Source organism: Thermodesulfobacteriota bacterium, assembly GCA_040755095.1.
GTDB lineage: Bacteria > Desulfobacterota > Desulfobulbia > Desulfobulbales > JBFMBH01 > JBFMBH01.
In genome coordinates, this window is the sequence record JBFMBH010000003.1 from 1 (window position 1) to 84858 (window position 84858).

The 84858-nt window shown below is 69.0% G+C and carries 80 protein-coding genes; 71 read left to right on the forward strand and 9 right to left on the reverse strand.

The window, feature by feature from the left end:
• Window positions 1-27 precede the first annotated feature (27 nt).
• From ffh to AB1634_01160, 25 genes are all read left to right on the forward strand, one after another.
• The gene (ffh, locus tag AB1634_01040) at window positions 28-1386 is read left to right on the forward strand and encodes a signal recognition particle protein (GenBank protein ID MEW6218105.1); all 1359 of its coding nucleotides are present in this window, start codon (window positions 28-30) and stop codon (window positions 1384-1386) included.
• A 47-nt stretch (window positions 1387-1433) separates the two neighbouring features.
• Window positions 1434-1676 carry a 30S ribosomal protein S16 gene (gene rpsP, locus AB1634_01045; protein MEW6218106.1) on the forward strand — a complete coding sequence of 81 codons (243 nt, stop codon included), beginning with the start codon at window positions 1434-1436 and terminating at the stop codon, window positions 1674-1676.
• Window positions 1677-1687: 11 nt separating this feature from the next.
• On the forward strand, window positions 1688-1924 hold the full coding sequence (locus tag AB1634_01050) for a KH domain-containing protein (GenBank protein MEW6218107.1): 237 nt from the start codon (window positions 1688-1690) through the stop codon (window positions 1922-1924).
• Between the two features lie 10 nt (window positions 1925-1934).
• Window positions 1935-2474: a ribosome maturation factor RimM gene (gene rimM, locus AB1634_01055; protein MEW6218108.1), complete on the forward strand. Its 540-nt coding sequence runs from the start codon at window positions 1935-1937 to the stop codon at window positions 2472-2474.
• 14 nt (window positions 2475-2488) lie between these two features.
• Complete coding sequence (gene trmD, locus AB1634_01060; protein MEW6218109.1) at window positions 2489-3379, forward strand: tRNA (guanosine(37)-N1)-methyltransferase TrmD; 891 nt, start codon at window positions 2489-2491, stop codon at window positions 3377-3379.
• On the forward strand, window positions 3288-3884 hold the full coding sequence (locus AB1634_01065; GenBank protein ID MEW6218110.1) for an RNA methyltransferase: 597 nt from the start codon (window positions 3288-3290) through the stop codon (window positions 3882-3884). The genes trmD and AB1634_01065 overlap by 92 nt, the downstream gene beginning before the upstream one ends.
• A 53-nt stretch (window positions 3885-3937) precedes the next feature.
• Window positions 3938-4288, forward strand: a complete 351-nt coding sequence (rplS, locus tag AB1634_01070) for a 50S ribosomal protein L19 (GenBank protein ID MEW6218111.1) — start codon at window positions 3938-3940, stop codon at window positions 4286-4288.
• A gap of 1 nt (window position 4289) precedes the next feature.
• Complete coding sequence (locus AB1634_01075) at window positions 4290-4934, forward strand: ribonuclease HII (protein ID MEW6218112.1); 645 nt, start codon at window positions 4290-4292, stop codon at window positions 4932-4934.
• Window positions 4931-5296 carry a YraN family protein gene (locus AB1634_01080; GenBank protein ID MEW6218113.1) on the forward strand — a complete coding sequence of 122 codons (366 nt, stop codon included), beginning with the start codon at window positions 4931-4933 and terminating at the stop codon, window positions 5294-5296. The genes AB1634_01075 and AB1634_01080 overlap by 4 nt, the downstream gene beginning before the upstream one ends.
• A gap of 12 nt (window positions 5297-5308) precedes the next feature.
• Entirely contained in the window at window positions 5309-6382 is a 1074-nt protein-coding gene (gene pdxA / locus AB1634_01085) for a 4-hydroxythreonine-4-phosphate dehydrogenase PdxA (protein MEW6218114.1), read from the forward strand.
• Between the two features lies 1 nt (window position 6383).
• On the forward strand, window positions 6384-7076 hold the full coding sequence (tmk, locus tag AB1634_01090) for a dTMP kinase (GenBank protein MEW6218115.1): 693 nt from the start codon (window positions 6384-6386) through the stop codon (window positions 7074-7076).
• Window positions 7073-8824 (forward strand): tetratricopeptide repeat protein, encoded by a 1752-nt coding sequence (locus AB1634_01095; protein MEW6218116.1) that lies wholly within the window; start codon window positions 7073-7075, stop codon window positions 8822-8824. The genes tmk and AB1634_01095 overlap by 4 nt, the downstream gene beginning before the upstream one ends.
• 3 nt (window positions 8825-8827) lie before the next feature.
• The gene (locus AB1634_01100) at window positions 8828-9622 is read left to right on the forward strand and encodes a hypothetical protein (protein MEW6218117.1); all 795 of its coding nucleotides are present in this window, start codon (window positions 8828-8830) and stop codon (window positions 9620-9622) included.
• A gap of 14 nt (window positions 9623-9636) precedes the next feature.
• Complete coding sequence (locus AB1634_01105; protein MEW6218118.1) at window positions 9637-12168, forward strand: TIGR03960 family B12-binding radical SAM protein; 2532 nt, start codon at window positions 9637-9639, stop codon at window positions 12166-12168.
• A gap of 21 nt (window positions 12169-12189) precedes the next feature.
• On the forward strand, window positions 12190-13713 hold the full coding sequence (locus tag AB1634_01110; protein MEW6218119.1) for an Rne/Rng family ribonuclease: 1524 nt from the start codon (window positions 12190-12192) through the stop codon (window positions 13711-13713).
• Between the two features lie 225 nt (window positions 13714-13938).
• Entirely contained in the window at window positions 13939-14250 is a 312-nt protein-coding gene (rplU, locus tag AB1634_01115; GenBank protein ID MEW6218120.1) for a 50S ribosomal protein L21, read from the forward strand.
• A gap of 16 nt (window positions 14251-14266) precedes the next feature.
• Window positions 14267-14548, forward strand: a complete 282-nt coding sequence (gene rpmA, locus AB1634_01120) for a 50S ribosomal protein L27 (protein MEW6218121.1) — start codon at window positions 14267-14269, stop codon at window positions 14546-14548.
• An 82-nt stretch (window positions 14549-14630) separates the two neighbouring features.
• Window positions 14631-15650, forward strand: a complete 1020-nt coding sequence (gene obgE / locus AB1634_01125) for a GTPase ObgE (GenBank protein ID MEW6218122.1) — start codon at window positions 14631-14633, stop codon at window positions 15648-15650.
• Window positions 15651-15713: 63 nt separating this feature from the next.
• Window positions 15714-16685 carry an ABC transporter substrate binding protein gene (locus AB1634_01130; GenBank protein ID MEW6218123.1) on the forward strand — a complete coding sequence of 324 codons (972 nt, stop codon included), beginning with the start codon at window positions 15714-15716 and terminating at the stop codon, window positions 16683-16685.
• A 15-nt stretch (window positions 16686-16700) separates the two neighbouring features.
• On the forward strand, window positions 16701-19430 hold the full coding sequence (locus AB1634_01135) for a response regulator (GenBank protein ID MEW6218124.1): 2730 nt from the start codon (window positions 16701-16703) through the stop codon (window positions 19428-19430).
• A gap of 133 nt (window positions 19431-19563) precedes the next feature.
• Complete coding sequence (gene proB, locus AB1634_01140; GenBank protein ID MEW6218125.1) at window positions 19564-20751, forward strand: glutamate 5-kinase; 1188 nt, start codon at window positions 19564-19566, stop codon at window positions 20749-20751.
• Complete coding sequence (locus tag AB1634_01145) at window positions 20738-21994, forward strand: glutamate-5-semialdehyde dehydrogenase (GenBank protein MEW6218126.1); 1257 nt, start codon at window positions 20738-20740, stop codon at window positions 21992-21994. Before proB ends, AB1634_01145 begins: the two co-directional genes overlap by 14 nt.
• Window positions 21995-22001: 7 nt before the next feature.
• The gene (gene nadD / locus AB1634_01150) at window positions 22002-22748 is read left to right on the forward strand and encodes a nicotinate (nicotinamide) nucleotide adenylyltransferase (GenBank protein ID MEW6218127.1); all 747 of its coding nucleotides are present in this window, start codon (window positions 22002-22004) and stop codon (window positions 22746-22748) included.
• Entirely contained in the window at window positions 22745-23251 is a 507-nt protein-coding gene (locus tag AB1634_01155) for a nucleotidyltransferase domain-containing protein (GenBank protein ID MEW6218128.1), read from the forward strand. The genes nadD and AB1634_01155 overlap by 4 nt, the downstream gene beginning before the upstream one ends.
• Window positions 23248-23673 (forward strand): HEPN domain-containing protein, encoded by a 426-nt coding sequence (locus tag AB1634_01160; GenBank protein ID MEW6218129.1) that lies wholly within the window; start codon window positions 23248-23250, stop codon window positions 23671-23673. Before AB1634_01155 ends, AB1634_01160 begins: the two co-directional genes overlap by 4 nt.
• A 46-nt stretch (window positions 23674-23719) precedes the next feature.
• Here AB1634_01160 and AB1634_01165 read toward each other — a convergent pair whose 3' ends face one another.
• The 5 genes from AB1634_01165 to AB1634_01185 all read right to left on the reverse strand — a co-directional run bounded on the left by AB1634_01165 (window position 23720) and on the right by AB1634_01185 (window position 29513).
• Window positions 23720-25138, reverse strand: coding sequence for a multiheme c-type cytochrome (locus AB1634_01165; protein MEW6218130.1), 1419 nt, complete (start codon window positions 25136-25138; stop codon window positions 23720-23722).
• Window positions 25139-25150: 12 nt separating this feature from the next.
• Window positions 25151-25279 carry a hypothetical protein gene (locus AB1634_01170; protein MEW6218131.1) on the reverse strand — a complete coding sequence of 43 codons (129 nt, stop codon included), beginning with the start codon at window positions 25277-25279 and terminating at the stop codon, window positions 25151-25153.
• A gap of 46 nt (window positions 25280-25325) precedes the next feature.
• Window positions 25326-26663 carry a replication-associated recombination protein A gene (locus AB1634_01175; GenBank protein ID MEW6218132.1) on the reverse strand — a complete coding sequence of 446 codons (1338 nt, stop codon included), beginning with the start codon at window positions 26661-26663 and terminating at the stop codon, window positions 25326-25328.
• Window positions 26664-26667: 4 nt separating this feature from the next.
• On the reverse strand, window positions 26668-27990 hold the full coding sequence (gene phoU, locus AB1634_01180) for a phosphate signaling complex protein PhoU (protein MEW6218133.1): 1323 nt from the start codon (window positions 27988-27990) through the stop codon (window positions 26668-26670).
• Window positions 27991-28157: 167 nt separating this feature from the next.
• On the reverse strand, window positions 28158-29513 hold the full coding sequence (locus AB1634_01185; GenBank protein ID MEW6218134.1) for a TrpB-like pyridoxal phosphate-dependent enzyme: 1356 nt from the start codon (window positions 29511-29513) through the stop codon (window positions 28158-28160).
• Between the two features lie 225 nt (window positions 29514-29738).
• Here AB1634_01185 and AB1634_01190 point away from each other — a divergent pair, with 225 nt between their 5' ends.
• A complete protein-coding gene (locus AB1634_01190; GenBank protein ID MEW6218135.1) occupies window positions 29739-30059 on the forward strand; it encodes a hypothetical protein in 321 nt (106 codons plus the stop codon).
• Between the two features lie 63 nt (window positions 30060-30122).
• Here the strand turns inward: AB1634_01190 and AB1634_01195 are convergent, their stop codons facing one another.
• Complete coding sequence (locus AB1634_01195) at window positions 30123-30326, reverse strand: cold-shock protein (GenBank protein MEW6218136.1); 204 nt, start codon at window positions 30324-30326, stop codon at window positions 30123-30125.
• Between the two features lie 346 nt (window positions 30327-30672).
• Between AB1634_01195 and AB1634_01200 the strand changes: the two genes are divergently transcribed.
• The 5 genes from AB1634_01200 to AB1634_01220 are packed head-to-tail and all read left to right on the forward strand — an operon-like array spanning window position 30673 to window position 34887.
• On the forward strand, window positions 30673-31182 hold the full coding sequence (locus tag AB1634_01200; protein MEW6218137.1) for a nitroreductase family protein: 510 nt from the start codon (window positions 30673-30675) through the stop codon (window positions 31180-31182).
• Window positions 31183-31208: 26 nt separating this feature from the next.
• Window positions 31209-31712, forward strand: a complete 504-nt coding sequence (locus tag AB1634_01205; protein ID MEW6218138.1) for a hypothetical protein — start codon at window positions 31209-31211, stop codon at window positions 31710-31712.
• Between the two features lie 52 nt (window positions 31713-31764).
• Window positions 31765-32655: a methylenetetrahydrofolate reductase [NAD(P)H] gene (gene metF / locus AB1634_01210; GenBank protein ID MEW6218139.1), complete on the forward strand. Its 891-nt coding sequence runs from the start codon at window positions 31765-31767 to the stop codon at window positions 32653-32655.
• A 9-nt stretch (window positions 32656-32664) separates the two neighbouring features.
• Window positions 32665-34155, forward strand: coding sequence for a carboxypeptidase M32 (locus AB1634_01215; protein MEW6218140.1), 1491 nt, complete (start codon window positions 32665-32667; stop codon window positions 34153-34155).
• A gap of 21 nt (window positions 34156-34176) precedes the next feature.
• Window positions 34177-34887 (forward strand): LysE family transporter, encoded by a 711-nt coding sequence (locus AB1634_01220; GenBank protein ID MEW6218141.1) that lies wholly within the window; start codon window positions 34177-34179, stop codon window positions 34885-34887.
• Window positions 34888-34907: 20 nt separating this feature from the next.
• On the opposite strand, the gene yhbY is transcribed toward AB1634_01220, so the two are convergent.
• Window positions 34908-35216: a ribosome assembly RNA-binding protein YhbY gene (gene yhbY / locus AB1634_01225; protein MEW6218142.1), complete on the reverse strand. Its 309-nt coding sequence runs from the start codon at window positions 35214-35216 to the stop codon at window positions 34908-34910.
• A 30-nt stretch (window positions 35217-35246) separates the two neighbouring features.
• On the opposite strand from yhbY, the gene AB1634_01230 reads away from it, so the two are divergent.
• The 24 genes from AB1634_01230 to AB1634_01345 all read left to right on the forward strand — a co-directional run bounded on the left by AB1634_01230 (window position 35247) and on the right by AB1634_01345 (window position 65408).
• On the forward strand, window positions 35247-36227 hold the full coding sequence (locus AB1634_01230) for a zinc dependent phospholipase C family protein (protein ID MEW6218143.1): 981 nt from the start codon (window positions 35247-35249) through the stop codon (window positions 36225-36227).
• A gap of 298 nt (window positions 36228-36525) precedes the next feature.
• On the forward strand, window positions 36526-37749 hold the full coding sequence (locus AB1634_01235) for a cytochrome c3 family protein (protein MEW6218144.1): 1224 nt from the start codon (window positions 36526-36528) through the stop codon (window positions 37747-37749).
• Between the two features lie 121 nt (window positions 37750-37870).
• Window positions 37871-38155 carry a redoxin family protein gene (locus AB1634_01240; GenBank protein MEW6218145.1) on the forward strand — a complete coding sequence of 95 codons (285 nt, stop codon included), beginning with the start codon at window positions 37871-37873 and terminating at the stop codon, window positions 38153-38155.
• Between the two features lie 152 nt (window positions 38156-38307).
• Complete coding sequence (locus tag AB1634_01245; protein MEW6218146.1) at window positions 38308-38430, forward strand: hypothetical protein; 123 nt, start codon at window positions 38308-38310, stop codon at window positions 38428-38430.
• 723 nt (window positions 38431-39153) lie between these two features.
• Entirely contained in the window at window positions 39154-39570 is a 417-nt protein-coding gene (locus tag AB1634_01250) for a universal stress protein (GenBank protein ID MEW6218147.1), read from the forward strand.
• A 196-nt stretch (window positions 39571-39766) separates the two neighbouring features.
• Entirely contained in the window at window positions 39767-40912 is a 1146-nt protein-coding gene (locus tag AB1634_01255) for an ABC transporter permease (protein ID MEW6218148.1), read from the forward strand.
• The gene (locus AB1634_01260; protein MEW6218149.1) at window positions 40909-41598 is read left to right on the forward strand and encodes an ABC transporter ATP-binding protein; all 690 of its coding nucleotides are present in this window, start codon (window positions 40909-40911) and stop codon (window positions 41596-41598) included. The genes AB1634_01255 and AB1634_01260 overlap by 4 nt, the downstream gene beginning before the upstream one ends.
• A complete protein-coding gene (locus tag AB1634_01265) occupies window positions 41591-42607 on the forward strand; it encodes an efflux RND transporter periplasmic adaptor subunit (protein MEW6218150.1) in 1017 nt (338 codons plus the stop codon). The genes AB1634_01260 and AB1634_01265 overlap by 8 nt, the downstream gene beginning before the upstream one ends.
• Window positions 42608-42939: 332 nt before the next feature.
• Window positions 42940-43203 carry a type II toxin-antitoxin system Phd/YefM family antitoxin gene (locus AB1634_01270; protein ID MEW6218151.1) on the forward strand — a complete coding sequence of 88 codons (264 nt, stop codon included), beginning with the start codon at window positions 42940-42942 and terminating at the stop codon, window positions 43201-43203.
• Window positions 43203-43493 carry a type II toxin-antitoxin system RelE/ParE family toxin gene (locus AB1634_01275; GenBank protein ID MEW6218152.1) on the forward strand — a complete coding sequence of 97 codons (291 nt, stop codon included), beginning with the start codon at window positions 43203-43205 and terminating at the stop codon, window positions 43491-43493. Before AB1634_01270 ends, AB1634_01275 begins: the two co-directional genes overlap by 1 nt.
• A gap of 621 nt (window positions 43494-44114) precedes the next feature.
• Window positions 44115-46130 carry a transketolase gene (tkt, locus tag AB1634_01280; protein ID MEW6218153.1) on the forward strand — a complete coding sequence of 672 codons (2016 nt, stop codon included), beginning with the start codon at window positions 44115-44117 and terminating at the stop codon, window positions 46128-46130.
• Window positions 46131-46333: 203 nt separating this feature from the next.
• Window positions 46334-47164, forward strand: a complete 831-nt coding sequence (locus tag AB1634_01285; GenBank protein ID MEW6218154.1) for a ParA family protein — start codon at window positions 46334-46336, stop codon at window positions 47162-47164.
• Entirely contained in the window at window positions 47161-47544 is a 384-nt protein-coding gene (locus AB1634_01290) for a hypothetical protein (GenBank protein ID MEW6218155.1), read from the forward strand. The genes AB1634_01285 and AB1634_01290 overlap by 4 nt, the downstream gene beginning before the upstream one ends.
• Complete coding sequence (locus AB1634_01295) at window positions 47537-49024, forward strand: Hsp70 family protein (GenBank protein ID MEW6218156.1); 1488 nt, start codon at window positions 47537-47539, stop codon at window positions 49022-49024. The genes AB1634_01290 and AB1634_01295 overlap by 8 nt, the downstream gene beginning before the upstream one ends.
• Before the next feature lie 140 nt (window positions 49025-49164).
• Window positions 49165-51339, forward strand: coding sequence for a methyl-accepting chemotaxis protein (locus AB1634_01300; GenBank protein MEW6218157.1), 2175 nt, complete (start codon window positions 49165-49167; stop codon window positions 51337-51339).
• A gap of 25 nt (window positions 51340-51364) precedes the next feature.
• Entirely contained in the window at window positions 51365-52984 is a 1620-nt protein-coding gene (locus tag AB1634_01305) for a chemotaxis protein CheW (GenBank protein ID MEW6218158.1), read from the forward strand.
• A gap of 126 nt (window positions 52985-53110) precedes the next feature.
• Window positions 53111-54205, forward strand: coding sequence for a chemotaxis response regulator protein-glutamate methylesterase (locus AB1634_01310; protein MEW6218159.1), 1095 nt, complete (start codon window positions 53111-53113; stop codon window positions 54203-54205).
• Between the two features lie 35 nt (window positions 54206-54240).
• The gene (locus AB1634_01315; GenBank protein ID MEW6218160.1) at window positions 54241-55080 is read left to right on the forward strand and encodes a protein-glutamate O-methyltransferase CheR; all 840 of its coding nucleotides are present in this window, start codon (window positions 54241-54243) and stop codon (window positions 55078-55080) included.
• A gap of 40 nt (window positions 55081-55120) precedes the next feature.
• Window positions 55121-57676: a chemotaxis protein CheA gene (locus tag AB1634_01320; protein MEW6218161.1), complete on the forward strand. Its 2556-nt coding sequence runs from the start codon at window positions 55121-55123 to the stop codon at window positions 57674-57676.
• A complete protein-coding gene (locus AB1634_01325) occupies window positions 57673-58107 on the forward strand; it encodes a response regulator (GenBank protein ID MEW6218162.1) in 435 nt (144 codons plus the stop codon). Before AB1634_01320 ends, AB1634_01325 begins: the two co-directional genes overlap by 4 nt.
• Entirely contained in the window at window positions 58107-58523 is a 417-nt protein-coding gene (locus AB1634_01330; protein MEW6218163.1) for a response regulator, read from the forward strand. Before AB1634_01325 ends, AB1634_01330 begins: the two co-directional genes overlap by 1 nt.
• Window positions 58524-58527: 4 nt before the next feature.
• The gene (locus AB1634_01335) at window positions 58528-60693 is read left to right on the forward strand and encodes an ATP-binding protein (protein MEW6218164.1); all 2166 of its coding nucleotides are present in this window, start codon (window positions 58528-58530) and stop codon (window positions 60691-60693) included.
• A 12-nt stretch (window positions 60694-60705) separates the two neighbouring features.
• Window positions 60706-64176: a PAS domain S-box protein gene (locus AB1634_01340; protein MEW6218165.1), complete on the forward strand. Its 3471-nt coding sequence runs from the start codon at window positions 60706-60708 to the stop codon at window positions 64174-64176.
• A gap of 5 nt (window positions 64177-64181) precedes the next feature.
• A complete protein-coding gene (locus tag AB1634_01345; GenBank protein ID MEW6218166.1) occupies window positions 64182-65408 on the forward strand; it encodes a response regulator in 1227 nt (408 codons plus the stop codon).
• A 94-nt stretch (window positions 65409-65502) separates the two neighbouring features.
• On the opposite strand, the gene AB1634_01350 is transcribed toward AB1634_01345, so the two are convergent.
• A complete protein-coding gene (locus AB1634_01350; GenBank protein ID MEW6218167.1) occupies window positions 65503-65748 on the reverse strand; it encodes a PxxKW family cysteine-rich protein in 246 nt (81 codons plus the stop codon).
• A gap of 356 nt (window positions 65749-66104) precedes the next feature.
• Between AB1634_01350 and AB1634_01355 the strand changes: the two genes are divergently transcribed.
• The 16 genes from AB1634_01355 (at window position 66105) to der (ending at window position 82538) form a co-directional block, all read left to right on the forward strand.
• A complete protein-coding gene (locus AB1634_01355) occupies window positions 66105-67313 on the forward strand; it encodes a type II secretion system F family protein (protein ID MEW6218168.1) in 1209 nt (402 codons plus the stop codon).
• 91 nt (window positions 67314-67404) lie between these two features.
• Complete coding sequence (gene eno, locus AB1634_01360) at window positions 67405-68697, forward strand: phosphopyruvate hydratase (protein ID MEW6218169.1); 1293 nt, start codon at window positions 67405-67407, stop codon at window positions 68695-68697.
• A gap of 19 nt (window positions 68698-68716) precedes the next feature.
• On the forward strand, window positions 68717-69010 hold the full coding sequence (locus AB1634_01365) for an integration host factor subunit alpha (GenBank protein MEW6218170.1): 294 nt from the start codon (window positions 68717-68719) through the stop codon (window positions 69008-69010).
• 109 nt (window positions 69011-69119) lie between these two features.
• The gene (locus AB1634_01370; protein ID MEW6218171.1) at window positions 69120-69920 is read left to right on the forward strand and encodes an ABC transporter permease; all 801 of its coding nucleotides are present in this window, start codon (window positions 69120-69122) and stop codon (window positions 69918-69920) included.
• A 9-nt stretch (window positions 69921-69929) separates the two neighbouring features.
• Window positions 69930-70691 (forward strand): ABC transporter ATP-binding protein, encoded by a 762-nt coding sequence (locus AB1634_01375; GenBank protein ID MEW6218172.1) that lies wholly within the window; start codon window positions 69930-69932, stop codon window positions 70689-70691.
• Between the two features lie 2 nt (window positions 70692-70693).
• The gene (locus AB1634_01380) at window positions 70694-71767 is read left to right on the forward strand and encodes an MlaD family protein (protein ID MEW6218173.1); all 1074 of its coding nucleotides are present in this window, start codon (window positions 70694-70696) and stop codon (window positions 71765-71767) included.
• A 5-nt stretch (window positions 71768-71772) separates the two neighbouring features.
• A complete protein-coding gene (locus AB1634_01385) occupies window positions 71773-73215 on the forward strand; it encodes a hypothetical protein (GenBank protein ID MEW6218174.1) in 1443 nt (480 codons plus the stop codon).
• 60 nt (window positions 73216-73275) lie between these two features.
• Window positions 73276-73737, forward strand: a complete 462-nt coding sequence (locus AB1634_01390; GenBank protein ID MEW6218175.1) for a hypothetical protein — start codon at window positions 73276-73278, stop codon at window positions 73735-73737.
• The gene (locus tag AB1634_01395) at window positions 73734-75656 is read left to right on the forward strand and encodes a response regulator (protein MEW6218176.1); all 1923 of its coding nucleotides are present in this window, start codon (window positions 73734-73736) and stop codon (window positions 75654-75656) included. Before AB1634_01390 ends, AB1634_01395 begins: the two co-directional genes overlap by 4 nt.
• A 105-nt stretch (window positions 75657-75761) precedes the next feature.
• Window positions 75762-76835: a UDP-3-O-(3-hydroxymyristoyl)glucosamine N-acyltransferase gene (gene lpxD, locus AB1634_01400; protein MEW6218177.1), complete on the forward strand. Its 1074-nt coding sequence runs from the start codon at window positions 75762-75764 to the stop codon at window positions 76833-76835.
• A complete protein-coding gene (gene fabZ, locus AB1634_01405) occupies window positions 76835-77281 on the forward strand; it encodes a 3-hydroxyacyl-ACP dehydratase FabZ (protein ID MEW6218178.1) in 447 nt (148 codons plus the stop codon). The genes lpxD and fabZ overlap by 1 nt, the downstream gene beginning before the upstream one ends.
• A gap of 120 nt (window positions 77282-77401) precedes the next feature.
• Window positions 77402-78202 (forward strand): acyl-ACP--UDP-N-acetylglucosamine O-acyltransferase, encoded by an 801-nt coding sequence (lpxA, locus tag AB1634_01410; protein ID MEW6218179.1) that lies wholly within the window; start codon window positions 77402-77404, stop codon window positions 78200-78202.
• Entirely contained in the window at window positions 78192-79034 is an 843-nt protein-coding gene (gene lpxI, locus AB1634_01415) for a UDP-2,3-diacylglucosamine diphosphatase LpxI (protein MEW6218180.1), read from the forward strand. Before lpxA ends, lpxI begins: the two co-directional genes overlap by 11 nt.
• A gap of 43 nt (window positions 79035-79077) precedes the next feature.
• Window positions 79078-79965 carry an NDP-sugar synthase gene (locus tag AB1634_01420; GenBank protein ID MEW6218181.1) on the forward strand — a complete coding sequence of 296 codons (888 nt, stop codon included), beginning with the start codon at window positions 79078-79080 and terminating at the stop codon, window positions 79963-79965.
• A gap of 177 nt (window positions 79966-80142) precedes the next feature.
• The gene (locus AB1634_01425; protein MEW6218182.1) at window positions 80143-81198 is read left to right on the forward strand and encodes a phosphotransferase; all 1056 of its coding nucleotides are present in this window, start codon (window positions 80143-80145) and stop codon (window positions 81196-81198) included.
• A complete protein-coding gene (gene der, locus AB1634_01430; GenBank protein ID MEW6218183.1) occupies window positions 81195-82538 on the forward strand; it encodes a ribosome biogenesis GTPase Der in 1344 nt (447 codons plus the stop codon). Before AB1634_01425 ends, der begins: the two co-directional genes overlap by 4 nt.
• Here the strand turns inward: der and AB1634_01435 are convergent.
• A complete protein-coding gene (locus AB1634_01435) occupies window positions 82453-84627 on the reverse strand; it encodes a response regulator (GenBank protein ID MEW6218184.1) in 2175 nt (724 codons plus the stop codon). The genes der and AB1634_01435 overlap by 86 nt on opposite strands.
• Between the last annotated feature and the right edge of the window lie 231 nt (window positions 84628-84858).

The following is an 84858-nucleotide window of genomic DNA, read 5'->3' on the forward strand; positions in this document are numbered from 1 at the left end:
GGCCGGATACCTGTTTGGAAGAGCGCCATGTTTGAAAGCTTAAGCGACCGTCTGCACGATGTTTTCCGCAAGCTCCGCGGCCAGGGCCGCCTGAGCGGGGAGAACATGGAAGAGGCCCTGCGGGAGGTACGGCGGGCCCTCCTGGAGGCGGATGTCAATCTGCAGGTGGTCAAGGATTTCGTGGCCACCATCGGCGAGCGGGCGGAGGGCCAGGAGGTGCTGGCCAGCCTCACCCCGGCCCAGCAGGTGGTGAAGATCGTCCATGAGGAGCTCGTCGCGCTCCTGGGCGGCCGGGCCGAGGGCTTGCGCCTGGGCGGCCGCACGCCGATTCCCATCCTGCTGGTGGGGCTGCAGGGCTCCGGCAAGACCACCACCGCCGGCAAGCTGGCCCGCCGTCTCAAGTCCGGTGGCCGGCGGCCCTATCTGGTGCCGGCGGACGTCTACCGGCCGGCAGCCATCGAGCAGCTCACCGTTCTGGCCCATTCCGTGGGCGTCCCGGTGCATCCCTCCCAGACCAGTCAGGATCCGGTGGTCATCTGCCGCCGGGCCATGGAAGAGGCCAAGGCCGCCAACCACGACGTGGTCCTGGTGGACACCGCCGGCCGTCTCCACATCGACGAGGGCTTGATGGGGGAGCTGGCGCGGATCAAGGACGCCATCGGTCCGGCGGAGATCCTGTTCGTGGCCGATGCCATGACTGGCCAGGACGCGGTCAATGTGGCTGCCAAGTTCAACCAGGACCTGGGGATCACCGGCGTCATCCTGACCAAGATGGAGGGCGACGCCCGGGGCGGGGCTGCCCTGTCCATCAAGAAGGTCACCGACCGGCCCATCAAGTTCGTCGGCATCGGCGAGGGCCTGGATGCCCTGGAGGTCTTCCATCCGGATCGGGTCGCCTCCCGCATCCTGGGCATGGGGGATGTCCTCACCCTCATCGAGAAGGCCGAGCGGGTGGTGGACCGGGGCAAGGCCGAGGACCTGGCCAAGAAGCTGCGCCAGAACACCTTCACCCTGGAGGATTTCCTGGACCAGATCCAGCAGATCAAGAAGATCGGCCCAGTGGATCAGCTGCTGGACATGATCCCCGGTCTGGGCAGGCTGCGGCAGCTCAAGGAGGCCGCGGTGCCTGACCAGAAAGAGCTGGTGCGGGTGGAGGCGATCATCCGCTCCATGACCCGGCAGGAGCGCCGCAACCACCTCATCGTCAATGCCAGCCGCCGGCTGCGCATCGCCTCGGGCAGCGGCACCACGGTCCAGGATGTCAACAAGGTCCTCAAGAGCTACACCGACATGCTCAAGCTCATGAAGCGCTTCCGGGCCAAGGGCATGATGGCCGGCGGGGACGGCAAGAAGCGGCGTAAGCTCCCCAAGGGCCTGTCCCGATAACAAAACCCCAATCACGACCCACGAAAACCCTGGAGGCAGGCAAGACCATGGCGGTACGGATCCGTTTGGCCCGCGCGGGCCGCAAGAAGAGACCCTTTTATCGGGTGATTGTCGCCAATTCCGAGGCCCGGCGGGACGGCAGCTTTCTGGATGTGGTCGGCACCTACGACCCCCTGACCGAGCCGGCCACGGTATCTTTGGATCAGGACAAGATCAAGGACTGGATGGCCAAGGGCGCCACCCCGACCGACACGGTGGCGAGCCTGATCCGCCGGGCAGCCCGCGGCTGAGGCGGCTGGCCATGCTCGGGGAGCTGGTGGCCCACATCGCCCGCGGCCTGGTGGAGCGGCCCGAGGCGGTATCGGTCACCGAGCGGCAGGAAGACAGCGGCATCATTGCCGTGGAGCTGACCGTGGCCCGGGAGGACCTGGGCAAGGTGATCGGCAAGCAGGGGCGGACCGCCTATGCCATGCGCACCCTGCTTGCGACCCTGGCCAGCCGTTCCCACCGCCAGGCCGTGCTCCGGATCGTCGACTAGGCGGCGGCCGGTGTCTGATCTGGCTGCCGGGGAGGAGCTGGTTGCTGTGGGGCGGGTGGGCCGGCCCCACGGCATCAAGGGAGAGCTGCGGCTCTTCCCCTATTCCGGCGATCCGCAATCGTTGACCCATTACCGCCAGCTGTTCCTGGCACCGGCGGCGGGCGGCGCTGCCCGGGCCTACGGCGTCAAGGGCTGCCGGATCCATGGCCGGGAGGCCCTGGTGCAGCTGGCTGGCATTGACGACCGGACCGCGGCCGAGGCCTTCACCAACGCCGAGGCCTGGGTGCGCAAGGCGGACCGGCCGCCCCTGGCGGCGAACGAGATCTACCTGCAGGATCTCGTCGGCCTGACGGCCTTCACCGAAGAGGGACGGCGGCTGGGCACGGTGCGGGGCCTTCTGGCCACCGGCGGCTCGGACCTGCTGGTGATCGAGGGCCGCGGCCGGGAGTACCTGGTGCCAGCCCGGCGGGAATTCCTGGTGGCTGTGGAGCCGGAGGCCGGCCGGCTGGTCATCCGCCCGGTGCCCGGCCTCCTGGAGATGAACGACTGACCCTCCAGGCCGGCATGCGGATCGACATCCTGACCATCTTTCCCAATCTCCTGGCCTCGCCGCTGGAGGAGGGGATCATCCGCCGGGCGGTCCGGGACGGCAAGGTGGAGATTGTCCTCCACGACATCCGCGCCTTTGCCACGGACCGCCACGCCATGACGGACGACCGTCCCTTTGGCGGCGGCGAGGGCATGGTCATGAAGCCGGAGCCGATCGCGGCCGCTCTGGAGGCGGTGGCCGCGGCCGCGGGCCGGGGCTGGGTGGTGCTTCTCAGCCCTCAGGGCCGGCGGTATTCCCAGGCCAAGGCGGCGGAGCTGGCCGGCCGGCAGCATCTGGTCATGATCTGCGGCCGCTATGAAGGGGTGGACCACCGGATCGCCTCGGCCTTCGTGGATGAGGAGATCTCCATCGGTGACTACATCCTCACCGGCGGGGAGCTGGCCGCCATGGTGCTGGTGGATTCGGTGGTGCGCCTGCTGCCCGGGGCTTTGGGCTGCGCGGCGTCGGCGAGCCGGGAGACCTTCACCTGCGGCCTGTTGAAGCATCCCCAGTACACCCGGCCCCAGGTCTTCCGGGGGCTGGCGGTGCCGGAGGTGCTTCTGTCCGGCGATCACGGCCGCATCGCCGACTGGCGGCTGGTGGCGGCTGTGCGCCGCACCCTGGAGCTGCGGCCGGACCTTCTGGCCTTGGTCCGCTTCTCCCGGGACCAGTGGCGGCTTCTGCGCCGGCAGGGGCTGGTGGCGGAATGCCGGGCCCGGGGTGTTGACCTGCTGCCGCCGGAAGATGCGGCGGCCTCGGGAGGAGAGGCCTGCCATGGGGATCGATCTGGGGCTCCTGCACCATCCGGTCTACAACCGGCATGGCCAAGTGGTGACCTCGGCGATCACCAACCTGGATCTCCATGATATCGCCCGGGCGGCCTGCACCTTCGGGGTGGGCGCCTTCTTTGTGGCGACGCCCCTGGACGATCAGCGGCGGCTGGCCGCGGAGATCCTGGCGCACTGGCTGACCGGGCCCGGGGCTGCGGCCAACGGCCTCAGGCGTCAGGCCCTTTCCCTGGTGCGGCTGCGCCGGGACCTGGCCGAGGTCAGGGCCGAGCTGGTGGCGGCCCGGGGCGCGCCGCCCCTGGTCCTGGCCACCGCGGCCGGCCCGCGGCCAGGCCCCCGCTTCGGGTACCGCCAGGTGCGCGAGGTCCTGGCGGCCGGGGAGTCGGTTCTGCTCCTCTTCGGCACCGGCTGGGGGCTGGCGGCCCAGATCGACGACCAGGTGGACGGCTTTCTGCCACCGATCCGGGGCAGCGGCAGCTACAACCACCTGTCCGTGCGCTCGGCCGTCGCCATCGTGCTCGATCGACTGCTGGGAGACGACAAGGACCAGGAAGCGTTGGCCAGGCCGTGGGCGAGGCCGTAGGCCAGTAACCATATCCACGGGGAGGGCATACTCCCCACTTCGAGAGGGCGATCATGGATATCATCAGGAAGATCGAGGGCGACCACCGCCGGTACGACATCCCGGCGTTTGCGGTGGGGGATACCGTCAAGGTCCATGTCCGGATCATCGAGGGCGACAAGGAGCGGCTGCAGGTTTTTCAGGGGGTGGTGACCCGCAAGCGCAGCCCGGCCAGCCTGGGGTCCAGCTTCACGGTGCGCAAGGTCTCCCACGGCGTCGGCGTCGAGAAGACCTTTCCCACCCATACCCCGCACATCGACAAGGTGGAGGTGGTGACCAAGGGTCAGGTGCGGCGGGCCAAGCTCTATTACATGCGTGAGCTGCGCGGCAAGGCAGCCCGGATCAAAGAGAAGGGCATGCGCTAGGATGCGCCTGTGGCCGGCGACCGACCCGGGTGACGGCCTGGGCTACGAGCGGCAGCTCCTGGCCCAGGGCTATGCCACGGTCGCCGGCGTGGACGAGGCCGGCCGGGGTCCCCTGGCCGGCCCGGTGGTGGCGGCCTGTGTGGTGCTGCCCAGCCTGGCGCCGTGCGGCTACCGGGACTCCAAGGTCCTGCTGCCGGCGGCCCGCGAGGCCCTCTACGTGCAGCTTGCCGCCTCGGGGGCCCGCATCGGCGTCGGCGTCGTGAGCCCGGCCCGCATCGACCGGGTCAATATCCTCAAGGCCTCCCTGGAGGCCATGGCCTTGGCGGTGGCCGATCTCGGCCCGCCACCGGACGTTCTCCTGGTCGACGGCCGCTTCCGGGTGCCGGCGGCCATCCCGCAGCACACCCTGGTGCGGGGGGAGGAGGCCAGCCGCTCCATTGCGGCGGCCTCCATCGTGGCCAAGGTGCTGCGGGATCGGCTCATGGACGATCTGCACGACCGCTTTCCCCAGTACAACTTCCGCAGCAACAAGGGCTATCCCACGGCCGAGCACCGGCGGGCCCTGGCGGTCCACGGTCCTTGCGCGGCCCACCGCCGCACCTTCCGGGGGGTGCGGGAGCAGATGTCCGGAGGGGACACACCGTGACCCAGGCCAGGCTGCGGTTGGGGGCCGGGGGCGAGGATCTGGCCTGCCGGCTGCTGGCCAGCCGCGGCTACCGGATCGTCTGCCGCAACTGGCGCGGCCGCACCGGCGAGCTCGATATCGTCGCCGAGGAGCAGGGCTGCACCGTGTTCGTGGAGGTCAAGACCCGCCGCGACGCCAGCCACGGCCACCCGGCGGAGGCGATTACCCCGGCCAAGCAGCGGCAGCTGGCCCGGGTGGCCACCGAGTACCTGGTTCGGACCGGCGGTCTCGACCGGCCGGCTCGTTTCGACGTGGTCGCCATCTTCCTGGATCGGCCGGAGCCGGAGGTGGAGATCATCGCCAACGCCTTCGATCTGCCCTGACCACTCCCCCCGATGACCATCTCCCTGGCGATCACCATGGGCTGCCCGGTTGGGATCGGCCCGGAGATCATCCTGAAGCTCTTCGGCACCGGCAGCCCCTGGCCCGGGATCCGGCCGGTGGTCTTCGGCGACCCCGGGGTGCTTGCCCATCAGGCGCGGCTGTTGGGCCTGCCAGCGCGGTTGGTCCCGTGGCAGCCAGGGGAGACCGGGGCAGCCGATGGCTTGGCCGTAGCGGCGGTGACAAGCCTCGATCCCCGCGCCCTCGCCTGGGGCCAGCCCAATGCCGCCACCGGCCGGGCGATGGCCGCCTGCATCCAGGCCGCCGTGGCGGCGGTGCAGGCCGGGCTGTGCGCCGGCCTGGTGACGGCGCCCATTGCCAAGGGGCCGCTGGCTGCCGCCGGCTTGCCCTACCCGGGCCATACCGAGATGCTGGCCGCCCTTTGTCGCTGCGACGATTTCGCCATGATGATGGCGGGATCCCGCCTCAAGGTCAGCCTGGTCACCATCCATACCGCCCTGGCGCGGGTGCCGGCCCTCCTGAGCCAAGCCGAGGTGCTGCGCCTGGTGCGGCTCACCCACCGGGCCTTGCGCCAGGACTTCGGCCTGGCGGCCCCCCGGCTGGCCGTGGCGGGGCTCAATCCCCACGCCGGTGAGGGCGGCCTGTTCGGGGACGAAGAGGCGCGGCTGATCGCCCCGGCGGTGGCGGCGGCCCGCCGGGAGGGGGTGGCGGCGAGCGGCCCGTTGCCACCGGATACCGTCTTCCACGCCGGTGCCGCCGGTGCCTTTGATGCGGTGGTGGCCATGTACCACGATCAGGGGCTCATCCCTTTCAAGCTCCTGCACTTCCAGGATGGGGTCAACGTCACCATCGGCTTGCCTCTGGTGCGCACCTCGGTGGACCATGGCACGGCCTACGACATTGCCGGCCGGGGGGTGGCGTCCACGGACAGCCTGGCCGCTGCCGTCCAGCTGGCCGCCGCCATGGTCGAGGCCCGGGCGGCAGGCGGCGCGCCCGAGGGCGGTCTGAAGGCCCAGCCCGCCGCCGGCGCAGCCAGTGGATGCAGCCACCACCCAAGAGGCGTATGATATGGGACAGTCGGCAGAAGGGCTGCGCCCGGTGCCGGGCGCGGCGGGCCGGCCGGGGCTGCTGGTGGCCTTCGAGGGCATCGACGGCGCCGGCAAGTCCACCCAGATACGGCTTCTGGCCTCCTGGCTGGCGGAGCAGGGCTGGCCGGTGACCGCCACCCGGGAGCCCACCGACGGCCCCTGCGGCCGGCAGCTGCGGCAGGCGGCACGAAGCGGCCGCCGCCTGCCCCTCGCCGAGGAACTGGCCCTGTTCCTGGCTGATCGCCGCCAGCATGTGGATGAGGTGCTGCGGCCCGCCCTGGCCAACGGCCGGATCGTGCTCACCGACCGCTATTACCTGTCCACCGTGGCCTATCAGGGTGCAGCCGGCGGGGATCCGGACGAGATCCTGGCCATGAACGAGGCCTTCGCGCCGCGGCCGGATCTGGTCCTGGTGCTGGAGCTGCCGGTGTCGGCCGGCCTCGCCCGCATCGAGCGCCAGCGGGGCCAGGGGCCGGACGCCTTCGAGCAGGGGCGTTTTCTGGAACGGGTGGCGGCCATCTTTCAGGGCCTGGCGATGGACGGTATGCGACGTCTGGCTGCCGGGGGCGCCCCGGATGAGGTGCAGGCGGCGATCCGGGCGGAGGTGACCGGGCTTCTCCGGCGCCGGGGGTGGCTGGCCCATGATCCGCGGGCAGAGGGGATGAGGGAATGACAAGACGATGGACGCCGGTCAGTCTGCTGGCCCTGGCGCTGTTTGCGGCCGGTTGCGGTATCACGGCCGGCAGCCAGCCGGCAGCGCCGGTGGCGCTGGACATGACCGGAGCGGTCGCGCGGCCGCCGTTGGATTCCGCCTGCGCCTACTATTATTTTCTGGCCGGCAAGACCGCGGCCCGGGAGCGGCGGCTGGAGGAGGCCCGGGAGGCCCTGGACAAGGCCCTTCTGTGCGATCCCGACTCGGAGGCGCTGCTGGCGGAGCTGGTCAGCCTGCTCCTGGCGACCAACGGCCAGGAGGAGGCGGTGGCGCGACTGGAGGAGACGGTGCAGGCGCGGCCCGGCAGCGTGCCGGTGCGCGTCCTGCTGGCCCGGGTGTACGGTGCCACCGGCCGGTTCCAGGAGGCAGCCGCGGCCTGCCGGGAGATACTCGCCCGCCAGCCGGACAACACCGAGATCCTGCTCATGCTCGGCACCTTGAGCGTCCGCAACCGGGATTATGACGGCGCCAAGAATGCCCTGTCCCGCCTGGTGAGCCTGGAGCCGGATTCCTTTCCCGGCCACTATTATCTGGCCCGCCTGCACCGGGATCTCCGGGAGGTGGATGCGGCCCTGGCTGCCTACGACCGGGCAGTGGCGCTTAGGCCCACGCCTCGCCTGCGGCTGGAGGCGGTGGAGCTCCTGGAGGAGGCAGGGCGGGTCGACCAGGCCCTCGGCCGCTACCGGTCGCTGCTGGCCGAGGCGGAGGAGGGGGACGCCGAGGAGATCCGGGGCCGGATCGTCAATCTCCTGCTGAGGGAGGGGCGCTCGGATGAGGCCCTGGCCGAGCTGCAGGCCCTGAAGGCCGCGGCCAGCGACCGTACCCGGGCCCTGTTTGCCATCGGCCGGATCCTCTTGGAGCAGGAGCGCTTCCAGGAGGCGGTGCAGGAGCTGGCGCCCGAGGCGGACGGCCAGCCGGGCAACGGCGCCCTCCAGTATCTGCTCGCCCTGGCCCTTCAGGGGGCGGGTGACAACCCCCGGGCCCGGGCGATGCTGGAGCGGATTGGGCCCGACTCCGAGGTGCGGGAGGATGCCCGGTTGCGCCTGGCCGCGCTCGAGCAGGCGGCGGGCAACGCCGCCGCCGCCGAGGCCGTGCTGCGGGCCGAGATCGCCCGGGACGGCGGCGCCACGGTACAGATCTTCCTGGCCCTGGCGGGGCTTCTGGAAGACCTCCGGCGGAACGACGACGCATCGGCGGCTCTTCTGCGTGGCCTGGAGCTGTTTCCCGACGACGGTCGTCTCATCTTCGCCCAGGGGGTGCTCCTGGACAAGCAGGGAGATCTGGAAGGGGCTTTGGCCCGCATGGAAAGCCTTCTGGAGCTGGAGCCGGACAACGCCTTTGCCCTCAACTACGTGGGCTACACCTGGGCCGACCGGGGCCTGCGCCTGCCGGAGGCCCTGGCGTATATCGAGCGGGCCGTGGCCCTGCGACCGGACGACGGCTTCATCCGGGACAGTCTGGGCTGGGTGCACTTCCGGCTCGGCAACCTGGAGCAGGCGAGCGCCGAGCTGGAGAGGGCAGTGGCCCTGGAGCCCGAGGATCCCACCATCCTGGAGCACCTGGGGGACGTCTGCGCCGAGGCCGGCCAGCTGAAGAGGGCGGCCGAGGCGTATGAGGCCGCGGCCCGGCTCTACCAGGAAGACGGCAAGCGGGCAGCGGCTGCCGGCAAGGCCGAGGCCGTCCGGCGTCGCTTGTCCGGGAGGGAATAGCTCATGATGCGGCTTACAGCTCTGGTCATGGCTTGTTGTTTGGTCTCCGGTTGCGCCCAGCTGGGCCAGTCGGGGCTGGCGGTCACCTCCCGGGAGGCGGTGGGGGTGCGCAAGATCTTCATGCAGACCATGGAGGCCAACCGGCAGTGCCTGGCCAGCTTCGACACCGGGGTCGAGGTGACCTGGGACTCGGTGTTCCAGTCCGGCCGGGCGGAGGGCTATCTCCAGACCATGACCCCGGCCTTTGTCAAGTTCGTGGCCATTGGGCCCCTCGATCAGCCCCTGGCCATGTTCTTCACCGATGGCCGCGACTTCCGCTACATCGCTGTGCCGGAGGGCCGGGGCTACCAGGGGTCGGTGCAGGCCAGCGCCTTCCGGCGCTTCGCGCCTTCCGGGCTGGCGGCCCATGAGCTGGTCTACTGGCTGACCGGGCGGCTGCCCCCCGGGGATCTCCAGATGCAGGAGGTGCGGCGTCACGACAGCCGGGCCTCCTACTGGATGATCTTCACCATCGACGGCCTGGCCGGCCGGCATCAGGTGCTGTTCGATCCGAAGAGCGGCCAGATCATCCGGCACCGGGCCGAGGACAACGGTGGCGCCTTCATCCTGGAGGCGGTCTACGGCGGCTGGCAGCAGGACGGCGGCTGCTGGGTGCCCCGGAATCTGTCCTTTTCCCTGCCGACCGGCCAGGGCTCCCTGTTCGTCCGCTTCTCCGACTGGCGCCTGCAGGCGGCCCTGGCGCCGGATGACTTCGTGGTCGACATCCCCCAGGGCTTCGAGGAGATCGAGGTCCGCTAGGGCCTGGCAGCGGGATGATGGAGGCCGCGCGTACCGATCACGATGCCGTCGCTTTGGCCCTGCCCAGGCTGCGCCGGCCGAGCCGCTATCTGGGCCAGGAGCGCCATGCGGTGCGCAAGGACTGGCAGGCAGCGCGCGGCCGGGTGGTCCTGGCCTTTCCCGACCTCTATGAGATCGGCATGTCCCATCTGGGGCTGGCCATCCTCTACCAGGCGGTCAACAGCCAGCCGGATCTCCTGGCCGAGCGGGTCTACGCGCCGGATCTCGATCTGGAGGCCTTGCTGCGGCACCGGGGCCTGCCGCTCTTTTCTCTGGAGTCCCGCCGCCCGCTCGCCGATTTCGACCTCCTGGGCGTAAGCCTCCCCTACGAGCTGTCCGCCACCAACATCCTCACCATCCTCGACCTGGCTGGGCTGCCCCGCTGGGCCCGGGACCGGGACGACCGCCAGCCGCTGGTGGTGGCCGGCGGCCCCTCTGCCTTCAATCCCGAGCCCGTGGCCCCCTTCTTCGACGCCATCCTTCTGGGGGACGGCGAGGAGGCCATCATCGAGATGACCCGGCTGGTGGGGGAGGCCCGGGCCGCCGGCGCCAGCCGCCAGGAGATCCTGGCCCGGCTGGCCGCGGTGGAGGGCTGCTACGTGCCGGCGGCCTTTGCGCCGGCGTGCGGCGCCGGCGGCCGCCTGCAGGCGGTACGCCACCAGGGTCCGGGACCGGCCCGGGTGCGGCGGCGGATTCTGCCGGATCTGGCCGCCAGTCCAGCCCTGACTCGACCGCTGGTGCCCCTGGCCAGGATCGTCCACGACCGGTTGGGGGTGGAGATTGCCCGGGGCTGTACCCGGGGCTGCCGTTTCTGCCAGGCCGGGATCATCTACCGGCCGGTGCGGGAGCGCTCGCCCCAGGCGATTCTGGAGCAGGCCCGCGCCGCCTTGGCCGCCACCGGCTTCGAGGAACTGGCCCTGCTGTCGCTATCCACCGGGGACTATGCCTGTCTGCCTGGCCTGCTCACCGCCCTGATGCGGGAGCATGGGCCGGCCCGGGTCTCGATCTCGCTGCCGTCCATGCGGGTCGGCACCCTGACACCGACCCTCATGGCGGAGATCCGGCGGGTGCGCAAGACCGGCTTCACCCTGGCCCCCGAGGCCGGCAGCGATCGCCTGCGCCAGGTCATCAACAAGGGCATCACCGAGGCGGATCTCGTCGCGGCCTGCCAGGCGGCCTTTGATCTGGGCTGGCGGCAGCTGAAGCTCTACTTCATGATCGGCCTGCCCACGGAGACCGAAGAGGATGTGCTCGCCATCGCCCAGCTGGTGCGCCAGCTGAGCCGGATGGGCAAGGGCCGGGGCCAGGTCGCCGCCTCGGTGGCGGCCTTTGTGCCCAAGGCCCATACCCCGTTCCAGTGGGAGCCGCAGCTGTCCCTGGCCGAAAGCCGGGATCGCATCGCCCTGATCAAGGGCGCCATGCCCGCACGGGGGGCGACCCTCAAGTGGCACGACCCGGCCATGAGCCTGGTGGAAGGGGTGCTGGCCCGGGGCGACCGGCGGCTGGCGCCGGTCATCGAGGCAGTCTGGCAGGATGGCGGCCGCCTGGAAGCCTGGAGCGAGCATTTTTCCCTTGGCCGCTGGCTGGCAGCGGCCGAGCGCTGCGGCGTCGATCTGGCCGACTATGCCCGGGAGCGGGCGGCGGACGAGGTTCTGCCCTGGTGCCACCTGGATCCTGGCGTCGAAACGGCCTTCCTGGCCGCGGAGCGCGGGCGCGCCCGCCGGGGCGAGTATACCCCGGACTGCCGGGTGCACGGCTGCCAGGGCTGCGGGGTCTGCGATTTCGACCGCCTGCAGCCGGTGACCTGTCCGGAGGCCGCCCCGGAGCCGGCGGCTGTCCCGGCGAGCCGGCCGCCGGCCGCGGCCGGGCCGCTGTGGCGCTACCGGCTGCGCTATGCGGTGCAGGGGGCGGCCAGCCTTTTGGGCCACCTGGAGCTGGTGCAAGCTTTCTTGCGGGCCTTCCGGCGCCTGCGCCTGCCCCTGGCCTTCAGCCAGGGCTTTCATCCGGCGCCCCGGGTGGCCTTCTCGCCGGCCCTGTCCTTCGGCGTCGAGAGCCTGGCGGAATACCTCGACTGCGACCTGATCGAGCCCCTGGCCGCTTGCGGCCAGCTGGCTTGTGCCCTCACCGAAGAGCTGCCGGATGGATTGACCGTGGTGGAGGTGGCCCTCCATCCCGGGACCAGTGCCGAGCCGGATGCCGCCTGCTACCGGATCGAGCTGCCGCGACCTGTGCCAGCCGCCCTCCTGGAGGACTTTCTGGCCCAGGCATCCTGGCCCCTTGCGGTCAGCCGCAAGGGGGCGCTGCGCCAGCTCGACGCCCGGCCCCTGGTCCATGCCGCCCGGCTGGCCACCCCGACCAGCCTGGAGCTGGTCCTGGCCGCAGGCCCCGGCCGGCCGACCGTGCGGCCCGCCGAGCTTCTGGTCGCTGCCCTGGGCGTTACGGACGAGGAGCTGGCGGCCTGCCGCACCGTCAAGCTGCCGCTCCCCGAGCCGGCACCCCAGTCCTGATTGTCTTGCGGAGAGAGCGCCATGGCCACGGATCTCGTCATCAACGCCACCTCCTATGAGCACCGGGTTGCCCTGGTGGAAAATGGCCAGACCGTCGAGTTCTATGTCGAGCGCCGCATCGACCGGGGTCAGGTGGGCAACATCTACAAGGGCCGGGTCGTGCGGGTGCTGCCGGGCATGCAGGCGGCCTTCGTCGACATCGGCCTGGAGCGCACCGCTTTCCTGTACGTGGACGACGTCTGCTTCCCGGTGGCTGATCTCGAAGCCCTGATGCTCCGGAACGACTTCGATGGCGCCTGCTGCGGGGCATCCCACGAGATGCCCTTACGCCGGGTGCCCGGGACGAACATCGATGATCTTCTGACCGAGGGCCAGGACATCCTGGTCCAGGTTTGCAAGGAGCCCCTGGGCACCAAGGGCGCCCGCCTCACCTGCCACATCTCCCTGCCGGGCCGCAACCTGGTGCTCATGCCCACCACCAACCACGTGGGGGTCTCCCGGCGGATCGACAACGACGACGTCCGCCAGTTCCTGCGGGAGACCATCGAGACCTTGCGGCCGCCAGGCATCGGCTTCATCGCCCGCACCGTGGCCGAGACCGCCACCCTGCCCAAGCTGGAGACCGAGATGGAGTTTCTCTTGAGCCTCTGGCAGGACATCCAGGAGCGGGGGGCCCGGGCCCCGGTGCCCAGCCTGGTGCACGAGGACCTGGACATCACCCTGCGGGCGGTGCGGGACCTCTTCTCCCACGAGGTGGACCGGCTGGTGGTGGACGACGGTGCGACCTGCGACCGCATTCTGCAGTTCGTGGACCATGTCACCCCCCGGCTCCGGTCCAAGGTCTACCGCTACGAGGGTGAGCTGCCCATCTTCGACGCCTACGGCATCGAGATGGACATCAACCGCGCCCTGGCCAAGAAGGTGTGGCTCAAGAGCGGCGGCTACATTGTCATCGAGATGACCGAGGCCCTGACGGTGATCGATGTCAATACCGGCCGCTACGTCGGCAAGACCGACCTGGAAGAGACGATCTTCAAGACCAACATGGAGGCGGTGAAAGAGATCGCTTACCAGCTGCGGCTGCGCAACGTCGGCGGCATCATCATCATCGACTTCATCGACATGGAAGAGGAGCTGCACCGCGATGAGCTCCTCCGCAGCCTCAACGAGGAGGTCAAGAAGGACAAGAGCCGGATCAACATCCTCAAGATCTCCGAGTTCGGCCTGGTGCAGATGACCAGGAAGCGGAGCCGGGACGCCCTGGCCCGCCAGCTGTGCGAGCCCTGCTTCTACTGCGACGGCGAGGGCTTCCTCAAGGGTCGCAGCACCCTGTGCTTCGAGATCCTGCGGCGCATCCGGCGGGAGGTAGGCAGCCAGCCGGACCGCCACACGGTCTACATCCGCGTCCATCCCCGGGTGGCGGATGTGATGCTCAAGGAGGAGGGGCAGGCCGTGGCCGAGCTGGAGCAGGAGATCGGCCGGCGGGTGGTGATCGAGCCCTGCAAGGAGCTCCACCTGGAGCGCTACGAGATCATCTGGGACTGAGCGGCCATGGGCGGGAGCAGGAGGCCTTTCCCGGGGTCGGCATCGGCACCGGCACCGGTATCGGCAGTCGGCCGTTCGGTAGGCCGGTCCTGCCGCGGCCGCCGACATTCGTCTTGACAAATCCGGGGCCTGGGGTAAATAAAGCGATTTCCGTTTGCATCCGCGATCACCACGGCGGACTGGACCAGGCTCTGGGATGCCGGCCACGATTTGAGGAGGAAGGGTATGTACGCGATCGTTCGCACTGGCGGCAAACAGTATCAGGTGGCCCCCGGGGACCGCATCCGGGTGGAGAAGCTGGAGGGCAGCGTCGGAGACACCATCTCCCTGGGCGATGTCCTTCTGGTGGCCGATGAGGGTGCGGTGCGGGTCGGCCAGCCGCAGCTGGAGGCGGCCACGGTCAGCGCCCGGATTGTCGAGCAGGACAAGGCCAAGAAGATCCTGGTCTTCAAGAAGAAGCGGCGCAAGGCCTACCGGGTGAAGAGGGGGCATCGCCAGCCGTATACGGCCCTGGAGATCCAGGGGATCAACGCTTAGAGGAGGGACCAGGACCATGGCCCACAAGAAGGCAGGAGGCAGCTCCAGAAACGGGCGGGACAGCGCCGGCCAGCGGCGGGGCGTGAAGCGCTTCGGTGGCCAGGCGGTCCGGGCCGGCAACATCCTGGTCCGGCAGGTAGGCACCAGGATCCACCCGGGCACCAACGTCGGCTGCGGCCGCGACTTCACCCTGTTCGCCAAGATCGACGGTATTGTCACCTTTGAGGATTTCGGCCGTGACCGGAAGAGGGTGAGCGTCTATCCGGCCCAGGCCCAGGCCCAAGCCCAGGAGGGCTGAGAGCCCCTTCTTTCTGCTGCCGCCGGCGGCCACGGCCGGGATGTGGGCTGAGGGCGCCGCCCGGGCGGAGGTCGTCCCCCCCATGGCCCTGGTCGACGAAGCCAAGCTCCACGTCAAGGCAGGAGACGGCGGCGACGGTTGCGTCAGCTTCCGGCGGGAGAAGTATGTGCCCAGGGGGGGGCCGGACGGCGGCGATGGCGGCGACGGCGGCAGTGTCTTTCTGGAGGCGTCAGCCCGGCTCCGCTCCCTGATCGATTTCCGCTTTCGGGCGCATTTTGCCGCCGAGCGCGGCGCCCATGGCCGGGGCAAGAGCCAACACGGCCGCCGGGGGCGTGACTTGGTGGTGGCGGTGCCCCTGGGCTCGCTGATCCGGGATGCAGCCAGCGGCGAGGTCGTGGCCGACCTGGTCACCGACGGCCAGCGGCTCCTGGTGGCCCGGGGTGGGCGGGGCGGCCGCGGCAACGGCCATTTCGCCACCCCCACCAACCGGGCGCCCCGGCGGGCCGACAAGGGCACTGCCGCCGAGGAGCGGTGGCTCACCATCGAGCTCAAGCTCCTGGCGGATGTCGGCCTCATTGGCCTGCCCAACGCCGGCAAATCCACCCTCCTGTCCCGCCTTTCCGCCGCCAATCCCAAGGTGGCGCCATACCCCTTCACCACCCTGGAGCCCCAGCTGGGCGCCTTGCATCTCGACGACCGGCTCTGTATCCTGGCGGACATTCCGGGTCTTGTCGCCGGGGCCCACCAGGGGGTGGGCCTGGGCATTGCCTTCCTCCGCCACATCGAGCGGACGTCCCTTCTGGTGCAGGTGGTGGACGCCAGCCTGGAGCACGAGGAGGTCCTGGCCGGCTTCCGGGCTGTCCAGGAGGAGCTGGCCTGCTACCGGCCGGATCTGCCGGCTCGCGTCCGTCTGGTGGCTCTCAACAAGATCGATCTGGTGGCGGCGGAGGGGCTGCATCTTCTGGAGTTGGCCTTTGATCGGCTGGGCGTGCCCACGGTTCCGGTTTCCGGGATGTGCGGTCAGGGCGTGGAAGGGCTCAAGCTGGCCATTGGCCAGCTCGTGGCGGCGGCCACCGGGATCGAGCCCCGGCAGGAGGCTTAGCCCGAGGCCGATCCGGCGGCCGCGGGCTGATGGCCTCGCAGGGAGCCAAGTCATCACTGGACGATGAGAGCCACCAGCCTTCCCTTCCCGATCCTCCTTCTGGCGGTGCTGCTGTCCACCGGGGGCTGCTCGGAATCCCCGGCACCGGCGAGCTACCGGGTGGGCATCATCAGCCCTGGCCCCCAGTTCGAGGAACTGATCTCCGGCTTTCGCCGAGGACTGGAACAGCAGCTGCGCCAGGAAGGCGCCCAGGTGACCTTTCTGTACGACGGACAGCTGGAGGATACGGACGAATTTGACCTGGCCTTCCGATCGCTGCTGGAGCGGCGCATCGATCTCCTCCTGGTGCTGACCAGCGGCCTGGCCGACCGGGCAGCGGCGGCCACCGCCGACTCCGGGCTGCCGGTGGTGGCGGTGCCCCTGCTGCCGTCCGCTCCCGCAGTCGAGGTGCACTCGCCGGCCCGGCCGGCGGCGAACGTCACCGGCATCCAGATCGCCGGCGGTATGGACCGGGGTCTCGGCCTGTTCTGCGCCCTCAAGCCGGGCATGAAGCGCCTGTTTGTGCCCATTGCCGGGCCGGAGCGCCGGAGCGGTATCCAGCTGGCCGACCTTGCGACCGCGGCCAGCTCGCTGGGTGTCGCGCTGCTGCCCGCTCCGGTGGCCAGTGTCCAGGAGCTGCAGGCGGCCCTGGCCGGCATGCCCGCAGACGTGGACGGGGTGTGGCTGATGAGCTCCATCCTGCTGGTGGCCAACGCCGACCTCATCGTCCAGGCCGCCACCGCGCGGCGGCTGCCGGTGGCCGCCAATGCCGTACCGCTGGACAAGGGTCTGGTCATGACGTACGCGCCGGGCCAGACCGCCATGGGCGAGCAGGCCAGCCGGCTGGCAGCCAGGGTCCTCCGGGACTCGCCAGCGGCGAGCCTGCCGGTGGAGACCGCCGACCTCTACCTGGGAGTGAATCTGCAGGCAGCGGCCGCCATTGGCCTGCCGGTGCCGGACGAGATCCTGCGCCAGGCCCGCGTTGTTCTGCGCTGACCGTCCCCGGCCGTCATGCCCCTCGTTTCCGACAGCATCCGCAGTCGCCTCACCCTGGCCATCGTCATCCTGACCAGCCTGCCGCCGCTCTTTTTGGGCGCGCTGCTTCTCTGGCAGATCTTCGCCGTGCAGCGGCAGGCAGCGGCCGACCTGCACGGGGAGGTGCTGCGCCGCGCGGTGCAGGCCGTGGAAGGAGCCTTCCGCGACCTGGAAGACGGGGTGCTGGTCGCGGCGACCCTCCACGATCTGACCGGTCGTACCGCCGACGAGCACCGCATCCTGCTGGCCCAGCTCCGGGACCTCCTGAACCGGCGGCACCGGGAGATGATCGTTGATCTGAGCCTGGTGGCCGGCGACGGGCAGGAGACCCTCCGAATCTCCCGCACCGAGTGGTACACGGACGCGGAACTGCGGGATTTCCGCCAGGATCCTCTGTTCCTCCGGGTTGCCTCCTCCGGCCGCATGTCCTGCAGCCGGCTGGCTATCGACCCGGTCCGTCAGGAGCCGCTCATCACCATGGCGGTGCCGGTGCATGAGCCCCGGACCGGGGAGGTGGCGTGGGTGCTGCTTTGCCAGGTGCGGCTGGACGCGATCCTGAGTCCGGTGGTCTCCACCCGTTTGGGCAAGGAGGGGGTGATCGCAATCCTGGACGCCGGGGAGCGGCTGGTGGCCCATCCTGATCCCTCGGAGGTGCTCAGGCATCGCCGCCTGCCTATCACCACCGGGCTCGGCTTTGCCACCGATGCCGGGGGACGATGGGTCTTTCAGAACGTTCAGGAGCTGGAGCTGGGCGGGCAGATCTTTTTCGCCATGGCCAGCCGGCCGGTGGGCGAGACCTTTGCCGCCGCCCGGCGGGCTTCCCTGGTGGTCATGGCCCTGGTGGCCTGCTCCCTGGTGCTGGGAGGGCTCCTGGGTCTGGTGGCCGTACGCCGCATCAGCCGGCCTCTGGGCCGCCTGACCGAGACTGCTGCCGCCATTGCCAGCGGCGACGTGGAGCGGCAGGCCTGCCTGGACGGCCCCCAGGAGATCGTCCTGCTGGCTGGGGCCTTCAACACCATGACCGGCCGTCTGGTCCAGGATATCCGCCGTCGCCAGGAGGCGGAGCAGGAGCTGCTGCGGGCCAAGGAGGCCCTGGAGTCCCGGGTAGCGGAGCGCACCGCCGAGTTGGAGGGGGCGGTCGTCCGGCTCCGCCAGGAGATCGCCGAGCGGCGTCAGGCCGAAGAGCGGCTGCGACGCTACCATTCCATTGTCGCGGCCTCCCAGGACCTGATGTCCTTCGTGGATGGGGACCAGGTTTACCGGGCGGTCAACCAGGCCTACCTCGATTACCATCAGGTGGAAGAGGAGGCCATCGTCGGCCGGCCCGTTGCTGCCGTGCTGGGGGAGGCGGCCTTCAACGGTGTGGTCCGGGAGCGCCTGGATCACGCCCTGGCTGGTCGGACGGTCACCTTCGACACGGTCTTCGATTACCGGGGCCGGGGCCGGCGCTGGATGGAGGTGCGCTACCTGCCCTACCGGCAGGAGAACGGCACGGTGGCAGGGGTGGTGGTCAACTGCCGGGACATCACCGACCGTCTGGCCCTGGAGCAGCGCTTGCGGCAGGACGAGAAGATGCGGGCCTTGGGAACGCTGGCTGCCGGTATTGCCCATGATTTCAACAACATCCTCAACCAGATCCTGGGCGGTGCCCAGCTGGCCCGCCTGTCCGAGGCCGGTGTGGCCGAGGAGGGCGGCGCCGCCGGGCTGGATGCCGTGGGCCAGGCCTGCCGGCGGGGCGCCGACCTGGTGCGGCAGATCCTGACCTACAGTCGTCCTGGCGAGGAGGAGAAGGCGGTGCTCTTCCTGCAGCCCCTTCTCAAGGAGGCCCTGGACCTGGGAACCGCTTCCTGGCCCACGGTCATTCGGGTCGAGCGCCAGATCGATCCCGCCTGCCCGCCCATCGAGGCCAACGCCAGTCAGATTCTGCAGGTGGTGCACAACCTGCTGGTCAACGCTGGCCAGGCCATGGCCGAGGGGGGCGGGGTGCTCACCGTCCGTTTGGAGGAGAGCGGCGCTCCTGCCGGGACGCCGGAGGGCGGCGTCGAGCTGCCGGCCGGCCGCTATCTCCACCTGACAGTGGCCGACACCGGCCACGGCATGGACGCCAAGACCGTGGCCCGCATCTTTGACCCCTTCTTCACCACCAAGGCGGTCGGCCAGGGCTCGGGGCTGGGGCTGGCCATCTCCCAGGCCATTGTCCAGGAGGCGGGCGGTGCCATCGTGGTCACCACTGCCCCGGGCGCCGGCGCCGTCTTCGAGGTCTTCTGGCCCCTGGCGGCTGCCGCTCCGACGGTGACTTCGGCCTCCTCCGGAGTCCCCGCATCACCAGCCGTGCCGTGCCGGCTCCTCTATGTGGATGACGAGGAGCTTGCCCGCTCCGCCTGGTGCACGGCCCTGGGCATGGTCGGCTTCCAGGTCACGGCCTGCGCCAGCGCCGAGGCGGCTCTGGCGGCCTTCCAGGCCGACCCTGAGGCCTTCGACCTAGTCATCACCGACCAGCGGATGCCCGGCATGAGCGGCCTTATGCTGGCCCGGGAGCTGACCCGGCGGCGGCCTGCGCTGCCGGTGGTCCTGGCTACCGGCTGGAATGACGCTGCGGATGCCGGCGCCTTGACGGCCGCCGGCATCCGCAGCGTCCTCCAGAAGCCCCACGAGCTGCCCGAGATCCTGGCCGCCATCGACCTGGCCCGGGCCGCAGGGCCATGAGGGGATTTCTCTCGCCGTGGCGGAGCTGATCGACTATGTTTACGAGCGCCTGGAGCCAAGGGCGGCGGTGCCGAAGGCCGCTGCTGCCGCCGGGCTCTCGCCCGGGTGCTCCCCGGCGCCCGCTGCCATGACCATGACCTCCGAGATTCCCTGGGCTGAAGGCCAGGCCCGCCGGCAGCAGCATCTGGCCCGTACCCGCCGGGTCGTGCTCAAGGTGGGCAGCGCGGTGCTCACCGCGGCGGACGGCATCAACCTCGCCGTCCTCGAAAACCTGGGCGCCGAGATCGCACACTTGCGCGCCTCCGGCCGGGAGGTGCTCCTGGTGTCGTCCGGGGCGGTGGCCTCGGGCCGCAAGCGGCTGGGCCTGGGCAGCCGGCCGCTCCTGATCATGGAGAAGCAGGCGGCGGCAGCGGTGGGCCAAAGCTGCCTCATGCACGCCTACGAGGATGTCTTCGGCCGCTTTGGCCTGACCGTGGGCCAGATCCTGCTCACCCACGACGATCTGTCCCACCGCCACCGGTTCCTGAACATCCGCAACACCATCTTCACCCTGCTCCGCTGGGGCATCGTGCCGATCATCAACGAGAACGATTCGGTGTCGGTGCAGGAGCTGCGCTTCGGGGACAACGACACCCTGGCGGCCATGCTCACCAACCTGATCGAGGCGGACTTCATGGCCTGCCTCACCGATGTGGACGGCCTGTACACCGGCAACCCCAGTCAGGATCCTACCGCCCGGCGGGTGCTGACTGTGGCAGCCGCGGACCGGAGGGTGGAGGCCATGGCCGGCCATGTCTCCGGGCTCCTGGGCACCGGTGGCATGCGCAGCAAGATCCTGGCGGCGCGCATGGTGTCCGCCCGGGGCGGCGCCTCCTTCATCGGCCCGGGGCGCGAGCCGGGCGTCATCCGCCGTCTCTTTGCCGGCGAGGCGGTGGGCACCTTCTTCCTGCCCCAGGCCACCCGGCTGGCGGGCCGCAAGCACTGGATCGCCTTCGTGCTGCGGCCCAAGGGGGCGCTGGTCCTGGATGCCGGCGCCCGCCAGGCCCTGGTCGGCGGCGGCCGGAGCCTCCTGCCCTCCGGCATCCGCGAGGTGCTGGGCCGGTTCGGGGTGGGTGCGCCGGTGCAGTGCCTGGACGAGGCCGGCACGGCCTTTGCCATCGGCCTCGTCAACTACACCAGCTCCGACATCAGCCGCATTCTGGGCCAGCACTCCTCCAGGATCGAGGAGATCCTGGGCTTCACCTACAGCGACGAGGTCATCCACCGGGACAACCTCGTCCTTCTCCCGGGCAAGGAGATGAAGAGCCATGAACATTCCTGATTCGATGCGCACCATGGCGAAGGCCGCCAAGCAGGCGGCCAGGCGGCTGGCGCCGCTGCCCACCGAGGCCAAGAACCGGGCCCTTCTGCGGATGGCCACGCTTCTGGCCGAGCGCCGGGATCTCCTGGTGGCCGAAAACGCCAAGGACCTGGCGGCCGGCCGGGAGAAAGGGCTGTCCAGCGCCATGCTCGATCGGCTGACCCTGTCGGACAAGGTGATGGCGAGCCTGACCCAGGGGCTGCACGAGGTGGCCGCCCTGCCGGATCCGGTGGGGGAGGTGAGCGATATGGTGCGGCGGCCCTCCGGCATCCTGGTAGGCCGGATGCGCATCCCCTTGGGCGTGGTGGCGATGATCTACGAATCTCGGCCCAACGTGACCGTGGACGCCTCGGCCTTGTGCCTCAAGGCCGGCAATGCCGTCATCCTGCGGGGGGGCTCCGAGGCCATCCATTCCAACCGGGCCCTGGCCCAGGTCCTCCAGGAGGCCCTGGCCGCGGAAGGGGTGCCGGCCGCTGCCATCCAGGTGGTGCCGATCACCGACCGGGAGGCGGTGACCACCCTGCTTGGCCTGGAGAACGAGATCGACCTCATCATCCCCCGGGGCGGGGAAGGGCTCATCCGCTTCGTGGCCGAGAATTCCCGGATACCGGTCCTCAAGCACTACAAGGGCGTCTGCCACGCCTTTGTGGACGAGACGGCCGATCTGGCCATGGCGGGTCGCATCGTCATGAACGCCAAGGTGCAGCGGCCCGGGGTCTGCAACGCCCTGGAGACCCTGCTGGTCCATGAAGGGGTAGCCGCGCGCTTCCTGCCGTCCATGGCCGCCGAGCTGGCCGCAGCCGGGGTCGAGATCCGGGGCTGCGCCGAGACCTGCCGCCTGGTGCCAACAGCGCGGCCAGCCACCGAGGCGGACTGGGGCTGCGAGTTTCTGGATCTCATCCTGGCGGTGCGGGTGGTGCCGGACCTGGATGCGGCGCTGGATCACATCGTCCGCTATGGCTCCCAGCATACCGAGGCCATCATCACCGCCAACCATGGCCATGCCATGCGCTTCCTCACCGAGGTGGATGCCTCGGCGGTGATGGTCAACGCCTCCACCCGCTTCAACGACGGCGGCCAGTTCGGTCTGGGCGCCGAGATCGGCATCTCGACCTCCAAGCTCCACGCCTACGGCCCCATGGGCCTCCGGGAGCTGACCACCACCAAGTTCGTGGTCTTCGGGGACGGCCAGGTGCGGAGTTAGGCAGGCGATGGCCGGGGCGCAGCCGGGGGCCGGACAGCGGCTGGGCATCCTGGGCGGCACCTTCGACCCGGTCCACCAGGGCCATCTCCATGTTGCCCGGGCGGCCCAGACCGCCCTGTCCCTGGATGCGGTCTGGCTGATCCCCGCCGCCGGGCCGCCGCACAAGCCAAGCCAGCCCCGGGCCCCCTTCGCCGACCGGCTGGCCATGCTGGAGCTGGCTGTGACCGGCGAGCCGGGCCTTGTGGCCTGTGGCATCGAGGCCGAGCGGCCGAGCCCCTCCTACACCATCGACCTTTTGGCCGCGCTCCGGGGCCGGCTCGGCCCCGGGCCGGAGCTCTTCTTCCTCCTGGGCGCCGACGCCTTTGTGGAGATCGGCAGCTGGAAGGCCTATGCCCTTCTGCCCGCCCAGGCACACCTGGTGGTCTTCCCCCGGCCGCCGGTGGCGCCGCAGGAGGTCGAGGCGGCCATCGCTGCCGTCTTTCCCGCCTTCCGGCGGCGATCCGGGGAGAGCGTCTGGACGGCGGCCGGGGTGCCCGGCCGCATCCGGCTCTTGGCCGGCCCGCCGCTCGCTGTCTCCTCCAGCCAAGTCCGGCAGAGGATCAGCGCCGGTCTGCCGGTGTCCGATCTCCTGCCCGCTGCGGTGGCGGCTCATATCGTGGCCCACGGTCTCTACCTCGCCCACCCGGCTTTGACATTGCCCCCCGCGTCCGGCTATGGTACGGGCAGGCCAGCCGGGGGGGACGACGAGCCATGAGCCACGGATTTCGCACCGGATTCGAACAGCTGATTGTCGCCCTGGCAGGCCAGGTACGGGCCTGCTATGGCCCGAGCCTCTGGGCCTTTGTCGTTTTCGGCTCCGTGGCCCGGGGGGTGCCCCGCCCGGATTCCGACCTGGACTGTCTGATCGTGGCTGATCCGCTGCCTGCCGGGCGGGTGTCCCGGGTGGTGGCCTTTGAGGCCGGCGTCGAGGATCCCCTGGCGCCGGCCCTGGTGTCGCTCCGGAGCCGCTTTGGCATCTCCCCGGCCCTGTCGCCGATCATCAAAACCCCGGCTGAGGTTGCCGCCGGCAGCCCGCTTTTCCTGGACATGGTGGAGGCGTCGGACATCCGTTACGATCGGGAGGGCTTTTTCGCCGGCTATCTGGCGTCCTTGGGCCAGCGGCTGCTCGCTCTCGGCGCCCGCAAGGTGGCGTTGGGCAGCGCCTGGTACTGGCTGCTCACACCCAGTCTGGTGCCCGGGGAGGTCATCGAATTGTGACCTCCCTGACGCTGGCCCGGAGCTACCTAGTGAAGGCTACCAAGCGGCTCAAGATCCTGGATGTGCTCTTGGGGGAGGAGGCTTACTCCGACGTGGTGCGGGAGGCCCAGGAGATTGTGGAGCTGGCTCAGAAGGCGATGCTGCGGCACCGGGGGATCGATCCGCCCAAGTGGCACGACGTGGGGCCGATCCTCCTGGAGCATGCGGACCGCTTCACGGACCTTCATCCCGACCAGCTGGCCCGCCTGGCCCGCATCTCCCGCTGGCTGCGCAAGGAGCGGGAGCTGTCCTTCTATGGAGATATCGATTTCCTGCCCACTGAGGCCTACAGCCTCGACGATGCCCAGCGCGCCATGGCCGATGCCCGGTTCACCGTCGCGATCGCCTCCGGCCTCATCCCTTCCCCCCCCTGTGCCAGTTAGGACAGGGGGCGCCGTCCCGGCCCCCGGTTCTTCCTCGCCTCCCCCTTTACGGCCGCTTAGCCGCCCCTTTGGGGCAGCTGACCCGTCCGAGGTCCCGCTGGTGGTCGAAATCCGCATCCCGGTCCGGGGTGTGGCAGCTCTGGCAGATGATGGCCGCCGGTCGCCGCTCTGGCCGGCTGCCGGCGGGGGCGGTGGCGTGCGCCCGGCCGGGGCCGTGGCAGGCCTCACAGCCCACCGGCTGCAGATCAGCGGCCAGGCTGAGGAGGGCCTGGTCATCCGGCCCGGCGGCATAGGTGACGTGGCACGGCAGGCAGTCCAGGTTGCGGTCCTGTCCTTTGGCCTTCAGGGTTTCGAAGGCCTGGGCGTGCCGGGTGGCACGCCAGAAGCTGGTCTGGGCCGGGTGGCAGTCTGCACAGCGTTTCCAGCCCGCGTGGTCCTCGGGCTGGGCCGCCAGAAGCTGCAGCAGGGCCTGCAGCTCGGCGGGGGTGCCCTCGCCGCCGGCAGCGGGCAGCTGGGCTGAAAGCAGCTGCGCCAGATCGACGCCGCCGGCGCCAAAGGGCGAGGCCGCCGCGCCCGGCCCGGCTGGGGGGCCGGCCGGCGGCGGCGCCGGTGCCGGGGCTGGCGGGGCCTGCGCCGCAGCGGCATTGGCCGCGGCCACCTTGACCTTGAGGTCTTCAACGATGGCCAAGACCTCCGGGTCGTCCGGTCCCTGCTTCTCCAGGGCGGTCACCCCGTGCTGCCAGGAGCCCTCGCCAGGCGCCGCCGGCCCCGGCGCCCCGGCTCGCCAGGCCTTGGCCTTGGCCGGCCAGCTCACCGTGAGCTGGCCCAGGTACTTGCCCCGGGGGGCGACCCGGGTCAGGAGGGCGCTGCCCAGGGGCTGCGGCGCCCCGGCCGCTGCCGGCTGGCCAGCCTGGACGATCAGCCGGATCTCGGGCACGGCCGCGGCCAACGCCTCCAGCTCGGTTGCCGCCAGGTCGGTGAGCAGGATCAGGAAGTCGTTCCGGCTGGCCAGCTCCTTGGCCAGGGGCGGCAGGACTTGCCGCCAGGGCCGGATCTCCACCCCCTCTCCCCCCACCAGGGCGCCGGTCACCGGTGCGGTCAGGCCGATCACCGCCACCCGGCAGCCCCCCACCTTCTTCTCCCGGCTGGCCGGGAACACCGGCTTGCCGCTGGCCCGGCGCACCAGGGAGGCGGACAGCCACGGCAGGGGGATCCGCTTGGCCAGGGCCTCCAGGAAATCGACCCCGGCGGCCAGGTCGTTTCTCGCCACGGCCACGGCATCGAAGGCCATGCGGCGGTAGGCCTCCGCAATCCCCTCCGCGGTGACCGTCTCCTGGGCCCGGCGGTTGGCGGCCACGGCCGGACCCTTGAACAGCAGCCCGCCGGCATCCACGGTCAGGGTCTCGATGCCGGCCTCGCGGCGCAGCCGGGCAAGCTGATACGCCTTTTTGGACAGACCGCCCAATTGTGCGGACTTTCAGCCGCAGGGCTCGGTCTCGCCGTTGACGTCGTTGGCGTAGAAGACCGCGAAGTCGGCTGCCAGGGTGTGGGCCGGCAGGCCGGCCACCAGGAGGAGCAGCGCGAACGAGCATGCAGGCCACGTCAAGAAAGAGGGTCTCATCGAGGTCGTCCTGCCAGGGGTTGAGGGTGGATCAGCTGCGCCGCTCCGGCCCCGGGCGGCCACCGGTCGACCGGCGTGCCAGAAGGGCCCGCCACTTGGTCAGGCGCTCCCGGATCACCGCCTCGTGGCCCCGGTTGGTGGGCTCGTACCAGTGCTCGGCGGGGAGGCCTTCCGGCAGGTGGGCCTGGGGCACCAGAGCGTCCGGGGCATCGTGGGCGTACTGGTACCCGGCGCCGTAGCCCAGGTCCGCCATGAGCCGGGTAGGGGCGTTGCGCAGATGTAAAGGTACCGGCAGACTGCCGGTCTTGTCGAGCACCGCTCGCACCCGGCCCAACGCCCGGTAGACGGCGTTGCTCTTGGGGGCGGTGGCGAGATACACGGCGCACTGGGCCAGGGCCAGCTCGCCTTCCGGGCTGCCCAGCATCTGGAAGGCCTCCCGGGCGGCCACTGCCAGCATCAGGGCCTGGGGCTCGGCGTTGCCCACGTCCTCGGAGGCGAAGCGGATGAGCCGGCGGGCGATGAACAAGGGATCCTCGCCTGCCGCCAGCATCCGGGCCAGCCAGTACAGGCCGGCATCCGGATCGGAGTCCCGCAAGGACTTGTGCAGGGCCGAGATGAGGTTGTAATGCTCCTCGCCGGCCCGGTCGTACCGGAAGCCCTTTCTCTGACTCGCCTCTTCCACCAGAGCCGGGGTGATGGTGCGGCCGCCGTCGGCATCCGGCTCGGCCAGGGCCACGGCCACCTCCAGGGTGTTGAGCAGCCGGCGGCCGTCACCGTCGGCCAACCGCAAAAGGTGCGCGCGGCCGTCCCCGGCAAAGCGCACCAGCTCCTGCCCAAGGCCATGCTCCCGGTCCTGGAGGGCTCGGGTGAGCAGCCGGTCGAGATCCGTTTCCGCCAGCGGGGAGAGGACCAGCACCCGGCTCCGGGAGAGCAGGGGGGCGATGACATGGAAGGACGGGTTCTCGGTGGTGGCGCCGATGAGGGTGAGGAGGCCACTCTCCACGTGGGGGAGGAAGGCGTCCTGCTGGGCCTTGTTGAAGCGGTGGATCTCATCCACGAAGAGGACGGTGCGTACCCCTTCTTGCTGGCGCTTTTCGGCTGCGGCCACGAGCTGCCGGATCTCTTTGACCCCGGCCAGGACCGCCGAGAAGGCGACAAAGGCGGCGTCCACGTGCTGGGCCAGAAGCAGGGCCAGGGTGGTCTTGCCGCAGCCGGGGGGGCCCCAGAGGAGGAGAGAAGGGAGCTGGCGGGAGGTGACGAGCCGGCCCAGGATGCGGTTCGGGCCCAGGAGATGCTCCTGGCCGACGAGATCGGCCAGGTCCCGCGGCCGCATGCGCTCGGCCAGGGACGCCGCGGGCAGGCCGGGCATGGGGCTAGCGTGCCACCATGGCCCGCATCATATCGGCGGAGTTCTCGGCATGGTTGGCGATCTTGCCGATGATGTCAACGGTGGTCAGCTGGTGGTGCAAAAGAATCGGCTCGGTAACCGTCTTGAAGACCAGGTGCTTGAGGCTCATTTCCATGGCATCGGCCTCATGCTCCACCGTGCGGATGGCGGAGATGATCTCCTTGACCCGTTTGCGCTCCACTTCGTCGCTGCTCCGGAAGAAGTCCCGGCCGGTCCGGATCATCTCGGGCAGCATCTGCACCGCCTCGATGCATTTCGCCAGCAGGGCATGCACACCTTTGGTCAGCTCCGGGGTGAAGCCCTTGTCCACCAGAGACAGCCAGTCCACCAGGGTCTGAGCGTCGTCAGCAATCCGGTCCTGCTCCTTGACGTAGGCAAAGAGCTCGAACTTGTCGATGGGCATGATGATGCCCTTGGGCAGGTGGCCGCGGACGTTGCGCTTGACCGCGTCCGCCTCGTGCTCCTTCTGGTTGACCTGGGCGGCCAGCTGGTTGAACCGGGGCATCTCGCCGGCGGTGTACTGCGCGAGGGCCTGGCCGGCCAGGCTTACGCACTGGAGCACAATGCGGGCATGCTTTTCCAGGGCCTCCAGGGGGGCACGGGTGACCACGGGCTCGGGCAGCTGCTCCAGCCGCTGGTGGCGGATCTGCTGGCCGGCCACCAGGTAGACCACGTCCTCGGCGATGTTGGTAGCCTGGTCGGCGATCCGCTCCAGGTTGAGGGCCACCACCGTGGCGTGGACCGCGGCGGTGATCACCTCCGGCTTGGCCTGCATGGCTTGCAGGAGCTGGGCCTGGATCGCCTCGCACAGGGCATCCGCATCCTCATCCAGCTGCCGCACGGATTTGGCCAGGGCGGTGTCCTGGCTGACAAAGCTGTTGATCGCCTTTTCCATCATGTTGCGGGCCGTGGCGGCAAAACGCTGGAAGGCCTCCAGCTCCAGGGGCTGGCGATGGCCTGCGGCAACGATGCGCCGGGTCCGTTTGCAGATGTTCACGGCCCGGTCACCGACCCGTTCCAGCTCGTGGGCGATAGACAGGGCCGAAGTGATGAAGCGCAGGTCGGCCCCCATGGGCTGCTGCAGGGCCAGGATCTTGATGGCCTGGTCCCGGATCTCGATCTCCAGCATGTCGACCTGATCGTCCTGGGCCCGTACCCGCTCAGCCAGTGTGTCGTCCAGCTTGGTGAAGGCGATCATCGCGGTCTGCAACGACTCCTCCACCAGGGACGACATCTTGAGAATACTGGTGTTGAGCTCGGTGATCCACTGTTGCGTGCGGGTAGCCATGGCAGTCCGAATGGTCGCAGAGACGCTGGGGGCGGAAAGAGTCGCGCAGCCCGCCGGCATGAGGCCGCGGGTACGCTCATTCAATACCGAATGGATGGAGGTTGGCAAGCAAATCTTGGCCGCCGTCTTCCCGGAAGGCGGCGGCCGATCGGAGCTTTCCCGCGGCGTTACGAAAGCTCCGGCAGCCTGGCCAGGGCCTCGCGGATCTTGTCTTCGGGATAGGCGTAGTCCACGAGCTTGCCGGCCAGATAATCCGCGTAGGCAGCCAGATCCAGGTAGCCGTGGCCGCTCAGGTTGAAGAGGATGACCCGCTCTTTGCCCTCCTCCCTGGCCTTGAGTGCCTCATCTACCGCGGCCCGGATGGCGTGCGAGCTTTCCGGAGCAGGGATGATCCCCTCTGCCTTGGCAAACAGCACCGCGGCCTCGAAACAGGCGGTCTGGCCGTAGGCCTTCGCTTCGATGAGCCCGTCGTGCACCAGCTGGCTCACCAGGGGCGAGTCACCGTGGTAGCGCAGGCCGCCGGCGTGGATGCCGGGAGGCATGAAGTCGTGGCCCAGGGTGTACATGCTCAGGAGCGGGGTTAGGCCGACCACGTCGCCAAAGTCATAGCGGAACTGCCCCCTGGTCAAGGTCGGGCAGGAGGCGGGCTCCACAGCCATCACCCGGACCAGCTTGCCGGCGATGCGGTCGGCGATGAAGGGAAAGGCAAGACCAGCCAAGTTGCTGCCGCCACCACAGCAGCCGATGACCACGTCCGGATAGTCCCCGGCAATGGCCAGCTGCTTTTTGGCCTCCAGGCCGATGATGGTCTGATGCATGCACACATGGTTGAGCACCGAGCCCAGGGCGTAGTTGGTGTCGTCGTGGGTGGCGGCATCCTCCACCGCCTCCGAGATGGCGATGCCCAGGCTGCCCGGGCTATCGGGGTCCTTGGCCAGGATCTGACGGCCAGCGTTGGTCTGATCCGAGGGGCTGGGATGGACGGTGCCGCCCCAGGTCTCCATGGCGATGCGGCGATACGGCTTCTGGTCGTAGCTGACCCGTACCATGTAGACGGTGACGGTCAGTCCGAACATCTGACCGGCCAAGGACATGGCGGAGCCCCATTGGCCGGCGCCTGTCTCGGTGGCGATGCGGCGGATCCCCGCCTGCTGGTTGTAGTAGGCCTGGGGAATGGAGGTGTTGGGCTTGTGGCTGCCGGCCGGGCTCACCCCCTCATACTTGTAGTAGATCCGGGCCGGGGTGCCCAGAGCGGCCTCCAGGCTGCGGGCGCGGTGCAAGGGCGATGGCCGCCACAGGGCGTACTTCTCCAGAACCGGCTCCGGGATGTCGATCCAGCGCTGGGAGGAGACCTCCTGCTCGATGAGGGCCATGGGGAAGATCGGGGTCAGATCCTGCGGGCCGCAGGGCTTTTGGGTGGCCGGATGCAGGGGGGGCTTGGGCAGGTTGGGCATGTCCGCCATGACGTTGTACCACTGTCTGGGGATCTCCTCCTCCGGTAACACGATCTTCATCCGGCTCATGGCATATCTCCTGCTCCGATAGGGTGTCTGGCCATAGGCGGCGTCGCCCGCGGTGTCAAGCCCAAGCACTTTACCAACCGCCTGTGGTCGCTGCAACGCGGAAAAAACGCGACCCGGGGCAGGAAGGGATCGACAGGCAGGGCCGGCCTCGGCCAGAATGGGCTGGCGGTCGGGGCGGTCGGCCCAGAAGACGTCCAATCCCGAATTTTGGAAGGAGGAGCGAGCATGCACGAGGCGACCCTGCGCAAGTGGCACCGGACGCTGGGCATTGGCCTGGCCATTTTTGTGATCGTGCAGGCAGGAAGCGGTGCCCTTCTGTCTGCCGAGCAGCTCTTGGGCGGGCATGGGGATCATGTCGAGCCGGCTGCCGGCGAGCTGCCGCAGGAGATGGAGGTGGAGGTCACGGAGGGGCTGCACTACGGCGGCGGCCCGGTTGGCGCCGCCTATCGCCTGCTCCTGGGCCTCGGTCTGACCGGCATGGCGGGCTCGGGCAGTGTCATCTATTGGCAAGCCCGGGGCAGGCTGCGTCGGGCCCGCCGTCCATAAACGACAAGGCCCCTTCCCGGCAGGGAAGGGGCCTTGTGTGAAGGACGCCCGAAGGATAGTCGGTCAGGAGATCTTGGTGACGTTGGCGGCCTGCGGCCCCTTGGCACCCTGGACAACCTCGAAGCGCACCTTCTCGCCCTCCGCCAGGCTCCGATAGCCGGTGCCCTGGATGGAGGAGAAGTGCACAAAGACGTCCGGCCCGTTCTCCTGCTCGATGAATCCATAACCCTTGGAATCGTTGAACCACTTCACCTTGCCTTCTGCCATACGAACCACCTATGCCTTGCTGGGATGTATCACTGGGCCCCAGGGCTGGAGCCCGCCTCGGGAAGGAAGCCCCCTTCCCCAAAAAAAATACCGCACAGAGCACTGAAATGGCCCGTGCGGTTCGTCTGACGTCATGGAGTCTTGGCTGAAGAAGAATTCGGCAAGCCGCACTGCTCCTTACTTCAGGCAGCTTAGCCGATAGCTTCCGAGAAAGCAATGGCAAAATTCCAACGGCATCCTGGTAGATGGAGGCTTGACACCCGTTTCCGGGTATGCTACCAGCTTGACGCGAACCCGTGGCAGTCATTCGCGGATGTCCCAGAGCCAAGCCCACCAGGAGGTGCTCATGGAAACCCTGGCCGCAATCGCTGGCCGCCGCAGCATCCGCCGGTACCAGGAGCGGCCGGTTCCGGAGGCGATGGTGGAGGCGCTCCTGGCCGCGGCCATGCAGGCGCCGTCGGCGGGCAACGCCCAGCCCTGGCATTTTGTGGTGATCACCGACCGGACGCTTCTTGGCCAGGTACGGCAGATCAACCCGTACGCCGCCATGGCCGGCCATGCTCCCCTGGCCATCCTGGTCTGTGCGGAGCTGGCTTGCGAGCGCTTCCCTGGCAACTGGGTTCTGGACTGTGCGGCGGCTGTGGAAAATCTGCTCCTGGCGGCCCAGGATCTGGGACTGGGGGCGGTCTGGACGGGCATCTATCCCGAGCGGGCACGTATGGACGGCTTCCGGCTGCTGTTCGGGCTGCCCGAGGGGGTGCTGCCCCACACCCTGGTGCCGGTGGGGTTCCCGGATCAGGCGCTGCCCGCCGAGCAGCGGTTTCGGCCGGAGCGGGTGCACCGGGACCGCTGGTGAACGTGCCGACAAAGGAGGGACTGACCATGAGGCGGTGGCAGAAACTGGTGCTCCAAGCAAGCCGGGGCCGGTGGCTCCGGCTGCTGGCCCTGGCGCTCTTTCTGGTCCCCTGGCCGGCGCAGGCGTCGGACCTGGCGGGCTGGGAGAAGGACAGCCCATACCAGCGCCTGTACAAGCCGGCAGAGGTGGACAAGATCAAGGTCACCGTCGTGCGGCGGCAGGAGGTGGTGCCGATACCGGGCATGGCACCAGGGCTTGCCCTGGTGGTCACGGAAGGAGGGGAAGCCACCTTCCTGGTGCACCTGGGGCCCAAGTCCTATCTCGACCGGCAGCCCCTGGCAGTGGCGCCGGGCGACACGGTCAAGATCCGTGGCGTCTGGGCGGAGATCGGCGGCCAGGAGGTCTTCATGGCGGCCAAGATCAAGAAGGACGACGGCTACCAGTACAAGCTGCGGCTGACCAGCGATGGCCGGCCTTTCTGGTCCCTCAGTCCGGAAGAGCGGGCCCGGGAGGCCGCAGCCGCCGACTGACCTGCCGGCCAAGCCGGCGCAAGACCCCAACTCCCTTTCCAAGGCCATCCCCATGCTGGTTCGTGACATCCTTGCCCGGACGAAGATCGCCTTCAGCTACGAGTTCTTCCCGCCCAAGACGGACGCCCAGAGTGAGCAGCTGTTCCACGCCATCGCACAGCTCATGCCCTTGCAGCCGTCCTACGTCAGCGTCACCTACGGGGCCGGCGGCTCCACCCGGGATCGCACCCATCAGCTGGTCGTCCGGCTGCAGACCGAGACCGACCTCACCGTGGTCTCGCATCTGACCTGTGTCGGCTCCACCCAGGACGAGATCGCCCAGATCCTGGAGCGGTATGCGGTCCACGGGATCGAGAACATTCTGGCCTTGCGGGGCGATCCGCCTCGGGGGCAGAGCGGCTGGACGCCCGCCGGCAACGGCTTTCCCCATGCCTGCGACCTGGTGCGCTTCATCAAGGAGCGTTTTCCCCAGATGGGGGTAGGGGTGGCCGGCTTCCCGGAAGGGCATCCGGAGACCCCCAACCGGCTGCAGGAAATCGAATTCCTGAAGGCCAAGGTGGACGCCGGCGCCGACTACATCGTCTCCCAGCTGTTCTTCGACAACCGGGATTTCTACGACTTCTGCGAGCGTTGTGAGCTGGCCGGCATCCGGGTGCCGGTTCTGGCCGGCATCATGCCCATCACCACCCGGCACGGCATGGTGCGCATTGCCGAGCTGGCGGCCGGCGCCCGCCTGCCAGCCCGGCTGCTCAAGTCGGTGGCCCGGGCCGAGAGCGACGAGTACGTGGAGAAGGTGGGCGTGCATTGGGCCACCGAGCAGGTCCGGGATCTCGTCTACCATGGGGTCCGGGGCATCCACTTCTACACCCTCAACGCCTCCCGGGGGACCCTCAAGATCTATGAGTCCCTGGGGGTCCGGGATTCGGCGCAGCTCCTGGCCTAGGGCAGGACCATGCCTCGTCCTCCTGTGGTGGAAAGGCTTGACACCCTCACCGCCGAATTGACCGATCTTTACGGCATCGAGGCCCTCCTGCAGTGGGATCAGGAGGTGGGGCTCCCTGCCCGGGCGGTGCATGATCGGGCCCAGCAGCTGGCCACGATGCGCACCGTCATCCACCGGCGGGAGACGGATCCGGAGCTGCGGCGGCTGGTGGAGGAGGCCCAGGGCCTGGATGATCTTCCGGACGCGGACCGGGGCCTGGTGCGGCTGGTGGGCCGCCTGGTCCGCCAGGCCAGCCTGCTGCCCGAGGACTTCGTGGCCGAGCTGGCCCGCACGACCTCGGCGGCCTTCGCCGTCTGGGTGGAGGCCCGGCAGCGGGCCGATTTTGCCCATTTTGCCCCCCACCTGGCGACAATCGTGGCGCTGTGCCGCCAGAAGGCCGAGCTCCTGGGCTTTCCGGAGCATCCCTACGACGCCCTCCTGGACCTCCACGAGGAAGGGTTGACCACCCGGGCGGTGACCGAGCTTTTCGCCGGCCTGGGCCCGCGCCTGGCCGCCATGCTGGCCCGTGCGGCCAACCAGCCCCGGACCAGGCTTGCCCTGTCGCCCCCCTTCACGGTGCCCCTGCAGGAGGCCTTTGCCGAGCGGCTTCTGGCCCGCATCGGCTTCGATTTCCAGCGGGGCCGGCAAGACCGCTCCGCCCATCCGTTTTCCACCACCATCGGCCACCACGACCGCCGGGTCACCAACCGTTACCGCCCCGACTCCATCGAGTTCGTGCTCAGCGCCCTCCATGAAGGGGGACATGCCCTCTACGAGCAGGGCATCAGCGATGCGCTGGCCCGCTCGCCCCTGGACCAGGGGGTCTCCCTGGGCATCCACGAGTCCCAGTCCCGGTTGTGGGAGAACATCATCGGTCGCAGCCGGCCATTCTGGGAGGGCCTGTTCCCGGACCTGGTCGCCTTCTTCGCCCCCCGCTTCGACGGTCTGGACCTGGAAACCTTCCTTGCCGCCATCAACGCCGTGGCGCCCGGCCCGATCCGGGTGGAGGCCGACGAGGTCAGCTACAATCTGCACATCCTGGTGCGGTTTGAGCTGGAAAAGGCGCTGGTGGAAGGGAGTCTGGCGGTGGCCGACCTGCCGGCGGTCTGGAACGAGCGCTACCGGCAGCTCCTGGGCGTGGCGGTGGACGATGACGCCCAGGGCGTTCTCCAGGACGTGCACTGGTCCCACGGCAGCTTCGGCTATTTCCCCACCTACACCCTGGGCAATCTCGCCGCGGCCCAGTTCTGGCAAGCCTACCAGGAGGTCGATCCCGACCCGAATGCCACCCTCAGGCAGGGGCAGCTGGGACGGATCCGGGAATGGCTGGCGGCGGCCATCCACCGCCACGGGGCGATCTATCCCCCGGATGAGCTCCTGCGGCGGGTCACCGGCCAGCCCCTCACCACCGGGCCGTTCCTGGGGTACCTGGCCGGCAAGTACCCGGATCTTGTGCCCTGAATTCCGGTCCGTTGCCTTCCTATGGATCTTCTGGCCGCCGAGTCCCGCTCCCTGCCGGCGATCTTCTCCCTGTCTTTCCTGGTGGCCCTGACCGGCGCCATGGCCCCAGGGCCGCTTCTGACCTACACCATCGTCCGCGCGATTGGCAGCCACCACGGCTATCTCATGGGGCTGTGGATCGTCCTTGGCCATGCCGCACTGGAGCTGGCCCTGATTGCCGGTCTTCTGTGGGGGCTCGCCCTGTTCCTGGCCCAGGCAGCGGTGGTGCGGGCCATTGGGGTGGCGGGCGGTTTCGTCCTGATCCTGTTTGGGGCTGGGCTGTTGCGGGATGTGGCGGCGGGCCGCATCGCCACCGATCTCGCGGCCGTGGAAGAGGGAGGCGCCACGGCAGGCCGTTGGGGCAGGGCCAACCCTGTTCTGGGCGGGGCGGTAATCTCCATGGCCAACCCGTACTGGTGGGTGTGGTGGGCCAGCATCGGCGCCGCCTTCATGAGCCAGTTCGGGGTCTCCTTTGACAGCTGGCCCACCCTCGCCGTCTTCTTCCTGGGGCACGAGGCCGGCGATCTCGCCTGGTACCTGGTGGTCTCGGCCGGGGCTTTCTGGGGCCGGCAGCGGCTGAGCCGGCGGGCCTACCACGCCGTCCTGGTCTGCTGCGGCCTGTTCATGATCGGCTTCGGGCTCTACCTCGGCGTGGTCCCATTCCTGGCCGGGCCGGTCACGGCGGCCGGCTGAGCACCTGGCGCTGGCCTTGTTCAGGCCGGCAGCCGGATGCGCTCTTCGGGATCACGATCCGGATTGGCTCGGTACAGAAGGATGGTGCGGCCCAGGACCTGGGCGACGCCGGCCGCACACCGCTGGGCCAGTTCGTCGGCCAGCGGCCGGCGGCCGGCGCTGCACCCCGCCTGCACCCTGATCTTGATCAGCTCGTGCGCGGTCAGGTTGGCCTCGATGGCGGCGAGCACCGCCGGGGTCAGGCCCTGGGTGCCGATCATCACCGCCGGCTGCAGATGGTGGCCCAGGGCCCGCAGATGGCGAGCCTGTCTGCCAGTCAAGGTTGTCATGGTCTTCCTCCTCCTTCGTAGGCTGCCGCCATGCCCCGCGAGATCACTCACTGGCTGATCGCCCAGGCGGCGGCCAACCGCCTGGCTGACACCCCTTTGGGCGAGGCCGCCGGTCGCTGTCCCGACCTCCTGGTCCTGGGCGCCCTGGCCCACGACGCCCTTCTCTTTCCCCACTGCCTGCCGGGTGGCCGGAGCTTCCGTTTCCTGGCCCACCGCCTGCACGGGCTGGCGGGAGAGGATACGTATCCCGTCCTCCGGGCGGCTGTTGCTGCTGCCGCCGTGGCCGGCCATGACCGGCCGGGACTGCTCGCCTTCCTCGCTGGCCTTGCCTCCCATGTAGCGGCCGACGCCGTCTTCCATCCGCTGGTCTTCTATCTGACCGGGGACTACCATGCCCCGGATCGGCGGCTGCGGGCTCTGGCTGCCCAGCGGCACCATCGCCTGGAGGGCCTGCTGGATCTCGTTCTCATCGGCGGCCCAGCCCAGGCCAGGCATTACCGGCTCCTGGCCTGCTGGCAGCGCCAGCGCCGCCGGCTGGGCGACCTCCTTGCCACCATCCTCCGGCACCTGGACCCGCAGCTGCCGCCCGAGCCGGCTGCGGCCGCCATGGTGGCCGGTCTGGGCTGCTTTGGCCTGGTGCACGCCGTGTGCGTCCGCCCCTTGCCGGCCCGGCTCCTGCACGGGCTCTGCCCGCGGGCGCCCCTGCCCCTGCGGGACGGGCTGTCCCTGGCCTACGCCCCCCAGCTGTGGGCCGGACGGGGGCTTTGGCAGGGGTCGCTCTCCTTCTGCCACCCGGTGACCGGCGAGCCCGGGCAGGTCGAGACCCGGGAGCTGGTGGCCGAGGCGGTCCGGCGCAGTGAGCTTCTGGGGCGCCGTCTTGCCCAAGCCATGACGGGCGGCGCCAGCGACCCGCTGCCGGAGCAGGGCCCGTCCCTGGAGACGGGGCTGGCCGGCGTGCCCCGGCAGGCCATGCGCTTCTTCGGCGGCCGCCGCCTGCCGGCGCTGGGCTAGCTCGGCGGCGCCCCCCCCAACAACGGGGCGGCACGGCATGCATACCGGATCTGCGGGCAGCAGTGCAAAGGGAAAATCCGGCCGGCGCGGACCAGGGCGCAGCGTGCACCGGCGTTTAGACCAAAATACGGAATGCGCTTATGGAAAAATGAACGTGCAACAAGTATAGTGACGGCCAACCCATAGCAGCGCCGTCCCGTGACCGCAGGGGCAGTTGGCGTGGCGGCAGGGAAATCGACCTAAACGGCCCGTTCATCAAAGCTGGTCCACAAAATTGACGTCAACCGGGGAGGATAACATGAAGAGATCGACCTATCGTCGCAGTCTGGCCCGGCCCCTGGTCGGCGTCCTGGTGCTCGGTGGCGTGCTGGCGGTGGCGGGCTCGACCGGGGCCCAGGTGACTGGCCGGTGCTCCAACTGCCACACCATGCACAACAGCCAGGACGCCAGTCCCATGACCCTGAACGAGAGCGCGACCCCCAACCCCATGCTCACCCGGGGCGACTGCATGGGCTGCCACGCCTCGGGCACCAACCAGAAGATGTGGAACATCGATGGGGTCACCTTCATCCCCCAGGTCTTTCATACCGATGCCAGCGGTGACTTGGCCGGCGGCAACTTCGCCTACATCAACGATACCAAGGCCGGGGGCATCGGCGACGGGGATAATCGGGGCCACAATGTCATCGACATCTTCGGGCCGGGCTCGGATGACAACCTGAGCGTGGTGCCCGGTGGCATCCTGCAGTACTACCATGACCAGAACGTCACCGACCTGACCCTGACCTGCGCCGGGGAGAACGGCTGCCACGGCGAGCGGGTATGGAACTCCGGCGTCACCGGCCTGGCGGCCCTGAAGGGCGCCCACCACGGCAACACCGACGGCGCCTGCAATCCCCCCCTGGACAACCCCACCGTCGGCGACAGCTACCGCTTCCTGCTGGGGGTCAAGGGCTACGAGAACCAGACCAGCGGCCAGAAGTGGCAGAACGTCAGCGCCTCCAGCCACAACGAGTATTTCGGCCAGGCGGTCCCCAACGTCATGCATTGCTCCGGCGGCACCGGCAGCTGCCACTTTCCTGGCGGCCCCATCCGGCCCCGCAACCAGACGATCAGCGGCTTCTGCGGCACCTGCCACGGCAACTTCCACACCCTGAAGCCGCCCACCAGCGACGGCAGCGAGAGCAGTGACGGCCAGTCCATGGGCATCGGTCCTGCCGTCACCTCGCCCTTCCGCCGCCATCCCACCGATATCGTGATCAACCGCCTGGGGGCGGGCAGCGAGTATTCCCAGTACACCACGTACAACGTCAACGCGCCGGTCGGCCGGACCACCGTTCTTTCCGCCCCGAGCGCCGTCGTCACCCCGGCCTCGGACACGGTCACCTGCCTGTCCTGCCACATGGTCCACGCCAGCCCCTATCCGGACATGCTGCGCTGGAACTACGATGCGCTGCAGGCCCACAGCGGCAGCAACACCAACGGCTGCTTCATCTGCCACACCACCAAGGACGACGTGTAGGCCTCTTCATTGCCCCGCTTGCGGGGCGTGGGGCTTGAAGCTCAAGGCCGGTTCCGCCACCGCGGCGGAACCGGTTTTTTTTCGTGGGGCCGGTTGCCTCCGGAGGCCCTGCCGCCAGCTCTTGACAGGCCGGAAGCGCCCGGGCTATGGGAAGGGCAGCGCCCAGAAGCGGTTCGCCGAGGAGGCCGGCCTTGGCGATCTGCAATACCTGTCGGATCACGCCTCCGGGGCGTGGGCCAGGGCGGTTGGGCTTTTGAGCGGGGATCTGGGTCTCCTGGCCCGGGCAGTGGTCGTGGTGGATCGGCAAGGGAAGGTCCGTTATCTGCAGGTCGTGCCCGAGATGACGCATCTGCCGGACATGGAAGGCGCCTTTCAAAAGGCCCGGGCGTTGAGCCTCGAGCCCTGAGCCGGCGGCTCTTTCCTGGACAGGCCCGGGCCGGGACATGGCTTAGGCGAAAATGCGCCCTTGTCCCATGGAGTCCCGGGCAGCGGAATGCTAATCTGACTGCAGAGCTTCATATCTGCCTCAGCCAAGGGAAACCGACCAAGGAGGATTCCATGCTCGCCGCCCTGCTCGAAAGCCCTGCCTTCTATTTCGGCCTGTATATCCTGTCCACAGCCGGCTTGACCCTGTTCTGGCGCAACCTGGCCAAAGGCCGCGCGCCCCGTTCCATCCGCTGATCCTCCGCTTTCCCCTGCCTCGGGCATCGCGGCTCCCCTCGTGCCGCGGTGCCCTTCTTCTCCGGTCTCCCTGTTGTCCTCGGTTCTCCTGGTTTCAGAGTGATTGTGCTCTGTGTCGAGCCGTCCTGACCGGCGGTGCCTAGGGCGTTTAGTGCCTACTATCCGATATTTCAGCAAAAAATGAACGCGGCGCCAATAGTGTTTCCGGCAGCGAAGGCTTATAGTGACAGCATGGATCATCGAGGTGGCTGGCCCGCTGCCAGGCCAGCCGGTAAGAAGACAGCGAAAATCCAACGTGAGGAAGAGGCCATGGAGCTGACGATCTGGATGGTTTGTTTGCGGGATATCGGTATCTATGGGATTCTGGTGGCTGGCTTGACCGGTCTGTGGGCATGTTATGGCCGCAGGCGGATCCAGGCGGCCTGCTGACCCAGCTTTCTGCCCTCCCCGGCCCCCTCGTGGTCAGGCTCGCCTGCCACGAGGGGGCTTTTTGTTGTGAGCCATCCGAACGGTTGACGTCCCTGACTGATCCGGCCGATAATCGGGCCAGGACCGGCTGTGCTCGGGGCGGGGGAGGGCCCCCGATCCCGGCGGGGGGCACTGGTGCCGGTTCGGCACTGCCCCGCCTCGGGGTGCGCGGGGCGACAACCCTGGCTAACAAGGGAGGTAGAGGTGATGGCTACAACCAGCGAGGGGGCTTGTTCGTTACTGGGGTCTGGAGGAATGGTGGTGGCAACCGACGGCTCGGCATGCAGCCAGGCGGCCGTCAACGAGGCGCTCAGTTTGGCGGCAGGCTGCAAGGGCCGGCTGACCGTGCTGTCCGTGGTGGAGATCAATGCCGAGTCCGCGGCCCTGGCGCCTCAGTGGATGGCGAAGATGGAGGCCGAGGCCGAGCAGCATCTGAGTGCGGTGAAGGCCCAGGCGGCGGGGGCAGGGGTGGAGTGCGAAACGGTGCTCGTCCGCAGCGACGAGCCTTACCGGGCCATCGTGGACGAAGCCAGCCAGCGCAAGGCGGATCTCGTCATCATGGGCAGCCATGGCCGCTCCGGCCTCAGCCGGCTGCTCATGGGCAGCGTCACGGCCCGGGTGGTGGGCCACGCGCCCTGCAAGGTTCTTATCGTTCCCCATGCCGGCGCCTGACCCGGTCACCGCTCATCCTCGTGGGGCGGCTCGCCCGGAGCTGGTGGTCAGAGTCGAGACCGCTGCTCCAGACGGGCCGCCCGTCCGTCCGTCCCCGATCCTCGTAGCTGCCGAGTCCGCTTGGCTGTGCTGCCGGCTCCCGCGGGTGCCGGGGGGCAGCCCGTGGGCCGGCGCCCTGATCGCCGCTTGACCCTCCATGCCGGGCCGCGCGTCCTATCCGGTGGCCATCGCCACCAGGAACCTGCTGCACGACCGGGTGCGCCTGGCCATCACTTTGGTGGGCATCGCCTTCTCGGTGGTCCTCATCCTCATCCAGGTAGGGGTCTACCTGGGCATGATGGCCAACACCGCCAGCATCATCGAGCATGCGGACGGCGATATCTGGATCACCGCCCGCAACAACCGCAACTTCGATTTTTCGCTCCCCTTTCCCGAGTACCGGGAGAACAAGGCCAAGGCGGTCCAGGGCGTAGCCTGGGTCAAGAAGCTCATCCTGGTCTGGTCTCTCATGAAGCTCAAGGAGGGGGGGAGCGAGAACGTGGAGGTGGTGGGCTTCGACCCGGACTCCGGCCTCGGCGGCCCCTGGGAGATGGTGGCGGGCGAGATCCGGGAGGTGAAGTACCACCGGGGGGTGATCGTCGACGAGTCCAGCTTCTCCAAGCTCGGCGAGATGCGTATCGGCGACGACCGGGAGATCCTGGGCCTCCGAGTGCGGGTGGTGGGCATCTGCCGGGGGGCGAAGCGGATCACCACGGCGCCCATTCTCTTCGCTTCCTACAAGACCGCCCAGCAGCTCAACCCCCGGGCCGAGGAGCGGACCGTCTTCCTGGTGGTGGGGGTGGCCCCAGGCGAGGACACCGCAGCCGTCCGGGATCGGCTCCGCCGGGTGATGAGCCTGGAGGACGTTTACACCGCCGGCGAGTTCTCCTGGCTGACCATGAAGTACTGGACCCTCAACACCGGCATGGGGGTGGGCTTCGGCTTCACCATCCTCATGGGGATCATCGTTGGCACCGTCATCGTCAGCCAGACCATCTACAGCGCCACCATCGAGCACCTGCGGGAGTTCGGCACCCTGAAGGCCCTGGGGGCAGCCAACCGGACCGTCTACGGGATCATCGTCCGCCAGGCCTTGTTGAGTGGGCTCTTGGGCTTCGGGATCGGCGTGGCCATCAATGCCCTCGTTGCCACCCTTTACCAGCGGACGGGCCTGTTGATCGTCCAGCCCTGGCAGCTCTTTGTCACGGATTTCGCCCTTACCCTGGCCATCTGCGTCACAGCTTCCCTGATCTCGGTGCGCCGGGCCATGCAGGTGGACCCCATGGAGGTCTTCCGGGCATGAGCCAGGTGGCCCTGGCCATCGACGCCGTGAGCAAGGTGTACAACAGCGGCGTCGCCCGGGTGCTGGCGGTGGAGGCCGCCAGCGCCGCCTTTGCCACCGGCTCCATCACCGCGATCATGGGGCCGTCGGGCAGCGGCAAGACGACGCTCCTGTCCATCCTTGGTCTCATCCTGCGCCCCAGCTCCGGCCGGGTGCAGCTCTTGGGTCAGGATGTCACCGGTTTGGACGAAGGCCAGCTGCCAGCCTTGCGCCGGACCCACATCGGGTTCATCTTCCAATCCTTCAACCTGTTCTCGGCCCTCAGCGCCCTGGACAATGTCCTGGTCGCCCTGCAGATCAAGGGCGTCGGCCGCCGGCAGGCCGTGGCCCGGGCCCAGGAGGCCCTGGCCAGGGTGGGGCTGGCGTCCCGGGTGGGCTTTCTGCCCCGGGATCTGTCCGGGGGAGAGAAGCAGCGGGTGTCCATCGCCCGGGCCATCGCCGCTGATGCGCCGATCATTCTCGCCGACGAGCCCACCGCCAATCTCGATTCCCGGACCGGCATGACCATCGTCGATCTGCTCTCCGATCTGGCCCGGGAGCAGGCCAAGACCGTGGTGGTGGTCACCCACGACCTGCGCCTGCAGGAGCACGTGGATCGCGTCCTTTTCATGGAAGACGGCCTGCTCAAGGAGGGAGCCCATGGTTGAGCGCCGCTGGTGTCTTCTTGTGGCCACCGTGGCAACCTTCTTCGGCGCTTGCGGCCAGTCGCCCCAGGAGCAGCCGAACCCGGCCGAGCGGCCGCTCATCACCGCGGTCTATGCTTACGGCATTGTCGAGGCCCGCCGCCACTCCACCCTGTCGGCCAAGTTTCCGGGCAAGCTGGAGCGCATCCTGGTGGCAGAAGGGGAGCCGGTGGCGGAGGGCCAGGTGCTGGCGGTGTTCGAGGCCCGGGAGCTCCAGGCCGCCGCCGCCTCCGCCGAGGCGGCCGTGAAGGTGGTCGAGGCCCAGCTGGCTGAGGCCCGGGCTGGCGCCCGAGCCCAGGAGCTGATCCTGGCCCGGGAGCGCCTGCGGGAAACGGAGGCTGTGCTGGCCAAGGCGGAGCTGGACTGGACCCGGGCGCAAGGGTTGCATCACCGGGAGGCTATGGCTGACGAGGCCTGGGAGACGGCTCGCCTCGGCCGGCAGCGGGCCGAGGCCGGCCGCAATGCCGCCCGGGCCGCCCTGGCCCTGCTGGAGGAGGGGACCAGACCGGAAGCCCTGGCGGTGCTCGAGCGGCAGCTGGCGGCAGCCCAGGCCCGGTTGCAGGAGGCCCGCACCGCCCTGGGCAACGCCCGCCTGACGGCGCCGTTTGCCGGCATCGTCACCCGCAAGCACCGGGAGGAAGGGGAGGCCATGGACATCGGTCTGCCGGTCCTGGATGTAGCCACTGTGGGCGACCGCTACATCCGGGCCGAGGTGGACGAGACCGACATCGGCCGGCTGCGGCTGGAACAGCCGGTGCACGTGAGCGCCGACGGCTTCCCCGGCCTGGAGCTGGCCGGCACGGTGCGAAAGATCCAGTCCCAGATGGGCGCCAAGCGCCTCATCCCCACCGATCCGGCCAAGATCGTCGACTACAAGGTCCTGGAGGTGGAGATCTCCCTCCCCGCCGACTGCCCCTATCCCCTCAAGCTGCCGGTCAACGTCCGCATCAGCCTGGAGCCGCCGCCCAGGTAAGAGGGTATCAGGGGCCCGCAGGGCACCTTGCCGGGACGCGAAGTGCTGGGCAGGAGGGGAGCGTGATTTTCCGATCGCCGGATTTCCCTCTGGACGGCAAAGATTCCTCCTGTCGGGTCCGCGCCAGCTCGGCACGAGCACAGTGGTCCTCCAGGCCCTTGTGCCACGGCCAAGGCGGGAAACGGTGGGGACCGCAGCCGGTGGAGCGGGCGGGGCTACCGTTGGCGGGAATTCCTTTGACGTGCTTTCTCTCTGGCCATTATAGTGGTCATGAAAATGCCTCAGTCGCTTCGAGGCGCTGCTGTGGGAGAAACCGTCAGCGAGGTGTGGCCATGCAGACCATTCAGGAATTCGTTCCCGTGACCCAGGCCAAGACAAGGCTGTTGGACATGATCAGGGCGATTCGTGACTCCGACGACGCCATTGCCATCACCAGGAATGGGGTGCCAGCCGCGGTCTTGATCAGCATGGACAAGTTCGAGGGGCTCCTGGAAACCATCGAGATCCTGGCCGACGACCAGGCACGGGAAGAATTGCGGCGATCCCGCGAGGACGCTCGACAGGGGCGCCTCGTGGATATGGAGGATGTCCTCTGATGCCCTATCGCGTCCGCCTTACGGAAACGGTCCGGGCAGCGGTCGCGCATTTTCATCCGGAGTTGAAGGAACTTACCAGGAGGGCACTGGCGGAGCTGGCCGAAAATCCTCTTCTCGGTAAGGAGCTGCAAGAGGAACTGGCAGGCTACTTTTCCTACCGGTTCAAAAGGTACCGGGTGATTTACACCGTGGATGACGGGGACGGAACCGTTGTCGTCCATCTGGTCTGGCATCGCCGAAACGTCTACGAACTCTTGGAGCGTATCGCCCGCCCCGAGGGGCGGACATGAGGGCGCCCTGCGGCAAAGGGGGGTACGGCGTGCGGGGCGCCGGTGTTCCATGGTCAGCCGGGACAGGGATCCTCACCGTGTGCTCCCGTGACCCGGAGAACACATGCTTGCCGTCGGTCGCGAAGCCGATGCTCGCAACCGGGGGCAGATCCCCTGCTCAATCATTTTGCTCCTTGCGCTATACAAAATGACATGTCGCGCTGTTGTGCGATGTATATCGCAAGACAGCTTGAGCAAGAAGTCCGGGCATCGCTGGCGAGCGGGAAGGTGACTCTCGTCCTGGGGGCACGCCAGGTTGGGAAGACCACCCTGGTCGAGGAGACCTTGCGGGGCGAGAACGTCAAGTTTCTCAACTTCGACGTGGAGATCGACAAGGCCCGTTTTCTGGCCGCGGCATCCCTGGCACCGGCCGAGGCGCCCCCCGGAACCGGTGGCCGGACGGCGTGTCGTCCACGGCGGCCCCGAAGGAAGGCCAGCGCCAGCAGCCGGGCCGGCGGCAGGCCTGGCTGCAAATCTCGCCCCGCCGCCCCGGTGAAATGGTGTTGTAGCCCCTGGGCAAATCGGCTATGAATAGGCCTCCCGACCCTTCCCCCAGTCCCATCTCGCCACCAGGAGGCAGCCATGAGCACGGCGCACCCGTCCCCGGAACTCGTCCAAGAGGCCGTCAACACCATCCGCTTCCTGGCCGTGGATGCGGTGGAGAAGGCCAAGTCCGGCCATCCTGGCATGCCCATGGGCGCGGCCGCCATGGCCTATACCCTGTGGCACCGCTTCCTGCGTCACAACCCGGCGGATCCCGCCTGGCCGAACCGGGACCGCTTCGTGCTCTCGGCCGGGCATGGCTCCATGCTTCTCTATAGCCTCCTGCATCTCACCGGCTACGACCTGTCCCGGGAGGACTTGGCCGCCTTCCGGCAATGGGGCAGCAAGACCCCGGGACATCCTGAGCACGGCCATACCCCCGGCGTCGAGACCACCACCGGCCCCCTGGGCCAGGGCCTGGCCACGGCCGTGGGCATGGCCATGGGCCGCCAGTATCTGAACCGCCTTTTTGCCACGGCCGGCGGGCCGCTCTTCGACTACCGGATCTTCGGTATTGTGGGGGACGGGGATCTCATGGAGGGGGTGGCCTCCGAGGCCGCCTCCCTGGCCGGTCACCTGGGCCTGGATGCCCTGTGCTTCCTGTATGACGACAACCGGATCACCATCGAGGGCGGCACCGATCTGGCCTTCAGCGAGGATGTGCGGGCCCGTTTCCTCGCTTACGGCTGGCAGGTGGAGACGGTGGCGGACGGCAACGATGTGGAGGAGGTGGCCGCGGCCCTGACCAGGGTGCTGGCCAGCCCGGGCAAGCCATCCCTGGTCATGGTGCGCACCCATATCGGCTTTGGCTCGCCAGCCAGGATGGATTCCCCTGACGCCCATGGCGCGCCCCTGGGGCCGGAAGAGAGCCGCCGCACCAAGGAGGCCCTGGGCTGGCCCCTGGAGCCGACCTTTCTGGTGCCAGCGGCGGTGGCTGCCCACCTGGGGCAGGCCCGGGAGAATGGCCAGCGCTGGCAGGCCCAGTGGCAGGAGCGGCTTGCCGCCGTGCTGGCCGCCGATGCCGAGGCCGCCGCCCTCTGGCAGCGGCTTATGGCCGGTGAGCTGCCGGCTGGCTGGGAGGCCAGGCTGCCGGATTTCGCCGGCGTCGCCAAGCTGGCCACCCGCCAGGCCTCCGGCCAGGTGATCAATGCCCTGGCCCCGGTGCTGCCGGAGCTTCTGGGCGGCTCCGCCGATCTGGCCCCGTCCAACAACACCGCTATCAAGGGGGGGGGGGATTTCACCCGCACCGCGGCCGGCCGGGTGCTGCGCTTCGGCGTCCGGGAGCATGCCATGGCCGCCTGCCTCAACGGCCTGGCCCTGTCCGGCCTGCTCATTCCCTTTGGCGGCACCTTTTTGGTTTTTTCGGACTACATGAAGCCGGCTATGCGCCTGTCGGCCCTGATGGGGCAGCGGGTGATCTACATCCTTACCCATGATTCCATCGGTCTGGGGGAGGATGGCCCGACCCACCAGCCCATCGGCCAGCTGGCCGCGCTGCGCGCTATGCCCAATCTGGTGGTGATCCGGCCGGCGGATGCCCGGGAGACGGCGGCGGCCTGGCGGGTAGCCCTCGGCCGGCGGCAGGGGCCCACGGCCCTCATCCTCTCCCGGCAGGCCTTGCCGGTGCTGGACGGGACCAGCTATCCGGCCGCCGGGGCCGTGGAGCGGGGCGCATACATCCTGGCCGAGGCTGGAAGCGGCAGCCCGGCTCTTATCCTCCTGGCCACCGGCAGCGAGGTGGCTCTGGCCCTGGAAGCGCGCAGCGTCCTGGAAGGGGAGGGGGTCCCCACCCGGGTGGTCTCCATGCCCTCCTGGGAGCTTTTTGATGCCCAGCCGCCGGACTACCGGCAGGCGGTGCTGCCGCCCGCGGTGCGCAGCCGGCTGGCGGTGGAAGCGGCATCGACCCTGGGCTGGGAGCGCTACGTCGGCCTGGACGGCGCGGTCCTGGGCATGACCACCTTCGGGGCCTCGGCGCCCGGGCCGGTGCTCCTGGAGCGGTTCGGGCTTACGGTGGCCGGGGTGGTGGCCCGGGCGAAATCCGTTCTCCAGGGCTAGCCCCGGCGCCGCGGCCCGTTGCCAGCGGCCACGGCATGTGAAGAGGCCCGGCCAGCTGGGGTTCAAAATGGGAAAAAAATTCAAACGGATAGCTCACAAGAGCTGCCTTGACACCGGTCGGGGAAAGCTGCTAGCGTAGGAAAAATGACGACCAAGAGGCCATCGAGGACGGATCCCAGCCAACGCGCCACCTCGGATCGTCGATGCCCAGACCCGCATCTTCCCCGGCCGCCGCCTCTGCTGGCCAGCGCCGGATTGTTTTTGCCAATCGCAAGGGAGGCAGCGGCAAGACCGCAACCGCGGTCAACGTGGCTGCTGGCCTGTCCCGGCTGGGCCACCGGGTGCTCCTGGTGGATTGCGATCCCCAGGCCCACGCCAGCCTGTCCCTGGGCTGGTCTCCCTTCGGCCGCCATCCCACCCTCTACGATCTTCTGACCGATCCGGACCTGCCCCTGGCGCAGGTGCTGAAGCCCTCGGCCGAGGCGCCCCAGCATCTGGTCATCCTGCCCGCCTCCAGCCAGCTGGCCGGGCTGGAGGTGGAAGGCGGCTCGGCGCCGGAGTGGCGCTCCCGCCTCGCCACGCTGCTCATGGCCAGCCGCGAGACCGCCGCTTTCGACTATCTCCTGCTGGACGTGCCGCCTACGGTGGGGCTGTTCACGATCATGGCCATGCTGGTGGCCCGGGAGGCGGTGATTCCGGTCCAGGCCCATTTTCTGGCCCTGGAGGGCCTGGCGGAGATGGTGCGCTTCGTCTACCAGATCAACGCCAGCGTCAATCCGGACCTCGTCATCTCCGGTATCCTACCTACCTTCTATGTGGGCAGCACCCGGCTGGCCCGCAAGGTGGTAGCCGAGCTGAAGGCCAACTTCGGCTCCGGACTGGTGATGCCCGCCATCCACCAGAACGTGCAGCTGGCCGAGGCACCCAGCTTCGGCCAGTCCATCTTCCGCTATGCCCCCCGCTCGGCCGGTGCCCGGGACTACCAGGCGGCGGTGAGCTGGCTGGCGACCGGGCCGGGCCGGAGGCCGGCATGAAGGGCGCCGGCGGCCAGCAACCCCGGGGGGGAGAGCGCCGGGGGGATGCCCTGGGCGTCAGCCTCGCGGAGCTGTTGCGGCAGAAGCATGCCGGCCCGTTGCCCGGGCAGGAGGAGCCGGCCGCTCGCTTTCTGGCCGCCGGGATCGAATCGCTGCGTGTCGCTGATCCCTTTGCCGCCTTGAAGCCCCTGTTTGCGGCCCTGGCCCTGGATCCCGGCCTGGCCAAGGCGGCCAACAACCTGGCCGTGGCCTTCTGGCAGCTGGGCTGTCCGGATCTGGCCCGGACCTGCGCCCGGGAGGCCCTGCGTATCGATCCCGACAACCGGCGGGCCAAGGCGCATCTGGCCTTTCTGACTGCAGAGGATGCGGCCGATGACTGAGCAGGAGGCGACCCCGATCATCGGCATCGATCTGGGCACCACCAACAGCCTGGTGGCGGTGCCCAGCCGCCAGGGGCCGGTGATCGTCGCCAATGAGCGGGGTGAGCGCATGACGCCGTCGGTGGTGGCGGTGCACCCCGGTCAGGTCCTGGTGGGGGAGCTGGCTCGCTCCCAGGCGGTACTCAACCACGCGGTCACCGTCACCCTGGCCAAGCGCGCCATGGGCAGCCGGCAGATCTGGCGGCTCCAGGATGAGGACTGGACGCCGGAGCGGGTCTCGGCCGCCATTCTGACCTCCCTGCGCCGCACCGCCGAGGACTATCTCGGCGTACCGGTGCGCGAGGCGGTGATCACCGTGCCGGCCTATTTCAACGACCGGCAGCGGCAGGCCACCTTGCAAGCCGGCGAGGCGGCAGGCCTTACGGTGGTGAAGCTCATGAACGAGCCCACCGCCGCGGCCCTGATGTATGGCCTGGAGCACGGTGCGGATGACCGGCTTCTGGTCTTCGACCTGGGCGGTGGCACCCTGGACATCACCCTGATCGAGATCCGGGAACACGCCTTCGTCGTCCGCCAGGTGGGCGGGGCCACCGACCTGGGGGGCAGCGACTTCGACGCCCTGCTGGTGGAGGAGCTGCGCGAGGTCTTCCGGCAGGAGCATGGCCTCGATCTGGCTGCCGATCCGGTGGCTCGCCAGCAACTGGTCCTGCAGGCGGAGCGGGCGAAGCGGGATCTGTCCTCCGCGCTGGAGGCCCGGGTGATGATCCCCTACGTGACCATCACTCCCGCGGGCCCGCTGCACCTCGATCTGCCCCTGACCCGGGCCCGGGCCGAGCTGCTGTTCACCCCGCTGCTGGACCGGATACGCGCCATCCTCGCCGAAACCCTGGCTGCCGCCGGGGTGGCCGCCGGCTGGGTCAACACCGTGATCATGGTGGGCGGGGCCAGCCGGATGCCCTGCGTGCGCCGGCTGCTGACCGAGCTCCTGCCGCCTGCGGTGACGGTGCGCCAGGACCTCAATCCCGAGGAGATCGTCGCCCTGGGGGCCGGACTTCTGGCCGGGGTGCTGGCTGGCACCTACCCGGAGATCCCTTTCCGGGACGTCACCGCCCATGATCTGGGCATCGAGGACGATGCCGGCGAGCTGGTGACCCTGATCCCCCGAGGCACCGCCTACCCGGTGGAGCGGCTGCGGGTCTTCACCACCACCCGCGACCACGAGACCGCGGTCACCATCCATGTCCTGGAGCGGGGCGAGCCCGGTGCCGAGCCGGTCACCCTGGCCTGGTTCGGCCTGGAGAGCCTGCCGCCCGCCCAGGCCGGCACCCTGGACATCGGTGTCACCTTTGCGATCGACGGGCACGGCATCCTGCGGGTGCGGGCCGTGGAGGAGACAAGCGGCGTCCGGGCCGAGATCCAGGTCAGCCGCTACGGAGCAGGACGAGCGTACGAGGAGCGCGAGATGATGCAGGAGGCGTGAAGGCCGGGTGCACCCAGAAGGGGCAGCCTTTTCATCACAGAAGATGCGATCCGCAAGAGGGAGGGATGACAGCGATGGCGAGGAAGCTTGCACGGCCGGCAGGAAGGACAGGCATTCGGGTCAAGGCGGAGGGGGACGACATGCTGGTGAAGAAGGAGCACCAGGACAAGCGGGTGGCCCAGGAGAAGGTGCGGGCCCGCACCCTGGCCAAGCAGCAGGCCAATGCCGAGCGTCTGGCCGCCGCCTCGGAGGAGCTGTCGGCGGCCATCGAGGAGTCCAACGCCGCGTCGGCGCAGCTCAATGATCTCATGGGCGGGGTCGCGGCGGCGGCGGAGAAGATGAACCAGATCGCCACCCATCTCCAGGAGGCGGCCCAGACCACCAGCCGGTCGGTGGGGGAGGTGCGGACGATCACCGAGCAGTACGACGCCAAGAACGAGGATGTGGACAAGAAGACGGTGGACACCACCCGGGCCATCTCCGAGCTGGCCGGCTCGGTGGACGCCACCACCAAGCGGGTGCTGGACTCCGCCACGGTCATCAACCAGCTCAAGACCAAGGCGGAGAACATCAGCGGCATCGTCCAGGTGGTGACCCGGATTGCCGACCAGACCAATCTTCTGGCCCTGAACGCGGCCATCGAGGCGGCCCGGGCCGGGGATCACGGCAAGGGCTTTGCCGTGGTGGCCGACGAGGTGCGGACCCTGGCCGAGGTTTCGGAGAGCTCGGCCCACAAGATCAAGGATGTCATTGACGACGCCCTCAATCAGGTGGCCCGGGTGGTCTCTTCGGTCTCGGCCTTCGAGAGCATCTCGGCCACCAACAAGCGCAAGACCGGGGTGATCGCCGGCGCCTGCAACAACATCCGCCACCAGTCCTCCCAGATCACGGCCGCGGTGCGTCAGATCAAGCAGATTTCCATCCAGGTCGCGGAGCGGGCCGATCAGACCTGCGGCAATGTCAGCACCATGGTGGGCGCCGCGGAGCAGATCGCCGCCTCCTGCGACCAGATCCGCCAGAGCACCAGCGAGCAGGTGAAGGCCTTCTCCGAGGCGTCGGCGGCCGCCAACGATCTGGCCACCATGGCCGATGACCTCAAGAGCTCGGTGGACATCAGCAAGTCCGCCGAGGAGGTGGCCGCCGCCGCCGAGGAGCTGGCCGCCACCGTGGAGGAGATGGACAACTCCGCCGATGAGATCGAGCGGGCCATCAGCGAGGTGGCCAAGGGCTCCCGGTCCATGGCCGACACCCTGGGCGAGGTGAGCGGCCTGGCCAACACCACCCTCGCTGATCTGGCGGCAGGGGATGCCATCTGGGAGGAGATCGCCGGCAAGGGGCGGGGCATCCAGCAGGAGCTGGAGCACATCAAATGTCTCGACCATCTCCTTTATATCGAGGCCCTGGAGAAGGCCATCACCGACAACACCCCCTTCAAGGGCCAGCTCGATCCCCACAAGTGCGCCTTTGGCTGCTGGTACGACCATTACCAGCCGGAGGACGGGGAGGAGCAGCTGGCCTACGACGAGATCCGGGAGCATCATGACGCCGTGCACCACGGCGCCCGGGATGTGGTCCGGGCCATGGCCGACGGCCGTCTGGACGAATGCCGCGCCATCCTCGACTCGAAGATCCGGCCGGCGGTGGAGCAGTTCCGCCGCATCTTCGAGCGCTTCCACCACGGCATCGAGATGGTCACCGATGGCATCAAGAACACCATCAAGAACAACCAGGCGATCATGGAGGAGATGGCGGTCCTGGACAAGGAGTTCTCCAAGGTCAACAAGATCGTGGACACCATCACCAACGTCGCCATCCAGACCAACATGCTGGCGGTGAACGGCCATATCGAGGCGGCCCGGGCCGGGGAGTTCGGCCGCGGCTTCTCGGTGGTGGCCGGCGACATCCGCTCCCTGGCCAACGAGAGTGCGGACAACGCCGAGAAGATGCGGGAGATCCTGGACGATGTCCGGGACCAGATCGCCCTGGCCAAGGGGGACATCGCCAACATCAGCACCATGATCCAGGTGCAGATCGAGCGGGCCAACGTGGCGGTGGAGGCCCTGGTGGAGATCTCCCGGCTGATCCGGGAAACCCGGGCCAGCCAGGGCTTGGCCCTCGTCCGCATGAAGGATGCCCACGCCGCGGCGGACAGCACCAACCGCCTGGTGGAGGACAGCGCCCAGGCGGTGGAGGTGCTGGTGCAAAACAGCGAGCAGTCCGGCCATGCGGCAGCCGAGCAGATCAAAGGCATCAAGGAGATTGCGCTCACCGCCGAGGACGTGGCCAGCCTGGCCGACGAGATGCAAAACGCCTAAAGGGTCGACCGCTTGAGGTGCCGATATGGCTGAGACCAGCGTGCAAGCTGCCGGCGCGGGCGAATCCCAGCTCGTCTGTTTCCGGCTGGCGGAAGAGGAGTTCGGGGTGGACATCACCCAGGTCCGGGAGATCGTGCGGCTTCCGGCCATCACCCACATCCCCCTCACGCCGGACTATGTCCGGGGGGTGGCCAACCTGCGGGGCGCGGTGCTGCCGGTCATCGACTGCCGCCGCCGTTTCGGCTTGCCGGTGATGCCGGCCACGGAGCGGACCCGGGTTCTGGTCCTGGACGTGTCCGGGATGATCGCCGGCATGGTGGTGGACGGGGTAAGTGAGGTGATGCGGGTCCCGCAGGGCGCCGTGGACCCGCCGCCGCCGGCCACCCAGGGCGGTATCACCGGCGACTTCCTGGCCGGGGTCATCAAACTGGACACCGGCCGCCGGCTGGTGCTCCTGATCCGGCCCGAAGAGGTGCTGGCTGTGGAGGCCGGTACCGCGGAGGGGACGGCCAGCCGCCCGGCGGCCCTGGCCCATGGCAGCGGCCGGCCGGCGGCGGCCACCGCCAAGGTGGCGGAGCGGCAGCTGGTCTCTTTTGCCGTCGCCGACGAGGAGTATGCCTTTGACATCGGGGTGGTGAAGGAGATCCTGCGCCACGGGGAGATCACCGCCCTGCCCGGGGCGCCGCCGGCGGTCCGGGGCCTGGTGACAGTCCGGGAGCAGCTCCTGCCGATCCTGGACCTGCGGATCCTCCTGGGCCTGGCTCCGGCGGACGGGGACGAGCAGCGGATCCTGGTGGTGGAGGGCGATGGCCCATCCATGGGCCTCATGGTGGACCGGGTGAAAGAGGTCCTGCGGGTGCCCTTGGACGAGATCCAGGCCGTGGACGATCTGGCCATGCGCACCAGCGAGCTGGACGCCGTGGCCCGCCTCGACGACGGCCGCCGTCTCATCCTCATCCTCGATGTCAACCGGCTGGCGGGCATCGAGGCAGTCGGCGAGCTGATGGAGGACACGGCGCCGGCCGCCGGGGAGACCGCAGGCCCCACCAGAGGGGCGGATCTGTCCGAGGAGCAGCTGGTCACCTTCGTGGTGGGTGGCGAGGAGTACGGCATCCGCATCACCCAGATCCGGGAGATCAACCGCCTGGGTCAGGTGACCCGGCTGCCCAAGGCGCCCGCCTTTCTGGCCGGGGTCACCAACCTCCGGGGGCAGGTCATCCCGCTCATCGACCTGCGGACCTGGTTCGATCTCGCGGACCGCAGCGTCAGCGACCGGACCCGGATCATCATTGTGGACCTGGACGGCCAGCGCACGGGCTTCATCGTCGACCAGGTCAACGAGGTGCTGCGCATCCCCGGCGCCCAGATCGAGGCGACGCCGGCCCTCCTGGAGACCCGGGTGGACCGGGAGCAGCGAGCCTTCATCACCGGCATCGGCAAGCTCGATGCCGGCAAGCGCATGGTCCTCATCCTGGATGTCAGCCGCATGCTGACCGCCGGCGAGCAGCAGGCCCTGGCAGCCCTGTCCGCGGCCAGCAGCGCGGCGCCGGCCTCCCCGATGACCGCCAAGCCGAAGCCGGCCCGCAAAAGCGGCGCCAAGAAGACCAGGGCCAGGGCCGAGGACGCCATGGCCATCGACGACTGACCGCAGCAGCCCTGGTCGCTCCACAGGTCTTCCAGGTCCCACAGGTCGTCCCAGGGGCCGCATGAGGCCGGAACGCCGGGACCGAACGGGCCTGCAGCCTTTGCGACACACCCTGAGGAGACAAACATGCCAGCCCAGATCCGGGTTCTCATCGCCGACGACTCCGCGCTCATGCGGCGCGTGTTGCGGGAGATCCTGGAGACCGATCCCAGGGTGGAGGTGGTGGGCGCGGCCCGGGACGGGGTGGACCTTCTGGACAAGGCCGCCCGTCTGAAGCCGGATGTCATCACCCTGGACATCAACATGCCCAACATGGACGGCCTTACCGCCCTGGGGCACCTGGTGCGGGACGGGCTGGGACAGGTGGTCATGGTGTCGTCCCTGACCCAGGCCGGGGCCGAGGCGACCTTGAAGGCCCTGGAGATGGGCGCCTTCGACTGCGTGGCCAAGCCGGGGGGCACGGTCTCCGCCAACCTGACGGTGGTGAGCGACGAGCTGTTGCGCAAGGTGCGGGCCGCGGCCAGCGCCGGCACGGTGGTGCGCCTGGCCCGACCGCGCAAGCGGCCTGGCCTGGCAGCAGAGCCCGTCCGGCCGGCCGCGCCCGTGCCCCAGCGCAGCCGGCCAGCGCCGTCCGTGCCGCCGGTGGGCCACAAGGCGGTCGCCATCGGCATCTCCACCGGCGGGCCGAAGACGATCCTGGATGTGCTGCCGGCCCTGCCCGCCGATCTGCCGGCCGCGGTGTTCATGGTCCAGCACCTGCCGCCCAGCTTCACCGCCTCCTACGCCGAGCGCCTGGATCGCTGCTGCCGGATGCGCTGCCTGGAGGCGCAAAGCGGCATGGTGGTCCAGCCCGGCACCATCTACCTGGGCCAGGGCGGCCGCCATCTCACCGTGGCCCGCCGGACCACCGGCGAGGTGGTGATCCGCACCCCCTCCCGGCCGGAGCATGCCTTCATGCCCTCGGTGGACGTGATGATGGAGTCGATTCTCGGGGTCTACGGCCAGGACACCGTGGGGGTGCTCATGACCGGCATGGGCGATGACGGGGCGAAGGCCATGGCCGCCATCCACCAGGCGGCGGGCGTCACCATTGCGGAAAGCGAGGAGAGCGCCGTGGTCTGGGGGATGCCCGGCGCGGCAGTGGCCCTCAATGCCGTCCAGCTCCTGGCCGGCAGCTGGGAGATGGCCCGTGAGATCATCAAAGCGGTGCAGGGCCGGTGATGCTGGACCCGGCTCTGGCATGCGCCTGACCAGTTATGCGACTCGATCTGGCGGATTTCCTCAAGATCCGGGACCTGATCCATGCCCAGACCGGGATCGCCTTTGACGAGAACAAGCTCCTCTTCGTCAAAAAGCGGCTGCAGATCCGCATGGAGGCCTGTCGCACGGAGACCGCCCTGGAGTATCTGCGCCTGCTCAAGTTCGGCGATCCCCGGGGGGAGGAGCTGCAGGCCTTCATCAACCTGCTCACGACCAACGAGACGTATTTCTTCCGGGAGTTCAATCAGCTGGTGGTGTTCGCCGAGCAGTGCCTGCCGGAGCTGGCCGCCCGGCGGGCCTCCATGAAGAACCGCCGCCTGCGGCTGTGGTCGGCGGGCTGCTCCACCGGCGAGGAGCCATACACCCTGGCCATCATCCTGCGGGAGATGCTGGAGGAGCCGGACAGCTGGCTGCTCGATGTCCTGGCCACGGACATCGACACCCGGGTGCTGAACACCGCCCGCAAGGGCCTCTATGACCGGCGGGCGGTGAAGGAGATGCCGCCGGAGTACCTGGACCAGTGGCTGACCCGCACCAGGACCGGCCAGTACCGGGTGCACCCGATCCTGCGCCACATGTGCCGTTTCGAGCACCTCAATATGCACCAGGACAGCCAGATGGCCCGGGTGGTGAATGTGGACTTCATCTTCTGCCGCAACGTCCTGATCTACTTCGATGACCTGGCACGGCAGAAGGTGGTGGCCCACTTCTTCGAGAGCCTCAATCCGGGCGGCTACATCTTTCTGGGCCATTCGGAATCCATGAGCCGGATCTCCAACGCCTTCAGGGCGATCCGCCGGGGCGGCATGATTCTGTATCAGAAGCCCTGGCTCTAGACGGCTGGCGGCAGCCTACGGGCGAGACAACAGGACAACCATGGCCGAGACGATCACCATCAGCTTGCAGGCCAGCGAGCTGGATCTCCTCAGGGAGTTCCTCCTGGAGGGCCAGGACCTCCTGGCCCAGGTGGAGGACGAGATCCTGCGTCTGGAAGACGGAGACGCGGGCCAGGATGCCCTGGTCCAGGGGATCTTCCGCAGCGTGCACACCATCAAAGGCACCTCCGGCTTTTTTGGCCTGGCGGCGGCCGAGCGCCTCGGCCACCGGCTGGAGGCGCTCCTGGACCTGGTCCGGGGGCACCGGGTGCAGGTGACCCCGGACGTGGCGGACTGCCTCCTGGGCGGGGTGGATCGTCTGAAGAAGCTCCTGGCCGAGGCGGCATCGGCGGCCAGCCAGGCCCGGGAGGAGGGCGGCAACGCCGTCCTGGCCATGACCGATCTGGCGGTGCAAGACGTCCTGGACTGGCTGGAGGGCGAGATCGACAAGGGCAAGGCGGCAGCGCCGGCGGCCCCGGCCGCCGTTGTTGCCGCTCCGGCCGTCGCGGCTTCCGGCGAGCCCTTCCCGGAGCTGCCCGCCGAGCTGCTTGCCGAGTTTCTGGCCGAGGCCAACGGGCACCTGGAGGCCATGGAGGGCCTGTTGAAGGCCGCTCAGGCCGGCAGCATGGCCGATGACGGGCCGGATGCCATCTTCCGCTACCTGCACACAGTGAAGGGCAACAGCGGCATGGTGCTGGCCCACTTCGACCGGGAGAGCGACCGGGAGCGGCACGTTCTGGCCGGGGCTCGGGACTTGGCCCACGCGGCCGAGCATCTGGTGCAGCAGCGCCGGGCCACCGCCAGCCGCCTTTCGCCCAGCGAGGTGGAGATCCTCTTCCAGGTCCGGGACACCCTGGTCCAGCTCCTGGAGCGCCTGGCGGCCGGCGATGCCATCGGGTTCCCGGTCCGGGAGCTGGTGGAGCACTGCCGGGCCGCGGCCGAAGGCCGGGCGCCGGCCGGATCCTCGGCCACGGGCTCGCCTTTGGGCCGGCTGTTGACCAGGCTGGAGCATGACCTGGCCGGCATGCTCACCGTCACGGATCGGGAACAGGCCCTGGCCCGGATCCGCGAAACCCTGCAAGACATCGCTGGTGTGGCCATGAGCACCGGCGACCGGGACCTCAAGAAGAAGATCGGCGAGGCCCTCACCGTGGCCGAGTTTCTGTGCCAGGACAGCAGCGAGGAGAGTATGCGCCTCTGCCTGCCGGATCTGGTGGCCTTCAGCCAGGAGGTGCGCCAGGCCGTGCCTCGTCTGGCAGCGGTGACCGTCGCGCCGGCGCCGGCACTGGCACCGGCCCAGGGCCGCCCGGCCGCCACCCCGGAAGCAGCCACCGCCGGCGAGCGGGAGCAGGCAGCGGTGATCCGGGTGCCTTCCGAGCGCCTGGACCAGCTCATGAACCTGGTGGGCGAGCTTCTCGTGGGCCGCAATGCCTTGGCCTACCTGGCCCGCTCCATCGCGGTCGACGATGGCCGGCCAGATATCGGCCAGAAGGTCAAGGAGCATTGTGTTGGGCTTTCCCATATCGGCGAGGAGCTGCAGGCGGCGGTCATGGCCATGCGCATGACCCCGGTCCAGCATGTCTTTGCCCGATTTCCTCGCCTGGTGCGGGACCTGTCCCGCCGGCTGGGCAAGGCCATGCGTCTCGAGGTCTCGGGCGGCGAGACCGAGCTGGACAAGACGGTCATCGAGGCCCTGGGCGACCCCCTGGTGCACCTCATCCGCAACGCCGCTGACCACGGCCTGGAGCCGACCGAGGCGCGGATCGCGGCCGGCAAGCCGGCCGAGGGGGTCATCCGCCTCCATGCCGCCCAACGGGGCCAATCGGTGCTGGTCCAGATCACGGACGACGGCCGGGGGCTCAACAGCGCCGCCATCCGCAAGAAGGCCCTGGCCAACGGCCTCTATGACCAGACCCAACTGGAGCGCATGAGCGAGGACGAGCTGGCCAACCTGATCTTTGCCCCAGGCCTGTCCACCGCTGGCTCGGTCTCGGAGGTCTCGGGCCGGGGGGTGGGCATGGACGTGGTGCGCCGGGGCATCGAGCGGATCGGCGGCAGCGTCCAGGTGGCAAGTCGGCCCGGCCTGGGCTGCACCATCACCATGCGGCTGCCGCTCACCCTGACCGTCAGCCGGGGTCTTGAGGTGGCCGTGGCGGGCGAGCGCTTCTACCTGCCCCTCGATGTCATCGTCGAGACCGTGAAGGTGGACCGGGAGCGCTTCCACCGGCACCGCCGGGAGACGATGGTGGCCATCCGGGGCGACATCCTGGTGGTGCACGACCTGGCAGCCCTCTTGGACCTGCCGGCGGCGGAGCGGGGAGCCCTGCCGGCCCAGGTGCCGCTGGTCATCATCCGGGCGGGCGACCGGCGGGAGGCCGTCCGGGTGGACGAATTCTTCCGGGAGGGGGAGTTTGTCCTGAAGCCCCTGCCCAAGGCCCTGGGCCGGATGCCCTGGATCATGGGCAGCACCATCACCCCCACCGGTCAGGTGATCCTGATTCTCGACGCCGCCAAGCTCTTGACCAGCCCGAGCACCCCCCCTGGAGCGCCCGCATGAGCCCGCAACAGACCCATGTCCTCATCGTCGACGACGAGCCCGACATCCTCGATGCCCTCCGCTGCTATCTGGAGGTGGCGGGCGACTACCGGATCAGCACCGAGAGCGATCCGCTGCGGGCCCTGGAGCTCCTGGGCCGGGAGCGGGTGGACGTGGTGCTCTCGGACATCAATATGCCGGGCATGAGCGGTATCGAGCTGTTGCGCCGGATCAAGACCGAGCAGCCCCTGCTGCAGGTGGTCATGATGACCGCCTTCTCCACGGTGGACAAGGTCATGGAATGCGTGCAGGCCGGTGCCGCCGACTACATCCTGAAGCCGTTGACCGACATGGAGGCGGCAGCACAGATCATCGACGAGGCGGCCAGAAGGGTGCAGCGCTGGCGCCGCACCTTTCTGGCCACCATGCGTAGTGGGCGGGGGGCAGACTGATGGACCAGGGAACGTGCCGGATCATGGTGGTGGATGACGAGCCGGAGGTCAGCCAGAGCCTGGCCTCCACCTTGAGCTTGCTCACCGGCCAGGCGGTGGAGCCGTACGAGGATCCGTATCTGGCCCTGCAGGCCTTTCTGAAGATGCCCTACGATCTGGTGATCACGGACATCAGCATGCCGCGCATTGACGGCTACGAGCTCATCCGTCGCATGCGCGCCCTGATGCCGGCCTGCGATTTCATCGTCGTCACCGCCCACCGGAACGCGGAGACGGTGCAGCGGGCCCGGGTGGCGGGTGCGGCGCGCCTGTTCTTCAAGCCGGTGGATGTGGCGGCCCTGGAGGCCGCGGTGGGTGAGACCATGGCGCGGCATGACTACTGGGCCAGGCTTCTGGCCTCGGTAACCGGGGGGTGACGCCATGCCTGCCTCGATCAGTGCCGATCTCACCGCCGATTTCATCCAGGAGGGGCTGACCCTGGTGGATGACGCCCTGGAGCTGGTGCAGCCGGATGGCTGTCCGGCCGCCTCGGTGAACGGTCTCTTCCGTTGCCTGCACACCCTCAAGGGTACCAGCGCCATCCTGGAGCTGGTGGCCCTGTCCGAGTTCGTCCACCGCTTCGAGGACTTTGTTCGCGATCGCCAGGGAAAGGGGGAGGGCCTGACCCCGGCCGAGGCGGAGGTGACCCGGCAGGGCCTGTTTCTGCTCCAGGAGGCGGTGGGGGCGGCCGGCACCGAGCCGCTCATGGTGGAGAGGCCGCCCTTCCGGGACTTCCTGCAGGCCCTGCAGCAGCTCAAGGTGGAGCAGGCCAGCATGGCCTGCCTGGACGGCCTGCTCGGCCAGCTGCGGCAGAGTCTGGCCGCGGTGTCCGGGGTGGGAGCCCAGGCCAGTCTGCTGGTCCCGATCATCGAGGCCACGGAGGCGGCCCTGGGCAAGATCCGGAGCACCCGGGCCCGGGTGGTGCTGCCGGTGGATCACCTGGCGGTGGAGGCGGTGACCCTGGCGGGCGAGGACGTCACCGCCCTGGTCTGCCGGCAGCTGGCCGCCCTGGAGCAGGTGGCCCAGCACGGCAAGACCGCCTTCGCCAGTCTCGATGTGCACGCCCTCAACGGCGATGTCGCCGGTCTCAAGGCCCTCCTGGCCGAGGGCGATTTCCTCCTGGACTGGGACGTCATCCTGGACCTGTGTGACATCTCGCCGGAGGTGGTCAGCGAGGCGGTGAAGCGGCTGTGGGAGGAAGGGGTGCTGCGGGAGGGCCAGGTGACCATGCGGTCCGGGACCCTGGTCGCCCAGGCGGCGGCCGGGCCGGCTGCGCCGGCCGAGATGTCGCCGGCCGAGGCCGGGGGTGCCCTCCCGGCCGCCGAGCCGGCCGGCGGCCGCGGCGAGCACGATCCGGAGTTCTTCCGGGTCTCGGGACGGATTCTCGACGAGATCGCGGCCGGAGTCGGCTCCCTGGTCGCGGACCGCAACGCCCTGGAGAACCTGGTCAGCGAGCTGGGCAGCCTGATCCCGCCCCGCTACCGGCGCCTGCTCCAGGACAGCTCCGGCGACCTGGACCGCCACGTCAACAGCCTGGAGCGACGGGTGACCAGCCTCACCAGCCGGCGCCTCAGCGAGCTTTACCAGCGGCTACCCGCCCTCATCAAACAGTTGTCCGAGGCCTGCGGCAAATCAGTGCTCCTCGAGACCACCGGCGGTGAGATCGAGGTGCCCCGCTCCTTCCTGAAGATCCTGGGCGACCCCCTGGTGCATCTGGTGCGCAACGCCGTGGACCACGGCTTCGAGTCCCCCAGGGATCGGCTGGCCGCCGGCAAGGACCAGCAGGGTCTTTTGGCGATCTGGGCCCGGCGGGAGGATGAGCGGCTGATCCTGACCGTGGCGGACGACGGCCGGGGTCTGGACTGCGCCGCCATCCGGCGGAAGGCCGTGGAGCGGGGGCTGATCCCGGCGGCCGCCGACCTGGACGATGCCGCCATCCGAGCCCTCATCTTCGCCCCGGGCTTCTCCACGGCCGAGGCCGTGACCAAGGTCTCCGGCCGGGGCGTGGGCATGGACGTGGTGCGGGCGGCCATCGAGGGCAGCGGCGGCCGGATCCAGATCGAGTCCGAGCCGGGGCGGGGCACCACCTTCGAGCTGGTGGTGCCGGTCATCTCCGGCAACCGGACCCGGGACATCCTGCTGGTGCAGGTGGGCAGCCAGGTCTTTGGCGTCGATTACCGCTGCCTGGTGGAGGTGCTGGATGCCAGCCAGCGCGTCCTGCACGGCCATCGGGACCGGCGCTTCTTCGCCTGGCGCGGCCAGCTGCTGCCCTTTGTCGACCTGGCGGTGCACCTGGGCGAGGTGGCGGCCGGCGGCGGTGGCGACGGACTGGCCGCCATCCGCATCCTGGTGGTGGAGGATGAATACGGTCGTCGCCTGGCCTGCGGGGTGCAAGGGATCCAGCACAAGGTCAAGGTGGTGGTGACCCCCTTCGGCCACGGCCTGTTGAAGGCCCATCCCATCCTGAGCGGCACCGCGGTGGTCGGCACCGGCGAGCCCCGCCTGGTGCTGGAGTTCCGGGATGTGTCCCTCTTCCTCGCCCCCTAGTGCCCGCCCGCCGTGAACCGCATCGGCGTCAAGATCCTTCTTTGGATCGGCAGCGGCGTGCTGGCCTTCGCCCTTTTTCTGGGCTACCGGTTCTATACCGTCACCCACGCCCATCTGCCCGCTGCCGCGGATGAGGCCGTCCGGCTCGTCCTGCCGCCCATCATCATCGCCCTGGTCGTCCTGGCCCTGGGCCTGGGCGTCATCCTGCAGCTGGTGGTGGTACGCCGCCTGACCCGCATGGCCGCCCACCTCTCCCGGGCGGCCCAGGAGACCGATCCCCGCCGCATGGCCCTTGTGCCCGGCGAGGGCGGTGACGAGATCGGCGGCCTGGCCGCCGGCTGCAACACCCTCATCGAGCGCCTGCAGGCCGTCTACGGCGATCTGGACGTCCAGGTCCAGGCCCGGACCCGGGAGCTGGAGGCGGCCAACCGGCAGCTCCTGGCTGAGGCCCAGGGCCGCCAGGAGACGGTGAGCGAGCTTCAGAAGAGCGAGGAGCGCTTCCGGCACATCCTGGATAGAATCGAGGAGGCTTACTTCGAGATCGACCTCGACGGCTGCTTCGTGTTCGTCAACCAGCCCCTGGCCCAGATGAGCGGCTTTCGGCGGCGGGAGCTGACCGGGCTGTGCCACCGGCGGCTGGTCTCCCCGGAGACCGGGGAGGCCATGACCCAGGCCATGAGCCGCATCCTGGCCGGGAGCGACCGGGAGCGCTTGCCGGAGCATCGCCTCCAGACCCGGGACGGCCGCAGTCTTTTTCTGGATCTCTCCGTGTCGCCGATCCGGGACGAGGACGGCGCTGTGGTCGGCTTCCGGGCCACGGGCCGGGATCTGGGGGAGCGGCTCCAGGCCCAGGGGGAGCTGCAGCGCACCGTGGCCTTCTACCGCACGATTCTGGACAGCATGTACGATGCGGTGGCGATCATCGATGTCCAGGACTTCCGGATCCGGGCGGTCAATCAGGTCTTCCTGCGGGAGTATGGCCTTGCCGAGGCGGAGGTCCTGGGTCAGACCTGTCACGCCACGACCCACGGCCTGGCCCAGCCGTGCAGCGGCCCCCAGGATCCCTGCCCCCTGGTCTACACCCTGGCCACCGGCGAGCATGCGGTGGTCGAGCACCTCCACCATCTGCCGGACGGCCGGGAGGTGGTGGTGGAGGTGGCCACCTCGCCGATCCGGGACGAGGGCGGCAGGATCGTCCAGGTGGTGCATGTCTCCCGGGATGTCACCGCCCGCAAGCAGGCGGACGCTGCCCTGCGCCAGGCAGTGGCCGAGGCCGAGGCCGCCAACCGGGCCAAGGGCGAGTTCCTGGCCAACATGAGCCACGAGATCCGCACGCCCCTGAACGCCATCATCGGCATGACCACCCTGGCCCTGCAGGCCGAGCCGGAGCCGGGCCTGCGCGTCCCTCTGGAGACCATCCACGACGCCGCCCGTCTCCTGGCCGGCACCCTCAGTGATGTCCTGGATCTGTCCAAGATCGAGGCCGGTCGCCTGGAGCTGGAGCGGGCGCCCTTTGCCCTGCGGCCCCTGGTGGAGGGCATCCTGGAGCTGTTTGCTCCCCAGGCCCTGGCCAAGGGCCTCGATCTCACCGCCGAAGTGGAGCCCCAGGTCCCCCAGGAGGTGGTGGGGGACTCTTTGCGCCTCAACCAGATCCTGGTCAACCTGACCAGCAATGCCGTCAAGTTCACGGAGCAGGGTGGGGTGGCCTTAAGGGTCTCTCTGCTGGAGCTGGGCGAGGAATGGGTGCGGCTGGCCTTCGCGGTGACCGACACCGGGATCGGCATCGCGGCTGGCGATCAGGAGCGGCTGTTCGCGCCCTTCACCCAGGCGGACGGCTCCACCACCCGCCGGTACGGCGGCACCGGGCTGGGGCTGGCCATCGTCCGCCGGCTGGCGGAGCTGATGGCGGGAGGGATCGAGGTCAAGAGCCAGCCAGGCCAGGGCAGCACCTTCACCCTGGTGGTGGATCTGGAGCTGGGGGAGGAGGAGACGGCCGGCGCGGCGGCTTCCCGCGAGGGGCTGGCCGGCCGGCGGGTGCTGGTGGTGGACGATCACGAGCTGCACTGCCAGACCCTGATCCGGACCCTGACCGGCTGGGGCCTGGAGGTGGAGGCAGTGGCGCAGGCGGCGGCGGTGCTGCCCCGGCTGCAGCAGGTCCGGACCGGGGCACCGGCGGTGAGCCTGGTCCTCTTGGCTTGGCGGCAGGCCGACTCGGATGCCCTGGGCCTTCTGGAGGGCATCCGAGTCGACCCGGACCTGGCAGCGACGCCGGTGGTGCTCGCCACCACCTTGCGGCGGGAGGCGGACATGGAGCAGGCCCGCCGGGCCGGCGCCACCGCCGTGCTGCCGATGCCGTTGCGTCCTTCCCGCCTCCTGGCCTTTCTTGTCGACCTCTGGGCTGGCGGCAGCGGCCCGCGCCCGCCTGCGGCCGGGCATCGTGCCTTGCCGGTTGCCGGCTCCTTGCGCGGGGCCACCATCCTGCTGGCCGAGGACAACCCGATCAACGTGGTGGTGGCGACCAGGCTGTTGTCCCACCTGGGGGTCGCCGTGAAGGTGGTCGAAAACGGCCGGCAGGCGGTGGAGGCGGTGGAGGCCGGCGGGCATTACGATGCGGTGCTCATGGACGTGCAGATGCCCCAGATGGATGGCTACCAGGCAACAGCCGGAATCCGCGCCCTGGCCACCGGCCGCCACCTGCCGATCATCGCCATGACCGCCCATGCCCTGGCCGACGACCGGCAGCGTTGCCTGGCGGCTGGGATGGACGATTTTCTGACCAAGCCCGTGGAGCTGGCGACCCTGGCCGCCACCCTGGGCCGGTGGGTGGCGAAGAGTTCCGGGGCCTTGGCCGAGCCGGTCCCGGAACCGCCGCCGGCCGTGACGGCGGGCCAGCTGCCGCCAGCAGCAGGGCTGGACCTGGCAGCCGGCATCGCCCGGCTGGCCGGGGATCGAACGTTGTACCACCAGCTCCTCGCCCAGTTCGCCGCCAGCCAGAGTCAGGCCGGGGCGGTGATCCGGGAGGCCCTGGGCCGGGGCGACCGGGAGGCGGCCCGCCGGGCTGTGCACACCGTCAAGGGCCTGGCCGGCAACCTGGCGGCCTTCGGGCTGGCCGAGGCCGCCCGCCAGCTGGAGACGGCGATCAGCCAGGGGGAGGAGGTGGCGGCCCGGATGGATGGCTTCCAGGCTGCCCTGAGCCAGGTCCTGGCCACCATCGCCGAGCTGCCCGCCGGGGAGGAGGCCAGGGCCCTGGCGCCCGCGGGCAGCGGTGAGACCCTGGGGTTGCTCCTGGCCCAGGTGGCCGGTCTCCTGCGCAGCCACGACCTGGAGGCCGAGGCGATCCTGCGCCAGTGCGCCGCCCTGTCGCGGCCCGAGCACCAGGAGGCCATGGATCGGCTCGTGCAGCTGGTCATGCGCCTCCAGTTCGCCGAGGCCCTGGCCGGCCTGGAAGATCTGGCCCGTGACCTCAACCCCAGACCCCATTGACCTCCATGTCTCTTGAGCAGGAAAAGCCTCGAATCCTGATCGTCGATGATGTGCCCGAGAACGTCCACGTGCTGGCCCGGGCGCTCCGGGATCGCTACCACCTGTCGGCGGCCACCGGGGGTCAGGAGGCCCTGGCGCTGGCAGCCGGCGACAACCGTCCGGACCTGATCCTTCTCGATATCATCATGCCGGACATGGACGGCTACGAGGTCTGCCGGCGTCTCAAGGCCGCCGAAGCGATTCGGGATATCCCGGTCATCTTCGTCACCGGGCTGGGGGATGGGGAGGACGAATCCTATGGCCTGGAGCTGGGGGCGGTGGATTACATCACCAAGCCCATCAACCTGTCGGTGCTGCGGGCCCGGGTGAGCACCCAGCTGGCCCTCCAGGCCCAGCGCCGGGAGCTGGCCCAGGCCAACTGGCAGCTGCGGCAGGAGATGGAGGAGCGCCGGCGGCTGGAGCAGCAGCTGGCGGTCCAGCGGGAGCGGGAGGCCCGCCAGGCGGCGATGATCCATTCCGGTCGCCTGGCGGCCCTGGGTGAGATGGCCGCCTCCATGGCCCACGAGATCGGCCAGCCCCTGTCGGTGATGAGCCTTACCGTCCAGACGTGGGCCTTGTTGCACCAGCGGGGCCGGCTGACCCTGGAGCAGGTGATGGCCGAGCTGCCCAAGCTCATCGGCAGTCTCAAGCGGGTGGATGGCCTCATCGAGCATGTACGGACCTTCGGCCGCAAGGCCGGGGAGCCTGCCGACGTGAGCCTGACTGCGGTGGCCCTGGACGCCGTTGGCCTGTGCCGGCACCAGTTCAAGACCCACGGCATCGTTCTCGCCGAGCACCTGCCGGAGGAGGTGCCGCCGGTGCGGGCGGTGGCGGCGGAGCTCGAGCAGGTGGTGCTCAATCTCCTGTCCAACGCCCGGCACGCGGTGGAGGATCGCCGGGACCGGGAAGGCACCAGCCCGTGGGTAGAGATCCGGGTGGAGCCGGCCGCGGACCGGGTTTCCCTATTCGTGGCCGACAACGGTGGCGGGGTGCCGGAGGACAAGGCCGAGCTGATCTTCGACCCGTTCTTCACCACCAAGCCTTCCTCCCAGGGTACCGGGCTGGGCCTGGCCATCAGCATGCAGGTGATGGAGAAGTTCGGCGGGCTGGTGCTGCACAACCGGCCCGGGGAGGGCGCCACCTTCGAGCTCTGGGTGCGGCGGACGGGCAACGCTCCGGAGGCTGCTGGCTGAAGGCCTGCGGCCGGAGCCGGGAAGGGCGGGAAAAAAGGGCGGGCGGCCCGCATCCGGACCGCCCGCGTGGAAAAACGTAGCGTGCTGCGCGGCCTTACTTCTTCTTGCCTGCCGCCGCCCGCTTCGAGGCCTTCAACGGGTTGATCTTGGTGGCTGTGGTGAGCACGGCCGGCTTGGCATGGGTGGCGAAGTTGCACAGGCCCAGCCGCCACTTGGCAGCAGGGTCGGCATAGCTGCGGCAGTAGCGATTCTCCTCGACGTTGACGATGCGGTCGCAGCCCTCGCACTTGTCGACAATGGTCTTGAAGCAGCCTGAGGTGTACATGCTGGTGTCGGACATGGTGACCATAACCTCCTCTTTGGCGTCCGGCCCGAACAGCGGGCATCCCGGCAGGGGATGATGAACGGCCGGCCGGCGTTGGGCATGTTGGGGTGGCCGAAACGAAGCTCCAAAAGATAGACAGTGAGGGTCAGGCTGTCAACGGCAAATCCAGGACACCCGTCAACGGGTACCGTCCACGTTTGTCCCGAATGACGGATTGATCCTTCCTCCGTCCAAGACGGATGACCGGCGTCTGCGCCGGCTTGCCGGTGGCGCGGTCCGACCGCAGCCATTGTCAGCGCCAGACCCATGAGCTAGAATCAACGCCATCTGAACCGGCCGTTGCGGTCGCGAGGTTCTTTAAGAGGAACGCGATGCCGATCTACATCTGGAAGGGAGTCAACTCTTACGGCGAGAAGCGCAAGGGCAGGATCGAGGCGCTGGACGAGAAGTCGGCCTATGCGCAGCTGAAGAAGATGCGCATCACCCCGTCCCGGGTGAAGGAAGCGCCGAAAGATCTCTTCGCCAACGTCGCCTTCATGCAGCCGAAGGTGACCGGCCGGGATATTGTTATCTTCACCAGGCAGCTGTCCACCATGATCGATGCCGGTCTTCCCTTGGTGCAAAGCCTGGAGATCCTGTCCAACCAGCAGGAGAACCAAACATTCAAGAAGGTCCTCCGGGATATCCGGGTCGACGTGGAAACCGGCAGCACCTTTGCGGACGCGATGAAGAAGCACCCGGCCACCTTCGATACCTTGTACTGCAATATGATGGAGGCCGGTGAGGTGGGTGGCATCCTGGATACCATCCTTTCCCGGCTGGCTGCTTTCATGGAAAAGAGCATGAAGCTCAAGAAACAGGTGAAGGGGGCCATGACCTACCCCATCATCTGTCTGTGCATCTCCATCATCATTCTGGCCGTTATTCTCATCTTTGTCGTGCCGGTCTTTGAAAACATGTTCAAGGACTTCGGTGCCTCGCTTCCCGCCCCCACCCAGCTGGTGGTCACGATCTCCAACTTCGTGAAGAGCAACTTCTTCTTCATGTTTGCGGCAGCCGGCATGGCGATCTTCGGGGTCAAGCGGACCTACCGGACCGAGAAGGGCCGGGAGCGCATCGATCAGCTGCTGCTCAACATGCCGGTCTTCGGTCCCCTGATCCGCAAGGTGGCGGTCGCCAAGTTTTCCCGCACCCTGGGCACCATGCTGCAAAGCGGGGTGCCGATTCTGGAAGCGTTGCATGTGGTGGCCCGCACCGCGGGCAACAAGGTGATCGAGAAGGCGGTCTTCCGGGTGGCGGACAGCATCGCCGAGGGCCGGCCGATCACCGAGCCGCTGGAGGAGAGCGGGGTCTTCCCGAGCATGGTGGTGCAGATGATCAATGTCGGCGAGTCCACCGGCGCTCTCGATACCATGCTCAGCAAGATCGCTGACTTCTACGACGACGAGGTGGATCAGGCGGTCTCCAACCTCACCGCCATGATCGAGCCCTTCATGATGGTCTTCCTGGGCGGCATGATCGGCGGCCTGGTGGTGGCCATGTATCTGCCCATCTTCAAAATGGGCAGCGTCGTGCAATGATCCCCTGGGCCACAGCGGTCATGCCGTCCCGCCGGGGCGTCAGACGATCCCGCAGTCCAATCCGACAACAGCAAGACGAAGGAGAGCCAGCATGAGTGAGATCATCAGTGTGGTGGGCCGGCAGATCATCGACTCCCGGGGCAATCCCACCGTGGAGGTGGAGGTGACCCTGGAGAGCGGGGCCGTTGGCCGGGCGGCGGTGCCGTCCGGTGCCTCCACCGGCAAGCGGGAGGCCCTGGAGCTCCGGGATCAGGGCTCCAAAAGCTTCGGCGGCAAAGGGGTGGCCAAGGCGGTGGGGCATGTGAACGAGATCATCGGGCCCAAGCTCCTGGGCTTCGAGGCCACCCGCCAGGTGTTCATCGACCACACCATGCTGGAGCTGGACAACACCGCCAACAAGAAGAAGCTGGGGGCCAACGCCATCCTCGGCGTATCCATGGCGGTGGCCAAGGCGGCGGCCAGCGAGCTGGGCCTGCCTCTGTTCTCGTATCTGGGCGGGGTCAACGCCAAGGTGCTGCCGGTGCCGATGATGAATGTCTTGAACGGCGGTGCCCATGCGGACAACAACGTCGACATCCAGGAGTTCATGATCGTGCCGGCCGGCGCCAGCTCCTTTGCCGAGGCCTTGCGCATGGGCGTCGAGACCTTTCACAGCCTGAAGTCGGTGCTCAAGAAGGCCGGCCTGGCTACGGCCGTGGGGGACGAGGGCGGCTTCGCCCCCAATCTGCGCTCCAATGAGGAGGCCATGGACGCCCTCCTGGAGGGGATCACCCAGGCTGGCTTCAAGCCCGGGGTGGAGGTGTTCATAGCCCTGGATGTGGCTGCCTCCGAGCTTTACCAGGAGAAGGAGGGCTGCTACCTGCTCGCCGCCGAGCAGGCGCCCCGGAAGTCGGCGGAGGAGCTGGTGGCCTTCTACGCCGACTGGGCGGAGCGCTATCCCCTCGTCTCCATCGAGGACGGTCTGGCAGAAGGGGACTGGAAGGGTTGGAAGAAGCTGACCGCCAAGCTGGGGAGCCGGCTGCAGCTGGTGGGCGACGATATCTTTGTCACGAATACCAGGATCCTGGCCAAGGGCATCAAGGAGGGGGTAGCCAACGCTGTTCTGGTGAAGCTCAACCAGATCGGCTCGGTGACCGAGACCCTGGACGCGGTGGAGATGGCCCATCGGGCCGGCTACCGCGCCATCATCTCCCACCGCTCCGGGGAGACCGAGGACACCACCATCGCCGACTTGGCGGTGGCCTTGAACACCGGCCAGATCAAGACCGGCGCCCCCTCCCGGACCGACCGGGTGGCCAAGTACAACCAGCTCCTGCGCATCGAAGAGGAGCTGGGGGCCGCGGCACGTTACGCCGGCAAGGACGCCTTCCGGCACATTGCCTGAGAGCGGAGGAGGACGCAGCATGACCCTCACCAAGGCGGATCTGGCGCATCGGATCTTTGACAGCCATGAGGCCATCAGCAAAGGGCAGGCGGTGGCAGCCGTGGAGATGCTGCTGGAGGCCATGAAGGGTTGCCTGGAGAAGGGGGATGATCTTCTGATCAGCGGCTTCGGCAAGTTCCGGGTCCGCGGCAAGAGGGCACGCCGGGGCCGCAACCCCCAGACCGGCGAGGAGCTTATGCTCACCTCCAGGAACGTGGTCACCTTCCGGCCTTCGGGCATCCTGCGGGACCGGCTCAACAGCGAGCAGCCCTGAGGCGGCCAGCCTGCCGGGACAGGGGTCGTGACGGGCCATCCGCGGACGCCGGGGGGCCCGTTCGTCTTTTGCCAGCAGGCTTTTGGCAACGGGCAGGAGCGGGGGAGCGATGAGGTCGGCTGGCCCTGGCACCGGTATCCTGAGCGCCCTGGCTTGGCGGCTTGGCACGGGCTTTCTCGGCAGCCTGGAGACCCTGGGCGGCATGGCCCTGATGCTCGCCCAGGGCCTGGCCTGGAGCGTGCGGCCACCGTGGCGGCCCCGCCTTTTCCTGCGCCAGATGGCCGGCATCGGGGTGCACTCCACCCTGGTGGTGCTGCTCACCGGCATCTTCGCCGGCATGGTGCTCGCCCTGCAGGGCTACTATGGCTTCAAGAAGTTCGGCGGCGAGAGCCTTTTGGGGGCCACAGTGGCCCTGTCCCTGACCCGGGAGCTGGGGCCGGTTCTGACCGGCCTTATGGTCACCGCCCGGGCCGGCTCGGCCATGGCCGCCGAGCTGGGCACCATGCGGGTGACCGAGCAGATCGACGCCCTGGCCGTGATGGCGGTGCACCCGGTGCAGTACCTGGTGTCGCCCCGGCTGGTGGCCTCCGTGGTCATGCTGCCGCTCCTCACCGGGCTGGTGGATCTCATCGGTATCGGCGGTGGCTACTTTGTGGGCGTGGTCCTCCTCAGGATCAACCCCGGCATCTTCATGAGCAACATCCGGGAGTTTCTGGTCCTGGAGGACATCACCCAGGGCCTGGTGAAGGCCGCGGTCTTCGGTGGCCTCATGGGGATGATCGGCTGCTTCCACGGCTTTTTTGCCGGCGAGGGCGCCGAGGGTGTCGGCCGGGCCACCACCCGGGCCGTGGTCCACACCGCGGTGGCGATCCTGGCCATGGATTACATCCTGACCTCGCTCCTTTTCTGACCGCCACCCATGATCGTCATCGAGGATCTGCACAAGACCTTCCGTGGCCACCACGTCCTTTCGGGGGTGAATCTGGCGGTCCAGCCGGCAGCCACCACGGTGATCATCGGCCGCAGCGGCGGCGGCAAGAGCGTGCTCCTCAAGCACCTCATCGGCCTCATGCGGCCGGACCGGGGCCGGATCCTGGTGGACGGTGTGGAGCTGACCCGGGCGGACGGCCGGCAGCTGGCGGCCTTGCGCCGGCGGTTCGGGGTGCTGTTCCAGGATGCCGCCCTCTTCGACTCCATGACCGTGCTGGACAACGTGGCCTTTCCCCTCCTGGAGCATACGCGGCTTGCTCGGCGGCAGGCCAGGGAGCTGGCCCGGCAGCGCCTGGCCGACGTGGGCCTTGGGACCATGGGGGACAAGATGCCCTCCCAGCTTTCCGGCGGCATGCGCAAGAGAGTGGGGCTGGCCCGGGCCCTGGCCCTGGATCCGGAGATCCTCTTCTTCGACGAGCCCACCACCGGCCTCGACCCCATCATGAGCGGCGCCATCGAGCGGCTGATCATCCGCACCCAGGCCAGCCTGCAGCTGACCTCGGTCATCATCAGCCACGACCTGCCGTCGGTCTTCCGCATGGCCCACACCGTGGCCATGCTCCACGACGGTCGCATCATCGCCGCTGGCACCCCGTTGGAGATCCAGGCCAGTCCCGAGCCGGTGGTCCAGGATTTCCTGGCCGGCCGGGCGCCCGAGGAGGTGGCCATGACAGACCCGAGCGAGGCATGACCATGCAGGACAACGCAGCGACCCTGGCGGTCAAGGTGGGGGCCTTTGTGCTGGTGGCCCTGGCGGCCCTGGTGTATCTCAGCATCACCTTCACCGGCGTCACCAGCGGCCGGCGGGTCGGCTACGCCCTGCAGGCCACCTTCGACGATGTCTCCGGCCTGGTGGAGGATGCCTCGGTGCGGATGGCGGGCATCGAGGTGGGCCGGGTGCAGCGGATTACCCTGGAAGAGGGGCGAGCCCGGGTGGGGCTCTTCATCTACGACGAATTCCGCGTGCCGGCGGATGTCCAGGCCGTGATCCGGACCCGGGGCATGCTGGGGGACCGCTACCTGCAGCTCCTGCCCGGCCTGCAGGCAGAGCCCTTCCTGGCCGCAGGCAGCGAGATCGGCCGCACCTCGTCGCCGGTCACCTTCGATGAGCTGGTCCAGGAGGCGGCGCCGGTTCTGAAAGACATCCGCTCCATCGCCTCGGTGGTCAACGATACGGCCCAGAGCGTGCTGGGCGACGAGGAGAGCCGGCAGGCGGTCCGGAGCACCCTGGCCAACCTCCGGGACCTCACCGCCAGCATCAACCGCATCAGTGCCGGCGTCGAGGCCGGTCAGGGAACCCTGGGCCTCCTGGTCACCGACGACTCCTTGTTCCGCCAGGCCAAGGGCTTCCTGGACCGCTTCACCACCCTGGCCACCCGCCTCGATTCCACGGAGGGCACCCTGGGCCGGCTGCTCACGGACGATGCCCTGTACGTCGATCTGCGGGACATGGCCCGGGAGGCACGCCAGGTGGCCGGCGGTCTCAACACCGTGGTGGCGCGTCTCAACCAGGGGGAGGGCTTTCTGGGCAAGATGATCCGGGACGAGGGCCTCTACGGGCGGCTGGCCAATGCGGTCAGCGACCTGGAGGCGACCCTGGCCGCGGTGCGCAGCGGCCAGGGCACCCTGGGCAAGCTGGTCACCGATCCTTCCCTCTACGACGAGACCAAGGCAGCGGTCCAGAACGTCAACCGGGCCTCCACGGGTCTTCAGGAGCAGCTGCCGGTGAGCGTCCTGGGCACGGTGGTGGGTGTGGCCATCCAGTGATGCGGATGCCGGCGGCCCGCGCCGCCCTGGTCCTGGCGCTGGCCTTGCTCGCTCCGGCCTGTGGCGCCAGCCGCCAGCAGGGAGCCGGCCAGCCGCTGCTGCCGGCGGCGGCGCCAGGGCTCGACATCTGCCGCAACGAGGCGGTGGCGCCGCCCCTGGTCAGCCGTCTCCACTGCCCGGGTCGCCCCACCCTGGTGGTCGCACCCCTCTTGTCCTGGTCCCGGCAGCCGGATACCTCGGGTACCCAGGATACGATCCGTTTCCTCTATCCCCTGGGACGGTGGCAGGACGGTCCGGCCGGCCAAGAGCTTACCTTCATTCCGGCGGTGGACGCCGCCTGGCCGGCGACCGCGGACCAGGCGGCCGCTGCCAGCACCTTCTTTCCCCTGTTCTGGGGCCGCACCGCTGGCGGGGAGCGTTACGGCGGCCTCTTTCCGGTGGCTGGCGAGCTCAAAGACCGCTTCAACGCCGGCCGGATCCGCTTTGCCCTCTGGCCGCTGTGGAGTGAGGTCCGCACCGGGGACAACGCGAAGACCCACCTGCTGTGGCCCGTGGTGAGCTATGCCCAGGGGCCGGACCAGTCGGGCTGCAAGCTGTGGCCCCTGGGCGGGCGTTTCGAGAAGACCGGCCGCTCCCGTTCCTGGTTTGCTCTCTGGCCCCTCTTGTCGGGCTCCCAGGAGCTGGAGGGCGAACGGGTACGGGGGGAGCGGCTTGCCGTCTTTCCTTTCTACGGCACGGCCTGGAGCGGCAGCCGCCAGGAGACCTGGTGGCTGTGGCCCTTCTTCTCCTGGACCGAGGATCCCGGCCAGGGCTGGACCAGCCGGGATCTCCTGTGGCCCCTGGTGCGGATCAGCGACGGCCCGGACCGGCGGCTGCGCCGCTACTGGCCCCTGTGGAGCGAGAGCGACGCGCCCGGCCGCCGGGAGTCTTTTCTGCTGTGGCCCTTCTTTTCCCGCAGCCAGGAGGAGCTGACCGGCGGGGTGCGGATGACCACGGCCAGCGGCCTGCTCATTGCCCGGCACCGCCAGCACCTGGCTGCCGGCTCCGGCCAGGTGCTGGCCACAGACGACCTCCTCTGGCCCCTGTTCCGGGACACCTCGGCCCAGGGCTGGCGCCGCCTCCGGGTGCTGGACCCCTTCTCGATCCTGGGGGACGGCTTCGACCTTCATTACGGCGGTCTCTTCCGGGTGGTCGATCTCGTGACCGGTCCGGACGAGTTGGTGCAGCTCGACCTTCTCTTCGGCCTCGCCGGCTACGAGCGGGAGCCGGCCCGGGCCCGCTGGCGTCTGGCCTACCTGTTCGACCTTAGGCGGGGTGCCGACTGGGACTCCTGGAGCCTCGCCCTCCTGGGCGGCCTGTGGCAGCACTGGCAGGGGCCGGACCAGGGCGGAGGACAGCTCCTCCATCTCTTCCGCTACGGCGACTCCCGCACCTCTCCTGGGCCGTGACGGCCTGGGGCCGGGCTTTTTCTTTTGACAGCTGCTGGGTGGGTTTTTTAGAGTGCCGGTATGCCCCGATCCTCCCGCCGGCGTCCCTGGGGCGCCATCCTCGTCCTCGGCGCCATTCTGGTGCCGGTCGGCCCGGCCTGGGCCATGCAGAGCCATGGGGGCATGGAGGGGCTGGTGGGCCATCAGATTGGCCATCTCCTCTTCATCGCTGGCCTGGCCTTCATCCTCCACGTGAGCCGCAAGCCCGGCATGGTGACGGCCGGGGGCGGACGGTTCCGCCTCTTCCTGTGGCTGCTCCTGATCTGGAATCTGGTGACGGGCCTCGGCCACGGGATGGAGCTGCGGGTCCGGCCGGAGCAGCTTCTGGCCGCCGGCGGCCGGACCGTGGCCTTCGTGGTCCGGGATCCGGGTGACGTCCTCTACTATCTGGGCCGGCTCGATCATCTGGTCCTGGTGCCGGCCATGCTGGCCCTCTTCCTGGCCCTTCGCCGCTGGCGGCAGGCCGACCAGGCACAGCCATGATCCTGCCCTGGTGGCCGGTGATCTGGACCGACATCCTGGGCTGCCTGGCTGTGCTCGGCCTGGCCGGGGCGTGCTGGCGGGCGGCCTGGATCTGGTACGGGCGGCGGCCGGCCGACGTTTTCCGGCACTACCTCTTCCTGCTCACCGTGACCATTGTCGTCTTCGCCTGCTCCCGGTCGGTGGGCCACCTGCTCAAGCAGCTCCTGTTCTACACCGGCCACCGGGACTGGTGGGCGCTCATCGAGCCCCACAGCGGAGCGGTGAATACCGCCAGCTTTGTCGTGGTCTTCGTCCTCTCCATCGGCTTTCAGCGGCTGAAGCGCATCCAGGCGGCGGCCGAGGAGGCGGCCTTCACGGTGGCCAGCGCCCGGGCCGAGGTGGCGGCGGTCCGGGAGCGGGAAACCGCCCTGGCAGCCATCTTCGATGCCATGGCGGATGTGGTCTACATCATCGACGCCCAGTACCGGATCCGCTTCTTCAACCGGCGCCTGCGGGAGTGGCTGCCGAACCTGGCCGAGGGCGACCTGTGCCATGACGCCCTCATGGGTGGCGAGGAGCCCTGCCCGGGCTGCAAGCTGCACGGCACCATCGACCGGGCCGCCAAACAGCAGTATGAGCGGTTCCTGCCCGGTCTTGGCCGCCTGTTCAGCATTGTCAGCATTCCGCTCACCTGGGGCAGCGGTGAGACGGTCTGTCTCAATGTGGCCCGGGACATCACCGAGGAGCGGAAGCTGGCCGAGCAGCTGCTCCACGCCCAGCGCATGGAGTCCATCGGCACCCTGGCCGGGGGGCTGGCCCACGACCTCAACAACACCCTGACTCCCATCCTGGGCAATGCCGAGCTGGCCCTGCGCCGTCTCGACTCCGACTCCCCCCTGGTGCCTCGCCTGCAGGAGATCAAGGACGGCGCCCGGCGGGCCGCGGATCTGGTACGCCGCATCCTGGCCTTCAGCCGCCGCCAGGATCTCCATCCCCGGACCCTGGACGCGAACCTGCTCATCCGGAATCTGGCCGGCATGCTGCGCCGCCTGGTGGAAGAGAATATCGAGCTGGAGATGGATCTGGCTGCCACGCCGGCGGTGGTGATCGCCGATCCTGGCCAACTGGAGCAGATCCTGGTCAACCTGGTGGTCAACGCCCGGGACGCCACAGGGGGGGGCGGCACCATCCAGATTGGCACCCGTCAGGCTGCGGGGGTGGGCCACCCCTGTCGCAGCTGCGGGCAGCCGATCACCGGCGAGCAGGTGGCCATCTCGGTGGCCGATTCCGGCTCCGGGATCCCGGCCGCTATCCAGGACCGGATCTTCGAGCCCTATTTCACCACCAAGGGCCTCAACCAGGGCACCGGCCTGGGGCTGGCCATGGTGCACGGCAGCGTCCACCAGCACGGCGGGCACCTGGGGCTGGCGAGCGAGCAGGGCATGGGTACGGTGGTCACGGTCTGGCTGCCCGCAGCCGGGCAGCCGGCCGCACCGGGGCCCTTCATCCGGCCGGTCGAGCCGGACAGCCTGGCCGGGGGCTCAGAGGTCATCCTGGTGGTGGAGGATCATGCGCCGCTCCGGGAGTTGGTCCGGGAGGTGCTGCAGGGGTATGGCTACCGGGTGCTGGCTGCGGAAGACGGCGAGACCGCCCTGCGCCTGTACCAGGAGCAGGGCGGGGCGGTGGATCTGGTGCTCAGTGACCTGGTGATGCCCGGCATGGACGGCCGGGAGCTGGTGGCGCGGCTGCGGCAGCAGGAGCCGGGCCTGCGCTGTCTGTTCATGTCCGGCTACACGGATAGCCGCCTCCACGGCGACGAGGCCGAGGATGCGGATGACCTCCTCCCCAAGCCCTTCCTGCCCGGCCAGCTGGCAGCCCGGGTGCGCCAGGCCCTCAATGGCCAGGCCCCGGGGGAAAGCCGCGGCCAGGCCAGCCACTAGCCGCGGCCGCCCCGGGTTGCATTTCCCTGGCCGAGCTGGTAGGCTACCCCACTTTCGTTACCCGGAAAGACGAACCGTCGAAGGCCCAACAAGGAATCCTGAAGCTTGAAGGGACACACCACGAAATCCCTGGCCGAGATCGCTGCCCTGGTGGGGGGCGAGCTGGCGGGCCCTGGCGACCTGCATGTGCGGGCGGTGCAGGACCTGGCGTCTGCCCGGGAGGGGGAGATCACCTTTGTGACCAGCCGCCGGCTGCTGCCGCTTCTGGCGACCAGCCGGGCGTCGGCGGTGATCGTTGCCGCCGACCTGCCGGACGTGGACCGGCCGGCGATCCGGGTCCACGACCCCTATCTGGCGGTGGCCATCCTGCAGAGCCTGTTCGTGCTGCGGCCCTTCCGCAGCCTGGGGGTGAGCCCGCAAGCCCAGGTGGGGGCGGAGTGTGTCATCCCGGCCGCGGTCACCATCCACCCCTTCGCGGTCCTGGGGGACCGGGTGGAGCTGGGGGAGCGGGTGACCATCCATCCCGGGGCCGTGCTGGGCGACGACGTCCGGATTGGCGACGACTCGGTCCTCCATGCCGGCGTCTTTGTGGGCGAGCGCTCGGTGATCGGCAGCCGGGTGGTGATCCATCCCGGAGCGGTGATCGGTGCCGACGGCTTCGGCTATGCCCGGGCGGACGACAAGGCGGTGAAGATCCCCCAGGTGGGGATGGTGCAGATTGACGATGACGTGGAGGTCGGGGCCGGCGTTTGCATCGACCGGGCCACCTTCGGCCGTACCTGGATCCGGCAAGGCGCCAAGGTGGACAATCTGGTGCAGATCGGCCACAACGTGACCGTGGGCGAGGACGCCGTCCTGGTGGCCCAGGCTGGCATCGCCGGCTCCGCCACCCTGGGCCGCGGCGTGATCCTGGCTGGCCAGGCCGGGGTGAGCGGCCACGTCACCCTGGGGGACGGCGTGACCGTTGGACCCAAGGCCGGGGTCCACGACCACCAGCCGGACGGTGCCACGGTCTCGGGGGTGCCAGCCATTCCCCACCGGGAATGGCTGCGGGCCGCCGCCGCCTACCGCCGGCTGCCGGAGCTGGTCAAAGAGGTCCGGGAGCTGCGCCGGCGGGTGGCCGAGCTGGAGGAGCGGCTGGCCGATCGCGGCAGCAGCCACGACATAAGGGGTATCTGATGGAGCTTGCAGGCACCACCGTGGATCATATCGGCATTCTGAACCTGCTGCCGCACCGCTACCCGCTGCTCCTGGTGGACCGCATCCTGGAGTGGGAGAAGGACCAGCGCATCCGGGCCCTCAAGAACGTCACCATCAACGAGCCGTTCTTTCAAGGCCATTTCCCGGGCACGCCCATCATGCCCGGGGTCCTGATCCTGGAGGGCATGGCCCAGGCCGGGGTGGTCCTGGCCTATCTGTCCACCGGCGACGAGTTCGTTGGCCGACTGCCCTATTTCGCCGGCATGGACGCGGTGCGCTTCCGCCAGCCGGTGGTGCCCGGCGACCAGTTGGTCTTTTCTCTTGCGGTCCAGCGCCGCAAGGCCAAGCTGTGGAAGCTGGCGGGTCAGGCCTTTGTCCAGGACAAGCTGGTGACCGAGGCCGAGCTCATGGCCGTCTTCTCCTGACGGCCCTTCTCTTCGTACTGTCCTTTCGCATCCCGCGCTGCCGGAGCCGCCAGGCTTATGCCGGCGCGCCGGCATCGTCAACCTGGCGGTCCCCTTGACCCCACAGCCCGAAAGGCCGTCATGCCCATCCATCCCACAGCCATTGTTGATCCCGGCGCCGAGCTGGACCCCAGCGTCACCGTGGGGCCCTTGGCGGTCATCGAGGCCGGCGTCGTGGTGGGGCCGGAGACCACCATCGGCGCCCACAGCGTGCTCTCCGGCCCCACCGTCATCGGTGCCCGCAACCTCATCGGTCCTTTTTGCACCGTGGGCGCTGCCCCCCAGGACCTCAAGTACGGCGGCGAGCCCACCCGGCTGACCATCGGCAACGACAACCAGATCCGGGAGTACGCCAGCATTCATCGGGGAACGGTGGATGGCCTGGGCGAGACCAGGATCGGTGACCACAACTTCCTCATGGCCTACAGCCACGTGGCCCACGACTGCGAGCTGGGCAGCCATGTGGTGATGGCCAATGCCGCCACCCTGGGCGGGCATGTGCAGGTGGCCGACCGGGCGATCCTGGGCGGCCTGGTGGCGGTGCACCAGTTCTGCCGGGTGGGGCGCTTCGCCTTTGTGGGCGGCCTGTCCGGGGTGAGCTTGGACGTGCCGCCCTTTGTCCGGGTCAGCGGCATCCGGGGCGGCATGCGGGTGAGCAGCATCAACGTCGTCGGCCTCCGGCGGGCCGGCTTCCCGGAGGAGACGGTCACCTCTTTGCGCCAGGCGCATCGGATCATCTTCCGCCGGCCGGAGCTTCTTCTGGAGGCAGCCCTGGAGGAGGCCCTGGCAACGGCCCCTGGCTGCGCCGAGGTGGCGGAGCTGGTGGCCTTCTTCCGTTCCTCCCGCCGGGGGGTGATCCGCAGGAACGGCGGTGACGACTAGGATCGGCATCATCGCCGGCCGGGGCCGTTTTCCGCACCTCTTTGCCGAGGCGGCCCGCCGCCAGGGCTGCCAGGTGGTGGTGGTCGCCCATCAGGGCGAATCGGCCCCGGATCTGGCCGACTATGCCGACCGCATCCACTGGGTGCGCCTGGGCCAGTTGGGGCGGATCATCGAGGTGCTGCGCCAGGAGGAGGTCGAAGAGGCGGTGCTCCTGGGCGCCATCACCAAGACCAGCATCTGGCGGGACATCCGGCCGGACCTGCGGGGGCTGGCGCTGTGGGGCCGGATCGACCGCCGCCAGGACGACGCCATCCTGCGGGCGGTGGCAGCGGAGCTGGAAAAGGAGGGGATCCGGATCGTCGAATCCACCCGCTATCTTGGCCATCTGCTCTTCCCGGCCGGCCAGCTGACCAGAAGGGGCCTTGCCGCCGCCGAGCTGGCGGATGTGCGCTTCGGCTGGCAGATGGCCAAGGCGATCGGGGCGCTCGATATCGGCCAGACCGTGGTGGTGCGGGATCGCACCGTGCTGGCCGTGGAGGCCATCGAGGGCACCGATGCCGCCATCCGCCGGGGCGGCAGCCTGGGCCGCCAGGAGGTGGTGGTGGTCAAGGTCAAGAAGCCGCAGCAGGATTTCCGCTTCGATCTGCCAGCCATCGGCGTGCAAACCATGACCACCATGCAGGAGAGCGGCGCCCGGGTGCTGGCGGTGGAGGCCGGCCAGTCCCTGTTCTTCGAGCGGGAAGAGGCCCTGGCCCTGGCCGATCAGGCGGGCCTTACGGTGGTGGGGCTCACCGCCGGTGCCGGCGGCCTCCCTTTGCTGCCGGCAGCGTGACCGGCCCGTCGGCCCGCCTCCACCGCCGGGAGCCAAGACCGTCATGAAGGCCATGATCCTGGCCGCCGGCTTCGGTACCCGTCTGGCCCCCCACAGCCTCGTTCTGCCCAAGCCCCTGTTTCCAATCCTCAATCGGCCGCTTCTCGCCATCACCATCGAGCAGCTCAGGCAGGCCGGGGTGGATGAGATCATCGTCAACGCCCACCACTTGGCCGGCCAGATCCAGGCAGCGCTGTCCGGCCTTGCCGGCGTTACCGTGTTGCAGGAAGACGCTATTCTCGGCACCGGCGGTGGCCTCAGGAACGCCCTGCCCATCCTGGGCCGGCAGCCGGTGCTGGTGGTGAACGCCGACATCGCCCACACGTTGGACCTGTCCAGCCTGGCGGCTCGCCACCTCGCCTCCGGGGCGGCGGTCTCCATGGTGCTCCAGGACCAGGACCGCTTCCGGGTGGTGGCGGTGGACGAGGCAGACCGGGTGCTGGCTTTCGGCCCGGCGGCCGAGGGCGCCCGCCGCCTGGCCTACACCGGTGTCCAATTCCTCTGGCCCGAGATCCTGGACGCCATGCCGGCGGGCGTCCATGCCGAGCTCATCCCCTGGTATCAGGCCGCCATCGCCCGGGGCGTGCCCATCCAGGGTTTGGTGGCCGCCGGCCATTTCTGGACCGATATCGGCACCCCCGTCGACTACCTGGACCTCCACGCCCGGTTGCTCACCGGCCGCCTGAGCGCGCCGCATCTGCCCCGGCCGGGCGGCAGCCCCCATCTCGGCCCAGGCTGCCAGCTGGCGTCCGGCGTCACCGTGGCCGACTGGGCCTGCCTGGGCGCCGGGGTCACCGTGGGGGCCGGGGCGAGCCTGGCCCGGGTGGTGGTCTGGGCTGGCGTTGCCATTGCGGCGGGGGCGCAGCTGGCGGATGCCATCGTTTCGGGTTGAAGGCTTCCTGAAGACCGGCGGCGCCCATCGACCGAAACGACCGGTGGCCGGGGAGGGGAGCGTCCCCGCCCGAAGCGGGCGTCGCAACGTACCGGCACCGGGCGCCTGTGTCTGGCCCCGCCGGGGGATGAATCCCCCGGCTACCATTGCTGCTCTCGCTTCGCGAGGCGTGAAGCCATGCTGTCGCCTGCCATCATTCGCTTTCTGAAGGACCAGGGGCTCTGGGGGCCGGAGGCATGCACGTGCCAGGGACTGCGGGGGGATGGCTCCGGCCGGCCGTTCTTCCGGCTGCTGGCCCACGGTCGGCCGCCGGTGGTGCTGGTGCTGCCGGATCCGGACCAGCCCCGGGGGCTGGCCGAGGCGGCGGCGAGCCTCGCCATCGGCCGCCACCTGGCTGCCGCCGGGGTGCCAGTGCCGCGGATTCTGGCCGCGGAGCCCCCTGCGGGCTGGATCGTCTTTCAGGATCTGGGGGACCGGCACCTGGCCACCGCAGTGGCGCAGGCCTCCTCCCGGGATCAGGTGCTGGGCTGGTACCGCTCGGCCGTCGAGATCCTCCTGGCCCTCCAGATCGATGGCTGGGCGGGCTTTGATCCGGCCTGGTCCTGGGACACCCCTTTGTTCGACCGGGACCTCATGCGGCGCCGCGAGGCAGACTACTTTCTGGAGCGGTTTTGGCAAGGCTATCTCGGCCAACCAACGGTGCCGGACGGGGTGGCCGGGGAGCTGGATCGGTTGGCCGATCGGGCCAGCGAGGCGTCCACGGATTTTCTCGTGCACCGGGACTTCCAGTCCCGCAATCTGATGCTGACCCCGGAGGGCGCGCTCGCGGTCATCGACTTCCAAGGCGCCCGCCAAGGGCCCCGGGCCTATGACCTGGCGAGCCTGCTCCTTGACCCCTATGTGGAGCTGCCGGTGGCCGAGCAGGAGGAGCTCCTGGACTTCTATGGCCTGAGGGCGGCCGCCCGGGGCCGGCCGGTACCGCCAGACTTCCGGGTCGAGCTCAGCCATCTCGCCCTGCAGCGGAACCTGCAGATCCTGGGCGCCTTCGGCTTTCTGGTCAAGGTGCGGGGCAAGGGCTTTTTCAAGGCGTCTATTCCGGGGGCGGTCCGCTCCCTCAATCGCCTCCTGACCTGGCCGGAGCTGTCGGCATTCCCCCGGCTGCGCGGTCTGGCCGAAGAGATCCCGGCCCTCCTGGCCAGCGCCGGCACCCATCCAGAGGGAGAGTTGCCATGAGCCACAGCGTCTGCCCCATTGTCGCCCTGGTGGGCCGGCCCAATGTCGGCAAGTCCACGTTGTTCAACCGCCTCACCCGCTCCAACCGGGCCATCGTCGATCCGACCCCCGGGGTGACCCGGGACCGGGCCTACGAGGTGGTGCGCTGGGAGGATCGGGACGTCATCCTGGTGGACACCGGCGGCATCGAGCCGGCGGCTGGTGACGATTTTTCCGCCCAGGTCACCGGCCAGACCAGGCAGGCGGTGGCGGAGGCCGACCTGGTCGTCCTCATTCTGGATGGCCGGGAGGGCGCCTTGCCCCAGGACCACCGCATCGCCGGCGAGCTGCGCCGTACCGGCAAGCCCCTCCTGGTGGCGGTGAACAAGATCGACGGCCCGGAGATGGAAGAGGCCGGGCTTGGCGCCTGCTATGAGCTGGGGATCGGCGAGCTGGTGCCCATCTCCGCCGAGCACGGCTACGGGATCCGGAGCCTGCTGGAGACCTTGCGCTCCCGGCTGCCCGCGGCCGGCACCGAGCCGCCCCTGCCGGCGGCGACCATCCGCGTCGCCTGCGTCGGCCGGCCCAATGTGGGCAAGTCCTCCCTGGTCAACCGCCTGCTGGGCGAGGAGCGGATGATCGTCTCCCAGGTGCCGGGCACCACCCGGGACTCGGTGGATACCCTCCTGGTCCGGGACGAGCAGGCCTATCTTCTGGTGGACACCGCCGGCATCCGCCGCCGGGGCAAGGTGCAGGAGAAGCTGGAGAAGTTCAGCGTCCTCAAGAGCCTGCAATCCCTGGCCCGGGCGGACATCGCCCTGGTGCTCCTGGATGCCGGCGAGGGCATCACCGACCAGGACACCCGGGTGATCGGCCATGCCCTGGAGCGGGGCCGGGCCTTGATCATCCTCATCAACAAATGGGATCTGCTGCGCAACGACCCTGCCGGCCAGCGGCGGCTGCGGGACGAGCTGGACCGCCAGACCGCCTTCGTGGACTACGTGCCCCGGCTCTTCATCTCCGCCCTCACCGGCAAGGGGGTGGGCGAGATCCTGCCGGCGGTGCAGAAGGTCTTCCGCCAGTTCAACGCCCATTTCGGCACCGGTCCCTTGAACCGCCTGCTCAAAGAGGCGGTGGCGGCCCACAGCCCGCCCCTCCACCAGGGCCGCCGGCTGCGCCTCTACTACACCACCCAGACCGACACCCGGCCGCCCACCTTCACCGTCTTCGCCAACCAGCCGGACGGCATCCACTTCTCCTACCATCGCTTCCTGGTCAACCGCTTCCGGGAGGGCCTGGGTCTTTCCGACTGCCCGGTGCGGGTCCTCTTGCGGGAGCGGCCCCGGCGCCAGCGGCCGTAAGACTGCCCAGCAGAGACCGGCTGATGGGCGGGAGGCGGTCGGCTGGCCGGCGCCCGCCCTTTTCCCGGAGGGTCTTCCGGACCAAAGCCAGGAGCCCGGCGGCGGCAAAAGGCTTCTGGATATACCCGGAGAAGAAGCCTGTCTTCCGGGTCATCTCCTCGCTGATGGCCTCGTGGTGGCCGGTGCACAGGATCACCGGCAGCTCCGGCCGGATGGCGAGCAGGCGTCTTGCCAGCTCGATGCCGCTGTATCCCGGCATGCTGAGGTCGGTGACGACCAGATCCACCCCGGATGGATTCCGGCAGAAGAAGGAGAGCGCTTCCCGCCCCCCGGTGAAGGCGAGCACCGTGAATCCCGCCTTCTCCAACAGCCCCCGGATGACCGTGACCACCTTCTCGTCGTCATCCACCGCCATGATCCTTCCGGCCTCGGACAGCCGGGGAACGGTCCGGTCTTCTTCGGCCGGCGCCGGCCGGAAGGACTCTTTCGGCACATGGACCGGCAGATAGATCCGGAAGGTCGCGCCAGCCCCGACCTCGCTGGACACCGCAATATGCCCTTTGAGGTTCCGGACGATGCCGGACACAACCGCCAGGCCCAGCCCGGTGCCCTCACCAGCGGCCTTGGTGGTGAAATACGGGTCGAAGATCCGGGCCCGGGTGGTCGCGTCCATGCCATGGCCGGTATCGGCCACCTCCAGCAGCAGATAATCACCCAGTGGGCAGCCGCTGCCCTGGAGCACGGCATCCTCCTGGAGGGTGACCCTGCGCAGGGAGACCGCCAGGGTGCCGCCCGCCTCCCGCATCGCATGAAAGGCGTTGGTGCACAGGTTCATGATGACCTGATGCACCTGGGTGGGATCGGCCAGCACCAGGTCGGTGGCCGCCACGTGCTGCCTGATGACGATGGAGGGCGGCAGGGAGGCCCGCAGCAGCTTCAGGGCCTCCTTGATGATGAGCGATACCTGCAGGGGCTTCAGCTCCTGCGCGGTTCGGCGGCTGAAGGTCAGGATCTGTCTGACCAGATCCTTGGCCCGCTGGGCTGATTCCAGCACCACCTCCAGGTATTCCCGCGCCTTCGGCGAATTGTCCGGCAGTCCCAGGGCGAGCTCGGCATAGCCGAAGATGCCGACCAGGATGTTGTTGAAGTCGTGCGCGATGCCGCCGGCCAAGGTGCCGATGGCTTCCATCTTCTGGGCCTGCAGGAGCTCCCTTTCCAGCTCCTTGCGTGCCGAGACGTCGCGATTGGAGACGCGGAATCCCAGGAAGGAGCCGTCATCGCCCAGCACGGGCTGGCAGGTGTGCTCGATGTGGCGGATCCTGCCATCCGCGCCACGGATACGCAGCTCCTGCTCGCGGGCACGCCGTTCGGCCATGGCTTCGAGGCGGTGGGCCTCCCAGGCCGGGCGGTCTTCCTCCAGGACAATGCCGTGCAGGAGGCCAGGGTTGCTCCGGAACATCTCCGGAGGATAGCCGGTGACGCGCTCGCAGGACGGGGAGATGTAGCGCAGCCCGCCGTCCGGTCCTTCCCAGTATTCCCAGGCATAGGTGAAATCCGCCACGGTGCGGTAGCGGAACTCGGCCTCGCGCAACGCCTCCTCGGTCTTCCGGCGCTCCTCGATCTGCCTTTCCAGGTCCCGGGTCCTGGCCAGGAGGTCGCTGCTGCGCTCGGCAACCAGCGCTTCGAGAGAGGTCTGCATGCGGTACAGGCTCAGATGGGTGCGCACCCTGACCAGCACCTCTGCCGCCTGGAAGGGCTTGGTGAGGTAGTCCACCCCTCCCGCCTCGAAGGCCTGCACCTTCTCTTCGATGCTGGTCAAGGCGCTGATGAAGATGACCGGAATACCCCGGAGCGTCGGATCCTCCTTCAGATGACGGCACATCGCAAGGCCGTCCATTTCCGGCATCCGGATGTCCAGAAGGATGAGGTCGCAAGGCTTCGCCCGCACGGCCTGCAGGGCATGCAGGCTGCTGGTGCTCGACCGCACGGCATAGCCGGCGCCGGTGAGGATCGCGCACAGCAGATCGAGATTGTCCGCCAGATCATCCACCACCAGAATGCTTCCCTTGGGGTCATTTCCCTCGAGCATGACCGGTCTCCTTGGGCGTCCTTCAGGATCCTGCCACCGGAAGGCCCCCGGGCTGGGGAGCCTCCGGTGCGCTGGCGTCTGGAGCGGCAACAGCCGCGCCGGTGGGGGGCGGCCCATCCTTGCGCCCATGCCGATGCGCGTCAACGATCCGGTGCAGCTTGTCGAACTGGTGCTGCAGGACCAGCGCCTTCAGGGCCTCGGTAGCGGCACCTCCCTGGGCCGCCGCCATCC

Coding starts and splice junctions, on each gene's coding strand:
- tkt (MEW6218153.1), top strand. CDS start 44,115: ATGAGCACGGCGCACCCGTCCCCGGAACTCGTCCAAGAGGCCGTCAAC.
- AB1634_01065 (MEW6218110.1), top strand. CDS start 3,288: ATGGGGATCGATCTGGGGCTCCTGCACCATCCGGTCTACAACCGGCAT.
- AB1634_01380 (MEW6218173.1), top strand. CDS start 70,694: ATGCAGGACAACGCAGCGACCCTGGCGGTCAAGGTGGGGGCCTTTGTG.
- AB1634_01395 (MEW6218176.1), top strand. CDS start 73,734: ATGATCCTGCCCTGGTGGCCGGTGATCTGGACCGACATCCTGGGCTGC.
- AB1634_01145 (MEW6218126.1), top strand. CDS start 20,738: ATGAACATTCCTGATTCGATGCGCACCATGGCGAAGGCCGCCAAGCAG.
- AB1634_01255 (MEW6218148.1), top strand. CDS start 39,767: ATGCCGGGCCGCGCGTCCTATCCGGTGGCCATCGCCACCAGGAACCTG.
- AB1634_01230 (MEW6218143.1), top strand. CDS start 35,247: ATGCCCCGCGAGATCACTCACTGGCTGATCGCCCAGGCGGCGGCCAAC.
- AB1634_01050 (MEW6218107.1), top strand. CDS start 1,688: ATGCTCGGGGAGCTGGTGGCCCACATCGCCCGCGGCCTGGTGGAGCGG.
- AB1634_01330 (MEW6218163.1), top strand. CDS start 58,107: ATGGACCAGGGAACGTGCCGGATCATGGTGGTGGATGACGAGCCGGAG.
- der (MEW6218183.1), top strand. CDS start 81,195: ATGAGCCACAGCGTCTGCCCCATTGTCGCCCTGGTGGGCCGGCCCAAT.
- AB1634_01185 (MEW6218134.1), bottom strand. CDS start 29,513: ATGAGCCGGATGAAGATCGTGTTACCGGAGGAGGAGATCCCCAGACAG.
- AB1634_01215 (MEW6218140.1), top strand. CDS start 32,665: ATGCCTCGTCCTCCTGTGGTGGAAAGGCTTGACACCCTCACCGCCGAA.
- rplS (MEW6218111.1), top strand. CDS start 3,938: ATGGATATCATCAGGAAGATCGAGGGCGACCACCGCCGGTACGACATC.
- AB1634_01135 (MEW6218124.1), top strand. CDS start 16,701: ATGCCCCTCGTTTCCGACAGCATCCGCAGTCGCCTCACCCTGGCCATC.
- AB1634_01390 (MEW6218175.1), top strand. CDS start 73,276: ATGCCCCGATCCTCCCGCCGGCGTCCCTGGGGCGCCATCCTCGTCCTC.
- AB1634_01355 (MEW6218168.1), top strand. CDS start 66,105: ATGCCGATCTACATCTGGAAGGGAGTCAACTCTTACGGCGAGAAGCGC.
- AB1634_01375 (MEW6218172.1), top strand. CDS start 69,930: ATGATCGTCATCGAGGATCTGCACAAGACCTTCCGTGGCCACCACGTC.
- AB1634_01110 (MEW6218119.1), top strand. CDS start 12,190: ATGGCCACGGATCTCGTCATCAACGCCACCTCCTATGAGCACCGGGTT.
- AB1634_01155 (MEW6218128.1), top strand. CDS start 22,745: ATGAGCCACGGATTTCGCACCGGATTCGAACAGCTGATTGTCGCCCTG.
- phoU (MEW6218133.1), bottom strand. CDS start 27,990: ATGGCTACCCGCACGCAACAGTGGATCACCGAGCTCAACACCAGTATT.
- AB1634_01075 (MEW6218112.1), top strand. CDS start 4,290: ATGCGCCTGTGGCCGGCGACCGACCCGGGTGACGGCCTGGGCTACGAG.
- AB1634_01305 (MEW6218158.1), top strand. CDS start 51,365: ATGGCTGAGACCAGCGTGCAAGCTGCCGGCGCGGGCGAATCCCAGCTC.
- nadD (MEW6218127.1), top strand. CDS start 22,002: ATGGCCGGGGCGCAGCCGGGGGCCGGACAGCGGCTGGGCATCCTGGGC.
- AB1634_01195 (MEW6218136.1), bottom strand. CDS start 30,326: ATGGCAGAAGGCAAGGTGAAGTGGTTCAACGATTCCAAGGGTTATGGA.
- AB1634_01175 (MEW6218132.1), bottom strand. CDS start 26,663: ATGCCCGGCCTGCCCGCGGCGTCCCTGGCCGAGCGCATGCGGCCGCGG.
- AB1634_01235 (MEW6218144.1), top strand. CDS start 36,526: ATGAAGAGATCGACCTATCGTCGCAGTCTGGCCCGGCCCCTGGTCGGC.
- AB1634_01275 (MEW6218152.1), top strand. CDS start 43,203: ATGCCCTATCGCGTCCGCCTTACGGAAACGGTCCGGGCAGCGGTCGCG.
- lpxA (MEW6218179.1), top strand. CDS start 77,402: ATGCCCATCCATCCCACAGCCATTGTTGATCCCGGCGCCGAGCTGGAC.
- AB1634_01245 (MEW6218146.1), top strand. CDS start 38,308: ATGCTCGCCGCCCTGCTCGAAAGCCCTGCCTTCTATTTCGGCCTGTAT.
- AB1634_01205 (MEW6218138.1), top strand. CDS start 31,209: ATGAGGCGGTGGCAGAAACTGGTGCTCCAAGCAAGCCGGGGCCGGTGG.
- AB1634_01290 (MEW6218155.1), top strand. CDS start 47,161: ATGAAGGGCGCCGGCGGCCAGCAACCCCGGGGGGGAGAGCGCCGGGGG.
- fabZ (MEW6218178.1), top strand. CDS start 76,835: ATGGAGCTTGCAGGCACCACCGTGGATCATATCGGCATTCTGAACCTG.
- tmk (MEW6218115.1), top strand. CDS start 6,384: ATGGGACAGTCGGCAGAAGGGCTGCGCCCGGTGCCGGGCGCGGCGGGC.
- ffh (MEW6218105.1), top strand. CDS start 28: ATGTTTGAAAGCTTAAGCGACCGTCTGCACGATGTTTTCCGCAAGCTC.
- rpmA (MEW6218121.1), top strand. CDS start 14,267: ATGGCCCACAAGAAGGCAGGAGGCAGCTCCAGAAACGGGCGGGACAGC.
- AB1634_01285 (MEW6218154.1), top strand. CDS start 46,334: ATGCCCAGACCCGCATCTTCCCCGGCCGCCGCCTCTGCTGGCCAGCGC.
- rplU (MEW6218120.1), top strand. CDS start 13,939: ATGTACGCGATCGTTCGCACTGGCGGCAAACAGTATCAGGTGGCCCCC.
- AB1634_01295 (MEW6218156.1), top strand. CDS start 47,537: ATGACTGAGCAGGAGGCGACCCCGATCATCGGCATCGATCTGGGCACC.
- AB1634_01300 (MEW6218157.1), top strand. CDS start 49,165: ATGCTGGTGAAGAAGGAGCACCAGGACAAGCGGGTGGCCCAGGAGAAG.
- AB1634_01270 (MEW6218151.1), top strand. CDS start 42,940: ATGCAGACCATTCAGGAATTCGTTCCCGTGACCCAGGCCAAGACAAGG.
- AB1634_01345 (MEW6218166.1), top strand. CDS start 64,182: ATGTCTCTTGAGCAGGAAAAGCCTCGAATCCTGATCGTCGATGATGTG.
- AB1634_01100 (MEW6218117.1), top strand. CDS start 8,828: ATGATGCGGCTTACAGCTCTGGTCATGGCTTGTTGTTTGGTCTCCGGT.
- proB (MEW6218125.1), top strand. CDS start 19,564: ATGACCTCCGAGATTCCCTGGGCTGAAGGCCAGGCCCGCCGGCAGCAG.
- obgE (MEW6218122.1), top strand. CDS start 14,631: ATGGCCCTGGTCGACGAAGCCAAGCTCCACGTCAAGGCAGGAGACGGC.
- AB1634_01325 (MEW6218162.1), top strand. CDS start 57,673: ATGAGCCCGCAACAGACCCATGTCCTCATCGTCGACGACGAGCCCGAC.
- AB1634_01320 (MEW6218161.1), top strand. CDS start 55,121: ATGGCCGAGACGATCACCATCAGCTTGCAGGCCAGCGAGCTGGATCTC.
- AB1634_01385 (MEW6218174.1), top strand. CDS start 71,773: ATGCCGGCGGCCCGCGCCGCCCTGGTCCTGGCGCTGGCCTTGCTCGCT.
- AB1634_01425 (MEW6218182.1), top strand. CDS start 80,143: ATGCTGTCGCCTGCCATCATTCGCTTTCTGAAGGACCAGGGGCTCTGG.
- AB1634_01105 (MEW6218118.1), top strand. CDS start 9,637: ATGATGGAGGCCGCGCGTACCGATCACGATGCCGTCGCTTTGGCCCTG.
- AB1634_01250 (MEW6218147.1), top strand. CDS start 39,154: ATGGTGGTGGCAACCGACGGCTCGGCATGCAGCCAGGCGGCCGTCAAC.
- rpsP (MEW6218106.1), top strand. CDS start 1,434: ATGGCGGTACGGATCCGTTTGGCCCGCGCGGGCCGCAAGAAGAGACCC.
- pdxA (MEW6218114.1), top strand. CDS start 5,309: ATGACCATCTCCCTGGCGATCACCATGGGCTGCCCGGTTGGGATCGGC.
- AB1634_01310 (MEW6218159.1), top strand. CDS start 53,111: ATGCCAGCCCAGATCCGGGTTCTCATCGCCGACGACTCCGCGCTCATG.
- metF (MEW6218139.1), top strand. CDS start 31,765: ATGCTGGTTCGTGACATCCTTGCCCGGACGAAGATCGCCTTCAGCTAC.
- AB1634_01315 (MEW6218160.1), top strand. CDS start 54,241: ATGCGACTCGATCTGGCGGATTTCCTCAAGATCCGGGACCTGATCCAT.
- AB1634_01365 (MEW6218170.1), top strand. CDS start 68,717: ATGACCCTCACCAAGGCGGATCTGGCGCATCGGATCTTTGACAGCCAT.
- AB1634_01350 (MEW6218167.1), bottom strand. CDS start 65,748: ATGTCCGACACCAGCATGTACACCTCAGGCTGCTTCAAGACCATTGTC.
- eno (MEW6218169.1), top strand. CDS start 67,405: ATGAGTGAGATCATCAGTGTGGTGGGCCGGCAGATCATCGACTCCCGG.
- AB1634_01200 (MEW6218137.1), top strand. CDS start 30,673: ATGGAAACCCTGGCCGCAATCGCTGGCCGCCGCAGCATCCGCCGGTAC.
- AB1634_01095 (MEW6218116.1), top strand. CDS start 7,073: ATGACAAGACGATGGACGCCGGTCAGTCTGCTGGCCCTGGCGCTGTTT.
- AB1634_01435 (MEW6218184.1), bottom strand. CDS start 84,627: ATGCTCGAGGGAAATGACCCCAAGGGAAGCATTCTGGTGGTGGATGAT.
- yhbY (MEW6218142.1), bottom strand. CDS start 35,216: ATGACAACCTTGACTGGCAGACAGGCTCGCCATCTGCGGGCCCTGGGC.
- AB1634_01265 (MEW6218150.1), top strand. CDS start 41,591: ATGGTTGAGCGCCGCTGGTGTCTTCTTGTGGCCACCGTGGCAACCTTC.
- AB1634_01370 (MEW6218171.1), top strand. CDS start 69,120: ATGAGGTCGGCTGGCCCTGGCACCGGTATCCTGAGCGCCCTGGCTTGG.
- AB1634_01260 (MEW6218149.1), top strand. CDS start 40,909: ATGAGCCAGGTGGCCCTGGCCATCGACGCCGTGAGCAAGGTGTACAAC.
- AB1634_01335 (MEW6218164.1), top strand. CDS start 58,528: ATGCCTGCCTCGATCAGTGCCGATCTCACCGCCGATTTCATCCAGGAG.
- AB1634_01190 (MEW6218135.1), top strand. CDS start 29,739: ATGCACGAGGCGACCCTGCGCAAGTGGCACCGGACGCTGGGCATTGGC.
- AB1634_01130 (MEW6218123.1), top strand. CDS start 15,714: ATGAGAGCCACCAGCCTTCCCTTCCCGATCCTCCTTCTGGCGGTGCTG.
- AB1634_01220 (MEW6218141.1), top strand. CDS start 34,177: ATGGATCTTCTGGCCGCCGAGTCCCGCTCCCTGCCGGCGATCTTCTCC.
- AB1634_01420 (MEW6218181.1), top strand. CDS start 79,078: ATGAAGGCCATGATCCTGGCCGCCGGCTTCGGTACCCGTCTGGCCCCC.
- trmD (MEW6218109.1), top strand. CDS start 2,489: ATGCGGATCGACATCCTGACCATCTTTCCCAATCTCCTGGCCTCGCCG.